This window comes from Mycoplasmopsis sturni DSM 22021 (assembly GCF_000701485.1).
Taxonomy (GTDB): Bacteria; Bacillota_I; Bacilli_A; order Mycoplasmatales; family Metamycoplasmataceae; genus Mycoplasmopsis; species Mycoplasmopsis sturni.
This window is the reverse complement of the sequence record NZ_JNIZ01000003.1, coordinates 57,672-173,014: the sequence shown is the minus strand read 5'-3', so window position 1 is coordinate 173,014 and position 115,343 is coordinate 57,672. Positions and strand designations below refer to the sequence as shown.

At 29.5% G+C, this 115,343-nt stretch carries 89 protein-coding genes, 7 tRNA genes, 1 rRNA gene and 1 other RNA gene (2 of these 98 cut by a window edge); 59 read left to right on the top strand and 39 right to left on the bottom strand.

The genetic code is table 4. From position 1 onward, the window contains the following. The 6 genes from Q349_RS00810 to Q349_RS00785 all read left to right on the top strand — a co-directional run. Nucleotides 1–6,846 carry the 3' portion of an ABC transporter permease gene (locus tag Q349_RS00810; RefSeq protein ID WP_036463874.1) on the top strand. The gene continues 1,071 nt to the left of window position 1, outside the view, so only the last 6,846 of its 7,917 coding nucleotides appear in the window; its start codon lies off the left edge, out of view; the stop codon is at nt 6,844–6,846. Continuing rightward, nucleotides 6,846–7,799 (top strand): ABC transporter ATP-binding protein, encoded by a 954-nt coding sequence (locus Q349_RS00805; RefSeq protein ID WP_036463871.1) that lies wholly within the window; start codon nt 6,846–6,848, stop codon nt 7,797–7,799. The genes Q349_RS00810 and Q349_RS00805 overlap by 1 nt, the downstream gene beginning before the upstream one ends. 187 nt (nt 7,800–7,986) lie before the next feature. Beyond that, nucleotides 7,987–9,207: an ABC transporter thiamine pyrophosphate-binding lipoprotein p37/Cypl gene (gene cypl, locus Q349_RS00800; protein ID WP_036463868.1), complete on the top strand. Its 1,221-nt coding sequence runs from the start codon at nt 7,987–7,989 to the stop codon at nt 9,205–9,207. Further along, the gene (locus Q349_RS00795; protein WP_036463864.1) at nt 9,207–9,941 is read left to right on the top strand and encodes an ATP-binding cassette domain-containing protein; all 735 of its coding nucleotides are present in this window, start codon (nt 9,207–9,209) and stop codon (nt 9,939–9,941) included. The genes cypl and Q349_RS00795 overlap by 1 nt, the downstream gene beginning before the upstream one ends. Next, complete coding sequence (locus tag Q349_RS00790; RefSeq protein ID WP_036463861.1) at nt 9,928–11,634, top strand: ABC transporter permease subunit; 1,707 nt, start codon at nt 9,928–9,930, stop codon at nt 11,632–11,634. The genes Q349_RS00795 and Q349_RS00790 overlap by 14 nt, the downstream gene beginning before the upstream one ends. A gap of 60 nt (nt 11,635–11,694) precedes the next feature. After that, entirely contained in the window at nt 11,695–11,901 is a 207-nt protein-coding gene (locus Q349_RS00785; RefSeq protein ID WP_036463857.1) for an NINE protein, read from the top strand. A gap of 31 nt (nt 11,902–11,932) precedes the next feature. Here the strand turns inward: Q349_RS00785 and Q349_RS00780 are convergent, their stop codons facing one another. The 3 genes from Q349_RS00780 to Q349_RS00770 form a co-directional block, all read right to left on the bottom strand. Then, nucleotides 11,933–16,264, bottom strand: a complete 4,332-nt coding sequence (locus Q349_RS00780) for a PolC-type DNA polymerase III (protein WP_036463855.1) — start codon at nt 16,262–16,264, stop codon at nt 11,933–11,935. 101 nt (nt 16,265–16,365) lie between these two features. Next, nucleotides 16,366–17,415 (bottom strand): phosphatidate cytidylyltransferase, encoded by a 1,050-nt coding sequence (locus Q349_RS03420; RefSeq protein WP_051616718.1) that lies wholly within the window; start codon nt 17,413–17,415, stop codon nt 16,366–16,368. Between the two features lie 2 nt (nt 17,416–17,417). Then, a complete protein-coding gene (locus Q349_RS00770; protein ID WP_036463853.1) occupies nt 17,418–18,161 on the bottom strand; it encodes a phosphotransferase in 744 nt (247 codons plus the stop codon). A gap of 159 nt (nt 18,162–18,320) precedes the next feature. Between Q349_RS00770 and Q349_RS00765 the strand changes: the two genes are divergently transcribed. The 6 genes from Q349_RS00765 (at nt 18,321) to trmB (ending at nt 23,263) form a co-directional block, all read left to right on the top strand. Further along, nucleotides 18,321–19,688, top strand: coding sequence for an FAD-dependent oxidoreductase (locus tag Q349_RS00765; RefSeq protein WP_036463850.1), 1,368 nt, complete (start codon nt 18,321–18,323; stop codon nt 19,686–19,688). 85 nt (nt 19,689–19,773) lie between these two features. Further along, the gene (gene ychF / locus Q349_RS00760; RefSeq protein ID WP_036463847.1) at nt 19,774–20,874 is read left to right on the top strand and encodes a redox-regulated ATPase YchF; all 1,101 of its coding nucleotides are present in this window, start codon (nt 19,774–19,776) and stop codon (nt 20,872–20,874) included. Between the two features lie 10 nt (nt 20,875–20,884). Further along, nucleotides 20,885–20,958 (top strand) — tRNA-Trp (locus tag Q349_RS00755). Nucleotides 20,959–21,020: 62 nt separating this feature from the next. Then, nucleotides 21,021–22,232 carry a low temperature requirement protein A gene (locus tag Q349_RS00750; protein ID WP_036463844.1) on the top strand — a complete coding sequence of 404 codons (1,212 nt, stop codon included), beginning with the start codon at nt 21,021–21,023 and terminating at the stop codon, nt 22,230–22,232. Between the two features lie 113 nt (nt 22,233–22,345). After that, a complete protein-coding gene (locus Q349_RS00745; protein ID WP_036463841.1) occupies nt 22,346–22,561 on the top strand; it encodes an MAG6790 family protein in 216 nt (71 codons plus the stop codon). A 90-nt stretch (nt 22,562–22,651) separates the two neighbouring features. Then, nucleotides 22,652–23,263, top strand: coding sequence for a tRNA (guanosine(46)-N7)-methyltransferase TrmB (gene trmB, locus Q349_RS00740; RefSeq protein WP_036463839.1), 612 nt, complete (start codon nt 22,652–22,654; stop codon nt 23,261–23,263). A 27-nt stretch (nt 23,264–23,290) separates the two neighbouring features. Here trmB and Q349_RS00735 read toward each other — a convergent pair whose 3' ends face one another. The 16 genes from Q349_RS00735 to rrf form a co-directional block, all read right to left on the bottom strand. Further along, nucleotides 23,291–24,376 (bottom strand): energy-coupling factor transporter transmembrane component T family protein, encoded by a 1,086-nt coding sequence (locus Q349_RS00735; RefSeq protein ID WP_036463836.1) that lies wholly within the window; start codon nt 24,374–24,376, stop codon nt 23,291–23,293. Further along, the gene (locus Q349_RS00730) at nt 24,376–25,347 is read right to left on the bottom strand and encodes an energy-coupling factor transporter ATPase (protein WP_036463833.1); all 972 of its coding nucleotides are present in this window, start codon (nt 25,345–25,347) and stop codon (nt 24,376–24,378) included. The genes Q349_RS00735 and Q349_RS00730 overlap by 1 nt, the downstream gene beginning before the upstream one ends. Continuing rightward, nucleotides 25,332–26,138 carry an energy-coupling factor transporter ATPase gene (locus tag Q349_RS00725; protein ID WP_036463829.1) on the bottom strand — a complete coding sequence of 269 codons (807 nt, stop codon included), beginning with the start codon at nt 26,136–26,138 and terminating at the stop codon, nt 25,332–25,334. Before Q349_RS00725 ends, Q349_RS00730 begins: the two co-directional genes overlap by 16 nt. 63 nt (nt 26,139–26,201) lie before the next feature. Next, nucleotides 26,202–26,807 carry a ribonuclease HII gene (locus Q349_RS00720; RefSeq protein ID WP_036463826.1) on the bottom strand — a complete coding sequence of 202 codons (606 nt, stop codon included), beginning with the start codon at nt 26,805–26,807 and terminating at the stop codon, nt 26,202–26,204. Nucleotides 26,808–27,204: 397 nt separating this feature from the next. Further along, nucleotides 27,205–28,482, bottom strand: a complete 1,278-nt coding sequence (gene rlmD / locus Q349_RS00715) for a 23S rRNA (uracil(1939)-C(5))-methyltransferase RlmD (RefSeq protein ID WP_036463822.1) — start codon at nt 28,480–28,482, stop codon at nt 27,205–27,207. Next, nucleotides 28,470–29,012, bottom strand: coding sequence for a 16S rRNA (guanine(966)-N(2))-methyltransferase RsmD (rsmD, locus tag Q349_RS00710; RefSeq protein ID WP_036463821.1), 543 nt, complete (start codon nt 29,010–29,012; stop codon nt 28,470–28,472). Before rsmD ends, rlmD begins: the two co-directional genes overlap by 13 nt. A 36-nt stretch (nt 29,013–29,048) precedes the next feature. Continuing rightward, on the bottom strand, nt 29,049–29,609 hold the full coding sequence (locus Q349_RS00705; RefSeq protein ID WP_036463819.1) for a DJ-1/PfpI family protein: 561 nt from the start codon (nt 29,607–29,609) through the stop codon (nt 29,049–29,051). Then, nucleotides 29,609–30,508 carry an MSC_0882 family membrane protein gene (locus Q349_RS00700; RefSeq protein ID WP_036463817.1) on the bottom strand — a complete coding sequence of 300 codons (900 nt, stop codon included), beginning with the start codon at nt 30,506–30,508 and terminating at the stop codon, nt 29,609–29,611. The genes Q349_RS00705 and Q349_RS00700 overlap by 1 nt, the downstream gene beginning before the upstream one ends. A gap of 32 nt (nt 30,509–30,540) precedes the next feature. Continuing rightward, nucleotides 30,541–31,659 (bottom strand): cation diffusion facilitator family transporter, encoded by a 1,119-nt coding sequence (locus Q349_RS00695; RefSeq protein ID WP_036463815.1) that lies wholly within the window; start codon nt 31,657–31,659, stop codon nt 30,541–30,543. A gap of 26 nt (nt 31,660–31,685) precedes the next feature. Further along, complete coding sequence (gene def, locus Q349_RS00690) at nt 31,686–32,243, bottom strand: peptide deformylase (RefSeq protein WP_036463811.1); 558 nt, start codon at nt 32,241–32,243, stop codon at nt 31,686–31,688. 174 nt (nt 32,244–32,417) lie between these two features. Beyond that, complete coding sequence (locus tag Q349_RS00685; protein ID WP_051616716.1) at nt 32,418–33,374, bottom strand: nucleotidyltransferase; 957 nt, start codon at nt 33,372–33,374, stop codon at nt 32,418–32,420. A gap of 32 nt (nt 33,375–33,406) precedes the next feature. Further along, nucleotides 33,407–34,768: an asparagine--tRNA ligase gene (gene asnS / locus Q349_RS00680; protein WP_036463808.1), complete on the bottom strand. Its 1,362-nt coding sequence runs from the start codon at nt 34,766–34,768 to the stop codon at nt 33,407–33,409. A 41-nt stretch (nt 34,769–34,809) separates the two neighbouring features. Continuing rightward, nucleotides 34,810–35,628, bottom strand: coding sequence for a GNAT family N-acetyltransferase (locus tag Q349_RS00675; RefSeq protein ID WP_036463805.1), 819 nt, complete (start codon nt 35,626–35,628; stop codon nt 34,810–34,812). Between the two features lie 403 nt (nt 35,629–36,031). Continuing rightward, a tRNA-Gly gene (locus Q349_RS00670) sits at nt 36,032–36,105 on the bottom strand. A gap of 214 nt (nt 36,106–36,319) precedes the next feature. Next, the gene (locus tag Q349_RS00665) at nt 36,320–36,625 is read right to left on the bottom strand and encodes a thioredoxin family protein (RefSeq protein WP_036463801.1); all 306 of its coding nucleotides are present in this window, start codon (nt 36,623–36,625) and stop codon (nt 36,320–36,322) included. Nucleotides 36,626–36,804: 179 nt separating this feature from the next. Further along, nucleotides 36,805–36,910: ribosomal RNA gene (gene rrf, locus Q349_RS00660) — 5S ribosomal RNA — on the bottom strand. Between the two features lie 299 nt (nt 36,911–37,209). On the opposite strand from rrf, the gene Q349_RS00655 reads away from it, so the two are divergent. Genes Q349_RS00655 through Q349_RS00645 form a run of 3 tightly spaced genes read left to right on the top strand, consistent with a single transcriptional unit; the run spans nt 37,210 to nt 54,467 of the window. Next, entirely contained in the window at nt 37,210–45,657 is an 8,448-nt protein-coding gene (locus tag Q349_RS00655; RefSeq protein ID WP_169734563.1) for a rhoptry family protein, read from the top strand. A gap of 15 nt (nt 45,658–45,672) precedes the next feature. Continuing rightward, nucleotides 45,673–54,282 carry a coiled-coil domain-containing protein gene (locus Q349_RS00650; protein WP_036463797.1) on the top strand — a complete coding sequence of 2,870 codons (8,610 nt, stop codon included), beginning with the start codon at nt 45,673–45,675 and terminating at the stop codon, nt 54,280–54,282. Then, nucleotides 54,282–54,467 (top strand): hypothetical protein, encoded by a 186-nt coding sequence (locus Q349_RS00645; RefSeq protein WP_036463794.1) that lies wholly within the window; start codon nt 54,282–54,284, stop codon nt 54,465–54,467. Before Q349_RS00650 ends, Q349_RS00645 begins: the two co-directional genes overlap by 1 nt. A gap of 19 nt (nt 54,468–54,486) precedes the next feature. Here the strand turns inward: Q349_RS00645 and Q349_RS00640 are convergent, their stop codons facing one another. Then, on the bottom strand, nt 54,487–54,807 hold the full coding sequence (locus Q349_RS00640) for a hypothetical protein (protein WP_036463792.1): 321 nt from the start codon (nt 54,805–54,807) through the stop codon (nt 54,487–54,489). A gap of 167 nt (nt 54,808–54,974) precedes the next feature. Between Q349_RS00640 and Q349_RS00635 the strand changes: the two genes are divergently transcribed. After that, entirely contained in the window at nt 54,975–55,397 is a 423-nt protein-coding gene (locus tag Q349_RS00635) for a hypothetical protein (RefSeq protein ID WP_036463789.1), read from the top strand. A gap of 106 nt (nt 55,398–55,503) precedes the next feature. Here the strand turns inward: Q349_RS00635 and Q349_RS00630 are convergent, their stop codons facing one another. Both Q349_RS00630 and Q349_RS00625 read right to left on the bottom strand, forming a co-directional pair. Continuing rightward, on the bottom strand, nt 55,504–56,127 hold the full coding sequence (locus Q349_RS00630) for a hypothetical protein (protein ID WP_036463787.1): 624 nt from the start codon (nt 56,125–56,127) through the stop codon (nt 55,504–55,506). Between the two features lie 140 nt (nt 56,128–56,267). Beyond that, nucleotides 56,268–58,571 carry a hypothetical protein gene (locus tag Q349_RS00625; RefSeq protein ID WP_036463785.1) on the bottom strand — a complete coding sequence of 768 codons (2,304 nt, stop codon included), beginning with the start codon at nt 58,569–58,571 and terminating at the stop codon, nt 56,268–56,270. A 251-nt stretch (nt 58,572–58,822) separates the two neighbouring features. Between Q349_RS00625 and Q349_RS00620 the strand changes: the two genes are divergently transcribed. Beyond that, nucleotides 58,823–59,122, top strand: a complete 300-nt coding sequence (locus Q349_RS00620; RefSeq protein WP_036463784.1) for an HU family DNA-binding protein — start codon at nt 58,823–58,825, stop codon at nt 59,120–59,122. On the opposite strand, the gene recU is transcribed toward Q349_RS00620, so the two are convergent. Genes recU through parE form a run of 3 tightly spaced genes read right to left on the bottom strand, consistent with a single transcriptional unit; the run spans nt 59,119 to nt 62,021 of the window. Next, nucleotides 59,119–59,601 (bottom strand): Holliday junction resolvase RecU, encoded by a 483-nt coding sequence (gene recU / locus Q349_RS00615; protein WP_036463781.1) that lies wholly within the window; start codon nt 59,599–59,601, stop codon nt 59,119–59,121. The genes Q349_RS00620 and recU overlap by 4 nt on opposite strands. Nucleotides 59,602–59,653: 52 nt before the next feature. Further along, nucleotides 59,654–60,073, bottom strand: coding sequence for a Dps family protein (locus Q349_RS00610; protein WP_036463779.1), 420 nt, complete (start codon nt 60,071–60,073; stop codon nt 59,654–59,656). Between the two features lie 25 nt (nt 60,074–60,098). Next, on the bottom strand, nt 60,099–62,021 hold the full coding sequence (gene parE, locus Q349_RS00605) for a DNA topoisomerase IV subunit B (protein ID WP_036463777.1): 1,923 nt from the start codon (nt 62,019–62,021) through the stop codon (nt 60,099–60,101). Nucleotides 62,022–62,127: 106 nt separating this feature from the next. Between parE and dnaX the strand changes: the two genes are divergently transcribed. From dnaX to rsmI, 6 genes are read left to right on the top strand one after another with little or no spacing between them, the layout of a single operon-like run. Beyond that, nucleotides 62,128–64,044, top strand: a complete 1,917-nt coding sequence (gene dnaX / locus Q349_RS00600; protein ID WP_051616715.1) for a DNA polymerase III subunit gamma/tau — start codon at nt 62,128–62,130, stop codon at nt 64,042–64,044. 1 nt (nt 64,045) lies between these two features. Then, a complete protein-coding gene (locus Q349_RS00595) occupies nt 64,046–64,333 on the top strand; it encodes a YbaB/EbfC family nucleoid-associated protein (protein ID WP_036463775.1) in 288 nt (95 codons plus the stop codon). Further along, on the top strand, nt 64,333–64,917 hold the full coding sequence (locus Q349_RS00590; protein ID WP_036463773.1) for a toprim domain-containing protein: 585 nt from the start codon (nt 64,333–64,335) through the stop codon (nt 64,915–64,917). Before Q349_RS00595 ends, Q349_RS00590 begins: the two co-directional genes overlap by 1 nt. 12 nt (nt 64,918–64,929) lie before the next feature. Further along, nucleotides 64,930–65,586 carry a dTMP kinase gene (gene tmk, locus Q349_RS00585; RefSeq protein WP_036463771.1) on the top strand — a complete coding sequence of 219 codons (657 nt, stop codon included), beginning with the start codon at nt 64,930–64,932 and terminating at the stop codon, nt 65,584–65,586. Then, nucleotides 65,573–66,490 (top strand): hypothetical protein, encoded by a 918-nt coding sequence (locus Q349_RS00580; RefSeq protein ID WP_036463769.1) that lies wholly within the window; start codon nt 65,573–65,575, stop codon nt 66,488–66,490. Before tmk ends, Q349_RS00580 begins: the two co-directional genes overlap by 14 nt. Continuing rightward, on the top strand, nt 66,483–67,199 hold the full coding sequence (gene rsmI / locus Q349_RS00575) for a 16S rRNA (cytidine(1402)-2'-O)-methyltransferase (RefSeq protein WP_036463766.1): 717 nt from the start codon (nt 66,483–66,485) through the stop codon (nt 67,197–67,199). The genes Q349_RS00580 and rsmI overlap by 8 nt, the downstream gene beginning before the upstream one ends. Before the next feature lie 25 nt (nt 67,200–67,224). Here rsmI and prmC read toward each other — a convergent pair whose 3' ends face one another. After that, nucleotides 67,225–67,935 (bottom strand): peptide chain release factor N(5)-glutamine methyltransferase, encoded by a 711-nt coding sequence (gene prmC, locus Q349_RS00570; protein WP_036463763.1) that lies wholly within the window; start codon nt 67,933–67,935, stop codon nt 67,225–67,227. After that, on the bottom strand, nt 67,935–69,011 hold the full coding sequence (prfA, locus tag Q349_RS00565; RefSeq protein ID WP_036463760.1) for a peptide chain release factor 1: 1,077 nt from the start codon (nt 69,009–69,011) through the stop codon (nt 67,935–67,937). Before prfA ends, prmC begins: the two co-directional genes overlap by 1 nt. Before the next feature lie 138 nt (nt 69,012–69,149). Between prfA and eno the strand changes: the two genes are divergently transcribed. The 17 genes from eno to Q349_RS00480 all read left to right on the top strand — a co-directional run bounded on the left by eno (nt 69,150) and on the right by Q349_RS00480 (nt 89,321). After that, nucleotides 69,150–70,517: a phosphopyruvate hydratase gene (gene eno / locus Q349_RS00560; RefSeq protein ID WP_036463757.1), complete on the top strand. Its 1,368-nt coding sequence runs from the start codon at nt 69,150–69,152 to the stop codon at nt 70,515–70,517. A 164-nt stretch (nt 70,518–70,681) separates the two neighbouring features. Further along, on the top strand, nt 70,682–73,417 hold the full coding sequence (locus tag Q349_RS00555) for a cation-translocating P-type ATPase (RefSeq protein ID WP_036463754.1): 2,736 nt from the start codon (nt 70,682–70,684) through the stop codon (nt 73,415–73,417). Between the two features lie 236 nt (nt 73,418–73,653). Continuing rightward, a tRNA-Tyr gene (locus Q349_RS00550) sits at nt 73,654–73,737 on the top strand. A gap of 5 nt (nt 73,738–73,742) precedes the next feature. Continuing rightward, a tRNA-Gln gene (locus tag Q349_RS00545) sits at nt 73,743–73,817 on the top strand. A 111-nt stretch (nt 73,818–73,928) separates the two neighbouring features. Then, complete coding sequence (proS, locus tag Q349_RS00540; protein ID WP_036463751.1) at nt 73,929–75,365, top strand: proline--tRNA ligase; 1,437 nt, start codon at nt 73,929–73,931, stop codon at nt 75,363–75,365. 81 nt (nt 75,366–75,446) lie between these two features. Continuing rightward, entirely contained in the window at nt 75,447–75,683 is a 237-nt protein-coding gene (locus Q349_RS00535) for a hypothetical protein (protein WP_036463748.1), read from the top strand. After that, nucleotides 75,670–76,719, top strand: a complete 1,050-nt coding sequence (locus tag Q349_RS00530) for an MHO_1580 family protein (RefSeq protein WP_036463745.1) — start codon at nt 75,670–75,672, stop codon at nt 76,717–76,719. Before Q349_RS00535 ends, Q349_RS00530 begins: the two co-directional genes overlap by 14 nt. Further along, entirely contained in the window at nt 76,688–77,089 is a 402-nt protein-coding gene (locus tag Q349_RS00525) for an MHO_1590 family protein (RefSeq protein ID WP_036463743.1), read from the top strand. Before Q349_RS00530 ends, Q349_RS00525 begins: the two co-directional genes overlap by 32 nt. 23 nt (nt 77,090–77,112) lie before the next feature. Further along, a complete protein-coding gene (locus Q349_RS00520) occupies nt 77,113–77,340 on the top strand; it encodes an acyl carrier protein (RefSeq protein ID WP_084270831.1) in 228 nt (75 codons plus the stop codon). Between the two features lie 18 nt (nt 77,341–77,358). Continuing rightward, a tRNA-Trp gene (locus Q349_RS00515) sits at nt 77,359–77,433 on the top strand. Nucleotides 77,434–77,497: 64 nt separating this feature from the next. Continuing rightward, complete coding sequence (locus Q349_RS00510; protein WP_036463740.1) at nt 77,498–78,502, top strand: NAD(P)H-dependent glycerol-3-phosphate dehydrogenase; 1,005 nt, start codon at nt 77,498–77,500, stop codon at nt 78,500–78,502. 169 nt (nt 78,503–78,671) lie between these two features. Next, the gene (gene rpoB / locus Q349_RS00505) at nt 78,672–82,274 is read left to right on the top strand and encodes a DNA-directed RNA polymerase subunit beta (RefSeq protein ID WP_036463738.1); all 3,603 of its coding nucleotides are present in this window, start codon (nt 78,672–78,674) and stop codon (nt 82,272–82,274) included. Then, nucleotides 82,267–86,664 carry a DNA-directed RNA polymerase subunit beta' gene (locus Q349_RS00500; protein ID WP_036463735.1) on the top strand — a complete coding sequence of 1,466 codons (4,398 nt, stop codon included), beginning with the start codon at nt 82,267–82,269 and terminating at the stop codon, nt 86,662–86,664. Before rpoB ends, Q349_RS00500 begins: the two co-directional genes overlap by 8 nt. 62 nt (nt 86,665–86,726) lie before the next feature. Further along, complete coding sequence (locus Q349_RS00495) at nt 86,727–87,224, top strand: dUTP diphosphatase (protein WP_036463732.1); 498 nt, start codon at nt 86,727–86,729, stop codon at nt 87,222–87,224. Between the two features lie 98 nt (nt 87,225–87,322). Further along, a tRNA-Leu gene (locus Q349_RS00490) sits at nt 87,323–87,406 on the top strand. 57 nt (nt 87,407–87,463) lie between these two features. Next, nucleotides 87,464–88,546: a zinc-binding metallopeptidase family protein gene (locus Q349_RS00485; RefSeq protein WP_036463730.1), complete on the top strand. Its 1,083-nt coding sequence runs from the start codon at nt 87,464–87,466 to the stop codon at nt 88,544–88,546. Further along, on the top strand, nt 88,509–89,321 hold the full coding sequence (locus Q349_RS00480) for a class I SAM-dependent methyltransferase (RefSeq protein WP_036463728.1): 813 nt from the start codon (nt 88,509–88,511) through the stop codon (nt 89,319–89,321). The genes Q349_RS00485 and Q349_RS00480 overlap by 38 nt, the downstream gene beginning before the upstream one ends. On the opposite strand, the gene Q349_RS00475 is transcribed toward Q349_RS00480, so the two are convergent. Continuing rightward, on the bottom strand, nt 89,318–90,205 hold the full coding sequence (locus Q349_RS00475) for a MurR/RpiR family transcriptional regulator (RefSeq protein ID WP_051616712.1): 888 nt from the start codon (nt 90,203–90,205) through the stop codon (nt 89,318–89,320). The genes Q349_RS00480 and Q349_RS00475 overlap by 4 nt on opposite strands. Nucleotides 90,206–90,437: 232 nt before the next feature. Between Q349_RS00475 and Q349_RS00470 the strand changes: the two genes are divergently transcribed. The 8 genes from Q349_RS00470 to Q349_RS00435 all read left to right on the top strand — a co-directional run bounded on the left by Q349_RS00470 (nt 90,438) and on the right by Q349_RS00435 (nt 97,798). Beyond that, nucleotides 90,438–91,496, top strand: coding sequence for a phospho-furanose lactonase (locus Q349_RS00470; RefSeq protein WP_036463726.1), 1,059 nt, complete (start codon nt 90,438–90,440; stop codon nt 91,494–91,496). 59 nt (nt 91,497–91,555) lie between these two features. Further along, nucleotides 91,556–93,256, top strand: coding sequence for a PTS ascorbate transporter subunit IIC (locus tag Q349_RS00465; RefSeq protein WP_036463724.1), 1,701 nt, complete (start codon nt 91,556–91,558; stop codon nt 93,254–93,256). Between the two features lie 106 nt (nt 93,257–93,362). Continuing rightward, nucleotides 93,363–93,644: a PTS sugar transporter subunit IIB gene (locus tag Q349_RS00460; RefSeq protein WP_036463723.1), complete on the top strand. Its 282-nt coding sequence runs from the start codon at nt 93,363–93,365 to the stop codon at nt 93,642–93,644. 2 nt (nt 93,645–93,646) lie between these two features. Continuing rightward, nucleotides 93,647–94,129, top strand: coding sequence for a PTS sugar transporter subunit IIA (locus tag Q349_RS00455; protein ID WP_036463722.1), 483 nt, complete (start codon nt 93,647–93,649; stop codon nt 94,127–94,129). A 44-nt stretch (nt 94,130–94,173) separates the two neighbouring features. Next, nucleotides 94,174–94,830 carry a 3-keto-L-gulonate-6-phosphate decarboxylase UlaD gene (locus Q349_RS00450; RefSeq protein WP_036463719.1) on the top strand — a complete coding sequence of 219 codons (657 nt, stop codon included), beginning with the start codon at nt 94,174–94,176 and terminating at the stop codon, nt 94,828–94,830. Beyond that, nucleotides 94,805–95,689: an L-ribulose-5-phosphate 3-epimerase gene (locus Q349_RS00445; RefSeq protein ID WP_036463716.1), complete on the top strand. Its 885-nt coding sequence runs from the start codon at nt 94,805–94,807 to the stop codon at nt 95,687–95,689. Before Q349_RS00450 ends, Q349_RS00445 begins: the two co-directional genes overlap by 26 nt. Continuing rightward, the gene (locus Q349_RS00440; RefSeq protein ID WP_036463714.1) at nt 95,689–96,432 is read left to right on the top strand and encodes an L-ribulose-5-phosphate 4-epimerase; all 744 of its coding nucleotides are present in this window, start codon (nt 95,689–95,691) and stop codon (nt 96,430–96,432) included. Before Q349_RS00445 ends, Q349_RS00440 begins: the two co-directional genes overlap by 1 nt. Then, nucleotides 96,416–97,798 (top strand): Cof-type HAD-IIB family hydrolase, encoded by a 1,383-nt coding sequence (locus Q349_RS00435; protein ID WP_036463711.1) that lies wholly within the window; start codon nt 96,416–96,418, stop codon nt 97,796–97,798. The genes Q349_RS00440 and Q349_RS00435 overlap by 17 nt, the downstream gene beginning before the upstream one ends. Nucleotides 97,799–97,844: 46 nt before the next feature. Here Q349_RS00435 and Q349_RS00430 read toward each other — a convergent pair whose 3' ends face one another. The 10 genes from Q349_RS00430 to Q349_RS00390 all read right to left on the bottom strand — a co-directional run bounded on the left by Q349_RS00430 (nt 97,845) and on the right by Q349_RS00390 (nt 104,027). Then, nucleotides 97,845–98,693, bottom strand: coding sequence for an HAD family hydrolase (locus Q349_RS00430; RefSeq protein WP_036463708.1), 849 nt, complete (start codon nt 98,691–98,693; stop codon nt 97,845–97,847). Between the two features lie 50 nt (nt 98,694–98,743). Further along, entirely contained in the window at nt 98,744–99,676 is a 933-nt protein-coding gene (gene tsaD / locus Q349_RS00425) for a tRNA (adenosine(37)-N6)-threonylcarbamoyltransferase complex transferase subunit TsaD (protein ID WP_036463705.1), read from the bottom strand. After that, entirely contained in the window at nt 99,676–100,233 is a 558-nt protein-coding gene (gene tsaB, locus Q349_RS00420) for a tRNA (adenosine(37)-N6)-threonylcarbamoyltransferase complex dimerization subunit type 1 TsaB (protein WP_036463702.1), read from the bottom strand. The genes tsaD and tsaB overlap by 1 nt, the downstream gene beginning before the upstream one ends. Then, nucleotides 100,233–100,655: a tRNA (adenosine(37)-N6)-threonylcarbamoyltransferase complex ATPase subunit type 1 TsaE gene (tsaE, locus tag Q349_RS00415; protein ID WP_036463700.1), complete on the bottom strand. Its 423-nt coding sequence runs from the start codon at nt 100,653–100,655 to the stop codon at nt 100,233–100,235. Before tsaE ends, tsaB begins: the two co-directional genes overlap by 1 nt. Nucleotides 100,656–100,672: 17 nt before the next feature. After that, an RNA gene (gene ffs, locus Q349_RS03335) (signal recognition particle sRNA small type) lies at nt 100,673–100,769 on the bottom strand. Nucleotides 100,770–100,841: 72 nt separating this feature from the next. Further along, nucleotides 100,842–101,192: a 50S ribosomal protein L19 gene (gene rplS, locus Q349_RS00410; RefSeq protein WP_036463695.1), complete on the bottom strand. Its 351-nt coding sequence runs from the start codon at nt 101,190–101,192 to the stop codon at nt 100,842–100,844. Further along, nucleotides 101,182–101,865 (bottom strand): tRNA (guanosine(37)-N1)-methyltransferase TrmD, encoded by a 684-nt coding sequence (gene trmD, locus Q349_RS00405; protein WP_036463691.1) that lies wholly within the window; start codon nt 101,863–101,865, stop codon nt 101,182–101,184. The genes rplS and trmD overlap by 11 nt, the downstream gene beginning before the upstream one ends. After that, nucleotides 101,865–102,116, bottom strand: coding sequence for a 30S ribosomal protein S16 (rpsP, locus tag Q349_RS00400; protein ID WP_036463688.1), 252 nt, complete (start codon nt 102,114–102,116; stop codon nt 101,865–101,867). The genes trmD and rpsP overlap by 1 nt, the downstream gene beginning before the upstream one ends. Before the next feature lie 356 nt (nt 102,117–102,472). Continuing rightward, a complete protein-coding gene (locus tag Q349_RS00395; protein ID WP_036463685.1) occupies nt 102,473–103,786 on the bottom strand; it encodes a DUF2179 domain-containing protein in 1,314 nt (437 codons plus the stop codon). A 165-nt stretch (nt 103,787–103,951) separates the two neighbouring features. Next, a tRNA-Lys gene (locus Q349_RS00390) sits at nt 103,952–104,027 on the bottom strand. A 97-nt stretch (nt 104,028–104,124) separates the two neighbouring features. Here Q349_RS00390 and gltX point away from each other — a divergent pair. The 11 genes from gltX to tig all read left to right on the top strand — a co-directional run bounded on the left by gltX (nt 104,125) and on the right by tig (nt 113,725). After that, on the top strand, nt 104,125–105,537 hold the full coding sequence (gene gltX / locus Q349_RS00385; RefSeq protein ID WP_036463680.1) for a glutamate--tRNA ligase: 1,413 nt from the start codon (nt 104,125–104,127) through the stop codon (nt 105,535–105,537). Further along, entirely contained in the window at nt 105,530–105,949 is a 420-nt protein-coding gene (locus Q349_RS00380) for a hypothetical protein (protein ID WP_036463676.1), read from the top strand. The genes gltX and Q349_RS00380 overlap by 8 nt, the downstream gene beginning before the upstream one ends. Before the next feature lie 85 nt (nt 105,950–106,034). Beyond that, nucleotides 106,035–106,337, top strand: coding sequence for a 4'-phosphopantetheinyl transferase superfamily protein (locus Q349_RS00375; protein ID WP_036463673.1), 303 nt, complete (start codon nt 106,035–106,037; stop codon nt 106,335–106,337). A 12-nt stretch (nt 106,338–106,349) separates the two neighbouring features. After that, nucleotides 106,350–107,114: a lysophospholipid acyltransferase family protein gene (locus tag Q349_RS00370; RefSeq protein WP_051616711.1), complete on the top strand. Its 765-nt coding sequence runs from the start codon at nt 106,350–106,352 to the stop codon at nt 107,112–107,114. Further along, nucleotides 107,107–107,841 carry a segregation/condensation protein A gene (locus Q349_RS00365; protein ID WP_036463670.1) on the top strand — a complete coding sequence of 245 codons (735 nt, stop codon included), beginning with the start codon at nt 107,107–107,109 and terminating at the stop codon, nt 107,839–107,841. Before Q349_RS00370 ends, Q349_RS00365 begins: the two co-directional genes overlap by 8 nt. Then, a complete protein-coding gene (gene scpB, locus Q349_RS00360; RefSeq protein ID WP_036463667.1) occupies nt 107,831–108,403 on the top strand; it encodes an SMC-Scp complex subunit ScpB in 573 nt (190 codons plus the stop codon). Before Q349_RS00365 ends, scpB begins: the two co-directional genes overlap by 11 nt. A 30-nt stretch (nt 108,404–108,433) precedes the next feature. After that, nucleotides 108,434–109,276, top strand: coding sequence for an RluA family pseudouridine synthase (locus Q349_RS00355; protein ID WP_036463664.1), 843 nt, complete (start codon nt 108,434–108,436; stop codon nt 109,274–109,276). A 9-nt stretch (nt 109,277–109,285) separates the two neighbouring features. After that, on the top strand, nt 109,286–109,588 hold the full coding sequence (locus tag Q349_RS00350; RefSeq protein WP_036463661.1) for an Asp-tRNA(Asn)/Glu-tRNA(Gln) amidotransferase subunit GatC: 303 nt from the start codon (nt 109,286–109,288) through the stop codon (nt 109,586–109,588). Then, on the top strand, nt 109,588–110,898 hold the full coding sequence (locus Q349_RS00345) for an amidase family protein (RefSeq protein ID WP_036463659.1): 1,311 nt from the start codon (nt 109,588–109,590) through the stop codon (nt 110,896–110,898). Before Q349_RS00350 ends, Q349_RS00345 begins: the two co-directional genes overlap by 1 nt. Beyond that, a complete protein-coding gene (gene gatB / locus Q349_RS00340; RefSeq protein WP_036463657.1) occupies nt 110,898–112,328 on the top strand; it encodes an Asp-tRNA(Asn)/Glu-tRNA(Gln) amidotransferase subunit GatB in 1,431 nt (476 codons plus the stop codon). Before Q349_RS00345 ends, gatB begins: the two co-directional genes overlap by 1 nt. A 68-nt stretch (nt 112,329–112,396) precedes the next feature. After that, nucleotides 112,397–113,725 (top strand): trigger factor, encoded by a 1,329-nt coding sequence (tig, locus tag Q349_RS00335; protein WP_036463654.1) that lies wholly within the window; start codon nt 112,397–112,399, stop codon nt 113,723–113,725. 76 nt (nt 113,726–113,801) lie between these two features. On the opposite strand, the gene Q349_RS00330 is transcribed toward tig, so the two are convergent. Beyond that, a protein-coding gene (locus Q349_RS00330) for an MAG3240 family lipoprotein (protein ID WP_036463652.1) crosses the window boundary here: on the bottom strand, nt 113,802–115,343 show its 3' portion. Its footprint extends 114 nt past the window's final position; only the last 1,542 of its 1,656 coding nucleotides appear in the window; the start codon falls outside the window, past its right edge; it ends in the stop codon at nt 113,802–113,804.

Genomic DNA, 115,343 nt, shown 5'->3' with positions numbered 1-115,343 from the left:
GAAAGCACATTTGACGAGAAAAACAAAGATAAATGAACCGGGTCATATAAAACATTTATAGAAAACATTTTCAAAAACCCAGAATTAAAAGCAAAATATTTAAAATTCTCATATTGAGAAAAAGAAATTAATACTTATACCCGTAATTTTAATGATAAAGGTATTTTAAATACTCAAGCACGACTTACCAATAGTTTAAGCCGGTTAATTTCATTTGATGAAGCTAATCAAGTAAAACTAACTTTAGCTCAAAGTGAAGAACAACCTAGAGTTGTAGATTTAGAAAGATTTAAACTCATTACACCTCAAACAATCGCACAAATTGAAGGGCGTATTGGTGATTTAACTCATGACGAGTATAACAAAATTAGTAATAAAGAATATAAAGAAAATATCGTCAAAAGTATTAGTGATGGTGCTTTGCAAGTAACAAAAAACACCATTATTGAAAAAACAATCAACTTTGTTGGAGCAGAAAATGTTGGATACAGAGAAACTATGACAGTTGATTCTGTTGATGATAAGGGTGTAAAAAGTGTATTTAATATTGTAAACATTGGAGATAACCTAAACCAAGTGCACGGGGTTGAAAACAATGTAGACAAACTTATTAATGAAACACAAAAATCAACCTTACTTACTGAAAAAGCTGCTAATTTAGATGATTACTTTAAAACCAAACAAATTAACCCTGTTCTTTCTCAAAAAATTATTGAATATGCAATTAGTAATGTAGTTCCTAGTGCTAATTATTTAAAACCTGATTTTAACTATGACACAGTTATTATTAAAGACCGTATTGCGGAATCTTCTAAGACCTATAGAAGCAAAAAGGTTTATCGTTTAGCAAATTACATTTTAGAAGATAATTCTAACCAAAGCCAAATTAACGTATTTAATGGATATGGTATTACTTATTTTAGTACTGACAAAATTTATATCGTTAAAGCTGATGTTGATAAAAACGGACAGGTAAAAGAATGAATTAATATTTCTCTTGCAGATAATATTAATGGGGTTTTTGATATTTCAGAACTTTTAACCTTCTTAAATAAATATCAATGAACTCTCCGTATGGCTTATATTAACCCAAAAGGATGAGTTGAAATTAATAGCAATTTCCCTAATACAGTTTCAATACCTACTGGATATCGTGGTCCTAGAGGAGATGTTCTTCAAGAAGCCTTATCAAAGAACTCACTTAAAATCGGGGTTGATTACATTCAAAAAATGCTTTATGAATCAGATTTAGTTAAAAATAATTTTTTAACTAAAGAAGAGATTTATGTTTTAATGGACTCAATTAATGCAGTTCTAAGAAAAAATAATTTTGCAAGAATTTTCTCATCAGGGAATATTAATGTTGCCATTATTCCTAAAATGGCTCTTGATTTAATTTATGAACTTAGCCATAATCATGATGGTGATTATGTAACTAAAATTTTTAATTCTTTATTAACTAAAATCAAAAATCTAATTTCAGAAAAACCAACATTAAAAGAACAAAAAGAATATTTAACTAAAGAGGTTCAAAAATTCTTTAACTTTACTGAGAAAATTTTTGGATTCACAATTACTAACTCAATTCCAATTGATACTTTGGTGAATTTATCAAAAAATCCTATTGTCTTTATTGATGGTATTTTAGAAATGATTCAAAGCTTAGACTTAAGAGGATTTACCGATTTAGTTGAAGAATTCATTCAAACTCAATACGACAAAATCATCAAAGTCAATGGCGAAGATCGTCAAAGAAAATTTTCGATTATCGAAATTATCAATTGATTAGCAAAATCAATTGATCAATATCGTTTTAAGGCCGGATTGTTTAAAATTTTAGATAATCTAGATTTACCTTATATTTTTGAAAATCCAAATGCACTACAATCAATTATTAAAACTAATTTAGCTTCTGTAGCGCCAATTATTAATCAATTAATCCAAAAACTTAATTCACCAGAATATTTTGGAGTTAATAAATATAAAAACATTATTGACGGAATTAAATTCTTTATTAGTAACTTTGATTTAAAAGTCTTTGCTAACTCATTAGAAAAACAAATTCAAATTGTTCCTTATGATCAAGTTGTTCAAGGATACAACCAAGTTTTAAATACATATGAATTAATTACTAAGCATTATGCTGCTGGTTCTGTTCAAAACACTAGTATTTATTATTCACTCTTGTTAGGATTCTTTTCGATTCCAGGTTTAGATAGAGGATATAAAGAAGAAATTGTCAAAATGTTTAATTTATCAAGAGCTGGAACAGCCATTAAGCTTGATGAAAATAATTATTTAAATATTCCTGCAAAAGATTCAGAACATTTAGGTATTTTTGATTTACTTACCTTTGTTACAAAGATTAACGGAGGAAACCAAACTGAAGCTTCAACAAATAAAGCAACAGAAAATACTCCAAAAAACAATCTTTTATCAACCCAAACTAATGATGGAAATAGAGTTCTTCTTAAAGTTCAACAAATGCTTGAATATCTTAAGAAGCTTGATCGACTTGAAATAGCAAAAGAAAGCGAAGAAGTTAAGAACTTACTTACTAAATATTTTGGATTTACCGAAGAGACAATTCTTAATAAAGAACAAATTCTAGACTTTGTTACTAAATGAGAGCAAATTCTTACTTTATTTGCTTTAGATACTAAAGACTTAAGATACCATGAAGATATGTCAATTGGAGCCTTAGGTAATTATTTTGTTAATTTTGACAACTATCCTAATTCACCTTTAATTTGAGTCTTTATGCACAAATTATTAAAGCAACTAGTTCCGCTTTCAAATGTAAATCAATATAGTGCAGCATATAATGTTTGAGTTGTCTTCCAAGAATGATGAAATCTTTATGTTAATGCTTTAGATAAAGGGATTTCTTATGAAAAAGCTACTAGTTTTTTAAATGATTTGCTTGAATTAGCAAACCAAAAAGAGATTATTGATTCATTCAATAGTTTTAAACTTTTCCAACCATCAGATAATAATATTGCTTTATCTGATCGAACTCAATTTGGAATTTCCAGATCACTTGCTAATGTTTCAAAAATGAAAGAATTATTTTTTGAAAAAGATGCTAATGGAAATTACGTTAATACCTTATTAAAAGCGCTTTTTGAAAAATATCCTGAATTTAAGGACATTATTAGTAAAAAAGAAATTCAAATCACAACTGCTTTTTCATACATAGCTGCTTCAGAAAGTTTTTACAATGTTAATTTAGATTCTATTAATGAGACCCCTATTAGATATAAAGGATTACAATCAGTAGTTATTGATAATTTCCTTAATGGATTTTTAAAAAATGCACTAGTAAGCGAAAATTACAAAATCATTAATCGTCTTATTAATAATAATTTTGTTTTCCCAATTAGTGTTTTAGGAATTCCTCAGGTTATTCTAACACCAGTTTTAATTCCTTTATACCCACAAACTTTAGTGTGATTCTTAACCGATTCATCATCAGTTAGCGCAGAAGTTTCTAAAAAAGCAAACCTTGCTTATTTGGTTGAAAACAAATTAATTAATTTGGAAGAATTGGTTTCTAAACCAATGAGTTACTTACAAAAATTTATTAATTTATTTATTCCTGAAACAATTTTAAATTCTAGCCTTGAAAGTGATTTCTCATTCTCGGTTGCCATTGATAATGACTATTTAGTATATCAATTTGATTCGCTTGATTACAAGCAAGGTTTATATACATCTTTTGGAATTAATTTATATGATTTAATTTACAAATCATTAGAATCAATTACTAGTTATCAATTAAGTGATAAATATTTATCATTTAGTCAAAATAGTTCATTTTTAGTTAAAGCAAACTATGCATGATTAAAAAATAATAATAAAGCAATCTATACAGGATCAATCCCTTCAAATCCTGTACTAATGCAACAATTTTTAGATGATTTAGATAATAAATATATCGTTTCAATTAATGGTGCTAAATATTTAATTGTCGGAGAAGATAATTCTTATGATTACATTTATCCTGTAATTGACGAATCAAACCTTCAAGTAGATACTCGAAACCAAGCCATTCTTTTTGTAAACGATAAAGGATTTGCTCGTGCAAGATACTCATACCAAGGTAATGCAATTAAAGAATACTTAACTATTGCTGCACCAAAGACAACAAGTATTGCCAAATTAGAAAAAGAATTAGAAGAGATAGTTCAATCAACTATTGGGGACCCAAGCAAACGTCAGAGAGTTTACTCAATTAATGAAATTGACGGACTTAATCCTGAACGGTCATTAAGAATTTATGCTATTGATAAAATTATTTCAACAGTTTCTAATACTTCATTTTTATTAACTGTTATTATGATGGTTATTGTAGCTATCTCAATTATTTTCATAATTAAGCGTTATATTTCAAATAAAAACAAAGTTTTAGGAATTTTGGTTGCTCAAGGATATACACCTCTTCAAATTGCTACTTCAACAACTATGTTTGCCGTCTTTTCTGGAGTTGTTGGTGGAGTATCAGGTTATTTAGTGGGATTCTTGTCGCAAGCAATTGGAATTAAAATTATTTCAGCTTTCTGAACAATCCCAATTGTCACTTTACAGTTTTCTATTATTTCTTTTGCTTTAACTGTGATTTTTCCAATTGTTGGAATGGCATTCTTAATTATTTTAGTTACCTTATGATCACTAAGACACAAGGCAATTGATTTAATGAGTGGATCAGCTGATTTAATTGTTGGAGATTTACAAAGAAATTACCAAAAATTATTTAAAAAACGTAATGTTAAAACTCGTTTTAGTGCTTCATTGATTTTCAATAGTTTCTGAAAATTGGTATCCTTTGGTTCAAGTATTATTTTAACTTCCATTGCTACTATTTTCCAATTCTCAACTATTGGTGTCTTTGAAAAAACAATTAGCAAAACCTACGAAAACAGAAATTATAAATATCGTTTTGATTTAGTGACTCCAACTTTAGAAGGAGGAGCGATCCTTCCGTTTAATAATAATTTAGAAAATAATTTATATGTTCCAATTGGTAATATTTCAGAATATAACCAAATGCAAGCTGATTACTTTAAGCCAGGATATTCAACAGCAGTTAATGTTGACAATGCTAATGGTGAACCAAATCAATTTGATGCACACGTTATTACACAATTTTCGGTTAATGTCAAAATTAGTGGAACAGTGCAATTAGACCCTTGAAACCTAATTTACAACGCCTTACCAGATAGTCAAAAAGCTAGAATTATTAAACAAAGAGAAGAAGTTGCTAACTTGCTCGAAAGAACACAAGATTGAGTTGTTTTCTATGATGATGGAAAAATAAACATCAGAGAAACAGGTAAGTCAAAAAGAAACTTCTTCCATTACTTACCAAACGATAATGTCGTTGATGGAAAATTCTACTACTTTAAGTGAAATGACATCGAAAAAGAATATGAAGCAACTATTTTAACCACAAGTCAATATAGAGATGAATATCGTAAATTCCTTGTTGAAGGATATAAGAAAATCCCAATGGATTCGAAAGTAAATGACTATTTTGTTTCATTTAATGGTGTTTACTTTAATGAAAATAACGATGAAGTTTATACTTATGTTGATTCAAAATTTAAAGATAGTGCAATTAGAATTTATGGTTATAAAGCAGATTCAAAACAAGTAAGTTTAATTGATGAATCTAATAAAGATTTAATGAAACTTTTAAATGATACTTTTGAAAAAAATAATTTTGATATTAACAAACCAATTCCGCTTGTTATTAACAATGTTGCTCGTGATCAATACTTATTAAAACTTGGTTCAATTATTGAAATCCCTGTTTATAATACTGTTGATCGTTATACAAAAGAATTTGAAAAATCTCTAAATGACGATACTTCTTTAAAATCAGAAAATACAAAAACTTACAAATTTGAGGTTGTTGGTATTAATCCAACCTTTATTAACAAAGAATTTATTATCCCTAAAAAAGCCGCAGATAAACTAACCGGTTTAGATAGAATCAACGGTAACCCAAAATTTGAACCATTTAATGGAATTTTGTCAAAAGATAGTATTCCTCAACAATTAATTTCTTCAGCTTCTCTTTATTCGTTATCAGGATATTTTGGAGCAACACAAAGTTTTGATATTAAGTCATGAACTTTAACCGAAAAGCAAGATCTTTTTGATGCTATTTTTGGAAATAAAGATTTTATTGAAACATCTAAAATCAATGGTGTAATGTCAAATTGAGGATGAGACAATAATAAAATTGCTAAATTTATCGATTCTTCATTTAACCCTGAAGTAAACAGTGCAAAAGAAGTTTTTGAAAAAGCAAGACAATTGCCAGATCTTCCAATTGAAAAATTTACAAAAATTTACAATAATGGTGTATACGTTCCGGTAGCTTCGTCTCTTGATTCAAAAGATATTGAGGTTGGATTTACTAAAACAATTGCTGATACTGGGCAAATCGTTGTAACCTTTATTACCTTATTAACCTTTGTTGTTTCTATGATTATTTTAGTAACTATTTCGAACATTTTAATTAATGAAAATGAGAAAAATATCGCAATTTGATCTATTCTTGGATACAACAAAAAAGAAAAATTAAAAATGTTTTTCGGAATTTATATTCCATTCTTAATTGGAGCTATCTTGATTTCCATTCCAATTACTTTTGGATTGATGGTGGCCTTTAGTGCTACGTTAACGACAGTGGCTTCGATTGCAATTCCGCTAAGTTTATCATTCTTTAGCGTTTCGCTTGCGTTTGTATCTATTTTTGCCGTCTTTATGATTACATCGTTTATTACCTGAAGAAACATTAATAAAATTAAAGCCATTGATTTATTGAAAGGAAAATAATGTTCAAAAGAAAAAATAAGGACCAAAACCTTAAAAACGAAAATACTAATCAAGATGCACCTATGTTGTCTTCTAAAGACACAGATGTTAAAATTACTAAAAATAATGTTTTTGATGTATTAGATGAAAATAGTGGTTCAAAACAAATTACTGTTGATTATGGGATTGCTCGTAAAATTAGAAAAGCCAATAATACCAAACGCGCAAAAGATGAATTTAAAGATTTAAAAAACTCTGAGAACGCAATTATTGAGGTTCAAAATGTAAGTAAGTATTTCCTTTCAGGAACTACTTTAACTAGAGTTTTAAAGAATGTATCAGTTACAATTAATCGTGGCGAGTTTATTATGATTTTTGGTAAATCAGGTGGAGGAAAATCTACTTTACTAAACTTGATTTCCGGACTTGATCGGCCATCTAAAGGGAATGTTATTGTTTGTGATACCAACTTACCATATTTAAGTGATAATAAATTAACTTTATTTAGAAGAAAACATGTTAGTTTTATCTTTCAAAACTATAACTTGTTACAAAACTTATCTGGATATGATAATGTTGAAACAGGTTCGTATTTACAAAAAGATCCAGCAAAAAAATTGAATATACACGATCTTTTTAAAGAATTTGATATTGAAGATATTAAAGATAAATACCCATCTCAAATGTCTGGAGGACAGCAACAACGTATTTCGATTCTTAGGGCTTTGGCAAAAAACTCTGAAATAATTTTTGCAGATGAACCTACTGGAGCCTTAGATGAAAAAACTTCTGAGGTTGTTCTTAGTTATCTCTATGAGATTAATAAAAAATATGGAACCACAATTGTTATGGTTACGCACAACCCTTCAATTGAGCCTATAGCAGATCGGGTAATTACAGTAGCAGAAGGAAAAATTGCAAAAATTAAAGTTAATAAAAATCCAAAACACCCCAAAGATGTTACCATTGAATAATTGAAAAAAGGACAGCTATCTGTCCTTTTTTCTTTTGTGCATCTATTTTGTTATAATTTTATTGATATTAACGAGGGTGCTGTTTTATAAAACGGCTGAGAAATACCTAAGCTGATTATGGTAATGCATACGTAGCGAAGTTGATAGCTTTTTTATTTTCTCGTGCCCTTTCATTTAAGGAGAGCCAATGTATAAATGACTATGAAAATTGATGCCACTTTTAATTCCTGTGGTATCTTTTAGTGCATCATGCACGCCAGAAAATAAGCAAACTCAAAATTGAGATTCTGAATTAACTTTAATGTGAACACCGACTAACCCTGGGTCCTTTTCTGAAAAAGAACAAAAAGATTTTTTGGAGCTTTTGAGTACAAAGTTTAATCAAATTAAGAATTCAAAACCAAATCTTAATTCTAAGCCAAATGTTAAATTTAATTTTAATATTGTTGGAGACCCTTCAAAATACTATGGAACATTTGAATCAGGAAATGATAAAAATGATTTTATTTTGCTAAATTATAAATATCTTTTAAGTAAAAAGCAAGATGAATTACTACCAGCTGTATCGCAAACACAGACATTAAATTTTATTTGAAATAACAATGATGTTATTTACAAAAATGATGATATTAATCTAATTAATAAATTATTTTTGGCAGCTCAAAAAGAGAACGAGTTACAGCTAGAAAATCCTCAAATAGGGAATTATCCTGTAGATTGAGTTAAACCAGAAATTAAAAAAATATTGTCATATGATGGAGGGAAATATTCATATTTTTACCAAAAAGCATCACAAAGCAATAGTTTTACTGATTCTTATAGAGGAGCAATTTTAATTGCAGGTAATAAAGAAACAAGAGATGAGATAACTAAAGCTTGATTAAATAAAGATTGAGAAGCTTTTAGAAAATTTGGCATTATTTTTGAAAAGGAAAACTCTATTTCTAAATATAGTTTACCTAGAAACTTACTTTCTTTAAATTTTGGTAAAAGCATCCAAGAAATAGATACTTATCTTAAAAATAATACCGAAGATGTTGTTAAAGGAAAAAAACCAAGAGATCTTTTAGGTATTTTGCAGTCAAACAAGAAGACTTTTAACATTGCTTTTGATGATGAGGGGGTTTTTAATTGAACCAAAGCTGAAAAGCAACTATTTAAACCAACCAACTATCCTGATTCACAAGTTAGAGTTTTAACTTTTACTGATTCACTGAAATATCCGGTGATTTTAGCTCGTAATTACCTAAATTTAGAACAAGTAGAAATAATGAAAGAAGTTTTATCTAGTTTAACCTACGATGAAAATACTTATGGATTATATTCAGGATTTAACCAATTTAAAAATTTATCTAATCAAGAGCTTTTTAGCGAAATCCAAAAAGAAAAAGAACTATTACAAAGATAATGATTGAGTGAAACGAATATAGTGTTAGAATCGGTAAAGAAACAATTTTAGATTCAATTAATTTACATATAAGCAAAGGCCAAATGGTGGCTATAGTTGGTAAGTCAGGCGAAGGTAAAACCACTCTTTTAAATTCTATTTTAGGTTTTTATCAAAATGTTAAGGGGGAACTTTGGCTTAATAATAAAGTTCTTTCAAAAATATCAAAAAAAAAGCAAAAGCAAGAGCTAAAGAAAGTAGGTTATCTTACTCAAGAAACTAATTTAGTAGACACGGATAATATTGTCAATAACATTAAAAGAAGTTTGAATTTTAACCCTAAAATATGGCAAAACTGATTCGGCTTTTTAAATAAAATACAACGCCAACAAGTATTTGATGCTATTAATCAAGTTGGCCTTTTAGAAAAATCGTTTATAAGGGTCAATAGTTTAAGTGGGGGACAAAAACAAAGGGTCGAAATTGCAAAAATTTTGTTAAATAATTGTTCTTTGATGCTTGCGGATGAACCAACTTCTAGTTTAGATTTTTATAATGCTATTGAAGTTATTTCTAAACTTAAGGACTTAAATAAGTCTAAAGGCATGACTATTGTTGTGGTGCTACATGATTTAGATTTGGCGCTAGATTTTTTTGATGAAATTATTCTTGTTAAAAACAAGCAAGTTCAAAAATTAGATCCTAAAAAAATAAATAAGAAAGATCTTTTAAAATTAATCGATGAGAAAAATTAAAGCCATTCTTTATAAAATGCTATTTTATCAAGTCCAAATAGATAATAAAAAAACACCACGAAAAATTAGACCGATTTGAATTCACTTTCTTTTAGTTAGCGTCATTGTATGTCTTGTGCTTGTATTTTCAAGGATTAATTTTTCTATTTCTAGTTTTGGTTTTCATATTTTTTGAAGAAATTTAAAACAATTATTCACAATTAGTAACACTTCAGAAATTACTGGAAATACACAAAATCTAACCTTACTGACTTTTAATTATTTGTGAATTTCTATTAAATTTGCCTTATCAGGAACGTTTATAGGCTCGATTTTAGCGCTTTTATGCACTTTGTTTACCAACAAAATTTTTGTCCACCGTTACTTTGCTTTTGTTTTTAAGCTTCTTTTTTTAATCATTAGAGGATTTCCTGAATTTGTCTTTATTTTATTATTTCAAAGCATTTTTAGCCAAGAATTAACTCTTTTATTGGTTTATATTTGGTTTAGTTGATTGTGATTATTGAAATATTTTGATGATTTATTAGATAATCTTAATTTAAACAAATATTGGCTATCTATTAAACTAGGAAATGGTAAATTAAGCGCTTTTTTAAAAGAAATTTACCCACAAATCAATAACAAAATTATCAATTTATTTTTATATTCTTTTGAGTCTAATATAAGGTGATCGTCATATTTATCTGTTGTTGGAGTTATTGGGGTTGGAACACTTATTAAACATCCTTTTGAAGCAGGTTTGAAAGATTTTAAATCAGAGTTTTTTATTCCTTTTGCAATCCTTATTAGTTTTATTTTATTTTTAGAAATTATTAATTATTTAACTAAAACCTTTCTTTTGGCAGATGTAAATCAAAAGTTAAAAATAAATTTTATAAAATGACAAATAAAATATAACTATAGAGGGATTCTTAAAAAACTTATTTTTCTAGTTTTATGTATTTTTTCGATCGTAGTAATTATTCAAACAAATAAAAATCTTTTTTATAATGGTTTTTTTGGTAAATGAATTTGACAATTATTTAGTGTTGATTTTAGTGTTTTAAATTTTAGTTTTAAAATCATTCAAGATAATATTTTTTATCAAGTTTTCCAATCGTATTTAGTAGCTCTTGCTATTTTTGTTTGACTAATTATTGTTTCGCTTATTTTATTGTTTTTTTCAACATCTACACTATCAAGTAAAAAAACAAAAATTGTTTTTGTTTCAATAGAAATGTTGTTTAGAAGTGTTCCTACAGTTGTTTTTATTTTTGTGTTTTTACCATTGTTTGAATCACCAATTGCCTTATTAGTTATTTTTATTGGGATTAGTCTGTCTGGTTCTTTTGTTAAACAACTTATTGAACATGTTGAAAAAATACCCCAAAAGAAAATTGAAAATTTGTATTTACAAGGATGAAGCAAATTAAGAATTTACTTTAAATTTGTTTTGCCCTCAATTAAGTATGATTTATATTACCTTGTTATTCTTTATTTTGAATTATCTTTTAGAAATACAATTGCTTATAGCTTCTTGTCAAATAACGAATTGTTGCTTGGTTCCGAGCTCTTTAATGCACTCGGAGAGCAACAACACGAGAATTTAAACTTTGCTTTTTCTTATGCTTGAGTAATTGTTTTCAATATTTGTTTAATTCACTTAACATCCAGAATCATTTCTTACAATTTAAAACGAAAATGTTTAATTTAATAATCTTTGATATAGTTACTCTACTAACTAAATTATTCAAAAAAACGGAAAGGATATCTTATGGTTTCAGTAAAAAGCAGAACAGTTTTAGTTTTATTATCATTGTTCTTAGGTTTCTTAGCGGTTGATAGATTTTACGCCGGAAGAATCGGATTAGGGCTTCTTAAACTTTTCTTGGGTTTTGGAGTTTGATGAATTATTGATTTAATTTTGGCAATTTGCGGGTTACAAAAAGATAGTTCAGGATTATTAATTCACGAATGATAAAAAAGAAAAAAACAACCATCTGGTTGTTTTTTTAGTCAAAAAGTTTAATTTGGTTGCTTTCGCTTAGATGACTTAAAACTTTTAAATTTTCTAAAACACCATAAAGAGTTGAACTAACTCCGCTTCTTTTCTTAAAGTCTTCACGTGAAATAAACTCTTTTTCTTCTCTAGCGTTAACAATTTTTCAAGCAACAGCTTCCCCTAAACCCTTAATAATTGTAAAAGGCGGAATTAAAGAATTGCTTTGAGGATCAACGGTTCATTCGTTGGCTTTTGATTTTTCGATAGAAATATTTTGGATGTTAAAGCCGCGTGCATATAACTCTCGAACACTTTCAAGAGTATCTAGTAAATTATTATCAGTTACACTGAGTTTTTGTTGTTCTTTTAAATCCTTCATTTTTTTATTAACTTTAATTGCACCTTGATCATTAATGATAACCTCAGGATCAAATTCTTCTACTCTGGTAGTAAAGTAAGTTGCGTAGTATTCAAGGGGATAATAAAGTTTAAATCAAGCTATTCTTCAAGCCATAAGAACATAAGCAGTAGCGTGAGCTTTAGGGAACATGTACTTAATTTTTTGCAGCGAATCAATATATCATTCAGGAATATTATGTGATTTAAGAAGATCGACTTCTTCATCAATTAAACCTTTACCTTTTCTCACTTTTTCCATAATTTTAAATGAGTTGAGTGAATCTACCCCTTTATTAATTAAATAAACCATAATGTCATCACGACAAGAAATAACATCTTTAATTGTAAGTCCTTGTTTTGAAATTAATGTTTGGGCGTTATTTGTTCATACGTCTGTTCCGTGAGAAAGACCTGATAGCGAAATTAAATCTGCGAAACTTTCAGGTTGCGCTTCTTTGAGCATTCTTCGAACAAAGTTAGTACCAAATTCAGGAATTCCAATGGCTCCAGTAGCCTCTCCACCAATTTGATCAGGAGTAATTCCAAGCGCTTTAGTGCTTCTAAATAACGACATTACTTTAGGATCTTTTTTAGGTATATCTGTGCGAACATTTACGCCTGTTAGTCTTTCAAGCATTCTAATGGCGGTAGGGTCTACGTGTCCTAAAATATCTAATTTAAGCACATTATCATGGATTGCATGGAAATCAAAGTGGGTCGTTTTTCAATCTAATGTAGTATCATCAGCGGGGTAGTTAATTGGGGTAAAATCTTCTACAGTAAACTCTTTAGGAATGATGATAATTCCACCGGGATGTTGTCCTGTTGTTCTTTTGACACCAACAATTTTGGTTGCCAAATAATCAATAAAATTAGGTGAATATCCAAAATTATTTTCTTCTTCAGCTTTTTTGATATATCCATAAGCTGTTTTATCTTTTATTGTTGAAATTGTACCGGCTCTAAAGGTATGTGTCTCTCCGAAAAGTCTTTTGATTTCATTATGAATTTCTCCTTGGTATTCACCTGAGAAGTTAAGATCAATATCAGGAACTTTGTCAGCGTTGAATCCTAAGAAAGTTTCAAAAGGAATTGTATGACCATCCTTATCCATTGTTATTTGGCATTTAGGGCACAATTTGTCATCAAGGTCATAACCTGAAGTTATTTCTGGGTTATTAGCCAATTCAAAATACTTGCATTGCGGGCAAACATAATGCGGCTCTAAGGGATTCACCTCTGTGATTCCTGACATTGTAGCTACTAAAGAAGAACCCACACTACCACGACTTCCTACTAGATAACCATTATCATTACTCTTTTTAACTAATTTATGAGAAATTCAATAAACAACGTCAAATCCATAATCAATAATAGGGGTAATTTCTTTTTTGATTCTTTCTTGAATAATATCCGGAAGGTTTGGACCATATTTTTCAATAGCAGTTTTATAGACTAATTCAGGTAATTTTTTAGGAGAATCATCAAATTTAGGTGTATATAAATCTTTCTTAATAACTTCTATATTATCTTCAATTAAGTTAGCGATTAAATGAGTATTTTTAATAACTACATTCTCAATTAGGTCTCAATCACCTAAGAAATTAAACTCTTCTAGCATTTCTTGAGTTGTTAAAAAATGTAAATCAGGAATAATTACATTCTTTTTATAACGGTATAAAAAGTGTGATGTATTTCCGATTCCTTTTGAATACACTAAACATTTAAAAAAGATTTTTTCTTCTGGCGATTCATATCGAGCATCAGAAACGGCAACGGGAATTTTGCCAAAAGCAATAGCGTCCTTAATTAATTTACGAAGAATATTTTGTACTTGTTCTAGGGTAAAACCATCATTTTCAACATAATTTAAAAGAGCTTTAGGGTGTGGGATTTCTATATAGTCAAAGTATTTAATTAGATTGTGTTGTTTTTGTTCTGATGAAAATAAGTAAGCATCAATTAATGGGCTTCTAACTCCGCCAGAGCCAATTAAAATATTTGATGATTTGGGTAAATCCGAATAAAAGAGTTTAGGACCTTTGAAAAATCTTTCTGTTAAGGTAAATGATGTTAATTCAAATAATTCTTTTAACCCTGCTTGGTTTTTTGCTAAAACGGTAATTTGGTTAGCAAATTGTCTTTCATAATAATTATCTTTCATTAACTTTGACAATTGGTCAAAATCATTTATTCCTTCTTCGCTTAATTTTTTTATCGTAACAGCTCAAGCTTCAGCAAGTACTTTTGCATCATAATCAGCACGGTGAGCTGCTTCAGGTTCATAGTGAACTCCATTGTATGCGGCAAAATCACCTAAACTATGAGTACGATTTTTTCAAAATACAAGACGTGAAATTGCTAAAGAATCCATTCAAATTGTATTGGGTTTTTCTATTCCGAAATCTTTAAGTTTTTGTAAGACAAAATGCATATCAAAGTTTGCGTTGTGTGCGATAGCAATTCTATTATTTAGTATTTCCCGAATTTTTTTATGTCCTTCTAATTGTTCTAAACCTTCATCTTCTAACATCTTATCAGTAATTGAGGTCAATTGAGTAGTAAAGGGAGAAAGCTTTTCTGTACTTTTAATAAAGAATTGGATTTCTTCGATGATTTCATTGTTTTTAATAATTGCACAACCGAATTCAATGATTTCTCCAATTGATGGACTTAAATTAGTAGTTTCAATATCAAAAGAAACATATTCTTGATCTTTAATAATTAAATTATTAAATTCATTAAGAAAAACTTTATTTGAGCTTTCAATAACACTAAAAGCAGCTCCGTAAATGGGTTTGATTTTATTCTTTTTAGCTGATGCACTAAAATCAGGAAAACCTTGTACTGAGTTAGCATCAGTTAATGCAACAGCACTGTGGCCAAAGTTAGCTGCAATTTTAGGAATTGATGAGGCATCAATGATTCCGTCCATTGTGTTCATTTTGCTTTTTACACTCAATTCAATTCTTTTGTTTTGTGCTTCATCAACGCGCTTACTTACTGGTGATTCTATTTTGATTATATTTACGGCTTTAATAACGTTTTTCATTTTGTCATAAGAGCGATCTAATTTACCTTCAATTAAAACGTAGTCATTAACATGAAAAATTTGATCATCGCTTAATTTTTCGCGAGTAAAATGAGTAATTTCAATGGCATCTTGATAATCAGCTATTCAATATTTATAGATGCAATAATCTTTGCGATCAATTAAATCAGTACGAAAAATAACTCCAGAAACCGAAACGGGGTAGTTTGCTTCATATTCTTCCAATTTTGTTATTTCTTTTATATACATTTTTTTGTAACCAAGGTTTTTTTGGGAAGTTTTTCATTTTGAAGAACGAATTTTTGAATTAAAGTTATCGTCAAATGTATTTGATTTTTCTAAGTTAAGTTCAAAAAAGTGCGAAGGTTTACTTTCTTTTTTTTCTTGGTTAATTTCTTGAATTAAATATTGTATTGAAATTTGAGAAATTCCAAATTCACTGAATTTTGAATTTAAATAAATCATTAATCTATCAAGATATTCTTTATTGTTGTTTCCTGAAACATGCAAAATTCATCGTTTTTTGTTTTCGTCAAAGTACAAGTTATGTTCCGAAGATAATATTTTTGCAAATTCATTATATTCTTCTGAATTTTCGGCGAAAAAGCTAGCAAAATCTCTAACTTGACTTTGATTAAGTTCTTCTAATTCGAATGTAAAATCAGGTTTGATTTGGAATTTATTAACATTAGATAATTTTTGTTTCAAAATAAGAAAATCGCTAATGTTTGGTAATTCTTTAAAAAGAAATTTCATTTCAATGGTATTAGAAAAATCTATTTGTTGACATGATGTACAAATAGTGTTTTGTAAAGAAGATAATTCCCCTAAATCTATCGCTAATGCAATTTCTTCAAAGGCTTGGTCTTTATAAAAATTGTTTTTATCCATATTTACTCCTATTTACCTTCATGAAATAAAAAAAGCAGAAAAGCTGCTTCTATTGCTTTGCTTTATAAATATAAAATAATTATAAAACACTTTAAAATAAATTAACTTGGAACAAGCGATATTAAAGAGAAAAATAAGAAAACAAACATAAGACTATCAAGTCGATCCAAGATCCCCCCATGTCCTGCTAAAATGTTTGAAAAATCTTTAATTTCGCATCATCTTTTAATGCCTGAAAAACTTAAATCACCAAAAGTAGAAATAATTGGAATTAGAATAATAAATAAAATAAGCGTGGATTTAAGGCCATAAGTATTTTGGTTATTATTGGTAAAAATAATCGTATATCAGTCGTTATTGTTGTTATCGCTATTTTGGGAAATATAGTGAGCTGTTATGATTAATAGAATAAGTCCAAAAATAGTAAATACAACTGAACCTATTAATCCTTCTCATGTTTTTTTAGGACTAATAGTTGGTGCGAGTTTAGCTTTAATAAATTTATTTCCAAATAAGATTCCGCTTACAAAGCCAAAGGTATCAGATAAGAAAGCCCCCATAAATAAAATAATTAAGAAAGATAAACCGGCAGGAGTTGCTAAAAGAAGTACGAAAGTTTTGATAAACACATTAATAAGTAAAAAAACAAAGTATAAAACAACCATTTTCATTAAGAAATTTTTATACGAAAGATCTTTTACTGTTCAAATTCTTCCTAATGCAGCAACTAAAATTAAAATAAGAGGGAAAAGATAAACTAATCAATCTTGAAATAGGTTATAAGAAAAAACCGATTGCAAACTAGGATAAGAAGATAATTCTAATGATTGAGAATGAGTAATAAATTCAAAAAAGTTCTTACCACCTAAAAGAGAAATTGTGCCAAAAACTGCTAAGATAACCGATAATCACCACTTCTCTAAAAATGCTTTTGATATTTCAAAGAAAGCACCAAAACCAACAATAAGAAAAAGAAAGACTGAAAGTGCTCTAAAAACAACCCATTGAATATTTTCTGAATCAAAACCTTGGTAATTGTAAGTTCAAAAACCAAGTCGAGTAATACTTATTCATCCTGTTAAAAAGAGAATAATTCCAATAGCGGGTAATATCCTTGATATTAGTAATTCTTTATTAAATATTTTTTTCATAATTACTTTCTAAAAAGATTATTTTCTTTCTTGTGTTGATAAAGTTTAACAATTCTCTCTAATTCATTAATGTATGGTTGATCATCAAAATGTTTTACTTCTTGTGCATTAACTCAAAGGATAACTAGATAAAGAACTAATATTTTTTGTTGTCATAAGTATTCATCTCAATAGGTATCATATTTTTCTAAAAAAATTTGTTCTTGTTCCTCATTTAAACGATTACTTAAAATAAAATATGCTAAATCAAAGTGTTTATCTCCCATTGTTGCATATTCTCAATCAATAATTCATAGTTTATTATTTTTATCTAACAAAATATTTTCTTTAAATAGGTCGTTATGTAATGGTCTATTATTTTCGCTATGAGACAAAATGTTATTGATTCTCTTGAAATACTTATTAAGAACCTCTATCTTCAATCCTTTTTGGTTGATTATTTTTCTATATTCTTTTACTCTAGAGGCGATATTAGTTTTGGGAAAAGGGAGTTTTGAGTCATGCACAATTTTGATTTTGTCAGCCATTTGTTCTAATAACTCTGAATTTCATTCAAACTCAATGTTTTCTATTCACTGAAATTTTAAGCTATCTTCATTGTTCTCGACTAATTTTGGCACAAAATCAAATTCTTCAAGCAAGCTATAGTCTATTTTATGATTAAACTTGTTGTGTTTTTTGTTTTGTACAAATAAATTATTATCACGAAAAGATTCATTAGTAAAACCAATTTTAATTTTATCCATTTAAGCTCCTTGTATTTTAAGGTTTAAGTAAATTTATATGGGAATTTTTCCATATTAAAAAGAACTTAAGCAAAAAATATTATAATTAATATATATTATATTTAAAATATTCATTTAATTAAAACTATTAAACTAAGATTAGAATTGAAAGGAATATATATGAAAATTTTAGTTGTCGGAGCAAATCACGCGGGTACATCTTTTTTAAGAACATTACAAACAATTAACCCTGAACATCAAGTAGTTGCTTATGATAGAAATAGCAATACATCATTTTTAGGTTGTGGTATTGCCCTTTGAGTGGGAGGGGAATTTGAGAGCTCAGAAGGACTATTTTACTCTTCACCTGCTATTCTTAAAGATGATTATAAAGTTGATCTTAAAACAGAACACGAAGTAATCAAAATTAATAGAGAGAAAAAAGAAGTTCTTGTAAAAGACCTTCAAACAGGAAAAGAGTTTGTTGACACTTATGATAAATTAGTTTTTGCTGGTGGAACGTGACCTATTGAAGTTCCTCTTCCAGGTAGAAATCTTAAAAATGTTATGGTGTCAAAATTATTCCAACATGCTGAAGAAATTTTAGAAGTAGCAAACAACAAAAAAATTAAAAATGTTGTTGTTGTTGGTGCAGGTTATATTGGAATTGAAATTGTTGAAGCTTTCCACTTAAAAGGTAAAAAAGTTACTCTAATTGATACTCAAGATAGAGTAATTGGAAATTATTTTGATTCTGAATTTACCGATGCAATGGAAAAAAGAATGAAAGAAGAAGGGATCCAATTACAAATGGGTGAATTGGTGACTGAATTCAAATCAAAAGATGGTGAACATGTTTCTAGTGTTGTAACAAACAAAGGTGAATATAAAGCCGATCTTGTTATTTTAGCTATTGGATTTAAACCTAGAACAGACGCTCTTGAAGGAGTTGCTAAATTACCAAATGGGGCAATTGAAGTTGATGAATTCCAACGTTCAATTAGTGACCAAGATATTTATGCAATTGGAGACTCCGCAGCTATGATGAATGTTGCTCTTGGTCAAAGAACACACACAGCCCTTGCTACAAATGCAGTTAAAACTGGTCTTGTTGCCGCTTTACATATTGCAGGTGTAAATGTTCCTTTCCCAGGAGTTGTTGGAACAAATGCAATCAATGTATTTAATTGTCATTATTCATCAACAGGAATTACTAAAAAAGTAGCTGAAAGATTTGGTCTTACAGATGTTGCTGAAGAATATTGAATTGATAATGATCGTCCAGAATTTATGCGTGAATATGATAAAGTTGCATGTAAAATTACATACGATAAAAAAACTATGAGACTTCTTGGTGCACAAATTGGTTCATGAGGAAAATTTATTCACACAGAAGTAATTTACATGTTTGCATTAGCTATTCAAAGAAAAATGACTCTTCCAGAAATTGCTTTAACTGACGTTTATTTTTTACCTCACTTTAATAAACCATTTAATTTCTTCTTAATGCCACAACTTAATGCACTAGGCATTAAATACAAAAAATAAGTTTAAATAAACCCGTTTAAAACGGGTTTTTGTTTTTATTTTCAAATTTCCTAGTAAAATTTAATTAATTTATTAAGGAGATAAAATGAGTTTAAAAGCAGGGATTGTAGGATTACCAAATGTTGGAAAAAGTACATTATTCAGTGCCTTAACTAAAAAGCAAGTTGAAGCATCTAACTATGCTTTCACTACAATTGAACCCAATATTTCAACAGTTTCGTTAAAAGATGAAAGACTTGATCGCCTTGCTGAAATTGTAAAACCAAATAAAATTATTCATGCTACTTTTGATTTTGTCGATATTGCCGGATTAGTTCAAGGAGCTTCAAAAGGAGAGGGTTTAGGTAATAAATTTTTGGCTAACATTCGTGAAGTTGATGCAATTATTCATGTTATTCGTTGTTTTGAGGATAAAAACATAATGCATGTTGCCGATTATGTAGATCCAGTTCGCGATAAAGAAATTATTAACTATGAATTAATGTTGGCTGATCTTGAAACAATTAATAATGTTTTAAATAGAGTCGCAAAAAAAGCCAAAAGTGGTGATAAGGATTCTTTAATTGAACAAGGTGCAGCACAAAAAATTAAAAAAGCTCTTGAATCAGAAGTGCCAGCTCGTAATGTTGAATTATCAGAAGAAGAATTGCAATATATAAAAGGGTATCACCTTTTAACACTTAAGCCAATAATTTATGTAGCTAATTTAAGTAATGATCAAATAATGGATTATCAAAACGTTCCTTTATTTAATGCTTTAAAAAACTCTTTAGATTCTCAAGATAAGATTTTACCTATTTCGGTTCAATTAGAAAGCGAACTTATCGGCTTAGAAAACGAGAATGAAAAAGAAGAGTTGCTTCAAATGTATGGAATTGAAAAAAGTGGACTTGATATTCTTACTCGTGAAGCTTTTGATCTTTTATCACTTGAAACTTATTTCACAGCCGGAGTTGTTGAGGTGAGAGCTTGAGTTTACCACAAGGGATGAAACGCTCCTAGATGTGCTGGAGTAATTCATTCAGATTTTGAGAAAAAATTCATTAAAGCAGAAGTAATTTCTTATTCAGATTTTGTTGAATTTAACGGTGAATTAGGGGCAAGAAACGCAGGTAAATTACGTTTAGAAGGTAAGAATTACATTATGCAAGACGGTGATATTTGTCACTTTAAATTCGGAAAATAATCCGAATTATGGGAGTTTAGTATAATGGCAATGCAACAGTCTCCAAAACTGAGAATAAGGGTTCGATTCCTTTAACTCCCGCCAGAATGCAGAGATGCATTTTTATTTTGCATTTTTAGTATAATAAAAATACTCAAAGGAGCAAAATGACATTGCCTAAACATAAAAAAGTAACATGAGCAGAATTATTTTTTGATCTTGTTTATGTATATATTTTTTCTCAGATTTCGCATATTATTCATAGTAGTGCGGATATGCAGGACCCAGTCAAATTAATGGTCGTATTTACTGCTTTTGTTTCGGTAATTTCGGTTTGAACAAATCAAACGGTTTTTACTAATTTATATGGAAGGCCGACTATTAAAGCAATGCTTGCTCACATTATAATTATGCCAATGCTTTTGGTTTATATTAAAAGTATTACCTACCACTTTGAACAAGAATACCAAAAAATAACCGTCTTTTTAGGGTTTATTTTCTTAATTCAACTCTTACAATATGTTTATGTTAAAATTAAGCTAAAAATTTTATTCAAAACTAGTAGATTTTTGAAAAAATTTATTGTTGCACATATGATTTTAATTTCAATCTTATGGTTTAATGCTGCTTCACCATTTTTGGCTAGTTATATCACTATTTTAGTAGTACTAACTATTGGCGCACTAACTTGAACATTGTTGATTTTTGATAAGCGGTTCAAGCTAAACACTGAGCATATTACTGAAAGATTTGGGTTAATTGTCATTATTTCCTTTGGAGAGGCCATCATTTTGCTAGCTCAAACAGAAAACGGGTTTGATTTAGCTAAATTTGACTGATATTGACTTTTAATTTTTATAAACATCGCCTCATTATTTATATTTTATGTTTCACAAACTGATTTTTCTCTTAACAAAGAAACATATGAACGCAAACAAATTTTTATTATTTATCTAAATTTCATGGTTCTATTAGGAGTTCAATTTCTTTATATTACAAGGCATTTTATTCCTTTTTATAACAGTGAGAATTTGGCGTACCAAATCGGGAATAATAACCTTTATTACAATCTATTAATGTCGATAGCATTGGCCCTTTTTTACTTAGGCTCAATGCTGCACTCACTTGTTATTGCAACGAAAATACCTTACAATCGTCGTTGAATTGTTCCTACAATTATTAGTATTTCATACTTATTAGCGGTTGTTTTAGGATTTACCTTAAGAGATATTTATAAGTCCCCAATTATTTGATCATCACTAACTTCAATATCAACGCTCTTTTTAATGTTATACGGGGTCTTTATTGGTGGTTATTTCAAAAAAGCGTGGCAAAATTGGAAAGCACTTGTTGAATATTATCAACACAAACATGACTAAGAATTTTTATCTAAACTGGTAAAGTTTCATTAGTATTGTCCGTTTTTAGCTAGATGTGCGGTTAAATATAATATAATATAAGTGTAAGCTCTTATAATTATCGGAGGTTTTATATGTACAAATATAAAGCAAAATTAGTAGCCAATGGCGAAATCATAGCACAAGAAAATTCGCTAGATGATTTAAATGCCGCAATCAAACGTTTTAGAAGAGGACAAAAACATGGTCTTCACACAAAGGCTAATGAAAATATCGAAATTATACACGTCCAAAGGGACGGATTACACGGAAAAGAATTTTCAAAAGAAGAAATTATTAAAATTGTGTAATGCTTACCGAAAATTGTTCTAAATAAGCAAAAACAACGGATTTCCGTTGTTTTTTAAATCTTTGTTTTGAATTTGGTTATAATTAAAAATATGAGATTAAGAAATGACCCAACAGCAGTTAATAAACTTGCTAATTCTGAGTTTGTAATTAAAAATTTTCCTATTAAATTAGAGCAAACCAATGTTTTAGAAATTGGAGCCGGTAAAGGAGAAATGATTACACAATTAGCTTTACATAATCCTGAAATTAAATACTTTGCCTTAGAAAAATATCCTACAGTAGCCAATAAGATCCTAACCAAAATTAATGAATTAAAACTTACTAATCTTTTTATTGTTAGTGAAGATGCAGCTAAAATTACGGAACTTTTTGAGGGGAAAGTTGATCAAATTTGATTAACATTTTCGGATCCGTGACCAAAAAATGCTCATGCAAAAAGACGCTTAACATATAAAAGTTTTTTAGCTTTATATGAAAAAATTTTAAGCGAAAAAGGAATTTTAAGGTTTAAAACTGATAATGATAAATTATTTGATTTTTCACTTGAATCGCTTGCTGAAAACAATTGAGAAATTCTTGGTTTTACAAGAGATTTACATGCTTCAAAATATAATGAAGGTAATTTTCAAACAGGATACGAGAAAAAATGAAGTTCACAAGGCAAAAACATTAATTATCTAGAAGCAAGACCCAAAAGATAAAAAAACAAGGCTCATTGTCCTTGTTTTTTATGCAATCATAAATCATGTATGTCAAATATCTGGTAAGTAAGTTGCGATACTTGGGTAATAGTTATTAATTACAAAGAAAGCACCCAACGCAATAAAAAAGACAGTTAAAATTAAATCTCTTATTCCAAATGAAAGATGGCGATATTTAGTTCTTTTTTTGTAAGGATCATATCCCCGAGTTTGCATCGCATCACTTAAGTCATCAGCTTTAGCAAATGAAGAAACAAAAAGGGGAATAATTAATGTTGTAAATGAAGTAACTTTATCTTTAATAGTTCCGTTTTTGAAGTCTACACCACGAGCACTTTGGGCTTTCATGATTCTTTGTGATTCATCAAGTAAAGTCGGGATAAAACGCAAAGCAATAGAAATAATCATGGCAATGATTTGGGTAGGAACAAAGAATAGTTTTAATGGGAACATTAAATCTTCAATAGCTTTAGTTAGCAAGATTGGGCGAGTAGTATTAGTTAATAATGAAGTTGCTAAAACCATCATGTAAATTCTAACAAACAAAGCCAATGATTTATTTACATGGAACAAGCTAATGGTCAATTTAAGACCTTCATAATCAGGTTTAAATTTAAGATATCAAATGTAATTTGCTGAATGTACAGAATTTTTGAAAATAGTTAATATTTTGTCAAATTCTTCGCTATTATCAATTACTTTGGAATCAATTAAGTTTTGAGCATTAAACGCTTGAAATGATTCTGGTAATGAAATGGATCTACCTAATTCCTTGGTGATTAATCCATTTGCACCAACGTAATGTTGGTCATGAATAAATTGTCCATATTGAGATAATAAAATATCTTCTCCGCTAATTGTGAATATGTTAACTATTAAAATAATAATAGCTACAAACAAAGGGAATTTGATCATTTTAATTAATGGATAAAATCTTTTAACGGTAATTAGATAAGCAATAAGTAAAGGAACCAAAAGAATAAACATTTCTAATAAAGAACGGTTCATAAAAGCAAAAACAACAAAAAACACTACCAAAAGAATTTTTAAACGTGGATCAATTTTATATAAGAAACTCTCGCCAGGAATATAACGCCCAAAAACACTTTTCATTATTTTCCTCCTTGCATTTGATTTAAAAATGCAATTAACTCTTGGTTAGAAGTGACCCTAGGCACATCAATTCCTCTTGCTCTGAGCTTGTTAACAAAATCGAGTAATTTAGGTGGTTGTAGCTCGTTTGCTCTTAAGAATTCAATATCATTTAAAACATCATAAGGATTTCCGTCTCTAACTATAGTTCCTTCTTTAAAAACAACAACTCTTTGAGCTCTTTCCAAAACATGATCAAGTTCATGAGTTACATTAATGATAGTCTTTCCTTTTTTATTCAGTTCTGTTAGAATATCTAGAATTTCTACAACTCCAACAGGATCTAAACCAGCGGTAGGTTCATCTACGATTAAAACATCAGGTTCTAAAGCCAAAATACCAGCAAGCGCAACACGACGTTTTTGTCCTCCTGATAAATCAAATGGACTACGTTTTAGAAATTCTTCATTTAAACCTACCATTTTAATATACTTGTGTGCACGATCTTTAGCTACATCTAGTGAAACACCAAAAGCAAGAGGTGCAAAAATAATATCATCCATAATAGTTTGTTTAAATAATTGATATTCGGCAAATTGAAAGACAACCCCAATTTTTTTTCGAATTTCTTTAGCGTATTTAAATTTATAATTTTTCTTTAATTTTTTATGTGATTTAAGTTTACATCATGAACCTAATAAACATTTATATGGCTTTAGAATTGGTAATGATCTTTCTATTGATTCTATATTTTGTTTTTTAGTTTTAGGATCAAAAATTTCTTTAGTATAAATTCAGCTAATTTGTCCATCTGTAGGTAATAATAAACCATTTAAATGCTGGATAAAAGTAGTTTTACCACTTCCTGTTTGTCCTATAATTCCAAGATATTCCCCTTGTTGAATTTCTATATTAACATTATCCAATGCCTTAAATTCTCAAGGAGTTTTAGGCGAGAAAATTTGCTTTAAGTTTTTTATTTTAATTTGCATAATTCTTCAATTAACTCCTCTTCGTTATAAGTGGGCTTTATATTATTGACTGCAGATGAAATTTTATAAATAAAAGGAGAATCAATTTTTGCAATATCAATGATTTTTTGATTGTTCAAAATATCCATTGGTTTTCCACTAGCAATTAGTTTTCCCCCAGAAAAGACAAGACATTTATCAGCAAGAATAGCTTCATCCATGTCATGGGTAATTGAAATCAAAGTTTTGGTTCTAGATTCACGAATCTTGTGGATAATGCTTAAAATTTGCGATTTTCCTTTAGGGTCTAACATTGATGTAACCTCGTCAAAAATAATTACTTCAGGATCTAGAGCTAGTACAGAAGCAATTGCTACTCTTTGTTTTTGTCCACCAGAAAGATTTTCCGGCTCACGTTCTAAGTGTTTTTCCATACCAACTTGTTTGGCAAAGAATTTAACTTTTTCATTCATTTCTTGTCGTGAAATCATTTTGTTTTCTAAACCAAATGCTATATCATCCTCAACTGAAGAACCAATAAATTGGTTTTCAGGATTTTGGAAAATAATTCCAACTTTATGACGTACTTTGTTGAGATTTTCTCGTGAGTAGATAATCCCATCAATATCTACTTGCCCTGAATTAGGTTTAATTAATGCTGAAAGAACTTTTGATAAAGTACTTTTACCAGATCCGTTATGCCCTAAAATAGCAACATATTCACCAGATTTAATTTCAAAAGAAACATCAGAAAGAGCAGGTTTAACATCACTTTCACGATATTTAAAAGTTACATTTGTTAGCTTAATCATATTTTAATTTTATCATATAAAAAAATTCCAATTTTAAATAAAATAATGCGAAAAATCGCATTATTAGTTCATTTTAGAGTGCAAAATTTTGGAAATGGGTTTATATTTAATTCTGTGTATTTTTGTGACACCAAATTTTGAAAGAGCTTCCTGGTGAAATTTAGTTCCATAACCTTTGTGTTTTTGAAAACCATATTCGGGAAATTCTACTGCAAGGTTTGTCATCAATTTATCTCTATATACTTTGGCTACAATGCTAGCTGCTGCAATATTGTATGATATTTGGTCGCCTTTTACTAAGTTAATTTGAGGATATTCGGTTTGTATTTTTTCAAAATCCGTTAGAACTATTTGAGGTTTATTTTTGAAATTTTGAACACAATTAGACATAGCATTTTGAGATTCTTTTTTAGGGTTTGAATTATTCAAAGTATCAACATCTACTTGGTAAATTTGGACTTCTATTGCTTCTTCAATAATTTTTTTGTATAAATCTTCTCTTTGAGAAGGGGTTAGTTTTTTAGAATCATTAATGTCTTTATTTTTTATATTCATGTCCATAATAACACAAGCTGCAACAAGTGGGCCCGCTCATGCTCCACGACCTGCTTCATCGCAGCCGGCCACTAATTTATAATCTTTTAAATTTTCGGTTTCATATTTCAACATAATAGAATTATAGAATTTAAAAGATAATTAAAAAAGAAGAAAATTCTAATGGGTGAATTTATGGGGGCAAATAATAATATGGACAAATACTGTGAATATGTTTGTATTGTTACTTGAGAATCAAGAAATAATAATTCTTTAAATTTGTTTTATACAATTTATTGGTATTTTAAAATGCCAATAGCGCTGTTTACTTATCATATCCAAAGAATAGAATATAAAAGAATACTATTAAAATCTTTTTATTTATTGTTGTTTTTGTCAATAGGATTTATTGAATATTTAATATTTTTTTAATTTTTAAAAGTATTTAGTTGCTAAGTAATAAAACTATGCTGCTTGGGAAAATATAGTCAAGGTGGCTAATAATAATTGATTTTTATATTATTTGAATTTCTTATTTTTTAATTACCACTAGAGTCTCAATGTGGTGAGTATGAGGAAACATATCAAAAGGTTGAATACTTTCAATTTTAAATCCCATAGATAAAAAATGCTTTAAATCACGTGTTAAAGTTCTAGGATCACAGGAAAGATAATAAATATCTTCAATTTGTTGTTTGCCGATTCAATTAATAATTTTTTGATCTAAACCTGCTCTAGGCGGGTCTAAAATAATTGAAGCTGATTGCTGGAGTTTTAATTTCTCAATGACATCTTCAACTTTTCCGGCATAGTATTTTGTTGCCTTGATTTTATTCTTTTCTGCGTTAGTTTTAGCTAATTCAATTGATTTTTTATTAATTTCTACCCCAATTTTACTGTTATGAACTCCAAGAATTTGCGAAAAAACTCCAACACCACAAAAAGCATCAATTAAAGGTTTTGAAGTATTAATTACACTATTAAGGTGATTAATAATTTGTTCAAACATTTCGGTGTTAACTTGGAAAAAGTTTTCAGGATCAACTAAAAAGTTTTTATCATTGAGCTGCATACTAAAGTTTGTTGATTGAAAAATTAGCCTATAGTCTTTTTTTAGTTGTCAAATTTGGACAATGTTTTGGTTAATAAGCTTTTGAATTAACTTTTTGGGTAAATCAAAATCATTATGAATCTGAAAAACAACTTGAATTTGATTTAGTTTATTAATACGAGCGATGATTTCCTTAAAGAAAAATAGTTTCTCTTTTTTACCGTTATAAAACTCATTAATTATATTAATTATCTTTTCAATAGAATGATATAGTCTTTCATTAATGATGCTTTGATTTTTATTATTAACAATCTTTCTGCTTTTAAATAGATATTCTCCCATTGATAATTTATTGTTTTGTATAAAAAGGGGAATTTTAACTTTGTTACGATAATGTAAGTTATTTTTGTTATAAATGATTGGATGAATTATTTGAGGTTTAATTGGCAAATTAAAACTAAAAAGATTCTGTAAATAATTATTTTTAAACTCAAGTTGTTTTTGATATTCTCAATTTAAAAAGCATGCCGAGTTAGTGTAATCCAAATTGATACGATCTTTAGAGATTTCTAAAAGTTTAACTGTTTTTGCGTATCCGTATTTACTATGAATGTGGGTAATTTCAACAATAGCTACCTCATTAGGTAATAAATTAGGAACAAAAAAACGTTTTTCATTTATTAAAACAATTCCAAGGCCTTCAAAACTAATGTTATGGCATTCTACTTGGTGTTTATCACCTATTTTTAATTGTGACATATGTATAATAAATTGATTCTCCCGTGTCTTTTATCTTTAAAAACTCTTAAGGTATTAGGGATAATTATTTCTCTTGGCATGTCTGTTTCAATAATAATTTCACCATCTTCACTAAGTAAATTTTTGGATGCAATAATTTCAAGAGCTTGATTCACCAAATTAAATTCTTTAAAAGGAGCGTCAATAAAAATAAAATCAAAACTCAAAGTATTACTTTCTAAATAAGAAATAGCATCCATATTTAAAGCTTGAATTTGGCTTGTTTTTAGACTTTCAATGTTTTGTAATAAGACCTTAAAAACTTGGCGATTATTATCCAGTGCCACCACTTTTTTAGCCCCTCGAGATTCAGCCTCCACACTTCAAGCCCCGCTTCCTGCAAAAAGATCTAAACAAGAAGCACCTTCAAGCTTGAATTGCAAACTTGAAAAAACTGCTTCACGAACTTTTTCGGTAGTAGGACGTGTAAATTTAGAATCTGGTTCTTGTATTTTTTTTCCTTTATAAATTCCTGAAATAATTCTTAACATATTAAATTTCTCCTCAAAAAAACGCCTAAGAAGGCGTTATTTTATTGCTTTCATACCTAAATCAAGAAGTTTAACACCTTCTGGACCATATAAAATTGATACCAATTCATAACCTAGCGCCATTGATGCATCTGCACACTTAGCTGTTACAAAATGTTTAGAGTCTTTACTATTTGTTACGTAATTATCATTACGTTTTTTTGAAAAGTAAACTTTAGCTCAATCACTAGGGAAAGAAGAATAAGAAGTATTTTCATCAAGTATTTGAGATTCTCTTAAAACATTAGGCGCATCGCAAATTGCCCCGACTATTCCGTTGAATTTTTTGATTATTTCGAGAGATTTCTTATTTTCACGCAAGGATTGAGCCCCTTTTCCTCCGGGGATAAAGATAAGTATGTATTGACTTAGATCTTCAATTTGATTTTTAATATCTAAGACATTAGCTATTTTGTACTGTCCTGTGGCTTTTTTTAATGACGGATGAAAGTAGTCAATAACGATATCGGGATTAGCTTTCACCAAACAAGATAAGGTTGTAGTTAGTTCGATATCATTAAAATTATCCTCAATTATTACTAAAATTTTATGTTTCATTATTTTTTAACCTTAATAATTCCTTTTCAAATTAAGAAAATAATTAGTGCAAATGGAAGTAAGATAGTTAGAATAAAAGTAACAATAAAAGTATTTCTTCAGATTTTATTAAGGTTACGCGCGCTTTTTTCTGCATCGCCGGTAACTTTTGCATTATCAACTTGAATAAACAACATTGCATCTTGAATTCTTTTTTTGTCATATAACTTAATAAAAATAAATAATATCGTAATTAAAAGAAGAATAACTACGCCAGATATTAACAAAATAGTTGTACTCCCAAAAGCTCTATTCATTGATTCAAGTACCCTATAATGAATTTTAAATTCAAACAAACTTCCTTCTGGAGTTTCGATGACAATTTCTTTTAACATTGCTAAACCAAAAATAATAGCTAAAAAGATTCCGCCATAAGTGATGATAAAGGTAAAAATTCAATTTTGTGAGACATTTTTTCTTATTAAAGATTTGTACAAATCAGCAAAAGTTGTGCTTGCTGCAATGTCACCTAATTCGAAACTTTCACGATATCTTTTTTCTACTTTTTTTCAACCAAAAATCTTTATTAGGTTCTTACCGAAGAAATAAAAAGATATTAAGAATAGACACGAAAGTAAAATTCAGTATCCAATTCCATATTCTGGTCCTTGTTTTCAAGTGTTTAGAACCCCATTTAAAACTAAGCCAATGATGATAAATAAAAGAATAAAGCTTCAAAAAATTACACTAGCATTGCGAACGTTTTTTTCTTTTCTAATAATGGTATATGTTTCATCTGATAACACTCTTTTGGGATCTGAGTGTTTAGAACTTAAATTTTCAGAGGGCTGAACGATATCTTTTAAATTGTTTGTAGTTTGAATTTCTACTGTGGTATCTGATGTTTTTGGCTTGAACATATTTCTCCTATTCAATCAAAGACTTATTTATTTTATGATTCGTTAAAGTTGAATTTAGCGGCAACTTCTTCAAATAACGCATAAAATAAAGGACCACTGAAATTTTCATACTTTTCGTTAGTTGATATTTTCTCATTTAATTGTTGGTCCAAAATATTACCAACCACCTCTGATAATTCTTTAACTGTGTCTTTTTTAAGAGACTCAAAAGTTTCTAATCATACCTGTGCTTTTTCATTGATGTCATCTTTATTGATTTTTTCGACATAACTTTTAATTTCTTTTTTTAAGTATTCTTGTTTTTGTTCATTATTATATTGAGAATACAATGGATTTCTTTCTTGTACATATTTTTCAAAATCTTTAAATTCATCTATTACGGGCTTGAGTGCTTCATTTGTTTTTTCTTTCATTTTAGGAGTTTGTATGAATTTAATTAAAGATTCTTTAATATTTGGTTCTTTTAAATAATCACCAATTGTATCAACAAGTTCTTTAAATGATTCTTGGTCTTCAAGACTCAATTCATTTCAATCTTTTTCAAATAATTCTTCGATTTTTTCTTTTCCAATATCAATTGTTTTAAATAGTTTGTCTATACTTGAAACTACTGAAGTTGGATTAATGCCCTTAAATCCAGTCATCAATTGAATACTAAAATTTGTAAAACTATCATTATTTTGTTTTTTAGTATTAAAAGCAGCATTTGTAGCAGCAATCATAGGCGTACCTAGTGCAACTGCTGCTATAGATCAAAAGATTTTTCTCAGTCATCTAAATTTTAATTTTTTGCCTTTTTCATTGCTCTTTTTAAATCTAAAAATAGCTATAGTTGTTCAAATAATAAAGTAAATAATACTTAAACCCAAATAGGTAATGATTGAAATATAAATAGCTAAATAAGGAATTAAGCCAGTAAAACTTTTTAGATTTTCGTTTTCTTCGAAATTTTTTTGCATTACAACAACAGCAATTAAAGCCGCAATTGAAGAAACAATCATAATGATTGTTTTACCAATTAAGTATGGCCATTTATATAAAAACCCTGTTAAAACCAACGAAAATACCATAAAAATAAGAAAAATAATTAAAATTGTGGTAAATCCGCCATTTTTGTGTAACCTAGCAATACTTTCTAGGATATTTTGCATATTTTGCCCTTTCGTGAATAAAATAGTTAAATTAAAATTGTGTTTTTATTAGGTTTTTTTCAAGGTTGTTTTTTATTGATGCGATCAATAAATAATTTACCTTGTAAGTGATCAAGTTCGTGTTGGAAGATAATTGCCAAATATCCACTAACTTCGTAGTTATAGAATTGGCGATGATTGTAACTATAAGCACGAACAACAATTTTATTGCTTCTAGGAACATATCCTTCTTGATCGGGTCATTCTTCAGAAACAGAAAGACAACCTTCACCGTTGCTTAGAGCTACAAGTTGATTGCTTTTTGTAATAATTTGTGGATTAAATAAAACATCTTTAAAAATAGGATTTCCTTTATCATCCGGTAAATAAACATAAAAAACATTTTTTAAGATTCCATATTGAACCGCAGCTACACCTACACCGGCACGGAACTGACTGCCTTCTTTTTGGGAATCGTCAATGTGATAAATCATTTTTTCGGCAAGTTCAATATCTTCAGGAATCAAAGGAATTGGAACATCCATTGATCTTTTTCTTAAAACTTCATTTGGTAATTCGACAATTTTTACATCATATTTTTTCATACTAATCAATTATAAAAGAAAAATAATTCTTTTTGGTTTTTGATTTAGAGAAATAAGTGTTCTTTTTGGTATTCACAAAATATACAGGAAATTATCTTTGTAAAAGATAAATTAAAATAATATCAATCTTTAGATTCAATGCATAAAAAAATCAAATGCCACTGAGGCATTTGATTATCTGAATTTATTCAAAAATTTACTTAATCAACTTTTTGATTTAATTTTGAGAAAAACAAATAAATAGGTTCTTTTAATTCTTGCGTTAGTATATCTTCTGCTAGTACATGCATCGATAAAAGATTGGTAATTAGGTTGGTTAATTTGTTTTTTAAAAAGATTTTCCATTCCTTCGGATATCATTTGATATTTAGCTAATTTATGAGCAGGAGTTTTAGAGATCTGTTTTTGAAATTTAGAATAAGTATTTTCAATTCTTTTGTTGCTAAATTCGTCTTTTTTAATAGGTGTAAATTGACTGATGTCTTGATTTTGAGCATGTAATTGACGGATATAAGTAGCACTAGCAAATTGATTGGATGTCTTAGTATCGCGAAAACCAATGGTGCGCTCAAGAGAAACAGGAATAATCTTTAAGTTTTCATTTACAATAGTTTTAACGTATTCAAGTCCTAAAATATCATTAGGCATGTTGATATCTTGTTGACTTAATTCTTGCAAAGCTAAATTTGTTGCTCTTGGAAAACTTAGGCCTTTTTGTTTAAGGTATTTTTTAACTAGGACATTATATTGCTCTTTATTATTTTTAAGTAATTGAGCAATGGTGATAAATAAATTTACATCATTAGTTTCGCTTCCAAATACTAAATAATCTATCTTAGCTTTTGCGAGTTTTAAAACGCTTTCTCGAGCAAAAATATGCGCCGCTTGTGCTGAAATATCCACATTGAGTTTGATAAATTTACTTACACCATATCTTTTTGCGTATTTAACACGAGTTTTTCAAGGGACAGAGATAAATTCGCCTCTTTGTGAATATTTATGCGACATAGCCACAATAATTTGTGAATTGGGGAATTGCTTCTTGATTCAATTTAATTGATAAATATGTCCATTGTGAAAAGGATTATATTCAACAACAATTCCAACTCTAACTGATTTGTTTGTAATCATAAAAGTTAAGAAAAAATTAGCATTGCTAATTTTTACATTCTAATATTTCCTGCGGTTCTTGGGAATGGAATAACATCTCTAATGTTTTCAATTCCTGTTACATACATAACAAGACGTTCAAATCCAACTCCAAATCCAGCAGAACCTAAATCCCCGAATCTACGTAAGTCAATGTATCATTGAAGATCTTCTTGATCAATTCCAAGTTCTTTAATTCGAGCAGAGAGTTTTTCAACGCTACTTTCTCTTTGACTTCCACCGACTAATTCACCAACACCAGGAACTAGTAAGTCAAATGAAGCAACGGTTTTGTTATCTTCATTTAAAGTCATGTAGAAAGCTTTAAAGTCTTTAGGGAAGTTAATTACAGCCACAGGAGCTTTGTAAATTACTTCAGTTAAGTATTTTTCGTGTTCAGTTGCCAAATCAAGTCCAAATTTGATATCTTGGTTTTCAAATAAATGTTTTACTTCGGCAAGCTGTTTAATTGCATCTTGGTAATCTACAATTTGAAGTGGTGTTTCAATAAAGTGTTCTAATCTTTCAATTAGTTGATTATCTACAGTGTCATTTAAAAATTTTATTTCTTCTCTGCGTTTAAATAAAGTGTTCCTAATTACGACTTTTAGCATATCATCAGCAAGCTTAATCGCGTCTTTTAAGTCATAAAAAGCAACTTCAGGCTCAATCATTCAAAATTCAGCTAAGTGACGTTTAGTGTTTGATTTTTCTGCTCTAAAAGTAGGTGCAAAAGTATAAATTTTATTCATTCCTAAAGCAGCAGCTTCACCTTGTAATTGTCCTGTTACCCCTAAGGTTGCTTTTTTACCTTTTCCGAAGAATGGTTCTTCTGAGTGATCATTTACAAGAAAAGTTTCCCCGGCTCCTTCACCGTCATTGCTTGTGATAATTGGTGAATTCATGTAGTAAAATTCACGTTCATTGAAGTAACGGTGAACTTCAAAAGCAAGTGTTGAACGGACCAAGAAAATAGCACGGTTAATTTTAGTTCTTTGTCTTAAGTGTGGCAATTCCCTAAGAGTTTCAAGCTTCATTTCTTGATTTTGAATAGGATAATCTTCGTCAACATTTCTTGAATCTAGTAATTCAACAGCTTGCATTTCAATTGGCTGTTGAGCTTCAGGGGTGTATTTTAAGATACCTTTAACAACAATTGCTGATCCAGGTCTTAAGCTATCTAAAAGATCAAAATCAAATTGCTCTCCTTTAAAGACAACTTGTAAATTTAAAATTGAGCTACCGTCATTTACAGTAATAAAACGAACTTTTTTATTTCCTCTATTTGATACAACTCAACCTTTTAATAAATGCTCATAGTTGTTGTGGAATTGAGGTTTTTCATATAGTTTTTTAATTGAGTAGGAATGTTTCATAAAACTCCTTTAATATAATATATTTCAATTTTAAACCATTTCTAATTTATTTTAACTAAAACGGTTAATTCACCAATTTTCTCAAAACCTAGTCTTTGGTAGAGTTTACCTGCACTAGGATTATTTCAAAATAAAATTGGTAATTTGTCTTGTTTAATAATATCATTACATAAATTAATAACACAATCTTGAGCTAGTTGTTGACCACGATATGAACTAAGGGTAAAAATTCCGCCTAGCATTACCGCTTTATTGGTAGTTGAAGAGCTAGCGGCGTGAGAAACAACAAGATCATTATCTTTGAAAATATAACCAAAATAAGAACCATTATTTAAAGAAGAAGTTAAGTAATTAGGATCTAAATATTGTTGCCCAATTCCTTGAAATTCTTTGATTAATTTTCGTGAATCAATAATTGAATGAATGTCTTGTAGGGTAATTTTTTGCGATTTTGGTTTAATTTCTTTAATTGCTAATTGATATTTTTGTAAATTTAATGCATCAAATTGTTCTTTTAAAACATTATATTTTAAGTTAATTTTATCAGTTGAAGCAAAAATAGATTCAGGCTCTACACCGACTAAAACGATATTTTTAGCATTATGTTTTTGGATGATTTCATTAAATGAATCGTGGTCAAAATTAGCATCATTGAAATAAATAACTAAATTTGAATAAAAGAATAAAACCACCTTTTGAATTTTGGGCCCCTCATTTACATATGTTGCTATTTTATCTTGTTCAAATAATCCAAAACTTTCGATATCTGAAATTAAAAAAGTGTTTAAATAGGGTGAATTTTGGTATAAATAATCTAAAATTTCCTGCTTTTGTGATTCGTTTGCTTGTATAAATTTCATAGTTTTATTATACTTAAATATATGGTGAATTGTATAGATGCAAATGTATTTTCATTTATAGAAAAATAAAAATTTTAATATGTGGAAATTTTTGCATCTTTTCATTTTCTAGGTGATAAAATAATATAATTATAATGAGGCTAAAAAAGCCTCCACTAGTTATAGCTAGTGTTTAACTGCTATTTATCAATATATTTTTTATTTTTCTTGCACTATTTATTGTTGTAAGTCATTTCTTATTTATCTTTTAGGGATATACTTACTACATTCCTTATTATGAATACGCAGTACTCTAAATAATGTTGGCCTTCTTGCAACAAAAAACAAGCTTATAAGCTTGTTTTTTTATAAAATGAAAGAAAAAAGCACATAAGTGCTTTTTTCTAAAGGTCATTAAATGATATGGAGCGAGTGAAGGGAATCGAACCCTCACAGTCAGCTTGGAAGGCTGAAGTTCTACCATTAAACTACACTCGCAATTGCTTATTGCTTAATAATTATAAAGGAAAAATTTAAAATTACAAAATATTTTTTTATTTTTTTAAAAAATATTTTAATTCGTTATTTTTATTTTATTAAGAGCTTAATTTATTTAATATTTTACTTTATTTTTCTTAAAAAAGTTTTTTAAATTAGTAACACTTAAAAAAATATTAAAAAAGCAGAAATTTTATTCTGCTTTTTGTTAGTACTATAAGTATTTTGCTAATTCAGCTTTAATTTGGTCGTATGGTCTAAACCCTAATAATTTTTCTACTAATTGACCATCCTTGTATACAAGTGTATAAGGAATTGATTGAACTTTTTCTTCAATAGCATAATTTTTATCTTGATCTATATCAACACGCAATACACTAATTCCATCTTTTTCTGCAAGTTCATCTAATGTGCTTTTAAACATTCTGCAAGCCCCACATCATGTAGCGTGGAACACTACTAAGTGTAAACCTGATTTAATTTCTTGCATAACTTCTGTTTTTGTTACATCTTTAAGCATTATTAACTTCCTTTCGAATTTAATTTATAAAGTTGACTAAATTATACAACTAAAAATAAAAAAATTTAATTTTTCTATTATTTTTTATAAAAAAAAGCACTTTTTGTGATTTTTTGCATTTTTATGTTTTATTAGATTTTTAGGTTGCTATCTTTTTAAAAGATTTTAAAAAAATAAAAAAACAGCAACCCCCTATTTTCACATTTCTGCTATCGTCGGCACTAACGAGCTTAACTACTGAGTTCGGAATGGTATCAGGTGAACCTCGTTGCTATAATCACTGTTGTAAATAGTATAACACAAAAAAATACATTCCAAAAAAATTTTTTTATTTTTATTTGAAATAAATAAATCAATTAAATAAGGAATATTAATTTAAAATATATAAATATATATTATTTAATTTACATTTTATTGAAGTTTTAATATAAATTATATTTATAAATATTTAAAAATATCAATTTTAATTTTTGGTTCAAAGACAAAATTTAGTGTTTTTCTTTTTAAATTTTTAAAATATAAAATATTTTGATCTTTAAATTTAAATTAAAATAAAGCACTCTATTTTGGAGAAATTTATGAAAATGAAGAAAAAAACTAATTTAAAAACAGTTTTAATTTTAACTTCAACAGGTCTAGGGATCTCGGCTCTAGCTTCTGTTGCCACATTAATCGGTTTGCATAGCAATTACAAACCTGATCAAAAACAAAATTATTTTTTTGAAGAACTTAAACAATTAAATACCGAAGTAATTGATTTTTTAAATTCACAAAATAATCAAAATGATTTATTTTTGAAAAAATTAGCCCAGCAATCTCAATATGCAACTCAATTGTTGAATAATGAAAATTCTAGTGTCGTTAAAATGATTGATGTTAGAAATGATTTAAAACGAGATTATTTTGCTGCTCAAGCATCAATGGCAAAAACTATTGAAGATTTTAAACAGAAAGCAAATCAATTTGCTTCTCTTGTTAAGATTCAAGATTGACAAACTCAAAAAGATCAAATTTTAAGTGATAATAAAAATCAAATTAATAATGATTTAAGTAATAAAGAAACTATACTTGAAAAGTTATATCAAGATATTGATAATTTATTGAAGAACCAAAAGCAACTTAATTTTGAACTTGAAGCTAAAGTGTGAACATTGCACGAAAAAATCTTGCGTAATGAATCAACTTTTAGTTTGCCAGAACAAAAAAGCACAGCTTTAAGTATGGTATTGCAGGTTCTTAATCTTTTAGAAGAACCAATATATTCAAAAGATAACTTATTAACTTACCAGGAACAGTTAACTAATGTTTTAGATCTTCTTTCTAAAAAGCAATCTGAGATTAATTATCAAATTGCTGCAATAGCAGATAATTTTGTTAGAGTTCGTAGAGCTATTGAATCTTCTCAACTTTCAAGCGATCAAAAACAATTTGCTTTTGATCGAATTCAAAATTATTTTAATATTGCTCAACAAGATACAGATACCCTTGCGCCATCAAAGCAAGAAGAACTTGATTATCTTAATTCGCTGCTCAATAACGAAATTACTTTGTTGGCAGATAATAACAAAACTAGCGATTCTCTTATCTTTGATATTAAAACTTTATTGACTCAAATTCAAACCAAAGCAAAACCAAAACCTATTTTAGGTTTTGTTAATAAGCAAACCTCAAACATAGAAAAAAATCTTGATCAAAATTACATTAATGATCTTATTAATAAAAAAATTGATGCTCAAAATTTATTATCATCAATTGATACCATTTCGAAATTCTATAATCTTACAATTGAAGAAATTAATAACCAAAAAAGACTTGGACACTTAACTCTTGAGCATGCGAATCAATTAAATGAAGAATTAAGATCATTAGATGATCAAAATTTATCTATTATTAATTACTTAGAAAAGATCCAAACCATTAGAAATCGTGCTATTGATTCAGGGATTCTTGTTCAAGTTTTTAAAAATGGACTCAATAATTTAAGAGAGCAAATTAACGATGCTATTAATCGTGGAGATCAAAGTATTTTAAGTAACTTAAGAGAACTTCTTAATAACATAGATGAATCTTTAAAAACAAATCAAGAACCAGAAACTTTAAACAAGGTTTTTGCTAATCAATTAAATAATTTAAGAAAGCTTAATAAAAAAGAATTAGCTAATTTGTATAAAAAAGCAAAAATATTGCTTAATAATAACACTTTAGATCTTTCTGAAAAAACAAGAAATACTCTTGAACAAATTAATGAAAAGGCAGCAATTCTTATTGCCGATAATTCAACTGCAACCAGATTAGAATTGCAGTATTTAATTCCGCTTTATTTAGAAGAATTTAAAGAAGCTAACATTAATGATGCTTTTGCAGATGTTCTTGTTGTTGCTGAAAATTCACTTAATAAAATTTACCAAGCTTTTGGTTCAAAAGAATCAACCTCTAATTCTCATGCCGGGTCTGCCTTGCAACGTTCTATAGAAAGCTTACAAAAAGAAGCTAATATTATTTCTTTAAACCCAAATCTTAGCTTTGAGGATAAAGAAAAACTTTTAAAAGAAATTAGCCAAAAAATGGAAAAAATATCAGACAATGCTGATAAATTTAAACGCCTAGAAGAAGCACTTCAAAAAGCGCAAGAAGCTTTAGATTCAACAGAAGACCTAGATGAAAGAGTGGCTCTTGAGAACTATATTAATAAAATCAAGCAAAATCAAAATGATGCTCAAAAAGCACTAGAAAATCCAGAAATGGGCGACGAACTTGAAACATTAATAGATAGTGTAAATAAAAATGTTGATGATTTTTACAAAGCTAAAGCTAATTACCAAGCCGGTTTTGAATATGATCGTGCTATTAAAAAAGTTAATGAAGTTTTTGGTTCAGATGTTGTAGATGGTAAACCTTCACCAACAAAAATAAAATTAACAGAAGATCTAGAAACTTTAAAAAACATTGTTTCAAATCCTGAAAATTCAAAAGAAGAACGTGATCTAGCAAGAGAAAAAATGCGTAACATTTTTGATATTGTTGAAATTTCGCGTGAATTAGAAGTTGCCAATAAAGAGCTTAAAGAATTAATCCAAAATACTAAAGATGCTAATTATGGTGAATTTCGCCCTAATGATTTATTTGTGCAATCACAAGAAGTCAATAAAAATGCTACTGATTTTTTAGCAAATATTAATAATTCGCTAAATATTACTTCAAAAGCAGAATATCAAAATGAATTAATCAAGGTTAAAAATCAAAAAGCAGATTTAAATTTAGGTATTTCTATTGCGTTGCTTAAGTCAACAGAAGCTCAAATTAAGAACTTTAAAATTACAAATAAAGCTAGCGAAAAACCATATAAAAATATTAATGACTCAATTGATTCATCGCTTGAATCAACACAATTTTTATATGATAAAGCTAATCAAGTTCAATCAGAAAATCCAAAAGATCCTCAAAAATACGAACAAACACAAAACGAAATTAACGAATTAGAAAATAAAATTCGTAGATATATTCCTCTTGCATCAAAACTTCGTGAAGCAGCGGAGAAACTTTTAACTATTAATGAATCTGCAAATCCAGCAAGCTATAAAAATCTTGAAAAGGCAATTATTGGAGATAAATCAGAAAATATTAGTAGCAATTTAATTGATGCATCTGATAATAATTCGCAAATTAATATTAAAATTTCAACCATTAATACTGAAATTCAAAAAGTAAGTTTAAGAATGGAAAATGAATCGGAGATCGCTACATTAAAACAACTATATAGCCAAACTGATCGTGAGTATCTTTACTTTGATGAAGCAATTAGAAACTTTGATCAGCAAATAGCTAGTTTTGAAGAAGTCATTTCTAACTTTAATAGCTCAAGATCTGCACTTGGATTTTTAAAAGACCAAATTAAGAATTTTTATAATCGTGCAAAAATTGAGAAACAAAAAATTGAAAATGATTTTAATGAGGCAAAAGCTAGAATTCAGTCATATAAAGATTCTTTTGAAGCATCTAAACAACAAAATAATCAACAAGGTCTTTCAACAAAATTCCGCCAATTAGTTTTTGATAAATTTGACAAATTGGTTACTAAAACTCCTGGAGAAAAATTCACAACACTTGCTAGTGATTTACTTAATTTAATTCCTGAAATTTCTCTTGCATCAAGTAAAGATGACTTTTTAGATACTTTTAATTCAGTCTCTGAAAAAATTCAAAATCTTCCTGACTTTAGATATACTTCAACCCAAGAAGGTTCTTCAGAAGAAAATATTACTGAAATTTTACAAAGCAAACTTAATAACCTAATAGAAGCAATTAAAGTTGCTACAGTAGGTAATGATCAAGATTTACAAGGAATTGTTGATCCAAGCCAAAATTCTATTGTTAGAAGCAATATTTCCAAACTAAATTCTGTAGTTTCGCTTATTGATAGACAAACATATATTATTAATGAACTTATTAAAATTAGAAATGAAAAAGATCAAGGTGAAGATGCTGTTTCTTCGCAACAATATGAAAATATTGTAAATGCACTAAAACAATATATTCCAACTAATGGTAATAACGCTACAAAAAATGATATTGATCAAAACACCAGAAATCTTTATGCTGAATTCCTTAATAATATTTCCCTTAAAAGAGCTAAAGATCTTTTAGCAAATGAAATTAATGATTACAAAAAACTTATTGATAATTTAGTTGATTCTAGAGATGATATTGATAAATCAATTAAATCTCTCATTGATGCAAAATTAGATCAATTTGCGCAAAAAACACAAGAAGTAACCGAAAAGACTCAATTAGTTCCAATTGAGCAAGATTTAAACCAAGTTAAGTTTGTGCAAAATGAAATTATTGAACTAGCAAAAGCTATTAAAAAAGCTGAAGATTTTTATCAAGAAAAAAATCAAGAAGCAAATAAAATAGATGGACAAAACAAAATTCTTGAAAAAATTAAAAATATTTATGAAGCCACAAAGCCTAATTATCTTAATTTAACTTTAACTGAAATAAGTGCCAAAATAAGGGAAATTGAAGATTTAATTGATCTTTATGGGTTCATTAGTAATGTTTTAAGTTCTTTTAATGAAACAAAAAATCTTTTTGAAGCTATTAATTATCCTCAGGGTTCAAAAAATCAAAATGATGGTTCTAACAATAATTTATTAACTCCTGAAGAAGCAAAATCACAATTTAATCAACTTTTTGATAATTTAAAAGACAAAATCAATAGCGGCGAAAGAGCTAACTTATTGCTTGTGAAGGCAATGTTACCTGGGTTAAATTCTTTAATTGCACTTCAAAAAGCCAAAATTGAAATTTACAATTCAATTAAATCGGATTATTCTTATGCTGAATTTAGTTGAAATACAAAAGATCAACAACAAAAATCAAATTATGGTTTTGAATTAGATGCTATTAGAGTTGCTGACTTTATTTTAGAATCAGTACCTAATGCAGAATCTACCTTAAGTAACATTAAAGAACAAATAGAGCCAAGATTAGAAGAAAATGTTAGAAGAGCCCAGTTATTTTATGAACAAAGAAAAGCTCAACTTGATGTTTTACTTAAACAAGACACTGGAATTAAAAGTGCCGAATATAAACGTTTAGTAAGTGAGCAAAATCAAAATGAAATAGATCCAAAATATGATATTTTAGTTCAAAAAGGTGATATTTTTTATAATGATTTAGCTAATAGAATTAAAGTAGCAACTAGTGAACAACAAATAGAAGAAGTTATTACTAGTGCACAAAATATGGATTCATTATTTGAGAGATACCAAAATATTGCTAATTTAATCTCTGAAGGAAAAGAAAAAATTCAAAATATTTCTTCAAAACCAGATGCAATTAAAAATAATAAAAATACACAAAAATCAATTGAATTATTAAATTCAGAAATTTCTCAAGACGAAGAATATTATTTTAAAGAGCAAAATACCACTACACTTGATAATGCAATTTCAAGACTAAGAGCTTTTATTGGTAGATTTGATCTTGCTGAAGCTGTAGCAACCAAAACAAACGAAATTAACGAAATTACAACTCAACCAAATGCAGATAAATATTTAACAGAAGAAGCTAAAGCTCCGCTCATTGCTATTTTAGATTCAATCTTTGAAACGCTGGAAAGAGATCCTAGCCGCGAAAACATTAATGAATACAATCAGTTAAAAAGTATCTTTGTTGAAGGTTCAAGTGATAACTCTGTAACAACAGCATTAAATAATTCGCTTGCACTTCAGCAAAAAGTCTATTTAGCTAATTCTTATTTAGAATCATTTAACCAAGCAAAAGGTGATAATTCAAATTACGAAACACCTCAAATGAATGCTCTTTATGAACAATTACAGACAAAAGTTAATGAAGCTAATGCGGCCCTTGCAAATCTTCAACACAATGAAAAAACTAAGATAAACTTATCTAAAGAAATTTTCGATGGCTTTAGTGGAATCATAGATTCAATACTTAATACAAAAAATAGTGAAATTTCAGATCGCTATTTATTGGACTTAGCACTAGATAAATTTATGATTATTCATTATTCTCAAGGTCAAACAACTCCAAGACTAGAAGATTATTCTCAAGTTGCTCTTGAACCTTTTAAGAGATTAAAAGTAAGCGACCCTGAATCTATTAAAGAAGCAAATACAAAAATTAAAGCTGCCGAAGATAAATATCTTGAGCAAGCATCTAAGCTACTTCAATGAGAAGTAAATCAATATAAATCAAGTAAGGCAAAATTTGAACCTTACTATAACTTCTTTAAAGATGGAAATGAAACAATTAGTCAAAGTATTTTACTTAGAGCAGCAGGACTTGATGATAGCATTTTAACTTTATTTGAAAAAGCAATGATTTCACCAAATCAAGCAACTGAAACACCGGCTTATAATGCAAAACAAAATGTTGAGCAAATGAAAGACTATTCAACTTTTGAAGAATTTAAAACAAAAGCCCAAAACATCATTAATGATACGCAAAAAAATATTAGAACTATTCTTGAGGAAATTTCAACGCAATCAGCAGTTGCAAATAGATTATTTAATACCAATATTCAAAATATTTCTGTGCCAAAAATATTAGTAGATAAAAACCAATATCAAAGATTTACGCAACAATTTGATCAATCAAGTGAAGAAGTTAATATTGTAAAAGTATTAGAAAAAATTCAACAAAAAGCTTCTGTTGAACAAAAAATTAGTGACTACAAAAATAGTGCACAAGCACTAGCTACAAAAGAAATTTCTCAAGCACCTAACGAATCAATAGATTATACAAACTCAGTTCAAGAGAGCCAAAATGCCGAAAGACAAAGATACTTTACTCAATACTCTGATTTTATTAAGGCTTTAGCTCAAACCTCAATAAATATTGATTCTTTAGTTTTTGGTCAAAATTCTACAGATCAAAACAATCTAAAATATATTCTTGATAAATTCTTAAATGGAGAAAGTGATTTTGTAGGACGTAAAAATATTGATTCATTTATCTCTCTTTTATCAGGCCCAAATGGTAATGGTCAATTTGAATTAGCTAAAAAAGAATATGAAAAAATATCAAAAATTGCAAATTCAGCAAACACAAGTGCTCAATCTTTAAACGAAAATACATCTTCAGTTTTTGATATTAATAGTAACTTATCAAGGGCATTTGTGACTTTTGAAAGACTTTGAACATGATTTGATGAATCAAGTAATACAGATTTATTCTTTGAGTACTTAAGAAAAACTTCAAATAATACAATTAATTACGCCAAAATTAATCCAAAAAATACAACTTCTGGAGAAAATTTCAAAAAAGCACTCGATACAACATTAAATAATGAAGAAGATTTAACAATAAATGGGAATACCTATAAAGCTAAAAAATTAAATGGTGCTTTTACAGATTCGCAAGCTTTTGCTAATTTATTTGAACAATTTAATGTTCTTTTTGGCGATGATTCACAAACATTTAATTTAGATAATATTAATGTTTATGCATATAAACAAATAAGTGATCAAACATATGTAAATTTAGCTTTAACTACAGATCCATCAATTAAAACAGGAACAATTAATTTATATTTTGAATACAAAAAACCTAGCTCAATTACGCTAGAAAACAATTCATTTAGTGCTGTTGAAAGCTTTGGGATTCAATTCCCTTCTGTTGTAATTAACTTTAGAACAAGAGAAAGATACACAATTAGCAAATCTCATATTCAAGATACCAATACAATTAATCAAACATTATTTACCACCGAAGATGCTGGTTGAAACAACTTCCAGGCACCTATTAATTTAATGGGTTCATTTGTAAAATACTCAACAGTTGTTATGAAAAATAATTCTTTAAGTTACTTTACTGAAGATGTTACAAAAAATATTGATGATGTAGACCAAGGTACAGCAACTACAAGTAAGCCAGAGTTTCGTGTTAAAGTCAAATTAAGCCAAGCTCTTGATGGTTGAACTCAAGTGGGAGATAAAATTTATTGAAAAACCTTAACTCCAAACTTAGCCGGAAGTTCAGGATTTGCTTATCAAAATGTTGAAGGAAATGATAAATATCTTTATTCAACAATTGGACAAGCTAAATTACAAGAATACAGACAACACACTTATTTATATACTGAAGCTAATGACGCTAACAAAGTGGTTCTAATTTTACCTTTAGTTATTGCTATACCTGTTGAAAAAGATAATCAACAAGCTGTTCTTATTCTGGATTGAAAAATGCTATCAAGGTTTGATGAAAATGCTACCGAGGCTTTAAATAATATCACCACTTGATATGATCCTAAGTTAACAGAAGCTTGATTAATTAAGCCTACAGAAGGACATTATTCATCTAATATTGAAGAATTAGCCACTCATGCTTTAAGTAGAATTAGCATAAGAGATTTTGTTTTTGCTTCTTGAGATGAATTAGCTAATACTTGATCAAGAGACGACACAGTTACCTATGAACAATTTACCCATTCAATTGGAAGTTCAGAATTTTATAATGCAATCGGAGAAAATGGTAAGTTTGATATTGACTTCAAGCTTCACTAAGATAAGGAGAAATTTATGGATGGCAATCAGAAGAAAAAAATTTTATTTAAATCAGCAGCTATTTCAACTGCAATTTTAGCTCCAGCTATTGGAGGGTTAACTGCTGCGCTTTTAACCTACCACGTAGATGAGACTAAGCCTGCAAAAACAGCATATGAAAACCTAGTTCAAGGTGAATTACTATTTAAACTTTATTCTCCTTACTTTAGTACTAATCCAAAAAGCAATCAAGAAGTGCAACAAATTATTAAGCAAGCAAAAGATGAGTGAAATAATGGAGATAGTTCGCTTTCAGATAAATTAGCTAAGCTTGATTCTGCGCAATCAGCAATTATGAACTTTTATGTTCAAAATTTAGATAAAGCTGATTTTAAAAATCAGGACAACGGGCAATATTTTTGAAAGAAAATTTTAGCAAATCAAGTAGAAAGAATTAGAGACAATGATATTCAAGAAGAACTTACAGAAATTCCTAATACTAATTTAGAGTCTTTTATTAAAGACTTATCAACACAAGAATCTACTTTGCAACAAGAATTTTTAGGTCAACTAGGGACTAAAATTGAAAAATTAGTGAATCATCAAAATGAAATTTTCAAACCTTATATTGAAAATGCAGAGAAAAAACAAACTAACTTAATTGATAAAAATATTCCAGGATTAACCTCAAAAACTCTTGAGCAAGCTCAAGTAACACTTACTAAAGCTATTGAAACCAATATGCGAGAAAATGATTTAGATATTCAAAATAATAAGCTAAATGATTTTTATGATGCTTTTGCTCAACAATGAGATCAAGTTTCGCTTTCTGTTAATGAAATGATGGAATATTATGCAAAAATCCAAGAATTATTTGGTAATCCCACCACATCAAAAGCTCAAAAAGATCACATTCTAAGTTTTCAAAAGCAATTCAACAAAGCTCAAGAAGAAATTCAAAATATTAATGATATTGAATTATTAAAAAATTTAACCATTACAACCTTCCAAGAATTAACTGATAGTAATAAATCTCTTTTGGAGATTAAAAACGTTATTGGAGATTTAAAAAACTATGTTAATGAATTTGCTGATGAGTTTAGTAAATACAAACAAGAATTAATTAAAGAGATTAATAAAGACGTTCAAATTAATTCTAAAAATGAACTTATTGAGGCTAAGAAAAATTTATTTAGTCAATATTATTCTCTTAAGTATACAAATAAAAAATTTAAAGATTCTCTTGGTTATTTAAATGATGCATTTGATAAAAAACTAATTGATCAAGTACAAATGGTTATTTTCAAAAATGATTTAGAGCAAGCAATTTCAAGATCAAATAACATTCAAGAACTTCTTAATAATGTTTCAAAACAAAGCGACCTTATTTCAGAAGAAATTAAAGCTTTGGTTGTTTATAACAGAGAACTAGAACTTATAAAATCACAAGTAAAAACGATTAACTCACTACAATTTACAAGCCAAGCAGCCAAGACTAAATTAAGTACTTTAGTTACTTTAGTTGAAACCGCTTATGTACAAAAAGATCTTTCACCGGCTTATTTAAGTGGTATTAGATACCAAATTAATGAACAATTAAGAAATGCACTAAAAAGTATTTTAAGTAACTTAATTATTAGATCTCAAGCATTTATTAATAAATTAGAAGAGCTTGTAACTGATTCAAACAATAACGAAACCATTACAAGACTAAAAAAATTAAACGAAGATTCTCAACCCAAAATTAAAAAATTTAACCCAATTCCAACTACTGATTTAGTTGAGACAATTAAACTTTATAATCAATACATTTTAAATTCAATTCAAGCATACGAACAGTCACAAGCAGAAAAACAATCAAGTTTTGCCAAATCCTTTTTAGATACTGTTTTTGCAAATCCGCATTCTAGTGAAGAAGACGCTCCGCTTACTATTGGACAACAAAATCGTGTTGATTTGTATAAAAATTTAAATAAACAATTAGATGAATTGAGAAACCAAATTAATAATGGTACCGCAGGCAAGGATGCGCAAAAAGAAATTTCAGAAATTACTAATCAATTAGGTAATTTAATTAATACAGCTCCTGAGTTTGCTGAATTAGATAAAGAAATTGATGAGGCTACAAAACTTAATAATAAGATCAAAAATAGTCCATTTATCAATGAATTAAAACAATATAGTGACGCACTTGATGATGCAATTGGAGAAGCTAATATTTTATATGCTAATCCTTATGCGACAAGTGAAGAAATTCAAGCAGCCAAAGAAAAGATTAAAAATGCTGCTGATGCTTTAAGAAGACAAAATGCGCATGCACTATTAGATGAAAAACTTAATAAGCTTAAAAATGAAATTGAATCAAATTATCAAGCTAATAATACTCAAGGGTCTCAAAATCTTTGGGATCAATATCACAAGCTCAAAGATATTGCTAATCAAACCGTTCTTGATGAGGATGAAATCAATACACTTGCTAACAAAATAGATAGCTACACTTCAGTTGTATCTTCTGTTTATAGTTTAGAGGTGCAAATTCGTGCTCTTGAAGAAGTTATTAAAAATCATACTGATCAAAAATATAGTCTTGCCAACACCGATGAGTCTATATCTAATGCAAATAATGAAATTAAAGTAGCAAAAGAATTAATTGATAATTTAAATAACCCTTTAAATTTACCAAATGAATATGCTTATAATTCTGAGAAAAACATTTTATTATCTCGTGGAAAAGAAATTGAATTATCTTATCAAAAAGATCGTGTAATTTACATTAATTCACAAATTCAACAAACATCTCAAGATAATTCTGAAGGTGTAGCCGCTAAAACTAACTACAATTCTGATTTACAAAGATTAAATCAATATGTAGCTGTAAAGCAAAGCGATGTTAATATTGCAAATCTTACCCAATTAGGTGATTTACTTGAAAGACAAGAAATTCAAGCTCAAACCATTACACAATTATTCAATTTATTTGATCGCTTTAATAATGAAAACGATAAAAGTATTGCTGATTATTTAAGTACATTACTTTCAAACAATAATATAAATTACAATAATACAATTGATGAAGTTAACGATAAAATTGATAAATTAAAAGCTGCAATTAATATTGCCCAAGCAAAAAAACAATATTTAGATACGCTCAACCTTCTTAAGTCAGTTTTAAAAAATCAAGAAAACTATAAGATTTACAAAAATTTAAATGCAAATATCACTAAAGTTGAAGAAGCAGCTACGCCTAACCTTTATAATGATGATTTAAGCTTTGATCAAATTATTACTTTAAAAGACAACCTTGCTTTAAGAGTAAGAGATTTTGAAGAGCAAAAAAAGGTTATTTTAGAGGAAATGAATGAAGCTCTTGCTTCTGTAGATAAAGAAATTAATGCGCTCGAGCTTGAAATTCAAAATATTAGAAAAAATAAACCAAATTATGTTTTTACTAATTATTTTGAAAAAGCTAAAGAAACCTATCATAAAGAAAAAGAAGAAAGTAATTGAGTTAATTTTGGAATTGAAGATGCTATTTCTTATAAAGGGACTCAAGAACAAGTTGGTAAACTAAGATTAGCCTTTAAGAAAGATTTAGTATTTAATCATTTAGAAGAAATTCGAGAAACAATTGAAAGCGAAACTTTTGGCTCAAGCGAATATCACAACAAAGTTAAAGCATGAACTCAAGCATTTATTAATAATCTAAAGTTAAAATTAAAAGATGCAAATTTAAATGATGCTGATGTTAATCATTTAGAAGAATTAGTTTCTCAAGAAAATTCGTTATTAAGATTGCAAAAAGATTCAGCAAATGCTTTACAACGTTGAGAAAGAGATGAAAATTCAAAAAATTTATATGCTAACAATATTTATGCACTTTCTAATGCACTAGAAGAAAGTCAACCTGTTTCTGATAACGATTATTCTAACTTGGTTCAATTAAGGGATTCTCTATTTGATGTTTATCAAGAACAAGTAAGCTTGCAAGAACTTAGAGATACTATTGTTGATCGAATTAATAATGACATTAAATTATCATTTGATAATGCTATTAGTGCTAAATCTAAAGTTTCTTCTAATCTTAACCAAAGATTGCAAAGCCAATATTCAAAATGACTTGAAACAGCAAGTAGTGCTGTAAGTAAGTCGCAACTTGTGGAAGTGAATCAAGAAATTAACAAAATTCAAGCTAATGTACACAATATAGTTGAGCTTGGATATTATGATGCTTTATCTACTGATTTACTTAGTGAAATAGCTTCAGATGCTTCAGATGCTACTAAGAAATATAGTGGATTACTCAGATCGGTGATTAACAATAATGGTGTTAATTATTTAACTATGTCAAGTAATGCGCTTGCTAATGAATTAGATAAAACCAAGCGTTTATATGAACTTGTTGATATTTCTAATGACCTTTCTATTAATGCAAACTTACTAAAAGAGCATATTAATTCATCAGAATTGCAATTTTACACTTATCAAGGGGTAGATGGAAACAACAAAAAAAGCGAATTATTAAGTTTTATTAATTCATTTTTAATTGCTTCAGATTTAGATGAAAACTCACAAGATTCAGTAGAAAAACTAAGATTACTTCAAGAAAAATTAAAATTAGTTGGTCAAATAAAAACTCAAGACCAAAACAAAGCAGTAACCGGTATTGTTGGCGAACAAATTAAAATTAGCAAAGCTATTGAAGAACTTCGAAAAGAAGGGGTTGGTGATAATAATGTTGATGTTGTTGCTTTAGTAAAAATATTGTGAGATTCAGTTCCTACTGCTGCTTCAAATCCACAATCAAGCTTAGGTAAGACTTCTGGTCATATTTATCAAGTGAGTGACCTTGCTAATCTTAATTTTAGTAATTGAAATCAAACTGGTAATGAGCTTGTTAACGAAATGAAGCAAAAAAGAGAAGAAATTACAAAATTATTTAACTATCGTAAAGAAACAAAAGCAAGAATTAACCAGATTATTAATAAGTTAGATCTTTATCATGATGTTCAATATAGAGTTTTCAAGCGTGATTTAAAAACGTTATTAGAAACATTAAATAATAAAAATAATAGTGCTCAAACTTTAACTGATTCGCCTAATGAAACAGGTGAACTTAATATCGTGAGAAAAGAAGTGTCTATAGTGATGGATAAATATGAATCGCTTGAAAATTTAGCTTTAAAAGTTTATGATTTAGAGCAACTTATTGATCGAATTCACAGTAGCGATGCTTCTATAGTGAAGGCCACAGAAGATGCAAAAGATTTAACAACCAAAGCTAAGGAATATTTTCTTAATATTGAAAAAATCAAATTAAATAGTAGCGATACTATCGAAAAAATTTACCAAGATATTACCAATACTTTTAATCGTTTAAGATTAATTTTCTTCCGTGAACAAGTCAAAGCCAATATTGATAATGATAATACTTTGGATAATGAAGAAAAAGCACCTATTAGAGCTTTACTTAGTCAATTTGACCAAGAGTATGGTGATGATTCTATTTCTGCTGATGCTCTTTACAATAAATATTTCCAACCATATGATAATTTACAAACAGATTATTCTCAAAATAGAACTTTAATTCAATTTGTCTTAAATTCATCAGTTCAATTGAAAATGGCTATTGATGAAGCAGAAACATACAAAACCCAACAAAGTTCAGTTATTGATAATGACAATGTAACAACTAAATTTAATGAGCTGCAAGCTGTTCTTGAACAAGCTACCAATGTTCTTAAGGCAATTCCAAATAGTGAATTAGACAAAGCTAATGCTATTAAAAACTTAAGAAATGCAATCGATAATGTTTTCCAAGCTAAAAAACAACAATTAGCATCGCAATTGGATTATTCAAAAGCGCTTAAGAGATATATTGAAGAAAATCAAGCTACTTTTAACCCTCAAAATACAGATCCAAACCCAATCATTGTAGCTAACTTCGAACAAAATGCAATCAATAAATTAGAAGAGCTCAACAATGATATTGAAAATATTACTTATAGTCAGGCTAATAATGCTATTTCAGCTTCTAAAGAAACATCTGCTTTGCAAGTTAATAGACTTTATACTTATGTATTTGATAAAGCTAAAGATGCAGATTTAGCAATTAGTGATTATATTGTTGATTTTTCTCCAAAACAATTAGATGCTCGTGCTGGTTCTAATGTAACCGAAACACAATACCAGAAAATCTTAGAAATTAAGAATGCAATTGACTCTGTTCTTAGCGCAAATTATACCGATAGAATTAATTATTCAAGAGTTTTAGCCCCTGCAATTCAAGCTTTAAAAGTTCCTGTTGAAACAAAAATTGAAGAGTTTACAAATTACATTAAAGACCAATTTAAAGCAAAAATGTCTGAAGAAGAAAATCATCAAGGTTTCTATGTTAAAGTCGCTTCTACTCTTGATCAATTTAATCAAAATGTTAAAAATACAAATAAAACTTATTACGAAACACAAGGTATTAACGCTCTTGAGCAAGCTTATACTAACTTTTCTCAAATTTACCAAGCACTCAAAAATAGTTATTCTCAACTGGGAGATAACCAAAATTCTTCGGCATTATCTCAATTTGCCCTTCAATTAAATGGTTTAAATAATGCATTTGATCTTTATAAAAATATGGTTAAAACAACCATACAAAATCTTGTGGCAACCAATTTACTTGAAGATATTTTTGAGGATTTATATGCTAATATCAAATTTAGTACCGAGAATCCTTTAACTAGTGAAATAAAAGAACAATATAATTCATTTATTACAGGATATCAAAATACAATTAATAGCATTCCTGAATCAACTAAAAATGGGCAAAATGTTGACGCTTCAACTTGAACTGGCCAAAGTACAAATATTTTTGACTCACTTCAAAGTATTATTCAAAAGGTAAGTGAATATAACAACTGACTTAAAGATACTTCTAGACAACTTTTATTATTTAAACAAATAGATAGTAATCCAAATCTTCAAAATCCTTTACCAAAAGGAAATAAAACATCAGCGGCACCTTTTGAAAAGAAACATCAAGTTATTACTGCTGAAGATAGCATTACTAAAGAAAAATTCGAAAGCAAATTTAATGAAATTATTACACAAGCTAATTTGGGGCAAAACAACAAACTTGATATTACAAAAAATTATGAGCTACTATCAATGTTTAAACAATTTGCCTTTACAAATAAGGATTTACCAATTCAAGGCAATGGTGGTGAAGCTTCGATTTTTTCTCCAATTAAATTCCATGTTCATATTAAAAAATGAAACGAAAATGGTTGATTTGAACAAGTTAATGAAACTGACTTAGATTTAGATAGAAAATCATTAAAGGCAAAACTTGTTTATACTTATGATTCAAATACAGAAAAACTCCCTCCTATAGAAATAGAAAGAGATGTTTATTTAACTTTCAAAACTATTGATAGAATTCAACTTCGTAGCGGTAGTTCAGATATCTTCTTTAATGGAGATAAAGTTGGTTTTGATGCCAAAGTTAAAGTATTTGATACCAAAGAAGCCGGTTGAAACTTTAATTATAATGATCGTGAAATTGAGCTTAAAGTTGCCAAAAAAGCTTATAATGCATTTAGGTCTGCTATTTTTCAATTTGAAGAAGGTATTAATGCTGAACTTAATCCGTATGGAATTATTACACCAAAACAAGAATATATAGATTCTCCACCGGAACACGTATTTTTTGATGGAACAAGATGAACAGCCGAAATTACACCGGAAACAAAACTTTCTGATGTTGCTATTAATATTCTAAATCAAGAAGCGGTGGCCTTTACTTATAATGTTTTCTTATCGGTACAAAAACAGTTTGAAAGATTTAGAATCTTATTTGACGATAGAACACTTGAGGTTTGAATTTTACAAATTGACCCTGGATTGACCACTGGAAATCCTACAAATGGTACATATAGTAGTAAAGCGGCTCAAACTCCTCAATGATACGAAAAACAAATGTATGCTAATGCTGGTTCTGTTCAATATGGTATTTTCCCATTTGACAATTTTGCAACCGCAGATCCAATTAAAAATTTAGCAAATATTAATTTATACAAATTTAATTTCTACTTTGATAATTCAGTTTCAGAAAATGGCGAGAAGAAATCAGATCTTTACTTATATAATTCATGAATTGACAATATTGTTTTAATTCTTAGAGATAAAGCAAGTGTCAAGAGACAAATTGATACTTTATTAAAAAATAGAGCAATTAGAAATAAAACAAAGATTAAGCAAACTTTAACAGAGTTAAAAGCAAACTTAGATAGAGAAAATTATGTTGTGACTTTAGATGAAATTGGAGCTTATATTTCTGCTTTAAGTGCTTTACATAATGGTATCTTTGGGCCATTAGAAGGAGTAGGAAACCTACTTATGTCTAGTTCGAGAAATGCTTTATCTCCTGTTTGACCAATTAACGGTGGTCAATCAGTTATTAGAAGAAGAAACTTTTCTGATCCAAAAACAACATTTAAAGGTACTGTAGCTACTAATGTCTTTAGCAGCAACGAAAATGAAACAGGCACAACAGGATATACACCTAGAAAAATTGTAAAAGCATCGGCATTTAATGTTTTATATGCATCAGCAATTGACCAGTTCTGATTTAAAACAAGAAAGGATAATAAATAATGAATTTTAATAAAAGAAAATTAGCCTTTAAAATCACTTTAATTGTTATATCAATTATCTTCCTTGTTATACTTTGTGTTGCTATTGCTTATATTGCTGATTTTGCAATTTACAATAATACAACCCAAGATGGGAAGCTATTATCTTATGCTGCTAGAACCCATGGTATTTTAAATATATGATAAGAAAAAAACTAGGCTTAGCCTAGTTTTTAATTTTAATGTCAAAATTAGTTACAAAATTCTCAAGAAATGAAATAAATTCTTTTTTATTTGCCTCAGATAATTTCAGGTTTTCAACACCACTGAGATAAATGGTTCCTATGTCTCAACGTTTTTGATAACCATTTTGTTCTAAAAAATAAATTAAATCTTCCATAAATCATTCAAAGAATTTCGGTGAATATTCTAAATTTCTAAGTAATTTATGGATGATAATATCAAATTCTCTGTTTTCAAAATTTAAAATTTCAAAATCAAAAGATAAATCTAATTCTTTTGAGGTTTTTGTTTGAAGTTGTTTCATATAAATATTATATAACTTCTGCTTATAGTTCTTTTATTGAAGAAATTATTTATTGCTTGTCATTTATATTTATTAATAAGTATAAAAGTATTAAAAAAATGCTAAAATAAAAACGACAATAAAGATTAGTTACTAGTTTTTATTTAAAAATAAATCTAAGGAATAATATGAAACCAAATAGTTATATTACTAAATACCATTTTTGGGTATTGATATGCTCAATTTTAGCTATTGTTCTTTTTTTAGGTTCATTAGGAATTTCTAATAATACAAAAACATACATGATTTTGATGGATTTTCCATTTTTATGAGTGGGCTTTGCAATTTCGCTTTTAGGAGTTTTATCTCTTAAAAAAACAAACCCTTATCTTTGAACTAACTTTAGATTAGTTGTTTTAAGTGGTTTTGTTAATATTATTTTACATGCCTTAGCTTTAGGTCTTTTTGATCAAATGAATAATAGTATGTGAACCTTTTTTATTATTGCTTTATCTTCTTTACAATATTTAATTATTATTTTATTAAGTGCTACTGGTAGATTAAGAACGACAAGTTACAAAAAACTAGATTATTTTGTTACCCTTTTGTAGAAAAATAATTAAATTCCTTTTATTAAAAAACACACCATGTAGTGTGTTTTTTGTTTTGTTTCTTATATTTTTTTATTAGCTAGAAATAGCAAAGCGTATTCTATAATTATTGGGCAGAATCTTCTGTAGTTGCTTGATCTTGGTTATCTTCGGTTTGGTCGCTTAGTTGATTTTGTTCTTCTTCATGGTTAGTAGCTTTATATGCTTCTTCTACTCCTGAAGCATATCATTGAACTAAAGCTAAATTAATTGATTTAATTTTTGATGTTGAAATTTTATAATCCCCATTAATTTGTATAAGGATTGTGTTTTTTGTATCTCTTAATTCTTTAAGTTTTTGTTCAAGTTCAATTTTGTTATTTGTTTGTAAAATAAGGTGTAACTCAAAAACTCTTCTATAAAATTCTTTAAGAATTTGAACTTGATTTTTAAATTCTTCTTCAGTAACTTTCTCGGAAATATATTGTGCTTGTTGTTTTCCTAAATTTTCAAAAAACTGATCATAAGTATCCTTGCGATAAAGAGGTGAATATAGGGGTAAGTTATTTAATTGTTCTGTAAGAGATTCTTTTGTTTTTGTTATATCTATTTCTTCTTCAGAAGCATTTGTTGTGTTTTCATTTTCGTTATTAAGTTTTGATAAACTGGTTTTAGGTAAACCTGCAGAAAAAGCAAATATTATTGGTGTAGTCATTGCAAAAATTGAAAATCATTTATATATTTTTTTCATAATTCTCCTTTTAAATAATTTTATAAAAAGCTACTTGCACTTAAATTTTTTGAATTATATTAAATTTTTATATCAAAAAAAGCACAAAAAAAGACTGTAAAGGAATTTACAATCTTTTTTATTTTGAATTTTAGTTTAGACTATTTTTCTTCTGCTTTTTCAGCAGCAGCTGAAGCTTCACCTTCTTTTTCTGTTGCGTGTTGTAATGAACCATCTTTTGGAAGAATTAACATATCAGAAATAGATAATCTTCACTGAGTTCTACTATCGTTAACTGATGTACCAATTCCTAAACTAATAGCGATAGGAACTCCATAGAATCCATATACGTGATTGTCCATTGTACCAGCTAAGTGTCCTCATCCATCAACAGTGAATTTATCTCCTCTTGATGATAAATCTTGATCGTATGCTTTTCTTTCACCTAAAATTAATCTAAAGAATAAAGTTGATAAGAAATCATTTGTTAATCCGGTCTTTTCACTAGTATATACTGGATTGTTGTATGATCCATAGTAATTATCTGTATATGCTTTATTTATTTTTGCAAGTGTATCTTGAGTAGCTTTATTTAATCCGTGACCTATTGATAAAGTTTTTCCGTCATTTCTTTGTGTTTTGTCCTTAATAAAAAGCCCACGTGTATAACCTAAAATTCCTTGTAAAACAAGATTTGCTCTTTGGTCTTCAGTTAATTGAGATGTTATATTTTCAAGTGCAGGAACATGAAGTTTTTCTCTAATTTTATTGTATCTGTCGATTTGGAATTTTGTATAGTTATCTGCAATTTTTACAAGTTTTTTAAATATTTCTAAATCGCTAGGATCAATTTCTACGGTACTTGGATTATCTAATTCTCCACGCCCCTCTTTAAGTTCTTTTGAGAATTTTTCAATATATTTTTCAATTACATTTTTAACTTCATCATTATAAATGTCGCTATAAGCTAAATTACTTTCTGATTTAAGGAAATAATCGCCAAACCCAGAAAACTCTAATGTTCCAACAATAGAATCAAAAGCTTGCATGTTAACTTCACGGTTCATTCATGAGAAAGTTTCAGGAGTAATTAAATCATTAAATGTTTTTGTATTTTCAGCGATTGTTTTTGCTCTTTCTTCTCTTTCTTTATTATATTTGCTAATTTCATTTAATGAGCTGTGATAAGTATTGTAATAAGCTCCTTTTTCATCTAAGTAACTTTTTAGATATCCAGCAAGTTGTCCTTGACTTTCTCCATTTTTAACTCTTGTTTCTCATTCTTTCTTCGCTTCTTTTAATCCTTCAATGTCTTGGTTAACAACTTTTGCTACTTGAGAATTTAATACACTTTCAACTTTTTTAGATAAGTCATCAATATTTGATTGCAATTTTTCTATTAATTTTTCAAATTCTGTTTTTGCGTCTAAATTATCTCAATCTAGACCTGCGCCTGATGCGTAGCTTTTCGCTTGATTTTCTAGATTATTATAACTTGATTGTAATTCATTTTTTCTATACTCTGGATTTTCAAATAATTTAGAATCATTACTTTGAATATTCTTTATTTGCGATTGGATTGATTTTATTGTGTAATCAAAAACTCCTTTTCAACTATCTACAGCTTTTTCTTTAGCTTTGTTAACTTTTGCTAATAAGTCGTTAAATTTCTTTAATCATTGATTTTTGTTTCTTTCACCAGCTGTAGTATTGCTATCTTCTTCTGGCTGTTGAACATCGGTTTGACCATTTGTTTCATCAACATTTTGTGAAGAGTCTTGATTAGAATTTTCTTCAGATGTTTGATCTTTAGAACTATCACCATTAGAATTTTCTTCTTTGTTTGGGTGTTCAGCATCAAATTTTTCTTGAATTATATTTGAATATGAAGATGCTAATTTGTTTTCAAATTCTTTAATTGAAAGATCTGTAAGACTCAATTCTCCATCAAGTGTTGTAAAGATGCTTCCATCTTCACTTTTGTGTTTGTCAATTTCTGCAATAACTTCTTCTTCGCTTTTTTCTTGCATTCATTGATTAAGATCTGCAATTTTTAAATAAAAGGCTTTATATTTTTCAAGATCTTTTGTAAATTGATCTTCTGCATAAGATTTATCAGTAAATTCGCTTTGATTTTTTGCTAATTTATCAAAATAATCTTCATAAGCTTTTTTGTCATATAAATGACTATATAAACTCAATTTTTCAAGTTGTTCTTTAATTAAGTTTAAGCTTTTGCTTTGTTCTGTATTTTGATTTTCTTCTGTAGGTTGTTCTTCTGCTTTTTCTTTAATTTCACCTTCAGATACTGTTTGTTTTACGCTTGCTTCTACAGAAGCAGAGCTTTTTATTTCTTGTTCAGATTCTTTTTTATCTTCTTTAGAGCAAGCTGCAGAAACAACAGCAAGTGTAGGTGCTGCAACGCTTAATAAAGTTAATAATTTAAATTTATTTCTTATTTTCATAGTTTAAATTACATTCTCCAAATAATATTTGTATTTTATAATTTTACCTTAATTCAATCCTTTTTGCTTACTAATTTATTGGTTAATTGATTTTAACAAAAATCATTTTTCTCTTTTTCCATATTTTAGTGAATTTTTAGGGGTTTAAAATTTCTTATTATTGCGATTTTTATAAAATTTATTTTTTTATATTATAAAAAAGTCTATAATTTTTTATATTAACATATACTTAAATAGTACTAGGAGAAGATATGACAAAAAAAGAATTTATCGCAGCTGTTGCTGAAAAAATTGAAGTTTCTCCAAAAGAAGTAGATAAAGTTTTTGACGCAATGGTATTTATTTTGAAAGAACAACTTATTACCGAAGACAAAATCCAACTTTCTCAACTTGGAATTTTCTCAACAGCCATTAAGCGTTCAAGAAAAATTGTAAACAAATTTGCTAAAGATTCAGAAGGTGGTGAAGGAAAAACTATTGATATTCCACAAAGACGTGTAATTAAATATAAACCTTCAAAATATCTTCGTGATTTAATTGACTTCAACTAATTGCATATATTTAACAACCCCGGAAATTCTAAAGTTAAAGCTTTAGAATTTTCTTTTATCCATCAATATGAAATAGATTTTTGTTTTTGTCAAATTGCCATAATTTTTTTAATATCAAGTTTATAAAATTCTTTTTTAGCACTAAAAAAGAAAATCACAAAAGCTTCTCCTCCATTGTTTGATATATTTTCTAAATATTCAAATTGATGTTCCTTCAGATTACTCAGACTAAATAATTCAGAATCACATGTTTTAGCTTCAAAAGCAATAAAAGACCCATTGTAACACCCTATATAATCTACAGTACTTTTTGAAAGCACTATAGCATTTTCAAAATTTAATTTGTGATTTTGGAGCACTATTTTGCTAAATTTTATTGGTAAATGTTTCTTTTCGATATATGCAATGTGGTTGATTCACATGAATTCAATACTGCGATTAATGATATTTTCTAATAACATTCCTTTATTTTTCTGCATTTCATATAAGTTATAAGAAAATATAAAAAAAGTGCACAAAAAAAATCAGCAACTAAGCTACTGATTTTTTGAATTTTCATACTCACTTGTGAGCATAAAGTACAAGTTCGTCAATTATGGGCTGAACTCTAAAATCCATATTACCGTTCATTTTCTCAACAAAATCAAGAATTTTTTCAAGATCGCTAATTAAGTCTTTATAGATCACATCTGATGTATAGCGTTTTCCCATGACTTCTTTTACAAAAGAAAGAGGTAAAGCTTCAGCAAAACTTCCTAATGCAACTTGATCAAACATTACAATTTTTTCAGCAAAAGTATCACCTTGTTCAACGGTTTCTTCATAAAAATCATCTAATTGTTCGTGGTCTTCGAAAAAGTTTTTGCCTTGAATATTTCAGTGATAGTTTTTAATTTTTATTTGCAACACCATTAATGATGCTTGAAAAATTTTTAGTTCTTTTAAATTCATTATCGCTCCTTAATTTAAATTAATTTTAACAAATTTTAATTTTTTTAATAAAGTCATCATGGGTGTTAAAATCAATATTTTTATCTATTCAATTTCTTCTTGATAAAACATTATCTCCCATTAAGGCACTTACTCTACGTTCAGCAAGAGAGGCATCCTCAATAGTTGCTTTAATTAAGGTTCTTGTTTCAGGGTTCATGGTAGTTTCTCAAAGCTGATCGGCATTCATTTCACCAAGCCCTTTATATCTTTGCAATTCATAAGCGCCTTTATAGTTGGCTAGAATTTCTTCAAGTTCATCATCATCTCAAGCATAAATATGATTTTTACTTGCCTTATTAGTAATTTTATAAAGTGGAGGTAAAGCAATAAAAACTTTTCCTTCTTCAATTAATGGTTTCATAAAACGGTAAAAGAAAGTTAACAGTAAAACTTGGATGTGAGCACCATCAGTATCGGCATCGGTCATGATAATAATTTTGCCATATTGTGCTTTTGTGCTATCAAAATCTTTACCAAAACCAGCTCCTATTGTATTAATAATAGTACCGATTTCATTATTTTTTAAAATATCAATTAATTTAGATTTTTCGCTATTGATAACTTTTCCTCTAAGAGGTAAAATTGCCTGAAATTGACGATTACGCCCACTTTTAGCCGATCCACCAGCTGAGTCTCCCTCTACAAGAAATAACTCTTTTTCTGCTGGATTTTTACTTGTTGCAGGAGTAAGTTTGTCGCTTAAAATCATTTTTTCTTTTAGTACATTTTTGCTTTTTCTAGCTTCTAATCTACGCTTACGCTCTTCCATTCTGATTTCATAAGCTCGCTTAATTTTTTCTAATACTTTTTTAGCAATTTGTTTGTTTTCAGCGATTCAAAGTTCAAGGTTTTTTGAAACAATTTCCTCAACAACACCTTTAGCATCAGGGGTTCCTAGTTTATCTTTAGTTTGACCTACAAATTCTAAAAGGCTTTCAGGTACTTTTAAAGATAAAACTACCGAAAGACCTTCGCGAATGTCATCGCCATCAAAGCTACCTTTTTTAAGTATATTTTCTTTGCTTGCAAACTCATTAAAAACTTTTGTAAAAGCATTTTTAAGCCCGGTTTCATGAGTTCCGCCATCACGAGTTTTAACGTTGTTAACAAAACTTAGAAAAAAATCATTATATGCATTTGTTCACTGAAAAGCAAATTCCACTTCAATTCCTTTGCGTTGATCCTTGTAAGAAATTGAAGGTGTTATAACTTCTTTGGAATCATTAAGGAAATCCAAAAACGCCTTTAGTCCGTTTTCATTTTGATATTCCTCGTAAAAATCAGTGTTTTCGTCAATTAAAATAATTTTAAGACCAGAGATTAAAAAGGAACTTTCTTTTAATCTTTCGCTAATGGTATTGACATTTAATTTAGAGTTTTTAAACATTTTGTAATCTGGTCAAAATTGAACGGTGGTTCCATCTTGTTTTGAAGGTCCAATTTCATGGGTACGTGTAACAATTTGATCTTGCACAAATTCAGTTAAATATCGTTTTTTGTCGCGATTAACTCAAACTTTTAGTTTTTCTGATAAAGCATTGACTACGCTAGAACCAACACCGTGTAACCCACCTGAAGTTTTATAAGCGCCTTCTTGAAACTTTCCACCAGCATGTAATTCAGTAAAAACAAGCTCAACAGCACTTAAGGAAGTACCTTTCACTCGATCAACAGGAATTCCTCTCCCGTTATCTTCGATTACAATTGAAGCGTCTTTTTTTAAAGTAACTTTGATTTGATTAGCATATCCTGCTAATGCTTCATCAATTGAATTATCAACTATTTCTCAAACCAAATGGTGCAATCCATTAACATCGGTTCCTCCAATGTACATTCCCGGACGCTTACGAACCGCTTCTAATCCTTTTAATTGTTGAATATTGCTTGCATTGTATTTATTACTCATTACTTTATTATATTACAAAATATATTACAAAAGAGAGCGGCTGATTTTTATGAAAATTTTTAGTAGTTTTAGTATTATAAAATATAATTAAAAAACAAGAGGTCTTATGAGTTACAAAGCATTATATAGAAAATATCGCCCTACATCATTTGAGCAAGTTATTGGTCAAGAACATGTTGTGCAAACCTTGCAAAATATTCTTAGAAGCTGTAAAATTGGGCATGCATATCTTTTTAGTGGTCCCAAAGGCTCTGGAAAAACTTCAATAGCTAATATTTTTGCTAATGTTTTAAATTGCACTCACTCAGAAGATTTAGCACAAGCATGTGCAAATTGTGTCAGTCAAATAGGACAATCAATTGATATTATTGAAATGGATGCAGCATCAAATAATGGAGTTGATGATATTCGTTTTTTAAAAGAAAAAATTGAACAGGTACCAATTTATGGACGGTATAAAATTTATATTATCGATGAAGTGCATATGTTGACCAAAAGTGCTTTTAATGCTTTTTTAAAAACGCTTGAAGAACCACCTAAACATGCATTATTTATTTTTGCTACTACCGATCCACAAAAAATTCCTTTAACAATTCTTTCACGTTTACAAAGATTTAATTTCACCTTATTAAGTAATGAATTAATTATTCAGCATTTAAGTAACATTTTAAAACTTGAAGGAATTGAATATGATTATAATTCATTAAGATTAATTGCTCGACTAGCAAACGGTGGAATGAGAGATGCTTTATCAATTTCGGACCAATGCGCTGCTTTGGGACAAGCAAAAATCAATTTAAATGTAATTGAATCAAACTTTGGCATAGCATCTAATGAACAAGTAATTAATTTAGTTAATGAACTTTTTAACAAAGATATACAACAGGTGTTGAAATTGGTTTATAAATTTAAAAACGCCGGAATTGACGCCTACCAATTTGCTTTAAGTTTTTTAAATCTTGTCAAAGAGTGACTTGTATATCAAAAAACATTAAACAAAGACTTCCTTCAATGATTAGACCTTGAAGAAGTAAATCAATTAATGATCAATAGTGATTTTGCAATTCAAGTTCTTGAAGAATTTAATGCTTTACTTGGAAACATTTTACGTTCAGATAATGGCTGAGAGTTAATTGAAATGAGTATTTTAAAAATTAGCAACTTTGAATTTAATCATCAGTTAGAAAAAAACGAACAAGTAAAAGAAAAAAATAGTACAGGGGAAAAACTAGAAGTCATGCCTGAAAATGAAGTGCCCGAAGAAAATCCTCTACATAGTTTTGGAATCTTTGAAAAAGTTAAACAAGAGTGACGCCCAATAAGCTCTCAATTAAATGAAAATATAAATAACAATAGTTCTTTATTTGAAAAAGAATTGGCAAATGAAACCAAAACAAATCATTTTATAGAGCAAGAGATTTTAGATGATATTAATGATTTTGACAACTCAGAAATATCGGTAAATTTAGATGAAGAAACAAAAGTGTTTGATATTGAAATTCAAAAAGAACAACAAAAAAGCATTAAAAAAGAACACTCAACACAAGAATTGGTAAACCTTCTTCATATTGTTCAAAAGAATATTCAACCAAATACAACTCGCTTTTTTATAAAATTACGTGATTCAGAGGCAGAATCAGATAATTTTGCAAACACCGAGTGAGTTAATATATTAAGTAAAATTAAAATTTTATTATCTTCTAATACTTGACTTTTATGTACATCTGATGATGAAAACATTATTAAGGAACTTGAAAAAATTAAAGATGATCAAGATTTTCAAGAATATATTAAAAAAGTATTCAACAATTACTTGCACATTTATATAGTTAATAAAGAACAGTCAAAAAATATTCAAGAACTACATAATCAGCAAAAAACTCATAACTTTGAGTTAGGAGATCTTCAACCAATTCCACTAAAAACTTATTTTACTAATCGACTAGAAGATAAACCACTTCCAGAACAGATTGGAAAGTTTTTTGGACCCGCAGTTCAAAAATTAATGAAAAGAGGAAAATAATATGAACAACGAATTTTTAAAACAAATTAAAAAAATGCAATCAGAGTTAGAAAAAAAACAACAACAATTAAACGAAACCACTTTTACTGTTGAAAAACAAGGTGTAACAGTGGCTATGAAAGGGAATTACAAACTTGAATCAATTAAAATTGATGAGTTTTTAGTAGATCCTGAAGATAAAGATATTCTAGAAGACTTACTTGTTTTAGCATTAAATGAAGCAATCGAAAAAGTCGAAGCTGCTTCAGAAGAGATTGCTCCTAAAATGCCAGGCGGAATGCCATTTTAATGTTTGATACAGATGCAATTAACGAATTTATTATTGAAATTCGTAAATTACCTAGCGTAAGTAAAAAGCAAGCCGAAAAGATTGTCTTATGAATCCTAAATAATGACTATCAAAAGGTTGCTTTATTGGCTAATTCTTTTAAAAAATTAAAAGAAAAAATTACTTTTTGCCCTATTTGTCAAGCTCCAAGCGAAATTAATTCTTGTCGTTACTGCAATGATCCTAAAAGAGAAAATACCTTACTTATTGTGGAGCATTTTTCAATGATTGATAAAATCGAGAAAACCGAATCATACAAAGGAAAATATTATACTTTTGAATTTTTACTAAAAAACGAGAGTATGCTTGATCTTGTTATGTATGAAATTGAAAAACTTAAGGAATACGCCCAAAACTTTGATGAAATTATTTTGGGTATTTCGCCAACCCTACATGGAGAAATGACCAATATTATTATTAAAAAAGAATTAAGCAAAATAGGATTAAATGTTTCTCAAATGGCAATAGGAGTCCCTGTTGGTGCATCAATAGATTTTGTTGACGCAACTACATTGAAATTTTCAATTAAAAATAGACAAAAATAATAAGGAGTTTCTATGTTCATTACTGTTGAAGGTCTAGATGGAAGTGGTAAAACCACAGTTTTAAATAAACTAGTTAATTTTCTTAATGAAAAATTCCCTCATTTAAATTTAATCTTAACTAGAGAGCCAGGTGGCAAAGATCTAAAAGAAGCAGAAAAAATTCGTGAAATTATTCTTGATTCTGCTAATGATCTTTCTCCTGTGGCCGAAGCCATGCTTTATTCTACGAGTCGAAGAATCCATTTGGAAAAAGTTGTTTGGCCAGCACTTAAAGAACACAAATTAGTTTTTTGTGATCGTTATATTGATAGTTTTTATGCTTACCAAGGTTTTGCGAGAAATTTAGGATATCAATATGTCAAAACTTTAACTGAATTAGTTATTGATGGCGCAATTCCAAATTTAACGATCTTTTTTGATCTTACACCCGAAGAAGCACAACAAAGACGAAATCAATCACGTTTAATTGTTGATCGAATGGAACAAGAACAAATTGATTTTCATCACAAAGTGTATAACGGTTACAGAGAATTAATTAAAGAAACACCTGAAAGATTTTTAATTATAGATGCCTCAAAAAGTGAGGAACAAGTTTTTGAAGAAGTTAAAGAAAAACTTTTAAATCACCAATTAATGAAAGATTATTTAAGCCAAAATGCTTTCAAGTAAACAATTACAAATGTTTCAAAATCAAAAAGATAAAGGTACTATAGCGCACCTTTATCTTTTCAGTGCTTCTTTAAATTATGACTTGGAAAACGATTTAAAGACAGTTTTTGGAATCTTAGATGGCCAAGAAATTCAAGACAGCTTTCAATGACATAATTTTCATAATGTACTTTTTTTGGATAAACAAAATCAAAGTATTAGCAAAGAAGAATTAGAAGAAATCTTTGAACGAGCTGATTTAATCAATGTGGCACCTAAAAAACTTTTTGTTATTATCAAAAACATCGAGAATTGCTCATTAAATGGATTAAATTCGATTTTAAAATCAATAGAAGAACCTAAAGATAATGTTGTTATTATTTTAACAACTAATAATATTTCCCAACTCTTAACGACTATCATTTCAAGATCTTTTGTAGTTAATATTGCTAATGACCATCAAAAAGAAATTTATCAGCAATTGCAAAAAGACAATGAATTAACCGAATTTAGTGAGTTATTAAGTTATTTTTATCCTAGTGTAATCCAAGTCAAAAAGCTTAATAACGATAAAAATTTTGAGCTTTTACAAAAAATGATTCAAGCATTTGAGCAATCCTTGCAAAATAAGTATTGATTATATTTGTTTTTGGTTAAAAATTTAGATAAGAAAAAACTTGAACAAACGTTTTTTATTTTAAATTGCTTATCACATTTATTAACATTAGGTCTTCAAGATATTAAGCCTGACTTTTCTTGAATTAAAAAAGTAAGAAAATTAAGTCAAAAAGTTTTATCCTTCCATCCTAGATTAGCTTTTGCAAAGGAACTAATTCAAAATTTTAGTTGAGCAATTTATAGTGATAAGAACTTTGCTTTGCAAAAAGAAACATTTTTAATTGACATTATGAGGTATTATGAGTAAATTATTTATTATTGGCACCCCTATTGGTAATTTAGAAGACATTACTTTTAGAGCTTTAAGAACTTTAAAAGAAGTAGACGTGTTAGCTTGCGAAGATACTAGAGTCACTACTAAATTACTTGCTCATTTTGGAATCGAAAACAAGCGTTTAATTACTTATAATAACTTCACTGAAAAACAAAGTACCAAGGGAATTTTGCAACTACTTGAACAAGGCCAAAATATTGGATTAGTTTCAGATGCAGGGATGCCTGCCGTTTCTGATCCTGGATTTGAGCTAATTAAACAAGCACGAGAGCATAACTTTGACATTGAAATTATCCCCGGTGTAAGTGCTTCAATTACTGCTTTTGTAGGGGCAGGTTTTTCAAATGAATTTACTTTTTTAGGTTTTCTAAAAGATAAAAGTTCTCAAAGGCAATCTCAACTTAAGAATCTTGATTTTGGAACTTATGTTTTTTATGTTTCGCCTCACAAGCTGAAAAAATCTTTAGAAGATATTGATCAAGTTTTTGGTGGTTTAGAAAAAATTTGCTTAGTTAAAGAGTTAACTAAAGTATATGAACGCTGATTTTTTGGAACGGCAAAAGAAATCTTAACAACTTTAAAATTAGAAAATTTAATTAAAGGCGAATTTACTATGGTGTTACATCTTAGTAAACCAAAAAAAGAAAAGACAAACAAATACGCTCATTTAAGAGGCAAATAAAAAGCATAGCTTAATAGCTATGCTTTTAAAATTGTATTTTGACAAATCGTGGTTTTTGAGAAATATCATTGTATATTTTGATTTGATATTCTTTTTGCAAATTTGTTCAAAAATCTAAGTGAAATGGGTTGATTTCAAAAAAGATTGTTCCACCAGGATTAAGAAAATTTGGAGCCTGCTGAATAATTTTTAGGTAAAATTCTAAACCATCTTGGTTAGCAAACAAAGCAAGATGCGGTTCAAAATTTAATACACTTGGTGATAGTTTTTCTTGGTGAGAAATGTATGGAGGATTTGATACAATTACATCAAATTTTTGATTGATATTTGTAAATAAATCTGAATGGATTACATCAATTTTAACATCATTAAGGTCGGCATTATTAGATGTAGCTAAAATAGCTTGTTTGGAAATATCCGACGCAATTACCGATAGATTTGGTAAATTATATTTTATAGCAATTCCAATAAATCCGCTACCAGAGCATAAATCTAAAACACTAGTTTGCTTACTTTTTTTAAGGTGTTCAATAACCAAATAAACTAATTCTTCAGTTTCGTATCGAGGAATTAAAACATCATAATTAACGTCAATTCGAACATTAGCTAAGTCTACATATCCTATAATTTTTTGTACAGGTATTCCTTGCTGTAGTTGTTTTTTTTCTAAATCAGAAACTTCTTGTTTTAAACCATATCTTCTTTTTTCAAGTAATAAATCTTCAATTGTGGGCACTATAATCCGGCTTCTTTGATTTTTTCGTTTTGTTCTTCTGCTAAAAGAGCATCGATAATTGGGTTTAGCTTACCTTCCATAATTGGTGAAAGAGAAGTTGAGAAACTAATACGGTGGTCTGTTACACGATCTTGAGGATAATTATAAGTTCTGATTTTTTCGCTACGAGCTCCTGAACCAGCTAATTTACGATACATTGATTCTTCTTCTTGTTTTTTCTTTAGTTCAAGATCATAAAGTTTTGATTTAAGAATTCTCATTGCAATTTCTTTGTTTTGAATTTGGCTTTTTCCTTCTTGACAAGAAACTACGATGTTTGTAGGAAAGTGAGTAATTCTAACTGCACTATCAGTAGTGTTAACTGATTGACCACCATTTCCACTTGAGCGGAAAACGTCAATACGAATGTCTTCTGCTTTTACTTCTATTTCGATATCATCGTCAATTTCAGGCATAACAGTTACGGTAGCGGTTGAGGTATGAACTCTTCCCTTAGTTTCTGTGACAGGAACTCTTTGTACACGGTGTACACCTGATTCAAATTTAAGTTTTGAGTATGGCTTGTTTCCCTTAACTGAAAAAGTTATTAAGGTAAATCCACCAGATTCAGATGGAGAAGTTTCAAGAATTGTAGTTTTCATATCATTTGAAGCACAATATTTTGTGTACATTCTGAATAAATCACCAGCAAAAATGTTTGCTTCATCTCCGCCGGCAGCCCCACGAATTTCTACAATAACATCTCGGTTATCATTTTCGTCTTTAGGTAAAATTAAAATTTTTAATTCTTCAGTTAACCGATCCATTTTGCTTTCTGCTTCGCTAATTTCAGATTTAGCAAGCATGATGATTTCTTCGTCTTTTTCTTGAAGCATTTCTTTTGCATTTTTAAGGTTACTTTCAGCTTCTAAATATTGATTAAATGCAGCTACAATATCAACGACATTATTTATTTCACGCGAAATTTGTGTGTATTTTTTGATGTCAGCGGCAACTTCTGGAGTTGCTAATTGCGCCTCAAGTTCATCGTGTTTTTGTTTGATTTGCATTAATGAGTTATACATTGTGTTTTCCATAGTTATTTTATTTTACCATATTGTAAATATCATTTATGTTAAGGTTTACACAAATAAAAAAAAGACACAATTTTTCAAATAAAAAATTGCTTTTTTTGTACTATAATAATGAAAAATATTGCATTTGAGGAGAATATTATGTCAGCAATTAAAAAAATTCACGCTCGTGAAGTGCTTGATTCACGTGGAAATCCAACTGTACAAGTTGAAGTATGAACAGAATATGAAGGATACGGATCAGCAATGGTTCCTTCAGGAGCTTCAACAGGTTCAAGAGAAGCTTTAGAACTTAGAGATAAAGGATCAAAATACGAAAACAATTGATTTGGTGGAAAAGGTGTTATGTTAGCTGTAAACCACGTTAATAACGACCTTGCTCCTGAACTTTTAGGAATGGAAGTTACAAACCAAAGAGCAATTGACCTTAAAATGATCGAACTTGATGGAACTCCAAATAAAGAAAAAATGGGTGCAAACGCTATTTTAGGAGTATCTCTTGCTGTTGCTAGAGCTGCTGCTGATGAATTAGATTTACCACTTTACCAATACTTAGGTGGATTTAATGCACACCAATTACCAGTTCCTATGCTTAACGTTATTAATGGTGGAGAACACGCTTCAAACACTATTGACTTCCAAGAATTTATGATTATGCCAGTTGGTGCAAAAACATTTAGAGAATCAATGCAAATGGCAAACTTTGTGTTCCACAACTTAGCTAAATTACTTAAAAAAGCAGGACACGGAACACAAGTTGGTGATGAAGGTGGATTTGCTCCAAACTTCAAATCACATGAAGAAGCTCTTGATTTCTTAGTAGAAGCTATTAAAGCTGCAGGATACGTACCTGCACGTTCAGGAGAAAAAGCTGTTGCGATTGCAATGGACTGTGCTTCAAGTGAACTTTACAAAGATGGTGTATATACATTCGGAAAATTAAAAGCTGCTATTGAAGCTAAAAAAGAAGGATTTGAACACTTAGAAGGTGTTAAATTAAGCTACACTACAGATGAAATGATTGATTATCTTGGATCACTTATTGATAAATATCCAATTATTTCAATCGAAGATGGTTTAGCTGAAAGTGACTGAGAAGGATTTGCTAAATTTACAAAAGCTTACGGACACAAACTTCAAATCGTTGGGGATGACTTAACAGTTACAAACACAGCAATTCTTAAACGTGCTATTAAAGAAAAAGCAATGAACTCAATCTTAATTAAAGTTAACCAAATTGGTTCATTAACAGAAACATTTGAAGCTATTCAAATGGCTCAAAAAGCAAACATGACAGCAGTTGTTTCACACCGTTCAGGAGAAACAGAAGATAGTACAATTGCTGATATTGCTGTTGCTATGAACGCAGGACAAATTAAAACCGGTTCAATGTCACGTACAGATAGAATTGCAAAATATAACAGATTATTAGCTATCGAAGAAGAACTTGGAACATCAGGAAAATTCGAAGGTATTAAATCATTTTACAACATCAAAGTAGAAGAATAATTAATAAAAACCGGCTTCTAGCTGGTTTTTATTTTTATCCATTTCTTTTTCTCTAAAAACAGCCATTTAAAGAAAGTTAAAAAAATTCAAATCCATAAGGTGAGAAATTAATCAATTTAATAATCTTGTATAATTTAATAACTTTTTAAAGGAGGAGTTTAACAATGGAGTTTTTAAATACTGATATTGAGCAAGGCCTGACTCTTGAACAAGTTAAAGAACGTCAAGCAAAATTCGGTTTAAATGAACTAAAACATGGTGAAAAATTTAGTTGATACAAATCATTTTTTGCTCAATTTAAAGACTTTATGATTATTTTGCTCTTAATTGCTGCACTAGTTTCTTTTGGAGTAGCAATCTATGAGCATGTCCACGCAATTCAAAAGGCTTCTAGTGATGCGGCTTATGAATTTGCTACCTCAGAAATTGTGGTAGGATACATTGAACCAATTATTATTTTAATTGTAGTTGCTTTAAATAGTATGTTAGGAACATACCAAGAATATAAGTCTAATTTAGCTGTTAAAGCGCTGGAAAAAAATAATGAATTAAATGCAAAAGTTATTCGTGAAGGAAAGATGCTATTAATTCCTTCTCGTCAGCTAACTATTGGAGATATTATTGTCGTTGAAGCTGGTGATTATATCGCTGCCGATGCTAAATTATTACAAGCATTTAATTTAAATGTTGTTGAATCAGTATTAACTGGAGAAGCGCTTGCGGTATCAAAAAAAGTGCTTGACCAAGATTTAAGTGATAAGCCACTTGGGGACCAGCTTAATACTCTTTTTTCAGGTACTTACGTAACCAATGGTAGGGGTGTAGCTATAGTAACTAAAATAGCGCAACAAACTGAAATTGGAAAAATTAATCAACTTATTCTTGAACAAGAATTACCTTTAACACCACTCCAAATTAAACTTAATAAGTTAAGTAAAATTTTTGGAATTAGCGGAATTATTTTACTGTTTGTAACAACAATTTTACAAGTTGTACTTAATGGGACCTTTTCTAATTCATGAAACGACCCGCAAATTTATTCATCGGCTTTTGTGATAGGGATTTCTCTTGCTGTAGCTGCTATCCCAGAAGGTTTAATTACTTTTACAACTGTCTTGCTTGCTTTTGGTGTTTCGGCAATGACCAAAGAGCACGCAATTATCAAAGCATTTCAATCAATTGAAACTTTAGGTTCAACACAAATTATTTGTACCGATAAAACCGGTACATTGACAGAAAACAAAATGAAAGTGGTTGAGTTTTTCGAATCAAATCAAAGCAATCCTCAGGATTTTAGTCAATCAAAAGGTCTATCTTATTTTGTATCTTGCTGCGATGCTGAAGTTAATGTTGATGAAAATGGAGAATTTCAAGAAGTTGGAGATCCTACTGAAACCGGTATTTTAAGATTTGGAATCGATAATAAAATTTTTGCAAAAGATTTCTTTGCTAAAAATACTAAGTTGGCGTCGCTTCCTTTTGACAGCGATCGTAAAATGATGTCGGTTTTAGTGCAACAGGATAACCACAATTTAATGATTACAAAAGGTGCCCCTGATGTAATTTTTAAAAGAGTTATGAACTTACCAAAAGAGGCCATAGAATTAAATGAAAAGTGATCGGCACAATCTTATCGTGTGATTGCATTGGCAACCAAAGAAGTTCAATTAACTCAAAAAACAATTGATTTTAAGGATGAAGAACAGTTGACTTTTGTAGGTTTAATTGCAATGATTGACCCACCAAGATCAAGTGTTAAATACTCAATTGAGCAAGCAAGCTCTGCGGGAATTAAAACTGTAATGATTACTGGAGATCACTTAACTACTGCAGTAGCAATTGCGTCAAATCTTGGAATTTATAAAGAAGGTGACTTAGCAATTAATGGTGAAGAATTAGCTCAAATGAGTGATGAAAAATTACAAGAAAAAGTTAAAGAAATTTCTGTTTATGCAAGGGTAAATCCTAGCGATAAACTAAGAATTGTTAAAGCATGACAATTTCACAATCAAGTTGTTGCTATGACCGGTGATGGTGTCAATGACGCTCCCGCACTTAAGGCAGCTAATGTTGGTTGTGCAATGGGTATAACTGGAACAGACGTGTCCAAACAAGCAGCTGATGTTATTCTAACAGATGATAATTTTAATACTATAGTTAAGGCTGTTAAATCCGGAAGAGAAACATACGAAAAAATTAAAACTATTATTTTAAATATGCTAGTTTCTTCGGTATCGGAATTATTTGTTATGCTTATTGGTCTTTTTGTTTTTAGATTTGTTTTTCAAAGCGAAATAGGTGGAGCCGAATTTTGAGTCCTTTCAGCTTCGCAATTATTATGAATTAACCTTTTAACTCATGGATTACCCGCGATTGCCTTAGGGGTTGTTCCGCTTGGTTATGATGTCATGGGGCAAAAACCATTTAATAAGCATGATAGCATTTTTGCTCATAAAATGGGACTTAAACTAATTGTGCACTCTAGTGTGGTATCGGTTTTTGCTTTATTATCTTACGGAATAGTAGGTGGAATTGCAAAGGCTAATGGTATCTTCGGAAAAGAATTTGTACAATTAACATCCACAGCTACATTTGTGACCTTAGGAATTGGAACTTCTATCAACGCAATTAATTTGATGAGTGAGAAAAGTTTATTTGCGTGTTCATTTAAAACTTATTATTTAGTATGAGCTGCTTCATTATTCTCACTTGTTTGTGTAATTTTGGCAACTTATGTTCCTGGATTTAATTCGGTATTTAGAAACGTCAATTTAGAAATTTACAGCCCAAGTTGACTCCTTTGAGGTTTACCGGTTTTCTTCGGCTTTGGAATGACTTTATATAGTGAAATTTCAAAACTATTTAATAATATTATTTTTAAAAAACAAATCTTACTTTAAATCCCAATCTAATTGGGATTTTTTCTTGCTGATTTATCTTTGAAATCAAACATTATAAAAATATTGCTTCTAAATTATTTGTGCATAAAGAAAATCAATCACACTATCTTTTTGTCAATTCAAAATTTAAACTCTGAGCATCTAAAGCATTTAAAAACAAAAATCTTTGCAGATTAAGCGAAAAAAATTTTTTAAAATTATATTTTAGTGCTATAATATTAAAGCAACCAAAACTTGGGGGGATAGCAAAGCGGCCAAATGCGGGTGGCTGTAACCCACTTTCTTAGGATTCGGGGGTTCGAATCCCTCTCCCCCCACCATATTTTGCCCCATAGCCAAGCGGTAAGGCAGCGGGTTTTGGTTCCGCCATGCGTTAGTTCGAATCTAACTGGGGCAGCCATATCGTCGAAAGACGATTTTTTTATTGATTTTTTGACAATAATGCCAAAAAACACCTTAAAAAAATAAAAATATTAACTTTTTGTATAATTTTATATAATTAAAAATAAATATGAAAACTCTAGATAAGATAACACCACTTGAACAAGATTTTGCAAAGTGATATACGGACGTTGTAAAAAATGGGAATTTAATTAAGTATGGTTCTACTAAAGGATCAATTATTTATCTTCCTAATTCATATGGAATTTGAGAAATTATTCAGCGTGAATTCAATAAGATTCTTCAAAGCAATGGAGTTCAAAATGTTTATTTACCCCTTTTGATTCCAGAAAGTTTATTTCAAATTGAAAAAGAACATTTAGATGGATTCAATCCAGAGTTAGCTACTGTTACTCATGTTGGCGAAAATAAATTACATGAACGCTTATATATTCGTCCTACTTCAGAAGTTCTTTTTGCTGAATTATTCAAACAAATAATTGAATCACATAACGATTTACCTGTTGTCTTCAATCAATGAGCCAATGTTTTACGTTGAGAAAAAACGACCAATCCATTTTTACGTACTAGAGAGTTTCTTTGACAAGAAGGTCATACATGTCACTCTGATCCTCTTGAAGCACGTAAATTAACAAGAAAAATGATCAATACTTATGCTAAGTTTTTAAAGAATTTTCTAGCTATTCCAGTTATTTTGGGTAAAAAAACCCCTTACGAAAAATTTGCTGGTGCATGCTCAACTTATACTGTTGAAGCAATGATGAAAGATGGTAAAGCACTTCAAGCTGGTACTAGTCACTACTTAGCACAAAACTTTTCAAAACCTTATAAAATTGAGTTTACAAACAAAGATAATAAAAAAGAATTTGTTTATCAAACTTCATGAGGAATTACTACTAGACTTATTGGTGCTATTATTATGACTCATGGGGATAATCGGGGAATTATCATTCCTCCAAGGGTTGCCCCAAATCAGATTGATATTCTAGAATTATTTGGAAATAAGTCAGAAAAAGTAAAAGAAACTATTAATAAATTAGAAAGTGAACTATCTAGAAGATTTAGGGTAAGAGTTGATCGTACAGATAAAAGCCCTGGATTTAAAGCTTCAAATAGCGAAATCCAAGGTGTTCCATTAAGAATAGAAGTAGGTCCTAGAGATCTTGAACATGGAATGGTCACATTAATTAGACGTGATACATTAGAAAAAATTCTTGTTTCTGTTGATGAAGTAAAAAATAAGGTTGGAATTTTATTGGATGAAATCCATGAAAATTTATATAACCAAGCAAAACAAAGATTAGATGACAACACTATTTTTGTAACAAATTTTGATGACTTCAAGAAACATATTGCTCAACAAAAATTCGTTATCGCGCCATTTTGTTGTTCAGAACAAATGGAAAAAGAAATCAAAGAACAAACAGGTGCTACCACAAGATGTATTCCAAAAAATTTCCAAAAACCAGAGGAAGAGCATAATTGTATTTTCCCTTCTTGTTCTAACAAAACTAACCGTTATGTTGTTTTTGCAAAAGCTTACTAAAAAACCGACTTTTGATGTCGGTTTTTTTATAAAATTGTGCACCTTTGCTTAAAAATTTTATAACTTATATGAGAGGAAGGCATGAAAAGTAAAGATAACAAAAAAGAGGAATATTTACTCAATCTCATAGATTATTTAAAACTACAAAATCAAGCACTACAATACGAATGCAACTTTTGAGTTAAAAAATATCAACAAGAAGCATCTAAAAAGAAGAATTGCACAAATAAAGAAGATAAGTTACAAAAGACTAATGAAATTAAGATAATTAGCAATAATTCAGAATGGATTTTTTCTTCATTAGATGATTATTCATAATTACTATCAAAGTAGTATTTACTATTTGGATAATTCTCAAATAGACACAAAATGATTAAATAAGAATTTACCTGCTAATTTTAAGGTTCATTTTAGCATTGAAAAACTTTTTAGTAATGGGTACTTTAATTTATATTTTAGCTCTAATTTAGCAAACAAAAGGTGATCGGTTTCACTTCTTATTAATGATAAAATCGTCATTGAAAAAATTGACAGGCACTTAAATTACTTTAAGCTCGAATTTAAAGATATTAACTTAGAATATAGCAAAATTAAAAACATTAATTTAATTTTTTATGATAGTAATGAAATTATTCAAGGTCAAATGATCCTTCGTTTTGATACCTTTAAAAAAGCACAAAAAAATTTTAAAGTATTGAATGACCAAGCAATTGTTAAAGTTCCACAAATATATGAATTCATCTTGCTATCCAACAAAATTGAGAGCATCAAATCCTTTTTCAATATAAAAATTAGGTTAAATGAATTATCTAACAACAAAGGCATTTCTAAGCTAGGAGAATTTATTCTTTATAGTGATTTAGAAAATAATGAAGGAGAAGAGGTTTTTTATCCGATATTAGAAGAAGCGCAGTTAGAGCTTAGTCAATTTTTGAACAAACCATTGCGTTTATTAGTGAATAAAACACCAGGTAAAGAAAATTTTTATGACTTAATTTTTAATCATGATATCTTAGTATTAGATGAGAAGATTGAATTATCTAATTCAGATAATTCTCGAAAGGAATTAATTTTGCCTCCTCTTTTTAGTGGTGTTTTAGATGAAACTATTTCACTAAGTTTTGACGATTTTAAACTTAATTTTGTCAAAGAATTTAAGCTTTCGGTTAATGAAAACTTTAATCTACGAAAAATAAGAAAATTAAAAATAACAGAAATTCCATTTTATCAATCTTTTAATGCTAAATTAGTTTTAGATCTATCTAAAATATTTGATTTATCGCTGCAAAGCAAAATTAATAACTTTGCCTCTATGGTTATTTATGCAACTAAAAAAGACGAAATGAATCCTTAAAATAGTTATTCCAATTTTAGGTCTTGGTATTTTGTCTACAGTAGGGTATTTTGTTAAAAATATACACTGAAATTCTAGCAAAAAAGAAATATCAACTAAGGATTGAACTCAAGAAAATACAACCATTTTTCCCGACATTTCAGAAAGTTATTTTGAAGAGTATTTAAAGGATAAAAATGGTTTTTTAAAGCTTGACCAAGAAGTCATTTATCTTTTGACTAAAGATCTCTCTCAAAGATTAAAGATACCAAGTGACAAAATTGAAGTTGATTGAGATATCATCAGTGATCGTCTCATGAATGTTTATATTAAGGTTTATGGTTTGGATAAAAAAGTTTATCAGAAGGGTTATAAATTTGAGTTAAGATAACATAAAAAGTTTATAATTATGCTATGAAAAAAGATATTAAAGAAACTATTTTTAAAGAACTTAAAGGGTATACTAAAAAATCATTTGATGAAGAAACATTAATTTCTGATTTAGGGATAGATTCATTAGATTTTGCAGAATTAATTATTGATGCAGAAGAAACTTTTGAAGTTACTATCGATGATAACAAACTAAATGACGTAAAAACTGTAAGAGATGTCATTTTATTAATCGAGAATTCTAAAAATTAATGTATAATAAAAAGGCTTAGGAGTATAGTTCAACGGTAGAACAACGGGCTTCAACCCCGTGTGTTGTGGGTTCGAATCCTGCTACTCCTGCCATTTTTTTATGCCTTTTTTGATATAGTTTTGCTTTTTGCGATGCAAAAAGTTTATAATATAGACCATGAAAAAAGAGAAAAAAATAACTTTCATTGGCACAGGAGCATGAGCAAGTGCGCTGGCTAATGTTTTATCACATAATAATTATTCTGTAGTTATGTTTGGAATTGATCAAAATGAAATTAATGATATCAATTCAGGATATAACCGCAAATATTTTGGTAATCGACAATTTACAATTACCAAAAATATTCGTGCGACAAATAATCTTGAAGAAGCTCTCAAAGATACAAAAATAATAGTATTTGCAATTCCTTCAATTGCAATTCGTTCAGTAATTAAAGAAATAAATAAAGCTTTAAATTACAAAAAAGTAAGCGTTATTAATGTCTCAAAAGGTTTTGATGATGATAGTGGTGAATTTTTATCTAATTTAATTAAACGTAAAATGGGTAATCACATTAAAGAGTTTGCGACATTTACTGGTCCATCTTATGCTACGGAAGTTTTTAATGAGTCACTAACTTTAATTAATGTTTTTGCCTCAAGTAAAAAATATTCAGATGAATTAATAGAAATGTTTAATAATTCATATTTTAAATTAGTTCCTTTAGAAGATGAGCAAGGCGGCGAATTATTTGCTGCTTTAAAAAATGTTTTAGCAATTGCAGCCGGAATTATTTCTTTTCAATTTCCAGGAAAAAATGCAGAGTCAGCTTTTATTTCTTTAGGTATTAAAGAGATTTTAAAAATTCATGAACAAATTAATAGACCAAAAGATTTATTAATTGGTTATGAATTAGTAGGGATTGGTGACATTTTTTTAACTTGTTCTTCGACACAATCTAGAAACTTTTCATTTGGGCTTGCGGTAGCTGAATACGGACTTGAACTTGCAATTCAAAAAGAAAATAAGACCGTTGAAGGTCTTTCTACAGCTAAGACCTTAGCAAAAATTTTAGAAAAAAATAAGATTAAAGATATCCCTCTTTTTGAAAGTGTTATTCAAGTTCTTTTAGGGCAAAAAAATCCTTTAGAACTAACGGATTTTTTAAAAAAACAAAGCTAGTGAAAAAGCACATAAGGAAACATTTCCTTATTTTTTTTATTTTTTTTGAAAATTTTTAAAAAATTTTTCTCATTATTTTAAAAAAAACTAGCGATTTTTAATCTTTTTGCTAAAATTAATACTACTTTATATATAAAAGTAATAGAAGTTATTATAAAAAAGGAGAGTTATGAGTCAACAAAACTACAAAATTCGTAAGTTCGGACCTAAAACTGAACGTAGAGACTACTCTGTAACTAAAAAATCTTTACCAGTTGAAGATATCCTATCAACAAGTAAAGAAAGTTTTATGCATTTCATTACTAAAAGAATTCAAGAGCAACTTCTTGAAATCTATCCTATTGAAGCAGCCAATAAACAAGTATCTCTTGATTTTGTTCGTGGAACAGTTCGTTTAGAATTACCTTTTAAAAAGTCTACTTCAGAAAGTGAAGAGATAAAAAAATGTAAAGCTAAAGGAATTAACTTCTCTGTTAAAGTATATGCTACTTTAAAAAGAGAAATTACCGAAACAGGGGAAGTTAAAGCTGACGAAGTTTTAATTGGAGAAATTCCATATATGACTTCTGGAGGAAGTTTTATTATTAACGGTTCTGAAAAAGTTATCGTTTCTCAGTTAATTCGTTCACCAGGTGCATACTTTGGGATTAACGTACGTAACAAACAATCTGATGACCTTTTCAACAAAGTAGAAGTACTTCCTAGAATTGGGTCATGAATCGAAATCTCGCACAAAACAACTTCTTCAACACTTGATACTGTAAAAGTGAAAATTGATAAAAATAAAAACGTAAACCTTGGAACCTTCCTAGGATCATTTGGATTTACAAAAGAAGATATTAAGAAACTTTTTGGTAACTCAGAATTACTTGAAGAAACTTTAAGAAAAGATAAATTCATTACAAATGAAGAATTATCACATGACGAAATTATCGATTTATGTCAAGAAGAATTATTTAGAGTCTTAAGAAAAGGTGATCGTATTTCTGATGAATCTAAGAAAAGCCTTTTACCAGGAATTCTTTTTGACAAAAAACGTTACAATCTTTCAGTAACTGGACGTTTTACATTAAATAACAAACTTTCAGTAATAGATAGAATTACAAATACTTATCTTGCTCAAGATTTAAAAAACAAAGCAGGAGAATTACTTTATCCAAAATACACATTCATTAATATCAACATTGCAAAAGAAATTGCAAACGGATTTAAGCAAGGTACTATTGCGCTTGAATCAATTCCAGGAATTAATGTTGAGCATGTTTATCATAAATTAATTCAAAATAACAAAAATCTTTCAAAGCGTGCTAAAGTAGCTAAAATTAAAGTTTATCCAAACAAAAAATGAATGCAAGAAAAAGAAAACCAACCTGTTTTGGTTATTGGTAATGACCCAAGATCAACAGAACAACACTTATTAATTTCGGATATTGTTGCTGTAGTTAACTATTACTTCAACTTAATTGATGGAATTGGACAAGATGATGATCCAGATTCACTTACTAACAAACGTATTGTTAGTGTTGGTGAACTTCTTGAAGGACAAATGTCAATTGCTCTTTCAAAACTTGAAAAAACCACTCGTGAAAGAATGGGAGCTAAAGAACCAAGTAAAGTAACTGCAAAAAATGTAACTAACAATAAGTTACTTACTAACCAAATGAAGACATTCTTTAACCTTTCAAAACTTTCGCAATTTATGGATCAAATTAATCCTCTTTCTGAGGTATCTAACAAACGTCGTGTTACATCTCTTGGGCCTGGGGGACTTAACCGTGATACCGCGCAGTTTGAAGTTCGTGACGTTCACTCAACTCACTATGGAAGAATTTGTCCTATTGAAACTCCTGAGGGGCCAAACATTGGACTTATCTTAAACTATGCAACTTTTGCCAAAGTAAACGAACTAGGATTTTTACAAACTCCTTACTTTAAAGTTATTGATGGAAAAGTTCATTATGACGAAGTTGTTTATTTAACAGCTGCTGAAGAAATTGGATATTCTTTTGCTCAATCATCAGTTAGAGTCGATGAAAGCAATAACATTGTTTCGCCTACTTTAACAATTAGAAAAGACTATAACTATATTATTGGAACACCAAAAGATGTTGACTTTATCGAGGTTTCGTCTAAGCAAATTGTTTCGGTAGCTGCTGCTGCAATTCCTTTCCTTGAAAATGATGATGCTAACCGTGCACTTATGGGTTCTAACATGCAACGTCAAGCGGTTCCTCTTTTACAAGCTGAAGCTCCATTTGTCGCAACAGGAATTGAGGCAGACATTGCTAAATACTCTTCATACAATTTAACAGCTAAACATGCAGGAGTTGTTACTTTTGTTGATGGTGGAAGAATCCATATTAAAAATGAAAAAGGAGTAACTGATAAATACTTCTTAAGAAACTTTGAACGTTCAAACCAAGGAACAATTATTCAACAAAAACCTATTGTTGAAGTTGGTCAAGAAGTTGCTAAAGGCGACCTTTTAGTTGATGGTTCAAGTTTTAAAGATGGAGAGATGGCTCTTGGTAAAAACGTTCTTGTAGGATTTACCACATGAAACGGATATAACTTTGAGGATGCCGTTATTATTAATGAGCGTCTTGTTAAAGATGACGTCTTTACATCAATTCATATTGAAGAGCAAACTATTCAATTTAGATCATCAAAAGCAGGAGAAGATGAGTTAACTAGAGATAAAATTCCAAACGTTTCTAAACACTCAATTAGACACTTAGATGATCGTGGAATTGTACGTGTTGGTTCTGAAGTTGTTGCCGGGGATGTTCTTGTTGGTAGAATTTCTCCAAAAGGTGAAGAAAACCCTACCCAAGAAGAAAAACTTCTTTTAGCAATTCTTCAACAACGTCCACAAAACATTAAAGATACTTCGTTAAAAGTTAAAAATGGGCACAACGGAACTGTTATTCACGTAGAAATTCTTTCGCGTGATAAAGGTGACATGCTTGAAGATGGAATTGATAAAATTGTTAAAGTGTCAATTGCTCAAAAACGTAAAATAAAAGTAGGTGACAAGATGGCTGGTCGTCACGGAAACAAAGGGGTTATCTCAATTGTTCTTCCGGAAGAAGATATGCCATATCTTGAAGATGGTACACCACTTGATATTATGCTTAACCCACAAGGGGTTCCTTCACGTATGAACATTGGTCAAGTTCTTGAGCTTCACCTTGGAATGGCTGCACGTCAACTTGGTGTTAAATTTGTAACTCCTAGTTTTGATGGGGTTAAGAAAAACGATATCGAAGATGCTTTAGTTGAAGCAGGACTTGATAAGAGCGGAAAACAAACCTTAATCGATCCAATTACCGGTCGTAAATTTGATAAACCAATTTCAGTTGGTGTGATGTATATGCTTAAACTTAACCACATGGTTGATGACAAAATGCACGCACGTAGTGTTGGTCCATACTCATTGATTACCCAACAACCACTTGGAGGGAAATCTCAAAATGGGGGACAAAGATTCGGGGAAATGGAAACATGAGCGATTGAATCTTACGGGGCAACTAATGTGCTTCAAGAAATCCTTACATACAAATCTGACGATATTACCGGAAGAAATGCCCTTTATAGTGCATTAGTATCAAATAATAAAGAAATTCCAAGTCCTGGAATTCCTGAATCATTTAATGTTTTAAGTAATGAACTTAAAGGTCTTGGTATGAAGCTTGAACTTCAAGAACGTTCAATCCAAGATGAAGATGAAATCAACCAATATCTAGATGGAGGTGCCGAAAGTTATGAATAATATTTCTAAGAAAATAGAAAACAGACTTAATAAAATTACCCTTTCATTAGCAACCAATGAAGATATTTTAAGTTGATCAGAAGGGGAAGTTACTAAACCAGAAACTATCAACTATAAGTCATATAAACCAGAAAAAGACGGACTTTTTGATGAATTAATTTTCGGACCTGTAACTGACTATAAATGTCCAATTTGTGGAACAAAATACAAAAAAAGTGATGAAAACACAATCTGTACTAAAACTCCAGCTTGTGAAAAACATCAACCTAAAATTCTGCCAAAAATTACTCGTAGAACAAGAATGGGTCACATTAAATTGCACAACCCAGTAGTGCACTTTTGATTTTTCAAGATTGACCACTCAATTATTGCTAAGTTACTTGGATTAAGAGTTCATGACTCTTCAATGTCAGTGACTAAAGGTGATTTAGAAAACTTAATTTACTATAAATCACACATTGTTCTTGAAAGTGGTGATTTAAAATCACTTAAGAAAAATACTATTATTAATATTAATGATGCCGCAACTATCTATGAAGAGGCATTAATTGAACTTCAGGGAATGTATGAACCTGGAACTGATGAATATGAAGATATTACTACTTCACTTGAAGAACTTAGAACTTACGCTTCAAGTAAAATGGGTAAAGATTACGGAATTGACTTCTACGAATATAATGATGTCATTCATGAATTTTCTAATGCAAAAATCGGAACCGGTTCACAAGCGATAGAGTATTTACTTAAAAATATCGATCTTGAAGCTGAGGCGGCTCTTGTTCAAGAGAAAATTGATGCAATTAATGCTATTGATGAACTTAATAGCACTAACGTTCAAGACCGTTCAAAACTTTATAAACGTCTTAACATCATTAATTCATTTATTAAATCAGGACAAAAACCAACCGATATGTTAATTTATAACTTACCGGTTATTCCAGCAGATTTACGTCCACTTGTTCAATTGGATGGGGGAAGACACTCAACTAGTGATATTAACGAACTTTACCGTAGAATCATCATTAGAAATAATCGTTTAGCTAAGTGAAATGAATCGGATGCTCCTATGTTGATTAAGCAAAATGAGTACCGTATGATTCAAGAAGCTGTTGATGCTTTAATTGATAACTCAAGAAAAAAACCAACACCTGTTTCTTCAAAAGATGGACACCCTTTAAAATCTATTTCAGATGCTTTAACAGGGAAAAAAGGTCGTTTTAGACAAAACCTTCTTGGAAAACGTGTTGATTACTCAGGTCGTAGTGTTATTGTTGTAGGGCCGACTTTAAAAATGCATGAAGTTGGAATCCCTCGTGATATGGCCGCAAAATTATTTGAGCCTTGAATTATTAAAGAAATTATTAAATCTGAAGAAAACGTTAAAAACGTTAAAGCCGCTAAGAAGATGGTTGAAAGCTTAAATCCAGTCATTTGACCATATGTTGAAAAAGCAATTCAAGGAAGACCGGTTCTTTTAAACCGTGCTCCTACATTGCACCGTCTTTCGATTCAAGCTTTCCAACCGGTCTTAATTCGTGGAAAAGCAATTAAGCTACACCCATTAGTAACAACAGCCTTTAACGCCGACTTTGACGGGGACCAAATGGCTGTTCACGTACCAATTTCAGATGCTGCGGTTAGAGAAGCACAAGAATTAATGCTTGCTTCAAAAAATATTCTTGGACCAAAAGATGGGGAACCAATTATTAACCCTTCTCAAGATATGATTCTTGGACTTTATTATTTAACTATTGAAAAGGCAAATGCACAAGGTGAAGGTAATTACTACGCAACTTTTGATGACATGCTTGATGCTTACGAAAGAGGATTCATCACTTTACATACAAGAGTTGTTTTACCAACTAACGAGATTCAAAAAACTTCTATTACTAATTCAACAAACTCACCTTATCTTGTATCAACCGTTGGTAAATTTATTTTAAATAGAGCTTTCCCAAGTGATTTCGAATTTATCTTTGGTAAAAGAGTAACTACAACCGTTGAATTTGTCAATGGTGAAGAAAAAGTTAAGGAAACAGAAAAAATCCATACTTCAGAACGTGATGTTGAAAATTACACCTTACAATATGGACAAAACTTTAGAGAAGAAATCGCTAAAATGCCAGTTAATATCGCTTTAACAAAAAAAGATATTGCTAAAATTATCAGAAAAGTATACGAAAAATATGTTGCTATCGTAACAATGGAAGATATTGCTGGAATTATTAATACAATTAATCGCCACAATTACAAAAACAAATTTGATGAGTGTGCTTCATTAAAAGATTACAAAGGTGAAGATATTGCTCCAACACATGCTGCTTTAATTGAACGCTTTTTAATTGAAGAATTCCAAAACATTGATCATAAATATAGCAATGGAAGAGAAAATTATGAATGAACTATTGTTCAATTCACCGAATTACTTAATGTTGTGTGATTTAGATATTCAAACTACTTGGCTTCAATTTTAGACAACATCAAAGATTTAGGATTTAAATTCTCAACTATTTCAGGAACTACTATTTCAATGAATGACATTACCACTTTACCTACTACTGCAGAAAAAATCAAAGAAGGTGAAGAGTATGTCGAAAAACTTCAACAATTCTTTGCTAATGGATACTTAACCGATGATGAGCGTTATAACTTAACCATTCAAAAATGAACTAAAGTTAAAGATGCCATAGAAAAAGACCTTAAAGAAGTTACTAAGTCAGATATCAATAACCCATTATTTATGATGTTTACTTCTGGGGCTCGTGGGAATTCATCTAACTTTACACAGTTAGCTGGTATGCGTGGACTTATGAATAACAACACCAAAATTCTTAAAGCCGATGCAGAAAACGATCGTGTGGTTCGTAGTACTGTTGAAATTCCTGTTAAATCTTCATTCCTTGATGGTCTTACAGCTTATGAGTTTTATTCATCAACTCACGGGGCTCGTAAAGGGCTTACTGATACTGCGCTTAACACTGCTAAATCAGGATACTTAACTCGTCGTTTAGTTGATGTTGCACAAGGAATTGTTGTACGTGAAGAAGACTGTGGAAGTGACTTTGGATTTGTTGTTAAAGATATTAAAGATACAAAAACAGATACTATTATTGAATCACTTCAAGAAAGAATTGAAGGAAGATTTACTAATCGTCCAATTTTAGATGCAAATGGTGAAATTATTGTTGCTGAAAATACTTTAATTACACCTGCTTTAGCCGAAGAAATTGTTAATGTTCATAAAAAAGAAGAAGTTGAAATCCGTTCGGTATTATCATGTCATACAAGAAATGGTGTATGTAAAAGATGTTATGGTAAAGATCTTGCAACCAATAGAATTGTAAGTATTGGAGAAGCTGTCGGAGTTGTTGCCGCTCAATCAATTGGAGAACCTGGTACACAGCTTACCATGCGTACATTCCATACCGGAGGGGTTGCCGGAGTTGAGGATATTACAGGTGGATTTGGTCGTCTTATTGAGCTTATCGATGCTTATGATATGCCTTGAGGTCGTCCAGCTGTTATTTCAAAAGTATATGGAGTTGTAACTAACATTGCGCCTGCTAAAGATAGCAATGGAGCAATAAGCAATGATACTATTTTAATTGATGTGCAAACCACTGGAGCAAGAGGCGAAGTGAGAACTGAAACCCATCCGGTCAAAGTTGCTCAAAAACTCAGAGTCAAAGTTGGTGATAAAGTTAAACCTGGGGACAAACTTGTTGAAGGTCCAATTATCATTAATCAACTTCTTGAAACAGCAGATACTAGAGCTGTACAAAACTACTTATTAAAAGAAGTTCAAAGACTTTATCGTCTACAAGGGATTACCATTTCGGATAAATATATCGAAATTATTATCCGTCAAATGCTTTCAAAAATTGTTATTACTGACCCAGGAGATTCAAACTTCTTCACAGGAAGTTTAGTTGATGTCTTTGTCTACCAAAGAGAAAACGGACGTTTAATTTCAGAAGGTAAAAAACCTGCTTTTGGTGAGGTTAAAATCAAAGGAGCAAAACAAACGCCGCTTCTTAGTGACTCGTTCCTTGCTGCTGCTTCATATCAAGAAACAGCTAAAATTCTTGTTAATGCATCAATCTCAAACCGTGTGGATAACTTAGAAGGACTTAAAGAAAACATTATTTTAGGATACAAAATTCCAGCCGGAACTAACTCTAATTTTGAACCTAAATCAAAATATGATATTCGTGATCCAAGAAGTTACTTTGCCGGAAAACTTGAAGAACCACTTGAAGATTCTTCAAACAAAATTGCTTATGATGTAGAACAAGAGTTCAATGATATTAATATCTATGAAACTCTTGAACTCGTTTCAGACGAACAAGACGAAAATGACTTTGATTACAACTACGGAATTGAAGAATAATAATAAATACTTCGCATTAAGCGAAGTATTTTTATTTTTCTAAAAAAGTTTATAATCATATCATGAACTTGAGCAAAATTTTTAACCTTCAAAAAGATCTGGACCAAAAAATTTATGAAAAATCAATTAAATTAGACAAAAATCTCACCCAAGAAGAATTAAACAGAAGTGGAACAATCGCACTTATGGTTGAAGCAAGCGAATTTGCTAATGAAGTGCAAAGTTTTAAATATTGAAAACAAAATAAGCAAATTGATAGAGATAAGGTATTAGAAGAATTTGCTGATCTAATTCATTTTTTAGTGTCTTTTTCAAACAAGCATAATTTGGATCCAGAAATTAATTCTAAAATCGTTTCAGATGATTTAAATATACAATTTCAAGCATTATTTATTAGTATCGGTAATGTTATGAAAGAAATTAATGCTCAAACTATTTTAGAAACCTTTGAACTTGCAATTGGCATTTTTGAATTGCTTGGGTTTACATATGAAGAATTATTGCAATGATATTTAATCAAAAACCAAAAAAACTACCAAAGAATTGAAAATAATTATTAAAACTAGTTTTTCTGTTGTTAAATTTGTTTTTATCTTTAGGATAACTTTTGAGTTTTATAAAAATTAGTATAATTATATTAATATTAATTATCTAATATGCCCAAGTGGTGAAATGGTAGACGCTGCGGACTCAAAATCCGCTGGAGAAATCCGTGCAGGTTCAAGTCCTGTCTTGGGCACCATATGTTTTTAAAAAACACCAACGCATCTATATGCGTTTTTATTTTAGGAGATAAGCTATGGATAAAAAATACGAAAAATTATTTGACAGACTCAATACTTACATGGGCATTGAAGCAATGTCTCGTTATGAAGAACCAGTGGTTGAAGAGCTTAAAAAGTCAATTCAAGGTTTTGAAGTTTCACGTGATCGTTTTGGGTCAGTTATTTTCTTTAAAAAATCAAAACAAGCTAACGCCCCAAAAGTCATGTTAGCTGCTCATATGGACGAAGTAGGTTATATTGTTAGAAGCATTGAAGATAATGGTAACTTACTTGTTTCAACAGTTGGTGGTGTATGACCAAGTGCAGTGATTGGAACTAAAGCAACGGTAGTTGTTAATTCAAATGGCAAAAAATTCACCGGAGTTTTTGGACACACTTCAATTCATATTTTAGAAAATGAAAAAGTAAAACAAGCAATGACTGAAAAAGAACTTTTTGTTGATTGTGGTTTTATGAGTAAACAAGAAGCCCTTGATCAAGGTCTTGATGTTGGAGATAGAATTTACATTTCAGGAGAAACAGTTGAATTAGAAAATAACCTTGTTGGTGGAAAAGCTATGGATAACCGTGCTGGTGTTGTTTCTATTGAATTTATCGCAAATGCCGTTAAAGACTTAGAATTAGGTTGCGATTTATATATTGTTGGAACCGTTCAAGAAGAAGTTGGTCTTAGAGGAGCAAAAACCTCAGTGAGTTTAATTAATCCAGATGTAGCTTTTGCGGTTGATACCGGAGCTTCACACGATACAACCGGAGCAATCAAAGCGGTTCCATGTCTTGGTAAAGGAGTCAACTTACTTGTAAAAGATGGCGGAACTTTATCTGACCCTTTTATTTTAAAAATGTTAATGGAACTTTCAAAAACTCATAACATTCCAGCTTATAAGTATGTAGCAATGGGCGGCGGAACAGATGCTAGTGTTCTTCAATACGGAGTTGGAGGAACTAAAACAGTATCGATTTCAATTCCTCAAAGATATTTACATAGTCCAATTGGTGTAGCTTCGCTTGTTGATATTCAAGCTACTATTGATTTAATGGTTGAATTTATTAAGTCATATGACAAAGCAAAACACGAAGAACTTTCATATAAATAAAATAACGCAATTATTTGCATCAAGCTATGATTCGGCAGAATCATTAATGCATTATGGTGATGCAACCTTAAATGTAGGTCTTTTGCAAGCAGAACGAGCAATTATTTCTAAGTGTTTTAAGAATTTAAAAGACCTTAAAGTTGCAGATATTGGTTGTGGTACAGGTCGCTTTATTTTAAATTGAGCACTTGAGCATCCAAACTCTCAAATTGATGGATTTGACATTAGTTCAAATTCTATTGACTTAATTTATCAATTTTTAAAGATGGATAAATTCAAGCAGGTTTATGATCAAGTTAAATTATATTGTTGCGATATTACCAAGTATAACTTTACTGAAGAACAAAAATATGATTTAATCTTCTTTTCTTTTAATACACTCATGTGTATTCCTGGACATGATAATAAAATAAAAACACTCCAAAAAGCTTTTGCGCAATTAAATCCTCAAGGATGATTAATTTTCACCGCTGATGAGGTTAATAATAATTCTCAAAAACAAGCCTATATTGCAGAAAACGCAAAAAAACTAAGTCAAGACAATCCTTATAATTTTCGCAATGAAGACATTGTTTATTCTATGGGCAAAGGGCAAGGGATTTTGTGTTTTTATAATAAAGATGATATTTTTAAGTTGGTCCAAGAAGCAAATTTACCTCAACCTACTTATGCCATAACTCGTGATGTTCTTGCGTCTAACGAAAGCGAAGAAGCTCTACGTTTTAGTGATAATGCTTATTATTATGCAATTGAAAAAACGCTAGAAAAATTCTAGCGTTTTTCTATGCCTTCTTTCTGGCATTCACTATGATCAATATGTTGATATAATTCTTTCCAGTCGTCAATGAGTTTTATAGCTTGTTCTAATTTTTCTCTAAGGTGACTATCTTGCATCAAAATTAATTCAAAAAGTAAGTCAGCAATTAAAAGCTGAGATAATTTTGATGATAAAGGGATATTAATGTTGCTTGAAAAGATTTTTTCATAGCTGATGATAATATCGTTTTTGTTAAATAAAATTGAGTGTTTTACTGAGGTGATAATAATCATTGGCACATTGTTTTTGCGGCATTGATTAATTGTAAAACGCGCTTCCGGATTATTCAAGTTTTCAGAAAACAAAATAAAACAATCTTCGTGATTAGCGTTTGATAAAACCGGCAAAAAGACGTGAAAGTCATTATGGGCAATTACATTTTTGGAAATTTTTAGCAAATTTGAAACTAAAGTTTCGGCCATTCTTTTTGAACTACCGGAACCTTGTACTAAAACAGCTTTGGAATTAATGATTAATTTAGCTGCTTTTTCAATATTTCAAGTACTTTGTTGTGTGTATATGTTGTCTACGACAAATTTATTTCCAGCGACAATTGTATCGATGTTATTGAATTGATTTGTAGAAATTGGATATTTATCTTTGAAGTATTGCAAATTTTTGTTTACTAAAATAATTAAGTCTTTATAGGAATTGCATTTATATTTTTTAGCAAAACGTGAAATTGTTGAAATGGATACTTTTGTATGATCAGAGAGTTCTTGAATTCCGACGTTAAATGATTCGCCTTTAAATTGATTTATATAGTCTAAAATAATGTAATCCCTGTTTGAAAGACCGGAAATATTTTCTAATAAAGGTTTGTGAATTTTTTGTTTTGTCATTTAAATCCCTTTTTGTATGAAAAATTTTCACATTTAATTTGTTTGTCTCATTAATTATAAAAAAAATTTTCATTTAATTTCGCATTTTTTCCCTAAAAAAATCGATTTTGAAGTTTAGCATGAAAATTTTTTTCAAAATTATGACTTTTTTGTGCAAAAACAAGCCATTTAAGGGTGATAATTTTAATGAGAAATAAATTACTTTCTCTATATATTAAAAAATGGAGGGTCTATGAAAAAATTTGCTAGAACTGTTTTAGGAGATATTCCTGTAGAAAAATTAGGAGTGACTGATTGTCACGACCACTTTATTAAAAATGGTGGTCCTGAGGTTGAAGAACACATTGACTTTTTAATGCTTAACGTTGTTGCTTCAATCGCTGAATTTAAAGAATTTATAAATAGAGGAGGATCAACTATTGTTACAATGGATCCACCTAATGTTGGGCGTGATGTACACCGTACATTAGAAATTGCTAATGCTGTAGCGCCACTTGGTGGAAATGTTATTATGTCAACAGGGTTCCACAAAGCTAAATTCTATGATAAATGAAGTTCATGATTAGCTGTAGTTCCTACAGAAGACATTGTAAAAATGTGTGTAGCTGAAATTGAAGAAGGAATGGATGAGTACAATTACAGTGGTCCAGTTGTTAAACGCTCAAAAGCAAAAGCTGGAATCATCAAAGCTGGTACCGGTTATGCTGCCATTGATCGTTTAGAACTTAAAGCACTTGAGGTTGCTGCTCGTACATCAATTCAAACCGGATGTCCAATTCTTGTGCACACGCAACTTGGAACAATGGCTCTTGAAGTTGCACGACACTTGATTGATTTTGGTGCAAACCCTGATAAAATTCAAATTTCACACTTAAATAAAAACCCAGATAAATACTACTACGAAAAAATTATTAAAGAAACCGGAGTCAACCTTTGTTTTGATGGTCCAGACCGTGTTAAATATTACCCAGATTCAACACTTGCTGAAAATATTAAATACTTAGTTGACCAAGGTCTTCAAAAACACATCACATTATCATTAGATGCTGGTAGAATTCTTTATCAAAGAAACTACGGAATTACAAAAGGTAAAGAAACATTTGGGCTTGCTTACCTATTTGATCGTTTCATTCCATTAATGAAACAACTTGGTGTTAAAGATGACGCTATTGAAGATATGCTCATTAACAACCCAAGAAGAATTCTTGCTTTTGATGAACCTCGTGTTTATGATGAAAGCAAAGTGTCTTCTGAATTAAAAGAACTTAAAAAAGCTCTTAAATTAGACTAATTAAAACCTTATAAAAAACTTAATTAATCAATTTTGCATTTGCAAATCAAAGGATTATTATGAATATTAAAAAATTCAATTATAGACCTTTGATCGCATTAGCGGTTGTTATTGTTGTTTTAATTGCAACAATCGGTATTACTCTAGGAGTTAGGGTAGGATACTACCGGGATGATTGAAATAAAGCATTTCAATTCCTTATTTCAACAGTTCTTGTTAAAAACTTCTTTGGTTCTGCAACAATCCTAATTGGGTCGATCGTCTTTGCAGGATACATCATTCTTGGTCGAACAGTCACGGATTCATTCCTTGGTATGATTAAGGCTATGATTGGTGTAATTATGCTCAAAATTGGTTCTGGTGTTCTAGTTGGAATGGCTAAACCAATTTTTGAAAATATTAAAAACTTTGGTGCACAAGTTGTTCCACTAGACCCTTATTTCGTATGAAATGACTCTGCTGAATTTTTGAAAAACTTAAATGCAGGGTACGAAGCATGAATTTCATATGCTCTTATTTTAGGGTTTGTAATTAACATTTTTATGGTTATCTTCCGTAAATGAACAAATGCACACTCAATTATGCTAACAGGTCACGTTATGTTCCAACAATCAGCAGTTGTTGTACCTGTTACATATTTCTTAATTTTCCATAATCCAGCTAGTGAAGCTTCAATTGGTGCTATTATTGGAACAATTCTTATTAGTTCATTAGTATTAGGTCTTTACTGATCTATTGCATCAACAGCTACAATTAAAGGTACAGATGCTGTTACAGGAAATGCCGGATTTGCTGTTGGACACCAACAAATGCTTGGGCTTTCAATTGCATATGGAATTGGGAAATTCTTTGGAAATAAAGAAGATTCAGCAGAAGATAAAAAATTAAGTAATAAAATCAAAATTTTTGAGGATAACATCTTCACACAAACATTACTTATTTTCTTCTTATTCTTTATTCTTATTTTAATTATTCAATTTGCTCCTCATGGTGAAAATGTTAAAAACTTTGCTGAAGCAGGCGGAGTAGTATCAAAAGTATATTCAGGTTGAAATGTTGATGCTCAATTCTGAGGAATCAATGTTATTTTGGGCGCAATGAAAATTGTAGCTTCAATTCTTGTGCTTCAAGCTGGAGTTAGAATGTTCGTTACTGAATTGCAACAATCATTCCAAGGTATTGCTGATAAAGTTATTCCAGGTGGTGTTATTGCTGTCGATGTAGCTGCTACATATGGATTTGCTATGAACTCAGTAACTTATGGATTTGCAGCCGGAACAATTGCTCAATTTATTGCTGTTGGTGTTTTAATCGGATTATCAAAAGCAACAAATGGAGCTATCCCTATTGCTATTCCATTATTTATCACATTATTCTTTAACTCAGGTTCAATTGGAGTATTTGCTAATGCTTCAGGAGGATACAAAGCTTCTATCATTGTTCCTGCGATCTTTGGATTCATTGAAGTTATTGTTGTTGCCTTAGGAATCTTTGCGTTAGGAAAATACCAATTACAATTAGGTTCATTAACAAGACCATTCCAAAACGGATTCCTTGGAATGTTTGACTGAAACTTCTTCTTTGGAATCACCTTACTTGTAGGTTCATGAAACCCTGTTCTTGCTGGTATAGTAATTGGTGCAGGATTACCAATTGCATTAATTGTTCTTTCGCAATTAATTGATTCAAATCGTCAAACAAAAGCTACAGCACTTCAAAGATTATTTAAAATTAAACCTAACTTAATGGAAACCCACTAAGATGGTTATAAAATTAATCGGCTCTTCTTGGGTGCGGTTAATTTTATTTTTATATTAAACTATATAATTTATTTGAAACTATATATTTTTAAAAAAGGAGATATTTATGAAAGTATTATGTTTATGTGGAAGTGGAATGGGAACTTCAATGATTATTAAATTAAAAGTTAACCAAGCCATGAAAGAGTTAGGTATTAATGGTTCGGTTGAAGCATTAGGACTAGGGCAAGGAAAAAGTGTTGTTCCTAATTTTGATGTGGTTTTATGTACGCAAAATTTTGTATCAGAAATTAAAAACCCAACCACACTTGTTTACGGACTTAAAAACGTTATGGATGTAAACGAAATCAAAGCAGCGCTTGCTGATGCAAAAGAAAAAGGAAAATAAGAATGAGTCAAAAACTTAATTTATTAGATAGCTTAATTAAGGATAAAGCCATTCTGGTTCATCAAGAAGCTAAAACATGACAAGAAGCTGTAAAAATTTCAACTCAACCTCTTGTTACAGCCAAAATTATTAACGATAAATATTACCAAGATATTATAGAATCTACAGCAAAGCATGGTCCATACTATGTTATTATGCCAGGGCTTGCAATGCCGCATGCATCAGCTACAGAAGACTCTGTTTTTGGTAATGGATTTTCTCTTATTACACTTAAAGAACCGGTTGTTTTTGAAAACGGATTTGAAGTAAGTGTTTTAATTTGTATTGCTGCTATTGATGGAGAAACTCATACACAAGTAGCTATACCTCAAATTGTTGCAGTTTTTGAAGATCCAGAAAACATTACAAAAATTGCTCAAATGAATTCAAAAGAAGAAATTATTGAATTTATTAGATCAATTGATTACGCAAAATATCTTGTTTAAAAGCGTTATAAGTTTATAAAAATAAATAGAATTGAAAGGAAATCATGAGTAGACCTTTATTACAAATTGCTCTTGATAATTTAACAATTGCTGATGCAATTGCTGCAGCTAAAAAAGTAGAAAAATATATTGATGTTATTGAAGTAGGAACTATTTTGATTGCTTCAGAAGGACAAAAAGCTATATCAGAACTTAAAAAAGCTTTTCCGGATAAAATTATAGTCGCAGACGGTAAAATCGCAGATGCCGGGAAAATCTTTGGAAAAATGTTTTTTGGAAACGGAGCCGATTACACAACATGTATTTGTGCAGCTGAGGTTCCAACTATTTTAGAAACAATGAAAATTGGAAAAGAATATAACCCAAATAACGAAGTACAAATTGAATTAACCTCAAACTTTACATGAGACCAAGTTGAAGCTTGACGTGAAGCAGGGGTGCCTCAAGTTGTTTGACACCGTTGTAGAGATAGCCAAGCAAATGGTGTAAAATGAGGGGAAAAAGATATTAACGGAGTAAAACGTCTTTCTGATATGGGATTCAAAGTTACCGTAACAGGTGGAGTTGCCCTTGAAGATATCAAATTATTTAAAGACATCCCAATTTATATTTTTATTGCAGGAAGAAGTTTAAGAGATGCTGAAAATCCAGAATTAGCTGCTAAAGCATTTAAGGATGAATTTGCCAAATATTGAGACTAAAAACCGCTTGTTAGGTATTTACGAAAAGGCAATGAATAATAAATTTTCACTAGAAGAAAAAATTCTCATTGCTAAACAAGCTGGTTTTGATTTTATGGAATTTTCAGTAGATGAAACACCTGAACGTCTTGCAAGATTAGATTGAACTGATAAAGAAATAGCAGATGCACAAAATCTATTAGTCAAACACGAATTTAACTTTAATAGCATGACGCTTTCAGGTCATCGTAAGTTTCCTTTCGGTTCACATGATCCAGAAGTTCGAAAAAAAGCAATGGAAATCATGGAAAAAGCAATTATTCTTGCCAAAAAATTAGGAATTCGAACAGTGCAATTAGCTGGATATGATGTTTATTATGAACAAAGTGATGAACAAACACAAGCTTTCTTTTTAGAAGGAATAAAAAAAGCCGTTCACTTAGCATCTAAATATTCAGTGATGCTTGCTTTTGAGATTATGGATACACAATTTATGGGAACTAATTCTCGGGCACTTAATTGAGTTAACAAGGTAAATAGTCCATATTTAGGTATTTATCCTGATCTTGGCAATATTTATCAATGAGCTAAAAGAGAAGATTTGTTCAATGAATTTGAACTTAGCGCACATAAATTAATTGCTTTTCATTTTAAAGATACTATTCCAGGTAAGTTTAGAGACATTCCATTTGGTGAAGGAACAGTTGATTTAACTTATATGTTAAAGATTCTAAAAAACCTTAAACTTAATCAACCAATTATGATTGAAATGTGATCAAAAAATGATCCAAATGAAACTAAAGAAGAAGCTCTTGCATATATTGTGTCAGCTAAAAAATATTACCAAGAGTGTTGAGACAAATTAGGGGGCGATAATTAATGAATAAAGAATTTATCATTCCAGAAAGTTACAAGGAAGAGCTTGCTCAATTAAAACAAGAAGTGTATGAAGCTAATATGCTTCTTGTAAAATATGGTTTAGTTATTCATACATGAGGAAATGTATCTGGGATTACAAAAGATCGTAAATTTATGGTTATCAAACCTTCAGGTGTTTCGTATGATTCCTTAAAACCTGAAGATTTAGTAGTTACAGATTTAGATAATAACATTTATGAAAGTAAATACAATCCTTCTGTAGATACGCCTACACACACACTTTTATATAAGAAAAACCCTGAAATGAAAGGGATTGTTCACACACATAGTGTTCATGCAGTTGGTTTTGCGCAAGCCGGAGAAGATATTCCATGCTACGGAACTACACATGCTGATAATTTTTATGGTCCAATTCCATGTGCTCGTTCATTAACTGCTGATGAAATTAATGGTCAATATGAACACAATACCGGTTTAGTTATTTTAGAAACATTTGCACAACGCAATTTAGATTTTAAGGCTACACCAGGAACATTAGTTAAAGAACATGGCCCATTTGCTTGAAGCTTCAAAAGTCCTAAAGATGCAGTTGATATGGCTTTAACAATGGAAACCATTGCTAAAATGGCTATTAATACAGTTATTATTGCTAATAATAAATCACACCAAGCACAAGATGCCTTAATTGAACGTCATTACCAAAGAAAACACGGAAAAAACGCAACTTATGGCCAAAAATCTTAAATTATTTGATCAATTTATTTTTGATATGGATGGAACCTTGTTAAATGATAATAAGCAAATTTCACAAGTTAATCTTGATGCTTTACATTTTCTTATTCAAAATAACAAACAAGTTATTATAGCCACTGGTCGTCCATATTATATGAATGTTGAATATTACACACAAATTGGAATAAAAGGTCCAATTATTGGAATTAATGGTTCAATTATTGTTGATGATTATACAAAAGAAAAACCTCAAGAAACCATTTTGGGTTCGCTAGAAACATCAGTAGTAGAAAGTATTACAAAATATCTTGAAGAGCATCAAATTGATTATTTAGCTTACGATACACAAACAATGTTTGGTCAAAATTTTAATAATCCTACTTGATTTATGAAACGAATTTATCCTAAAGTAGAATCAAGTAACCCATATCGTTGAAACTATCAAGAACAAAAAGTATCAGAAATTGCTAAAGAATATCACTTTTTGAAACTCTTAATACTAAGAGAAAAAGTTCAAGACAAGATAGCTCAATTAGAAGAATTTCTTAAACAATTTCCTGGAATTTATACTATTGCATCTCAACATGATGTTTTAGATATTATGCCTATTGGAGTTGACAAAGGCAAAGCTATTGAAAAACTTAGTTCACTTTATCATTTTGATTTATCGAGAATAGTTGCCTTAGGGGATGCTCTCAATGACGTTACAATGCTTAAAACTGTAGGGTATGGAGTAGCAATGGGGAATGCAACTGAAGCCACCAAAAAAGTTGCAAAAGAAATTACTAATACTAATAATTTAGACGGAGTTGCTGAATTTATCTTTAAACTTACCGAAAGTACTTATGCAGGTAATAAAATAAAATCTGCCAGAATTAATCATGTAGATGGTAAATGATGATATCAGCCAAGCATTGTCACTTTATCATTATCTAAATGAGCTTATAGACCTTTTAAAAACTATGCTGATCTTGTAGTATCTCATCAATGAGACCACCAACCTAAATATTACTCAATTAATGGAGATCCTACTTTCTCGGTGTTTAATGAAATTCAAAAATATTACAATTCAAATATACGCTTAAATTTTCAAAATATTAATCAAGAAAAAACTTATTATTTTACTCTTTCAAAACGAAACAACTTATATCTAGCCTTGGATGCTAAATCTTTAAAACTCATTAGCAAAGGAAAACAATTTGGATTTTCAGAGAGTCATTTTATTCAACTAATTGAACAATATAAAGAAAAAATGCAACTACAAAAAATGGATTGAAATATTAATTCTAACTTGGGGTACTTATTAACATGAAGAAACCAAGAGTTTAATATTCAAATTATTAGTAAAGAATGAATTGAATCAAAACTTAATGATTAAAAAACAACCCAATTAAAATGGGCTGTTTTTTTTTTTTTTTTTGAATTTAGTGAGCTTTTTGTAATTTATCTAGAATTTTTAATAAAGTTTCACCAATAGCATTTGTCTCGTGGTTACCTATAATGCGATCTGCAGCTTCTTTTGCTTCTTGTGTTCCATTTTCCATGCAAATCCCAATTCCACAGCAAGATAACATCTCGATATCATTTCCGCTATCTCCGAAGCAAATCATGTCATCTTCTTCGATTTTTAATGTTTTTCCAAGTTCAAGTAGCCCGCCAAATTTTGAGGCCCCCTTAGGATTAACGTCAGTATAAATAGAATTTGTTAAATAGACTTCGCATTGACTTTGATCTACACATGAACGAACTTCTTCTGTAATTTTTTTAGCCAATTCTAATGGGTTTCTTAGTGCGATTTGTGTAATTTTGCTTTTAGGGTCATGAATAATTTCTTCTAGCTTTTGGTAAGTTGAACGATTTAATATATTCATATCCATTATTTGTGTTTTTGCCATTCATTGAGGGAATTCATCATTTGATAAAACCGTTCCATTAAATTTGTCAGTATCTAATGTTAAAATTAAATCGTATTTTAAGGCAATTTTTTTAATCACATCAAAATTTTTAGGATCCAAGGTTTTTAATACAGTTGTTTTTTTGTTTTTTGTATCATAAAATAATGTTCCATTTGAACAAACACAATAATCAATGTGTTCAAGAGTTTTATTTTCAAGCAATGGTAAGATTTTATGAAGTCCTCTACCGGTCGCAATAACGTTTAAATGCCCTCTTTTTTGGACTTCTAACATTGCGTTTTTGTTAAATTGTGCTACAGTATTATTTTTCTTGAGAAGTGTGCCATCTAGGTCGTAAGCAAAAATTTTTTGTTTCATGCCTTTATTATATTACATAAGTTAAAATTAAGTATTAAAAACAAATCCTTTTAAGATTTGTTTTTCATTTTTAAATAAGCTACTTGGGCAATCATGGCACCATTGTCGGTGGCGTATTTCAAAGAAGGAATAATGGTATTATCAAAGAGTTTTATAAACTCTTTTCTAAGTTGTGAATTTGCTGACACCCCGCCTCCAAGAACTAGTGTTTTGACATCATATTTATTTAACGCAAGCTTGGTTTTTTCAATTAAATATTCTACGGCAACATGTTGAAATGAAACGGCAACTTGAACTGGATCAAAGTCTTGATTTAACATTTTTTGTTTGTTAACATAATTCAAGACCTGTGTTTTAATACCGCTAAAAGAAAAATCAAGCGGATTGTCAGTTTTGGGTTTGGTAAAAGGAATAAGATTGCCTTGATATGTTTGTGATAATTTATCAATAATTGGTCCACCAGGGAATCCTAAACCAGTTCGTGATGAGACTTTATCAAAAGCTTCTCCAACAGCATCATCAAGAGTTTCTCCTACAATTTCAATTTCATCATAGTTTTTTGCATATATTAGTTGAGTATGCCCTCCTGAGACCAAAAGGCATAAAGCAGGGAAGGTTATTTGGTGGTCAATGGTAGCAGATAAGAAATGGCCATGTAAATGGTTCACAGGGATTAAAGGTACATTGAAAACAAGCGAAGTAGCATATGCAAATAAGTACCCAATTTGTAATGTTCCAATTAAGCCTGGTTCTTTGGTGTAAGCTACATAGTCAAAATCCCCAACTTTATATTTCTTAAGAATGATCTTTTGAATTTTAGAGATATTACGAACATGTTCACGAGAGGCTAATTCAGGTATTGTTCCGCCAAATTCCTTAAAAATGTCAATTTGAGAAAGCGTTCACATATCAACAATTTTTCCATTTTCTAAAATCGCAAGTGAAGTGTCATCATGTGAGGTTTCAATTCCTAAAATTCTCATTAGTGACCTCCAATTTGTGGTGCTTTTATATAAAGTGGCTCAATTTTCATCGGATCTTCTTTCACAAAAATATTGCCATATTGCTTGAAATTTTTAATCATCTCTGAATAATTAATCTCATCTAAAATCATGTCAGGAGAAATAGTTTTAACCTCAATTCAGTGATGAATTTCTTCTTTATAGATGTTTTGTTCTTCTATTAAATAGACTTTATTTCCGCTAGCATTTAAAAGGTACTCATTTTGATGCTTTTGTTTTTGTAAAATCTTAAAAGAATTAGTAGTAAACATAGGAATATCAAGTCATAAAGCAATAGTTCTGAAAAAAACAATAGGCAATCTTACCCCTGTAAAAAAGCCGGGCCCTTTGTTTAAGTAAAATCCCTTAATGTCACTTAATTGAAGCTTATGTTTAGATATTAATTTGTGAAATTCACTAGTAATTAATTCGACTTTTTTCTTGTAGCCAGCAAGATGAATTGATTCAATTACTGTAAATTGATTATTAAAGAGAATTAAGACAAAATCATCGCTAGAAGTATCTAAAAAAACATTCATTAATATACCTCGCTTATTTTATATTTATGAACTATTTGATCATCAAGCAACTCCATGCTTGCTTCAACCAAAACATACTTACTAAATGGTAAATTGTGTAAGTTAGCTCATTCAATAGCTATAATTTTATCTTCAAAATGGTCTATAAATTCTTCAATATCACCATGGTAGTTGTATAAATCTATATGCACAAGTTTTGGATATACCTTCATATATGAAAAACTAGGGCTAGTAATTCTCTCTTTTATTTGCAATGCTTTAGCTAAATAACGAACAAAAGTTGTTTTACCTGCTCCTAAGTCTCCATTGAGATAAATAATTTTGTGCTTTTTAATTAAAGGTAAAATATGTGCAATTAAGTCTTGAACTTGCGATTCTTCGTGGCAAATAAATTCACGATTATAGTAAGTTGCTCCTTGCATCTCTCTCCTTGGTGTCTTGAATAAAAAAGACCGCTAAACACAACACTTCCTCATGTGGCTGCTCCATTTCTGTCCTGACCAGGTTAGTGGGTTATTGTTCTAACGGCGCTTAAATTATACCATAATTTAAATTGCTAGCTATGAAAAGAAAAAAGCTCAGCAAAAGCCGAGCTTAATTTAGAGGAATTATCTTTTGATTTCTTTAAGACGTGCACTTTTTCCAGTACGAGTTCTCATAAAGTATAATCTTTTTCTTCTTACTTTATTTGAACGAACAACTTCGATGTGAGCAATAAGTGGTGAGTGAAGAGGGAATGTTCTTTCTACACCAATACCGTATGACATTTTTCTAACTGTGAAAGTTTCTCTTGTCCCTGATTCTTTTTTAGAGATAACAAGACCTTCGAATACTTGGATACGTTCTTTTTCACCTTCACGAATACGAACGTGAACTCTAACGTTATCTCCGGTTTGGAATTGCGCTAAGTCTGAACGTAATTGTGATTCTTCAACAAGCTCTAATAATTTATTTCTCATTTTTAATCCTTTCAATTATATCAGGACGATTTTTGAGCGTTTTAGCTCATTGAGCATCCTGTTTTCATTTTTGAATTTCTTTATGATTACCGCTGAATAACACTTCAGGCACAAGCATACCCTTATAGTCTCTTGGCCGTGTGTATTGTGGATAATCTAACAACCCTATTCCTTGAAATGAATCATATTCATGTGATTCGGCTTTAATAACACCAGGGACTAGCCTTGAGATAGAATCAGCCATTGCCATTGCTGGTAATTCTCCGCCAGTTAAAACAAAATCACCAATTGAAAGTTCTAAATCGACCAATTCAACTACTCTTTCATCAAAGCCTTCATAACGACCACAAATAAAAGTAATTTCTTCTTGCTTAGAAAGTTCATTTGCTAATTTTTGATCAAAAACTCGACCTTGCGGAGAAACTAAAATCTTGAATCCGCCACGTTTTGGTAATGATTCTAATGCGAGGTCGATTGGTTCTACTTGTAAGAGAAGACCGTGACCACCGCCATAAATTTCATCATCAACTTTTTTATGTTTGCTTTGACTAAAATCACGGAAGTCAACAACGTTAATTTCTAAAAGTTTTTTGTCAATAGCTTTATTAATGATGCTTTCGCCAATAAATGGTTCAAAATATTTCGGGAATAAAGTTAAAAAATTAATTTTCATTATTTACTTTTTAATTCAGCAGTTAATTTGTGAGCTCTAAAAAGGTTTGAAACAGTTACAGTAGGTTGAGCACCTTTAGAAAGTCATGCAGCAGTTGCTTCTTTGTTTAAAACAAATTCTTTTGTTGATGGATTGTAGTGTCCTAATGCTTCGATGAATTTACCATCACGTGGTGCACGAGCATCAGCAGCAACAATTTTATATACTGGTCTAAATTTGCTTCCCATACGTCTAAGTCTGATTTTTACCATATTTCCTCCTTAATTTGCTGTCAAGCAAAAGTGCTTGACACTTTTTGGTTAAATGTATACATATTATAAATGAAGATTTTAATATTTAAAATAAAAATATACTTATTTTCATTAATTTAGATTTGTTATGTATTAGTAACATTAAAGAATATTTAGTTTTGTTTTTTAATAATATTTTCAAAATATTATTTGTTCATTTTTATTAACTTTTATTTTTTACTAGATTAAGATGGTATTTTGTTGAAATTCTAAATTTAAAATCTTTTTTGCTTTTGCGGTTTGAAATTAAAGAAACCAACAGAATTGTTTAAAAATATGCATATAAAAAAGACACATGTTGTGCCTTTTGGTTCTTGTTAGAATTTCTTTTTAGGAAGATATATGTGACCGTCAATGCTTGAAACTTCAGTGATTGAAACAAAAGCATTAGGGTCTACTTCATTAATTTTTTTAATAATACGAGGAACTAATCTAAATAATGTAATTGTTGCTAATACTTCAATTGATTCATCATCGTTTGAACTTTTAGCCTTGAATGAGGTTAAACCTACGACGATTTTTCTATCGTGAGTCATTGTTTCTTCAATATCAAGATATTTTTTACTAAATACTTCAACCTTAACAAGTTTATATTTAGGATAAATTTTGTTAAGCACCATAATGTAAGCAACATTAGTTATAAAAGTAGCAATGAAATTAGGTGATAAATAAAGTTCAAAACCATATTTTCTTTGAGCTCAAAAATTAAATGTCGCTTGTGAACTATCTGACAATTGATGTACATCATGTTGGTTAACTATGTTTGTAATTTTATTAATAAAAATAGAACCAGGTAATCATGAACCTATCGCAACGGTAATAAAAATAATAATAATATTCATATAACCTGAGATTGTTCCAAATGATTTGTGTGTTTTATTTGAATATCACTCACCAATAATTCCAGTTACCCCTGCTGTCCCTCCAATTATTTGGATAATAGCAAAAATTCACGCTAGAATAACGCCATAAAGCGTAGCGATAATAATTAAAGCAATGGTATTTCCACCTTCACTTCAGGCAATCGGAATATAAGGAGTTAAACTCATTCAGGTTTTTGCTTCTTGAGAACTAATTCAACCCTGATTTGCAATATCTTTTATTAAATTTTTAACATTTTGGTTTCCAAATTCCCCAATAATATAAATATTATTAGCTCTAGGGATAAAACCTATTCCTAGGGAAATTAGTGAGGAAACGACTAGAAAAATTACTGTTAAATGTCCAAAAAGTTTTCCAATTTTTTTATAACCCAAAATAAAAATCGGAATACTTAAAATAATATAAGCAACTCAAAAGACTACTTGGTCAATTGCATTAGAAACTTCAGGGGTAACTTTACCAGCTATATTAACAACAAGCAAACGAGCAAATGCTTGTCCAAACGCCGCAAGTCCAAAATTATAGATTCCAACATTTTTAACAAAAAATACGCTAATTACACCGAAAAATATAGCCGCTACAATTGTAATTAAGATAATTTTTCACATTGGAAGTCTTGAATACAACGAACTTAATTTAAGCCCAAAATTAGACATTTTAGTTTTGCGATAAACTGTATGTGCTTTTTTAATTTCGTTGTTTCCGCTATCAAGTGGAGAAACTATTTGTGTCTTTTCTTTTTGTTCCATTTTTCTCCTTTCATTTAATCTGTCTATGAAAAATAAAAAAAGTCTTGTCAAAAAGACTATCAATTATAATTAAACCACTTTTTAGGTAATTAGACAACTAAAATCGCTCATTAACTGAAAAATTTCACATAAAATTGCGATAAAAAACCCCTTTGAGGGGTTATATGGTACACCGTACAGGCCTCGAACCTGTGACCCACTGGTTAAGAGCCAGTTGCTCTGCCAACTGAGCTAACGGTGCTTATATTAAAATTATAGATGATTTTCATGTAATTTTTAATTAAATAAGTACTATAATTTAAAAACTTAATATTAATTAAAATATTCTTGAGGTAATAATGCAAAAAATTCGTACAAGATATGCACCTAGTCCTACCGGATATTTACATATTGGTGGAGCTAGAACAGCTTTATTTAATTTTTTATTTGCTAAGCATTTTCAGGGTGATTTCATTTTTCGTCTTGAAGACACCGATATCAAAAGAAATGTCGAAAAAGGTGAAGAATCACAACTTTTAAACTTAGAGTGACTTGGGATTATTCCTGATGAAAGTCCTTTAAAACCTAAATCGCAATATGGTAATTATCGCCAAAGTGAAAAACTAAATCGTTATTTAGAATTTGCTCACAAACTTATTGATTTAGGGTTTGCTTACAAAGCTTATGATACTACTGAAGAATTAGAAGCTCAAAAATTAGAATCTGATCAAAAAGGAATTCCATCATTTAGATATGATCGCAATTGACTAAAAATTACAGAAGAAGAAAAAACCAAACGTGATGAAGCAAAAGCCTACTCAATTCGCTTAAGTATGCCTAAAGATGTCGAGCTTGCTTGAGATGATATTGTTAGAGGTCCAATTAGTTTTAATTCAAGTGAAATTGGGGATTGAGTTATTATAAAATCAGATGGATATCCAACTTATAATTTTGCGGTTGTAATTGATGACCATGATATGGAAATTTCGCATGTATTACGGGGTGAAGAACACATTGGAAATACGCCTAAACAATTAATGCTTTATAAATACTTTAACTGAACATCTCCTCGCTTTGGACATATGACTATTATCACAAATATGGAAGGTAAAAAACTTTCAAAACGTGACACTTCATTAAAACAATTTATTGAAGATTATAAAAATGAAGGATATATTCCGGAAGCTATTTTTAACTTTCTTGCTTTACTAGGTTGAACTAGCGAAGACGCAAGTGAAATGATGGATATGCAAACATTAATTTCTAAATTCGATCCAAATCGACTTTCAAAAAGTCCTTCTAAATTTGATATTTCAAAAATGAACTGATTTTCAAAACAATATCTTAAAAAGTTAGATAACCAAAGAATTATTGCTCATCTTCAAAACACCGAGACTTTCTCAAGTGAATGATTGAATTTATTTGTTGAGACATTTAAGCAAAGCGCAGTTACTTATTCAGAAATTAATGAACAATTAAAAGGTTATGTTACACCGATAATTGAAAAAATTCAATTAAGCGAAGAAGACTTAAAAGTTGCTCTTGAATTTAAAAAATTATTTAAACAAAATTGCACTAAAGACAACTTTACAATTGAAAATATTCAACAAGCAATTAATCAAGTTTCGCTTAACTTAAGTGTTAAAGGTAAAAAACTTTTTATGCCAATCCGTTTGGCAGCAACTTCAAGTGAGCATGGACCAGAGCTTTCAAAAGCAATTTATTTATTTGGTGAAGAAGTTATTTTAGAAAGGCTAAATTTATATGTTTAAAATTAAATTTCAATCATTAGTTTATCAAAATGGAGTAGATAAACCGATAGAATTTACAGCTCCAGTTGATATTTCTTCATTTGAAGAATATCGTGTTTTTACATTTAATGAACCAAGCCAAGGAATTGCCAATAGAATTGAAATTTCAAATGAAAGAATTAATATTTTTGCTGGACCTACAAGTTTGTATATTAACAAAGATCCTGAACAAGCTACTTTAAATCTTTTTGAGTTAAATGATGGTATTAATGCTAAGTCATTTGAATTTTTTAGTAAAATTCATTCATATACTGAAAATGTAGATGATAAAAATAGCCTTTATAAATTTAAATATGAAATTTATCAAAAAGTTGATGGTAAGAAAATTGAAATGGGTCAATTTGAGATTAGCTTAACTATTTCTCCTGAATAATTTTTAATAATAAAAAGGTCATTTATGACCTTTTTTGTTTCAATATTACCAAAGAAAAAGATACTTTTTATAATATAATAAATTTATGCAAACAAACGGTGTAGATATAACAAGAATAAGCCGCTTTAAAAATAAAGATTATAAATTCGCCAAGCGAATCTTGTCTGAAGATGAATTGTTCGAATTTATGAGGGAAAAAAGCGAAAATCAACCGTTGTATTTAGCAAGAGCATGAGCAATTAAAGAAGCAATTTTTAAAGCTGATAATACTTATGCTGAGTTTCAGAAAATCACATTAAAAAAAATCAATAAAAGATGAACTTTTAAGGATTTTAAAATTAGTATTTCTCATGAAGGTGATTATTTAATAGCTTTTGTGATTCGATAAAGAGGAGAAAGAATGAAAAAACCAACTGTTAATATAACCTTAAAGAAAATTATTTTTGCTCTTCCGTGATTATTTAGAGCAAGAAAAATCATTTCGACATATCGTAAATATAAACGCGATCCTGAAGGATTGGGCGCACAATTTAGAAATGATTATTATCTTAAATTAGCTAAGAAAGCACTTCAATTATATAATGTAGATCTTGTGGTCAAAGGTTATGAAGACTTACCAAAAAATAGCGCAATTTTAGTACCTAATCATAAGTCTTATGCAGATTTGCTTGCTCTTTTTGCTGCATTAGAAAAGCAAACTGAAGATGTTAATGTTAAAAACCCAATTGCAACATTTGTAGCCAAAGAAGAACTTAATGATAACTTTTGATTAAAAAGAATTATGTATACTCTTAATACTTTTACAATTCAAAGAGATAACTTTAGAGATTATGCTCAAAAAATGAATGCTTTTGGAGATTTTGTTAAAAATAACAGAACACTAGGGGTTGTCTTTCCAGAAGGCACACGAATTAAAGGTAATAAATTAGGTGAGTTTAAATCTGGTGCCTTTAAAATAGCTAAAAATAACTTTTTACCAGTTGTACCAGTAGCTATTGACAATGCTGAAGCAGTTTTTGAGAAAAATAGAAAAGGAAGAGTTACAGTAACAGTCACCTTTTTAAAACCAATTAAGCCAGTTCTTTTTATGAGTCAAGAGCCTAAAGGAATGGCCGCGCAGGTGCGTGCTTTAATTGCTAAGGAACTTAAAATAGATAATGAATAATCAGGAATACACTTTTAAAATCAATGAATTTAATGGTCCACTTGATCTTTTACTTGCTTTAATTAAAGATAAAAAAATCAGCATTATGGAAGTTGATCTTGTTGAGTTGGCTAACCAATATCTAGAAATTCTAAATCAAATTAAAGAGCACGAAATTGATTTAGCGGGTGATTATCTTTTAATGGCTGCAACTTTGATTAACCTTAAATCTAAAATGGTTTTAAAAGAACCTGAAGAGATTGAAGAAGTCCAACAAGAAAAAGAAATTTTAATTCAACAACTTATTGAATATCAAAAATTTAAAGAAGTTAAAGAAGATTTAAAAATTAAAGAGCAAGAACGACAAGATCTTTTTATGAAAAAAAGAAGCAATCCTGATGAGTATCTTGTTGATTTAGATGATTCAAGGTTAGATGGTCATTCTAATGCAATAAAACTTATTAATGTTATGCATAAGATGTTTGAGCGTGTGTATGCTCAAAAACTAAGAAGCACTAAAATTAATACGATCAAATTATCTCCTAGCGATCAAATACCATTTATTAAAAAACTTTTAAATGAACATGAAAAAGTAACTGCTCAAATGGTTTTTAATCTACCCTCGTTAAGTCATTTTGTTATTACTTTTCTTGCTATTTTAGATTTATCTAGACAACAACAAATTATAATTCATGAAGACGAAGAAGAAATCTTGATATTAACAAAAGGAAGTGAATATGAACAATAAAAAATTGTTGGCAATTTTATATTTTCAGGGAGAAGATGGAATTACTTTAGAACAAGTCAAAGAACTTTTTTCTTTAAATACAATTTCTGAAGCAAAGAAATTACTTCAAGATTTTCACCGTCAATTTAATGAAATGGATTTAGGAATTAAAGTAGTGAATTTTAATGAAGTTTATAAATTAGCAACTCGTGAATCAGTTAAAGAGACCATTACCAAACTTGTATCTGTAACTAATAAGCAACGTCTTTCAAATGCTGCCATTGAAGTTGCAGGGATTGTCGCTTATCGTCAACCAATTACAAAAGGTGGAATAAATTCAATTAGAGGTGTAGCTTCCGAGCAAGTAGTCAATACTTTACTTCTTAAAGGAATTATTGAAGAAGTTGGGGTGGCCTCTACGCCAGGAAATCCTGTTTTATATGGAGTAACTAATAAGTTTTATGATTACTTTAAAATTACTTCTATGCGAGATTTACCTAAACTTAATGATTTTAATTATGTTGAAGGATTAGAGAATGAACAAAGCAATTTTGATTTATTCTCGTCACAAAGAGAGGACTAAAAGAGTCTCTTTTTTATTAAAAGGAAAAATATGTTTGAAATTAATGCAACAAAAAATGATCATTCACGCACTTTGTTTAAAGTTGTTCAAAAATACCTCAATAATTTACCAATAAGCAGAATTGAGCGGATTTTTCGAAAGAAAGATATTAAAGTTAATAACGTTCGTAATGTAAGTAAAGATTATAAAATTAAAGAAGGTGATTACATTGTTATTTATGGAGTATCAGATGCTCAAAAAGAAATTCAATATGCTCCTCTTTATAATGAGTTAAGTATTGTTTATGAAGATGATAATTTACTAATTATTAACAAAAAACCAGGAATTTCTGTTCATAGCGAAGAAAATTCGCTTGATAACCAAGTGTTAGCATATTTAAAATATAAAAAAAGCGATAGTTTTATTCCTAGTCACATCGGTCGAATTGATAAAGAAACAAGTGGATTGATGGTTTATGGAAAAAATTATCAAACTGTAAAAATGTTAAATGAAAAAACACAATATTTTGTTAAAAAATACCAATTTTACAGTGATTTTGTTCCTAATAATCAAAAAGTGAGTTTGTATTTTTATAAAGATCAAAAATCTCAAAAACAAAAAGTTTCAAAAAATTATGTTGAGGGTTCAAAAGAAGGAACAACTCTTTTTACAATGGATGGAAACAAAAAAATTGCACAAATTTTAACTGGGAGAAAACATCAAATTCGCTTGACATTAAAATATTTAAATTGTCCAATTTATGGGGATAGAAAATATGGTGGCAAAAAAGCATCTCGTCTTATGTTGCATGCTTGATACCTTAAATTGAGTCATTTAGATAACGAATTAGCGTATTTAAATAAAATGGAATTTTGAGCCCCAATTAAGTGATAGGAGAAAATTATGAAAGAAATGACAAAAGAACAGTTAAAAGAAATTGTTTCTTCAATTATGTTTGAACCTTCAGAAGCAGTTCTTGATAATATTTTAGAGAATTGAATGAACTTACAAAAAGAATTAAAGAAATTTGACAAACTTGATTTAGTCAATGTTAAACCTTTAACGCATTTAAATGAAGAACCTCTTGTGGATTTTCTCAGAGAAGATATCGAAGATACATCGTATTCAATTTCAAGAGAACAAATTCTTCAAAATGCAAAAGATTCTGATGAAGAGTATATTATTACAACTAGGGTGGTTAAATAATGGAAAAGATTCAAATACTAGGTGATTTTGAAATTGCCCAGCAGGAGCTAAGAAACGACAAAAACAATGCTGTTTCGGAAGTATATGATTTTAAAAAACAAGGAAGCGGAATTTTAGATAATGCCATTTTTACTATAAAAGATGTCTATGCAACTAAAGAAGGAAAAACCAAATCTTCTTCATTAATTTTGGATAACTTTCAGCCAGGATATAATGCAACAGTGGTACAAAAACTATTTGACCAAGGAGCTATAGCCGTTGGAAAAGTTTACAATGATGAATTAGCACTTGGTGGAACCGGTCTTTATAGTGCATACGGAATTATTAAGAATCCTCTTAATCATTTATATTTAGTTGGAGGAAGTTCTTCAGGATCTGCTGCAACTTTTACAAGTAACATTTCATTTGCCTTAGGAAGTGACACGGGAGATAGTGTTAGACTTCCAGCTTCATATAATGGTATTTTTGGTTTTAAACCTTCATATGGAGCTATTTCTCGCTATGGAATGTTTGCTTATGCTTCTTCTCTTGATACGGTAGCTTATTTTGCTCATAATGTTAATGATTTATTTATGGTTTCAAAAGCTACTTTTGGCAAAGATTTTAAAGATATGACTTCAGTTGATGTTCCATTAGGCGCTATTGAAGCACGTAAACCTAAAACTATTTTAGCTCTTGATTTTAGTGAGTTTTGTGTTTTAGAAGTAAATCAAGCATTTAATCAAGTGATTGAAAAATTTAAATCCGAAGGTGTTCAAGTTGATGTAATTAAACCTAATTTAGACATTCTAAGATGTATTAAACCAGTTTACCAAGTTGTAAGTTTCTCGGAAGCTTCATCAAACTTAGCAAATTTAAATGGGATTGCTTTTGGTGAAAGAGTTCAAGGGCAAAATTGAGAAGAAATTATGACTCGTACTCGTAGCGAAAAATTCGGGAAAATGGTAAGTGAGCGTCTTGCATTAGGTTCATATTTCTTGCACAGTGAAAACCAAGAAGAACTCTTTATTAAAGCGCAAAAAGTTCGTAGAGTAATTAAGGATTATTTAAATAGTCTTCATGAAAGTGCAGATTTAGTAATTTTTCCTTCTTTTGCTTCTAAGGCTCCTAAAATTGGAGAAGATGTATCTTATGATGTCATGGATTATATTTTAACTGGTGCTAACTTAGCCGGGAATCCTTCTCTTTCAATGCCATTAGGCTTTAAAGATCAAATGCCCTTTAATCTTGAGCTAGAAGCAGGAATTTATCAAGACAGTAAGCTTTTACAATACGCTTTATGAGTTGAATCAATTTTAGGAGGTAAATAATGGTTAATTTTGAAACAATTATCGGAATTGAAATTCACGTTGAACTTAAAACAAATACCAAAATGTTTTCGCCGGCTAAAATTGATTTTAATGCACAACCAAATACATGTGCGAATCAAATTGATTTAGGTTATCCAGGAACCTTACCACAAGTTAATAAACAAGCAGTGCAATTTGCAATTGCTTTAGCAAAAGCACTTAAAATGGAAATCGATGATGAATTACATTTTGATCGAAAAAATTATTTTTATCCTGATTTGCCAAAAGGATACCAAATTACTCAATTTTACCGTCCTATCGGGTCAAATGGTAGTTTAACAATTAAAACTTCTCAAGGGACAAAAGATATTAAGATCGAGAGAATTCACCTTGAAGAAGACACAGCAAAACAAAATCATATTGATGGCACAACTAAATTAGATTACAATCGTGCAGGAGTGCCCTTAATTGAAATTGTAACTTATCCTGTTATTCGTAGTGCCGAGGAAGCGGTTGCTTATATTGATATGATCCGTAAAACTGTCTCATGTCTTGAAATTTCAGATGGTAAGCTTGAAGAAGGTTCTCTAAGAGCTGATATTAATATTTCTTTAAGACCTTTTGGGACAGAAAAATTCGGAACAAAAGTTGAAATTAAGAATATGAACTCGCTTTCAAATGTTAAAAAAGCCATTGAATTTGAGCAAAAAATACAAAGCGAAAAATTGCTTAAAAACGAAATTATCTTGCAACAAACCAAACGTTTTGATGCTACAACTAATTCAAATATTGTAATGCGTACGAAAACAGGGACAGTGGATTATAAATACTTTCCAGATCCAAATATTCCTTTTATTAAACTCTCTCAAAAATTTATTGATGATGTTAAGTTAAAAGAGTTGCCTTTAGAAAAAGAGCAAAGATATTTAGATGCAAATATTCAAAATATTTATATTCAAACCTTGGTAGATGACTTAGAGCTAGCTAAATATTTTGATTCTATTGAATATCCTGATAAGGAAAAATTAGCTAAACTTTTTTTTGCTGAAGTTGTTTCCCTTGCTAACGCCAAAGAAACTCATGTTACAAAATTAGGAATTGACCCTTCAAACCTAACTCATTCAATTAACCTTTTAGATCAAGGTATTATTTCAGGAAAATCAATTAAAAAATTAATCCCTCTTTTAGTAGGGTACCCAAAAGGGAATTTAGATCAACTACTTGAAGAGCACAAACTCAAACAAATTTCAGACCCTGAACAGATTAGAAATATTGTCGTTGACATTATTAATACTAATGAAGCTTTGGTTGCCGAATACCCTAGCCGTCCAGAAAGGGTTTTAAAATTTGTTTTAGGTTCTTTAATGAAACAAACCGGAGGGCAAGTTAACCCTATTTTAAGTGATGAGATTACAAAAGAAGAATTAGATAAAAAATTCGAAAGTAATTAACGGAAAAAAACGCATTTTAGGAAAAATAAGGTAAAATATACTTATATTTTAAACATTAAGGAGATATTATGTTTACAACTAAACTTGACGAAGAAAAAAACCTCTTAGTCGTTTCAACAAAAATTTCAAAAGAAGAGTACAAAGCGCAGTTTGATAAACTTTATAATGCAGCTATTAAAAAAGTTAAAGTGCCAGGTTTTAGACCAGGAAAAGCTCCTTTAAAAGAATTAAATGCTAGAGTTAATTTAAACGCATTAATTACTGATACATTAGACTTCTTTGCAAAAAAATTCTATTTAGAAGCACAAAAACAAGCTTTTGAATTTAGCAAAGACAGTAAAAGAGTAATTTTAGATGCTCCTACTGTAAATACTGATGGATTTAACGCAGAAGAAGTTAATGAATTTGAAATTAAATACCTTTATGAATTATTACCTGATTTAAGCAGTTTAGATTTCTCAAAAGTAACAACTAAAGCTGAAATTTCTGAACCAAATGAAGAAACAATTGAAAAAGCAATGAAACAATTTTTAGCTCCTTTTGCTAAAAAAGAAGAATTTACCGAAGGATCAGAAGAATTAACCAAAACAGGTGACACAGTAAATATCAATTTCAAAGGATTTATTAATAATGAACCATTTGAAGGTGGTGAAGCTGAAGAATATGACCTTGTTTTAGGTTCAAATTCATTTATTCCAGGATTTGAAGATCAACTTACAGGCAAAAAAGCTGGTGAACAAGTTGAGGTTAAAGTTACTTTCCCAGATACATACTATGTAGAAGACTTTAGAAACAAAGAAGCTTTATTTGAAGTAAAAATTAACTCATTTGTAAGAAATAAAGACGTTGAAATTACAGAAGAATATGTTAAATTATTAGGGTGACCAGGTGTTGAAAACTTAGAACAATTTAAAACTCTATTTAAAGAAAAAGAAACATACGAAGCATGAAACAAAGGAGTTGAAGCTTATGTTCAAGGTGTTATTGATGAACTTCTTGCAAACAATACCTTCACTCTTCCTAAGAAAATAGTTGATGAAAAATTCAAGCAACTTGAAAAAGACTTTACAAAATCACTTTCTTCACTTGGTGTGAAAAAACACGAATATCTTAAATTGATTCATTCAACACAAGAAAAATTAGATGCAGAATTAAAAGAACAAGCCGAAAAACAAGCTAAATTAGATATTTTAAGAGCAGAATTAGCTCAAAGATTCTACCCAACAGAAGTAAAAGAAGAAGAATACAAAGATCTTGAATTTAACTTACAAGGTGTAAATGATGAAATCAAGAAAAATCTTGTTGCTTCTCAAAAATACTTTGTTGCTTTAGCTAAAGCAATTGGCAAAGGCGATGAAAAAGTTCTTGAAAGTGCATTTGCTAGACTTTTAAAATAATAATTTATAAAAAAGAACACTGAACTTAGTGTTCTTTTTTATTACAAATATAAAAAGCGCTTTAAGTAAGCGCTTTTTATATTTTTTTATACCAGCTGGCAAATGGATAAGAAACTTTAAAATTGGTCTCAGAATACTCTTTTTTAAATTCTTTTAGATTATCTAAATTAAAGCCATTAAAACCTGAAATAAGAATTTTGGGTGATTTATAGATTAATTGAGAATCACGCAGTTTTCTAATTTCAAGATTTGTTTCAATTGTTCCTGCTTGCTGATTATTAATTTGGATTTGACTAAAGTTTGCAACAATAGGTTCAATTAATTTGTTGCTTTCAAAAGAATATAAAAAGGAATTTAAAATTAAGCTAATTAAGGTTGATAAAAAATTAAATTGTTGATGTGAAGTAAATTTATTTTGAAAATTAAATGGATCAAAATTATTCATACTTTGTCCATTTCAAAGTGATAAATTATCAAAATTATCATTGAGATAAAAATTTAAAATATTTAATAAATTGGTATCTAAAAAACTTTTTAAATTAATTTGCGAGTCAAAATGCATTTCTTGGTTTTGTTCAAACTGACTAAAATTAACAAGTGAATATTTTTTTTGAATGTCAAAATCTAGATTTGGTTCAAGGTAAAATCCATCAAAAATATGTCTATGGTTGTTAAAATCAATAGAGTATCACTTATAAGTTTGCACTGTTCCGTTTTTTTTGAAAACATCAATATATAATGGGACAATTGTGTATGAATTATTTAAGAAATTAGTTCAAGGATGCTCGAGTGTTTTTGGTCAATTAATTTGATATTTGAGATCCTCATCTTGCTTATAAAAAGGAACTTTAATCTCGATAGAATCTTGCATTTTGTAAAGGGTCGAGATCAATCCTTTTGATGTAGCTCTTTTATAGATTGGAACATTATCAATTATATTTTCGACTGTATTAAGTAATAAAGGATTGCTTTTAAAGGATAAACTATGATTTTTGATATATTCATTAAATAAAATTTCTGAATCATTGATGTTTAATTCAAACTTATTTGGAAAAGTCTTGTTTTTATTATAATCCTTAAATTTAGGTAATTCAAAATTAATGTTTTGTCAATTATTAAATAAATAATTTTGATTTGAATCCAATAGAGCAATATTTATTTTGCCTAAATCGTTAAAGGTTACTTTAACAGAATCTAAGTCTTTAATTTTAAGGCCTTGCAAATAAAATTTAAGTAAAACTTCAAAATAAGTTTTTTGTTCTTGGTTAATTTTTCAAGCTTGTAGTCTAATGTTGTCTGGAGATAGTAAATTAGGAAAAATGAAACTATAATAATTAGTGTTTAATAGAATATCATAAATTATTGCTTGTAAATTTGTAGTAAATTTGGCTTCTTTTTTGATTTCTTTTAAGTATGATAAACCAAAAATATTAAGTTTTTGCATATCTACTGAAGATAAATCATAAAGTGCTTCCAAAGTAACTTTTGATTCGGTGTTATTTTTGTGAAAGTTTTTAACTAAACTTTGGATTTGATTAGTATTTAATTTAACTTCTTTTTCTTTTTGAAAAAAAATACCGTTAGCCAAAAGCGTCTGGAGTTGTTCAGGATTTTCTGC